Source organism: Longimonas haloalkaliphila (assembly GCF_055379825.1).
In genome coordinates this window covers 461,372-576,714 of sequence record NZ_AP043948.1, presented here as the reverse complement: position 1 = coordinate 576,714, position 115,343 = coordinate 461,372, and the positions used below count along the sequence as shown (strand labels likewise).

General features: G+C 56.4%; 89 protein-coding genes, 3 tRNA genes, 1 other RNA gene and 1 pseudogene (2 of these 94 running past the window's edge). 44 read left to right on the top strand and 50 right to left on the bottom strand.

What is annotated here, in order from left to right:
* Together ACZ48V_RS02255 and ACZ48V_RS02250 are read left to right on the top strand one after the other, a co-directional pair.
* Positions 1–708, top strand: a protein-coding gene (locus tag ACZ48V_RS02255) for an IS5 family transposase (protein ID WP_464541196.1) whose coding sequence is annotated in 2 segments (ribosomal slippage) — positions 1–281 and positions 283–708 — 768 coding nt in all; it begins 61 nt to the left of the window's first position. Because the reading frame shifts where the segments join, the coding sequence is not laid out codon by codon here.
* 463 nt (positions 709–1,171) lie between these two features.
* Positions 1,172–1,330, top strand: coding sequence for a hypothetical protein (locus ACZ48V_RS02250; protein ID WP_464541194.1), 159 nt, complete (start codon positions 1,172–1,174; stop codon positions 1,328–1,330).
* Positions 1,331–1,505: 175 nt separating this feature from the next.
* On the opposite strand, the gene ACZ48V_RS02245 is transcribed toward ACZ48V_RS02250, so the two are convergent.
* From ACZ48V_RS02245 to ACZ48V_RS02225, 5 genes are all read right to left on the bottom strand, one after another.
* Positions 1,506–1,814, bottom strand: a complete 309-nt coding sequence (locus ACZ48V_RS02245) for a PqqD family peptide modification chaperone (RefSeq protein ID WP_464541192.1) — start codon at positions 1,812–1,814, stop codon at positions 1,506–1,508.
* A gap of 34 nt (positions 1,815–1,848) precedes the next feature.
* Positions 1,849–2,313: a lasso peptide biosynthesis B2 protein gene (locus tag ACZ48V_RS02240; RefSeq protein ID WP_464541190.1), complete on the bottom strand. Its 465-nt coding sequence runs from the start codon at positions 2,311–2,313 to the stop codon at positions 1,849–1,851.
* A 56-nt stretch (positions 2,314–2,369) separates the two neighbouring features.
* A complete protein-coding gene (locus ACZ48V_RS02235) occupies positions 2,370–3,716 on the bottom strand; it encodes a nucleotidyltransferase domain-containing protein (protein WP_464541188.1) in 1,347 nt (448 codons plus the stop codon).
* 4 nt (positions 3,717–3,720) lie between these two features.
* Positions 3,721–5,637 (bottom strand): ABC transporter ATP-binding protein, encoded by a 1,917-nt coding sequence (locus ACZ48V_RS02230; RefSeq protein WP_464541186.1) that lies wholly within the window; start codon positions 5,635–5,637, stop codon positions 3,721–3,723.
* A 404-nt stretch (positions 5,638–6,041) separates the two neighbouring features.
* Positions 6,042–7,868 (bottom strand): SLC13 family permease, encoded by a 1,827-nt coding sequence (locus ACZ48V_RS02225; RefSeq protein ID WP_464541184.1) that lies wholly within the window; start codon positions 7,866–7,868, stop codon positions 6,042–6,044.
* A gap of 273 nt (positions 7,869–8,141) precedes the next feature.
* On the opposite strand from ACZ48V_RS02225, the gene priA reads away from it, so the two are divergent.
* Complete coding sequence (gene priA, locus ACZ48V_RS02220; protein WP_464541182.1) at positions 8,142–10,607, top strand: replication restart helicase PriA; 2,466 nt, start codon at positions 8,142–8,144, stop codon at positions 10,605–10,607.
* Positions 10,608–10,859: 252 nt separating this feature from the next.
* On the opposite strand, the gene ACZ48V_RS02215 is transcribed toward priA, so the two are convergent.
* The 8 genes from ACZ48V_RS02215 to ACZ48V_RS02180 all read right to left on the bottom strand — a co-directional run bounded on the left by ACZ48V_RS02215 (position 10,860) and on the right by ACZ48V_RS02180 (position 26,891).
* Positions 10,860–11,975 carry a 6-bladed beta-propeller gene (locus ACZ48V_RS02215; RefSeq protein ID WP_464541180.1) on the bottom strand — a complete coding sequence of 372 codons (1,116 nt, stop codon included), beginning with the start codon at positions 11,973–11,975 and terminating at the stop codon, positions 10,860–10,862.
* A 524-nt stretch (positions 11,976–12,499) separates the two neighbouring features.
* Complete coding sequence (locus ACZ48V_RS02210) at positions 12,500–12,901, bottom strand: hypothetical protein (RefSeq protein ID WP_464541178.1); 402 nt, start codon at positions 12,899–12,901, stop codon at positions 12,500–12,502.
* A gap of 768 nt (positions 12,902–13,669) precedes the next feature.
* A complete protein-coding gene (locus tag ACZ48V_RS02205; protein WP_464543083.1) occupies positions 13,670–15,142 on the bottom strand; it encodes a sugar porter family MFS transporter in 1,473 nt (490 codons plus the stop codon).
* 189 nt (positions 15,143–15,331) lie between these two features.
* Positions 15,332–17,932: a glycoside hydrolase family 3 N-terminal domain-containing protein gene (locus ACZ48V_RS02200; RefSeq protein ID WP_464541176.1), complete on the bottom strand. Its 2,601-nt coding sequence runs from the start codon at positions 17,930–17,932 to the stop codon at positions 15,332–15,334.
* A 92-nt stretch (positions 17,933–18,024) separates the two neighbouring features.
* Positions 18,025–20,589 (bottom strand): family 16 glycosylhydrolase, encoded by a 2,565-nt coding sequence (locus ACZ48V_RS02195; RefSeq protein ID WP_464541174.1) that lies wholly within the window; start codon positions 20,587–20,589, stop codon positions 18,025–18,027.
* A gap of 60 nt (positions 20,590–20,649) precedes the next feature.
* Positions 20,650–22,209, bottom strand: coding sequence for a RagB/SusD family nutrient uptake outer membrane protein (locus tag ACZ48V_RS02190; protein ID WP_464541172.1), 1,560 nt, complete (start codon positions 22,207–22,209; stop codon positions 20,650–20,652).
* A 256-nt stretch (positions 22,210–22,465) separates the two neighbouring features.
* Positions 22,466–25,567 carry a SusC/RagA family TonB-linked outer membrane protein gene (locus ACZ48V_RS02185; RefSeq protein ID WP_464541170.1) on the bottom strand — a complete coding sequence of 1,034 codons (3,102 nt, stop codon included), beginning with the start codon at positions 25,565–25,567 and terminating at the stop codon, positions 22,466–22,468.
* Between the two features lie 328 nt (positions 25,568–25,895).
* Positions 25,896–26,891 (bottom strand): LacI family DNA-binding transcriptional regulator, encoded by a 996-nt coding sequence (locus ACZ48V_RS02180; RefSeq protein WP_464541168.1) that lies wholly within the window; start codon positions 26,889–26,891, stop codon positions 25,896–25,898.
* 364 nt (positions 26,892–27,255) lie between these two features.
* Between ACZ48V_RS02180 and ffs the strand changes: the two genes are divergently transcribed.
* From ffs to ACZ48V_RS02155, 5 genes are all read left to right on the top strand, one after another.
* Positions 27,256–27,355, top strand: an RNA gene (gene ffs / locus ACZ48V_RS02175) — signal recognition particle sRNA small type.
* 168 nt (positions 27,356–27,523) lie between these two features.
* The gene (gene yajC, locus ACZ48V_RS02170; protein WP_464541166.1) at positions 27,524–27,853 is read left to right on the top strand and encodes a preprotein translocase subunit YajC; all 330 of its coding nucleotides are present in this window, start codon (positions 27,524–27,526) and stop codon (positions 27,851–27,853) included.
* A 75-nt stretch (positions 27,854–27,928) separates the two neighbouring features.
* Entirely contained in the window at positions 27,929–29,140 is a 1,212-nt protein-coding gene (ribB, locus tag ACZ48V_RS02165) for a 3,4-dihydroxy-2-butanone-4-phosphate synthase (RefSeq protein WP_464541164.1), read from the top strand.
* 13 nt (positions 29,141–29,153) lie between these two features.
* Positions 29,154–29,330: a hypothetical protein gene (locus tag ACZ48V_RS02160; protein WP_464541163.1), complete on the top strand. Its 177-nt coding sequence runs from the start codon at positions 29,154–29,156 to the stop codon at positions 29,328–29,330.
* A gap of 525 nt (positions 29,331–29,855) precedes the next feature.
* Positions 29,856–31,172, top strand: a complete 1,317-nt coding sequence (locus tag ACZ48V_RS02155; RefSeq protein WP_464541161.1) for a glucose-6-phosphate isomerase — start codon at positions 29,856–29,858, stop codon at positions 31,170–31,172.
* 706 nt (positions 31,173–31,878) lie between these two features.
* Here the strand turns inward: ACZ48V_RS02155 and ACZ48V_RS02150 are convergent.
* Positions 31,879–34,338, bottom strand: coding sequence for a DNA internalization-related competence protein ComEC/Rec2 (locus tag ACZ48V_RS02150; protein WP_464541159.1), 2,460 nt, complete (start codon positions 34,336–34,338; stop codon positions 31,879–31,881).
* A 204-nt stretch (positions 34,339–34,542) separates the two neighbouring features.
* Between ACZ48V_RS02150 and nusB the strand changes: the two genes are divergently transcribed.
* The 3 genes from nusB (at position 34,543) to ychF (ending at position 37,362) form a co-directional block, all read left to right on the top strand.
* The gene (nusB, locus tag ACZ48V_RS02145) at positions 34,543–35,019 is read left to right on the top strand and encodes a transcription antitermination factor NusB (RefSeq protein ID WP_464541157.1); all 477 of its coding nucleotides are present in this window, start codon (positions 34,543–34,545) and stop codon (positions 35,017–35,019) included.
* A 235-nt stretch (positions 35,020–35,254) separates the two neighbouring features.
* On the top strand, positions 35,255–35,932 hold the full coding sequence (locus tag ACZ48V_RS02140; protein ID WP_464541155.1) for a metallophosphoesterase family protein: 678 nt from the start codon (positions 35,255–35,257) through the stop codon (positions 35,930–35,932).
* Positions 35,933–36,264: 332 nt separating this feature from the next.
* On the top strand, positions 36,265–37,362 hold the full coding sequence (ychF, locus tag ACZ48V_RS02135) for a redox-regulated ATPase YchF (protein WP_464541153.1): 1,098 nt from the start codon (positions 36,265–36,267) through the stop codon (positions 37,360–37,362).
* Between the two features lie 23 nt (positions 37,363–37,385).
* On the opposite strand, the gene ACZ48V_RS02130 is transcribed toward ychF, so the two are convergent.
* Positions 37,386–38,744 carry a hydroxymethylglutaryl-CoA synthase gene (locus tag ACZ48V_RS02130; protein ID WP_464541151.1) on the bottom strand — a complete coding sequence of 453 codons (1,359 nt, stop codon included), beginning with the start codon at positions 38,742–38,744 and terminating at the stop codon, positions 37,386–37,388.
* Between the two features lie 298 nt (positions 38,745–39,042).
* Between ACZ48V_RS02130 and ACZ48V_RS02125 the strand changes: the two genes are divergently transcribed.
* The 9 genes from ACZ48V_RS02125 to ACZ48V_RS02085 all read left to right on the top strand — a co-directional run bounded on the left by ACZ48V_RS02125 (position 39,043) and on the right by ACZ48V_RS02085 (position 43,792).
* Complete coding sequence (locus ACZ48V_RS02125; protein ID WP_464541149.1) at positions 39,043–39,870, top strand: hypothetical protein; 828 nt, start codon at positions 39,043–39,045, stop codon at positions 39,868–39,870.
* A gap of 85 nt (positions 39,871–39,955) precedes the next feature.
* Positions 39,956–41,221, top strand: a complete 1,266-nt coding sequence (locus ACZ48V_RS02120) for an FtsX-like permease family protein (protein WP_464541147.1) — start codon at positions 39,956–39,958, stop codon at positions 41,219–41,221.
* Positions 41,222–41,431: 210 nt separating this feature from the next.
* Positions 41,432–41,668, top strand: a complete 237-nt coding sequence (gene rpmB / locus ACZ48V_RS02115; RefSeq protein WP_353564015.1) for a 50S ribosomal protein L28 — start codon at positions 41,432–41,434, stop codon at positions 41,666–41,668.
* A 157-nt stretch (positions 41,669–41,825) separates the two neighbouring features.
* Positions 41,826–41,990: a 50S ribosomal protein L33 gene (gene rpmG / locus ACZ48V_RS02110; protein WP_098061231.1), complete on the top strand. Its 165-nt coding sequence runs from the start codon at positions 41,826–41,828 to the stop codon at positions 41,988–41,990.
* A gap of 2 nt (positions 41,991–41,992) precedes the next feature.
* Positions 41,993–42,142 carry a hypothetical protein gene (locus tag ACZ48V_RS02105; protein WP_353564014.1) on the top strand — a complete coding sequence of 50 codons (150 nt, stop codon included), beginning with the start codon at positions 41,993–41,995 and terminating at the stop codon, positions 42,140–42,142.
* Between the two features lie 111 nt (positions 42,143–42,253).
* A tRNA-Pro gene (locus ACZ48V_RS02100) sits at positions 42,254–42,328 on the top strand.
* A 103-nt stretch (positions 42,329–42,431) separates the two neighbouring features.
* Positions 42,432–42,505: transfer RNA gene (locus tag ACZ48V_RS02095), tRNA-Arg, on the top strand.
* A gap of 93 nt (positions 42,506–42,598) precedes the next feature.
* Positions 42,599–42,672: transfer RNA gene (locus tag ACZ48V_RS02090), tRNA-Cys, on the top strand.
* A 163-nt stretch (positions 42,673–42,835) separates the two neighbouring features.
* A complete protein-coding gene (locus ACZ48V_RS02085; protein WP_464541144.1) occupies positions 42,836–43,792 on the top strand; it encodes a glycosyltransferase family protein in 957 nt (318 codons plus the stop codon).
* 9 nt (positions 43,793–43,801) lie between these two features.
* Here the strand turns inward: ACZ48V_RS02085 and ACZ48V_RS02080 are convergent, their stop codons facing one another.
* The 3 genes from ACZ48V_RS02080 to ACZ48V_RS02070 form a co-directional block, all read right to left on the bottom strand.
* Positions 43,802–46,384: an efflux RND transporter permease subunit gene (locus ACZ48V_RS02080; RefSeq protein ID WP_464541142.1), complete on the bottom strand. Its 2,583-nt coding sequence runs from the start codon at positions 46,382–46,384 to the stop codon at positions 43,802–43,804.
* 73 nt (positions 46,385–46,457) lie between these two features.
* Complete coding sequence (locus ACZ48V_RS02075) at positions 46,458–47,213, bottom strand: DUF3047 domain-containing protein (protein ID WP_464541140.1); 756 nt, start codon at positions 47,211–47,213, stop codon at positions 46,458–46,460.
* Positions 47,214–47,828: 615 nt separating this feature from the next.
* Complete coding sequence (locus tag ACZ48V_RS02070; protein ID WP_464541138.1) at positions 47,829–48,830, bottom strand: hypothetical protein; 1,002 nt, start codon at positions 48,828–48,830, stop codon at positions 47,829–47,831.
* A gap of 196 nt (positions 48,831–49,026) precedes the next feature.
* Here ACZ48V_RS02070 and ACZ48V_RS02065 point away from each other — a divergent pair, with 196 nt between their 5' ends.
* Together ACZ48V_RS02065 and ACZ48V_RS02060 are read left to right on the top strand one after the other, a co-directional pair.
* A complete protein-coding gene (locus tag ACZ48V_RS02065; protein ID WP_464541136.1) occupies positions 49,027–49,527 on the top strand; it encodes a hypothetical protein in 501 nt (166 codons plus the stop codon).
* 69 nt (positions 49,528–49,596) lie between these two features.
* The gene (locus ACZ48V_RS02060) at positions 49,597–50,559 is read left to right on the top strand and encodes a hypothetical protein (RefSeq protein ID WP_464541134.1); all 963 of its coding nucleotides are present in this window, start codon (positions 49,597–49,599) and stop codon (positions 50,557–50,559) included.
* Here the strand turns inward: ACZ48V_RS02060 and ACZ48V_RS02055 are convergent.
* A complete protein-coding gene (locus ACZ48V_RS02055; protein WP_464541133.1) occupies positions 50,541–51,362 on the bottom strand; it encodes a glycosyltransferase family A protein in 822 nt (273 codons plus the stop codon). The two genes, ACZ48V_RS02060 and ACZ48V_RS02055, sit on opposite strands and share 19 nt — an antisense overlap.
* 244 nt (positions 51,363–51,606) lie before the next feature.
* On the opposite strand from ACZ48V_RS02055, the gene ACZ48V_RS02050 reads away from it, so the two are divergent.
* Positions 51,607–52,065 carry a MaoC family dehydratase gene (locus ACZ48V_RS02050; RefSeq protein WP_353564009.1) on the top strand — a complete coding sequence of 153 codons (459 nt, stop codon included), beginning with the start codon at positions 51,607–51,609 and terminating at the stop codon, positions 52,063–52,065.
* Positions 52,066–52,182: 117 nt separating this feature from the next.
* Here the strand turns inward: ACZ48V_RS02050 and ACZ48V_RS02045 are convergent, their stop codons facing one another.
* From ACZ48V_RS02045 to ACZ48V_RS02035, 3 genes are all read right to left on the bottom strand, one after another.
* A complete protein-coding gene (locus ACZ48V_RS02045) occupies positions 52,183–53,727 on the bottom strand; it encodes a M48 family metalloprotease (RefSeq protein WP_464541131.1) in 1,545 nt (514 codons plus the stop codon).
* A gap of 68 nt (positions 53,728–53,795) precedes the next feature.
* Entirely contained in the window at positions 53,796–55,001 is a 1,206-nt protein-coding gene (recF, locus tag ACZ48V_RS02040; protein WP_464541129.1) for a DNA replication/repair protein RecF, read from the bottom strand.
* 487 nt (positions 55,002–55,488) lie between these two features.
* A complete protein-coding gene (locus ACZ48V_RS02035) occupies positions 55,489–56,454 on the bottom strand; it encodes a transposase (RefSeq protein WP_464543157.1) in 966 nt (321 codons plus the stop codon).
* Between the two features lie 486 nt (positions 56,455–56,940).
* On the opposite strand from ACZ48V_RS02035, the gene ACZ48V_RS02030 reads away from it, so the two are divergent.
* From ACZ48V_RS02030 to mfd, 4 genes are all read left to right on the top strand, one after another.
* On the top strand, positions 56,941–59,688 hold the full coding sequence (locus tag ACZ48V_RS02030) for a CHAT domain-containing protein (RefSeq protein WP_464541127.1): 2,748 nt from the start codon (positions 56,941–56,943) through the stop codon (positions 59,686–59,688).
* 138 nt (positions 59,689–59,826) lie between these two features.
* On the top strand, positions 59,827–62,580 hold the full coding sequence (locus ACZ48V_RS02025) for a CHAT domain-containing protein (RefSeq protein ID WP_464541125.1): 2,754 nt from the start codon (positions 59,827–59,829) through the stop codon (positions 62,578–62,580).
* Positions 62,573–63,520 (top strand): N-acetylmuramic acid 6-phosphate etherase, encoded by a 948-nt coding sequence (murQ, locus tag ACZ48V_RS02020; RefSeq protein ID WP_464541123.1) that lies wholly within the window; start codon positions 62,573–62,575, stop codon positions 63,518–63,520. The genes ACZ48V_RS02025 and murQ overlap by 8 nt, the downstream gene beginning before the upstream one ends.
* A 1,302-nt stretch (positions 63,521–64,822) precedes the next feature.
* Positions 64,823–68,230 carry a transcription-repair coupling factor gene (gene mfd / locus ACZ48V_RS02015; protein WP_464541121.1) on the top strand — a complete coding sequence of 1,136 codons (3,408 nt, stop codon included), beginning with the start codon at positions 64,823–64,825 and terminating at the stop codon, positions 68,228–68,230.
* Positions 68,231–68,469: 239 nt separating this feature from the next.
* Here the strand turns inward: mfd and ACZ48V_RS02010 are convergent, their stop codons facing one another.
* A complete protein-coding gene (locus ACZ48V_RS02010) occupies positions 68,470–69,417 on the bottom strand; it encodes a hypothetical protein (protein WP_464541119.1) in 948 nt (315 codons plus the stop codon).
* A 972-nt stretch (positions 69,418–70,389) separates the two neighbouring features.
* On the opposite strand from ACZ48V_RS02010, the gene ACZ48V_RS02005 reads away from it, so the two are divergent.
* Both ACZ48V_RS02005 and ACZ48V_RS02000 read left to right on the top strand, forming a co-directional pair.
* A complete protein-coding gene (locus tag ACZ48V_RS02005) occupies positions 70,390–70,899 on the top strand; it encodes a hypothetical protein (RefSeq protein ID WP_464541117.1) in 510 nt (169 codons plus the stop codon).
* Between the two features lie 1,230 nt (positions 70,900–72,129).
* Entirely contained in the window at positions 72,130–72,678 is a 549-nt protein-coding gene (locus ACZ48V_RS02000; protein ID WP_464541116.1) for a hypothetical protein, read from the top strand.
* A 35-nt stretch (positions 72,679–72,713) separates the two neighbouring features.
* Here the strand turns inward: ACZ48V_RS02000 and ACZ48V_RS01995 are convergent, their stop codons facing one another.
* Positions 72,714–73,118, bottom strand: coding sequence for a hypothetical protein (locus tag ACZ48V_RS01995; protein WP_464541114.1), 405 nt, complete (start codon positions 73,116–73,118; stop codon positions 72,714–72,716).
* A gap of 433 nt (positions 73,119–73,551) precedes the next feature.
* Here ACZ48V_RS01995 and ACZ48V_RS01990 point away from each other — a divergent pair, with 433 nt between their 5' ends.
* The 3 genes from ACZ48V_RS01990 (at position 73,552) to ACZ48V_RS01980 (ending at position 76,316) form a co-directional block, all read left to right on the top strand.
* Positions 73,552–75,171: a S8 family peptidase gene (locus tag ACZ48V_RS01990; protein WP_464541112.1), complete on the top strand. Its 1,620-nt coding sequence runs from the start codon at positions 73,552–73,554 to the stop codon at positions 75,169–75,171.
* Between the two features lie 62 nt (positions 75,172–75,233).
* Positions 75,234–75,764, top strand: a complete 531-nt coding sequence (locus ACZ48V_RS01985; RefSeq protein WP_464541110.1) for a hypothetical protein — start codon at positions 75,234–75,236, stop codon at positions 75,762–75,764.
* A 33-nt stretch (positions 75,765–75,797) separates the two neighbouring features.
* Entirely contained in the window at positions 75,798–76,316 is a 519-nt protein-coding gene (locus ACZ48V_RS01980; protein ID WP_464541108.1) for a hypothetical protein, read from the top strand.
* Between the two features lie 224 nt (positions 76,317–76,540).
* Here the strand turns inward: ACZ48V_RS01980 and ACZ48V_RS01975 are convergent, their stop codons facing one another.
* Positions 76,541–77,356: an alpha/beta hydrolase gene (locus ACZ48V_RS01975; RefSeq protein WP_464541107.1), complete on the bottom strand. Its 816-nt coding sequence runs from the start codon at positions 77,354–77,356 to the stop codon at positions 76,541–76,543.
* A gap of 504 nt (positions 77,357–77,860) precedes the next feature.
* Between ACZ48V_RS01975 and ACZ48V_RS01970 the strand changes: the two genes are divergently transcribed.
* The gene (locus tag ACZ48V_RS01970; protein ID WP_464541105.1) at positions 77,861–78,856 is read left to right on the top strand and encodes an NHL repeat-containing protein; all 996 of its coding nucleotides are present in this window, start codon (positions 77,861–77,863) and stop codon (positions 78,854–78,856) included.
* A gap of 980 nt (positions 78,857–79,836) precedes the next feature.
* Here the strand turns inward: ACZ48V_RS01970 and ACZ48V_RS01965 are convergent.
* The 3 genes and pseudogenes from ACZ48V_RS01965 to ACZ48V_RS01955 all read right to left on the bottom strand — a co-directional run bounded on the left by ACZ48V_RS01965 (position 79,837) and on the right by ACZ48V_RS01955 (position 82,205).
* Positions 79,837–80,049: a hypothetical protein gene (locus ACZ48V_RS01965; RefSeq protein WP_464541103.1), complete on the bottom strand. Its 213-nt coding sequence runs from the start codon at positions 80,047–80,049 to the stop codon at positions 79,837–79,839.
* Positions 80,050–80,219: 170 nt separating this feature from the next.
* A complete protein-coding gene (locus ACZ48V_RS01960) occupies positions 80,220–81,155 on the bottom strand; it encodes a hypothetical protein (RefSeq protein ID WP_464541101.1) in 936 nt (311 codons plus the stop codon).
* Between the two features lie 282 nt (positions 81,156–81,437).
* Positions 81,438–82,205: pseudogene (locus ACZ48V_RS01955) on the bottom strand (IS5 family transposase).
* Positions 82,206–82,581: 376 nt separating this feature from the next.
* Between ACZ48V_RS01955 and ACZ48V_RS01950 the strand changes: the two are divergent.
* Positions 82,582–82,791 carry a hypothetical protein gene (locus ACZ48V_RS01950; protein WP_464541099.1) on the top strand — a complete coding sequence of 70 codons (210 nt, stop codon included), beginning with the start codon at positions 82,582–82,584 and terminating at the stop codon, positions 82,789–82,791.
* 194 nt (positions 82,792–82,985) lie between these two features.
* On the opposite strand, the gene ACZ48V_RS01945 is transcribed toward ACZ48V_RS01950, so the two are convergent.
* From ACZ48V_RS01945 to ACZ48V_RS01910, 8 genes are all read right to left on the bottom strand, one after another.
* On the bottom strand, positions 82,986–83,999 hold the full coding sequence (locus tag ACZ48V_RS01945; RefSeq protein ID WP_464541097.1) for a ChaN family lipoprotein: 1,014 nt from the start codon (positions 83,997–83,999) through the stop codon (positions 82,986–82,988).
* A 17-nt stretch (positions 84,000–84,016) separates the two neighbouring features.
* Positions 84,017–85,453, bottom strand: coding sequence for a DEAD/DEAH box helicase (locus ACZ48V_RS01940; RefSeq protein WP_464541095.1), 1,437 nt, complete (start codon positions 85,451–85,453; stop codon positions 84,017–84,019).
* Between the two features lie 171 nt (positions 85,454–85,624).
* Complete coding sequence (gene fabG / locus ACZ48V_RS01935) at positions 85,625–86,374, bottom strand: 3-oxoacyl-[acyl-carrier-protein] reductase (RefSeq protein WP_464541093.1); 750 nt, start codon at positions 86,372–86,374, stop codon at positions 85,625–85,627.
* Positions 86,375–86,485: 111 nt separating this feature from the next.
* Positions 86,486–87,442: an ACP S-malonyltransferase gene (gene fabD / locus ACZ48V_RS01930; RefSeq protein WP_464541091.1), complete on the bottom strand. Its 957-nt coding sequence runs from the start codon at positions 87,440–87,442 to the stop codon at positions 86,486–86,488.
* A gap of 62 nt (positions 87,443–87,504) precedes the next feature.
* Positions 87,505–88,527 carry a beta-ketoacyl-ACP synthase III gene (locus ACZ48V_RS01925; protein WP_464541089.1) on the bottom strand — a complete coding sequence of 341 codons (1,023 nt, stop codon included), beginning with the start codon at positions 88,525–88,527 and terminating at the stop codon, positions 87,505–87,507.
* A gap of 162 nt (positions 88,528–88,689) precedes the next feature.
* Positions 88,690–89,700, bottom strand: a complete 1,011-nt coding sequence (gene plsX, locus ACZ48V_RS01920) for a phosphate acyltransferase PlsX (protein WP_464541087.1) — start codon at positions 89,698–89,700, stop codon at positions 88,690–88,692.
* A gap of 309 nt (positions 89,701–90,009) precedes the next feature.
* The gene (rpmF, locus tag ACZ48V_RS01915; RefSeq protein ID WP_353563979.1) at positions 90,010–90,207 is read right to left on the bottom strand and encodes a 50S ribosomal protein L32; all 198 of its coding nucleotides are present in this window, start codon (positions 90,205–90,207) and stop codon (positions 90,010–90,012) included.
* Positions 90,208–90,605: 398 nt separating this feature from the next.
* Complete coding sequence (locus tag ACZ48V_RS01910) at positions 90,606–91,118, bottom strand: YceD family protein (protein ID WP_464541085.1); 513 nt, start codon at positions 91,116–91,118, stop codon at positions 90,606–90,608.
* 1,091 nt (positions 91,119–92,209) lie between these two features.
* Between ACZ48V_RS01910 and dnaA the strand changes: the two genes are divergently transcribed.
* A complete protein-coding gene (dnaA, locus tag ACZ48V_RS01905; RefSeq protein ID WP_464541083.1) occupies positions 92,210–93,727 on the top strand; it encodes a chromosomal replication initiator protein DnaA in 1,518 nt (505 codons plus the stop codon).
* A gap of 155 nt (positions 93,728–93,882) precedes the next feature.
* Complete coding sequence (gene dnaN / locus ACZ48V_RS01900) at positions 93,883–95,016, top strand: DNA polymerase III subunit beta (RefSeq protein WP_464541081.1); 1,134 nt, start codon at positions 93,883–93,885, stop codon at positions 95,014–95,016.
* Positions 95,017–95,215: 199 nt separating this feature from the next.
* Here the strand turns inward: dnaN and ACZ48V_RS01895 are convergent, their stop codons facing one another.
* A complete protein-coding gene (locus tag ACZ48V_RS01895; RefSeq protein ID WP_464541079.1) occupies positions 95,216–96,265 on the bottom strand; it encodes a tetratricopeptide repeat protein in 1,050 nt (349 codons plus the stop codon).
* Between the two features lie 275 nt (positions 96,266–96,540).
* Complete coding sequence (locus tag ACZ48V_RS01890) at positions 96,541–97,182, bottom strand: RNA polymerase sigma factor (RefSeq protein ID WP_464541077.1); 642 nt, start codon at positions 97,180–97,182, stop codon at positions 96,541–96,543.
* A gap of 679 nt (positions 97,183–97,861) precedes the next feature.
* Between ACZ48V_RS01890 and ACZ48V_RS01885 the strand changes: the two genes are divergently transcribed.
* From ACZ48V_RS01885 to ACZ48V_RS01870, 4 genes are all read left to right on the top strand, one after another.
* A complete protein-coding gene (locus ACZ48V_RS01885; protein ID WP_464541075.1) occupies positions 97,862–100,459 on the top strand; it encodes a coiled-coil domain-containing protein in 2,598 nt (865 codons plus the stop codon).
* 97 nt (positions 100,460–100,556) lie between these two features.
* On the top strand, positions 100,557–101,063 hold the full coding sequence (locus tag ACZ48V_RS01880; RefSeq protein ID WP_464541073.1) for a PAS domain-containing protein: 507 nt from the start codon (positions 100,557–100,559) through the stop codon (positions 101,061–101,063).
* Positions 101,064–101,133: 70 nt separating this feature from the next.
* Positions 101,134–101,934 (top strand): hypothetical protein, encoded by an 801-nt coding sequence (locus tag ACZ48V_RS01875; RefSeq protein WP_464541071.1) that lies wholly within the window; start codon positions 101,134–101,136, stop codon positions 101,932–101,934.
* A gap of 70 nt (positions 101,935–102,004) precedes the next feature.
* Positions 102,005–102,958 (top strand): hypothetical protein, encoded by a 954-nt coding sequence (locus ACZ48V_RS01870; RefSeq protein ID WP_464541069.1) that lies wholly within the window; start codon positions 102,005–102,007, stop codon positions 102,956–102,958.
* 12 nt (positions 102,959–102,970) lie between these two features.
* Here ACZ48V_RS01870 and ACZ48V_RS01865 read toward each other — a convergent pair whose 3' ends face one another.
* The 12 genes from ACZ48V_RS01865 to ACZ48V_RS01810 all read right to left on the bottom strand — a co-directional run bounded on the left by ACZ48V_RS01865 (position 102,971) and on the right by ACZ48V_RS01810 (position 111,698).
* The gene (locus tag ACZ48V_RS01865) at positions 102,971–103,837 is read right to left on the bottom strand and encodes a GvpL/GvpF family gas vesicle protein (protein ID WP_464541067.1); all 867 of its coding nucleotides are present in this window, start codon (positions 103,835–103,837) and stop codon (positions 102,971–102,973) included.
* 40 nt (positions 103,838–103,877) lie between these two features.
* A complete protein-coding gene (locus tag ACZ48V_RS01860; RefSeq protein ID WP_464541065.1) occupies positions 103,878–104,090 on the bottom strand; it encodes a hypothetical protein in 213 nt (70 codons plus the stop codon).
* A gap of 25 nt (positions 104,091–104,115) precedes the next feature.
* Positions 104,116–104,868: a GvpL/GvpF family gas vesicle protein gene (locus ACZ48V_RS01855; protein ID WP_464541063.1), complete on the bottom strand. Its 753-nt coding sequence runs from the start codon at positions 104,866–104,868 to the stop codon at positions 104,116–104,118.
* 51 nt (positions 104,869–104,919) lie between these two features.
* Positions 104,920–105,294 (bottom strand): hypothetical protein, encoded by a 375-nt coding sequence (locus tag ACZ48V_RS01850; protein WP_464541061.1) that lies wholly within the window; start codon positions 105,292–105,294, stop codon positions 104,920–104,922.
* Positions 105,295–105,312: 18 nt separating this feature from the next.
* Positions 105,313–106,287, bottom strand: a complete 975-nt coding sequence (gvpN, locus tag ACZ48V_RS01845) for a gas vesicle protein GvpN (RefSeq protein WP_464541059.1) — start codon at positions 106,285–106,287, stop codon at positions 105,313–105,315.
* 281 nt (positions 106,288–106,568) lie between these two features.
* Positions 106,569–106,790, bottom strand: a complete 222-nt coding sequence (gene gvpA / locus ACZ48V_RS01840; RefSeq protein ID WP_353564278.1) for a gas vesicle structural protein GvpA — start codon at positions 106,788–106,790, stop codon at positions 106,569–106,571.
* 346 nt (positions 106,791–107,136) lie between these two features.
* Entirely contained in the window at positions 107,137–107,541 is a 405-nt protein-coding gene (locus tag ACZ48V_RS01835; protein ID WP_464541057.1) for a gas vesicle protein, read from the bottom strand.
* 157 nt (positions 107,542–107,698) lie between these two features.
* A complete protein-coding gene (locus tag ACZ48V_RS01830; protein ID WP_464541055.1) occupies positions 107,699–108,124 on the bottom strand; it encodes a gas vesicle protein K in 426 nt (141 codons plus the stop codon).
* A complete protein-coding gene (locus ACZ48V_RS01825) occupies positions 108,117–108,347 on the bottom strand; it encodes a gas vesicle protein (protein ID WP_464541053.1) in 231 nt (76 codons plus the stop codon). Before ACZ48V_RS01825 ends, ACZ48V_RS01830 begins: the two co-directional genes overlap by 8 nt.
* Before the next feature lie 57 nt (positions 108,348–108,404).
* Positions 108,405–110,297, bottom strand: a complete 1,893-nt coding sequence (locus ACZ48V_RS01820) for an ArsA family ATPase (RefSeq protein WP_464541051.1) — start codon at positions 110,295–110,297, stop codon at positions 108,405–108,407.
* Between the two features lie 69 nt (positions 110,298–110,366).
* Positions 110,367–110,609, bottom strand: coding sequence for a gas vesicle protein GvpG (locus tag ACZ48V_RS01815; RefSeq protein WP_353564283.1), 243 nt, complete (start codon positions 110,607–110,609; stop codon positions 110,367–110,369).
* 48 nt (positions 110,610–110,657) lie between these two features.
* On the bottom strand, positions 110,658–111,698 hold the full coding sequence (locus ACZ48V_RS01810; RefSeq protein ID WP_464541049.1) for a hypothetical protein: 1,041 nt from the start codon (positions 111,696–111,698) through the stop codon (positions 110,658–110,660).
* 669 nt (positions 111,699–112,367) lie between these two features.
* Here ACZ48V_RS01810 and ACZ48V_RS01805 point away from each other — a divergent pair.
* From ACZ48V_RS01805 to rpsB, 4 genes are all read left to right on the top strand, one after another.
* Positions 112,368–112,745: a hypothetical protein gene (locus ACZ48V_RS01805; RefSeq protein ID WP_464541047.1), complete on the top strand. Its 378-nt coding sequence runs from the start codon at positions 112,368–112,370 to the stop codon at positions 112,743–112,745.
* A 901-nt stretch (positions 112,746–113,646) separates the two neighbouring features.
* Positions 113,647–114,090 (top strand): 50S ribosomal protein L13, encoded by a 444-nt coding sequence (gene rplM / locus ACZ48V_RS01800; RefSeq protein ID WP_353562635.1) that lies wholly within the window; start codon positions 113,647–113,649, stop codon positions 114,088–114,090.
* Positions 114,091–114,154: 64 nt separating this feature from the next.
* On the top strand, positions 114,155–114,553 hold the full coding sequence (rpsI, locus tag ACZ48V_RS01795) for a 30S ribosomal protein S9 (protein ID WP_353562636.1): 399 nt from the start codon (positions 114,155–114,157) through the stop codon (positions 114,551–114,553).
* Between the two features lie 173 nt (positions 114,554–114,726).
* Positions 114,727–115,343: the 5' portion of a 30S ribosomal protein S2 gene (gene rpsB / locus ACZ48V_RS01790; RefSeq protein ID WP_464541044.1), read on the top strand. 337 nt of this gene lie beyond the right edge of the window; 617 of the gene's 954 nt are visible here — the first part of the coding sequence; it begins with the start codon at positions 114,727–114,729; the stop codon falls past the right edge of the window.

Sequence of the window (115,343 nt, the reverse complement as noted above, 5' to 3'; positions counted from 1 at the left end):
CCGGTAAAAAGACGGATCCGGGTCGCACAGCCCGGGACAACCGCTTGTTCATCAATGCAGTGCTCTGGATCAGTCGCACGGGCTCGCCCTGGAGAGATCTTCCGCCTCATTTTGGCAAGTGGAACTCCGTCTATCGGCGATTCAGCCGATGGTCTAAAGCTGGCGTCTGGGAGCGCGTCTTCAAGACCCTGCAGGAGCCGGACTTGGAGTGGATGATGGTCGATTCGACAACTGTGCGTGCGCATCAGTGTGCTGCTCAGTGTGCTGCCGGCCAAAAAAACTAATGCCACCGCCGAAGCACTCGGCCGTTCGCGCGGTGGCTTCACGACGAAAGTGCACGCGGCTGTAGATGCTTTAGGCAATCCTTTGCGCTTCATTTTGACGCCGGGCCAACGAGCAGATATCACCCAGGCCGAACCATTGGTCATGGGCTTCAAGCCCGAGGCGGTGATCGGCGACAAAGGCTTTGACAGTGATCGGTTCATTGCATACATCGGAGCCCTTGAGGCCGAGGCGGTCATTCCTTCAAAAAAGAACCGGACGATCCAGCGTGTGATTGACACCAACTTATATGCGGACCGAAATAAGATCGAGCGCTTTTTCAGTCGCATCAAACACTATCGGCGCATTGCCACCCGCTACGAGAAAACCGCTCGTAACTACCTGGCTTTCCTGCATGTGGCGGCGATTATTACCCTACTGCTCTGATTGTCCACACGACCTAATAACCAGAGAGAGGTTTTCCTATGTCTAAAAACGGCTATACTGCCCCATCGCTTACCGTCTACGGCTCCATATCGTCCCTTACGGCTGCTGGATGCTTCAAAGGCAAACAAATCGGCTATCCCAGTGACTTCAGCTTTTCAATTGGTGGGCATGAGTTCTCGCTCCCGATTACTGACTGCTCGTGAAACGCGTTAGCCAGAGGCATTTGGGGGCGAGCGCGCCTGTTCGTCATTCCACACTGCACCAACCAAAACGTGTCCGTGCTGTTGCTTCATGACACACCCCGCTCCATTGAGTCTCACTTTGTGTTCTGTTTTACTCGTTGCGTTTATGCTCCAAAAGACGATTTAGCATGCGTTTATCATATGGTGCGCTATCACTGAGATAATTGTATGTTGATTCCAACAGCATTTACGTTCCCCTTAATGCAAACACAACTTTTTTGATGAAGACCTCTACCTATTCTTCTCCAAAGCTAACAACGTACGGCTCTGTCGAAGACCTGACGGCCACTGCGAACGACGGACGGAACGACAACTTTCCGCTGGGCGACTGCCCTCCTGGTAAGGGAACACCGAGCAATCGTATCTTTGACTGCTCGTAGGCAGGCCTTGCAACCTACGAGACTAACGGACAAAGAGGTAAGCGCCGCACCGGCTTTAAGGGCCTGTGCGGCGCTTCTCTTTTTGCGTTACGGTAAGTTTAGTCCAGCAATCTCTTGCTTACAGCAGTACATCAATGATGTATCAACCGTGTAGCAATGGAAGCGGGGATCTTGTTTATTCTACGACCTCAATCAACTCCGCCTCGTGAAGCTCAGCAAGTAGTGCGCGTACGTCCTGGTCTAAAACATCAGGATCTACGTCATACGTCTCTTGCAGCTCGGTGCATATCTCGTTTACGGACTGCGGCGTCTGAACAAGCGTCCAGATCTGGCTGCCCACCTCGTTGAGTCCGTAGTACGTTCCGTTAGCCAGGTTAAGAATTACCTCCTCTCCGGCAAGATCAGACGACACATGGTCGCTTGTCGCGCAGACGCGTGTATCCGACGTAAACATAAGAGCGTTTTCAGACTGTGATGTAGACATATCAGGTAGATATTAAGTGGATGCGGTTACGTTATCAGTTTCCCTTGCGGGCTTTGTTGTCATGTGTTACAGGTGGATGCAGCCGGGCAAAGACCGCGTCTGCGTCGTCTTCGATTAGTGGACGCCCGTCGCATTCGAGCCATGCATGCGCGCTCAGGGCCGCCGCAGTGCGCTTCACCCCAATCTGCAGATCGGTCGGGAAGCCCGCACGCGCCAACAGGTAGCGTGTGGCGAGCGACTGCGGAAGGCAGGGCCGCTCGGGCATCAGGGCGTGACTTGCCAGCGCCACAGCCTCAACAATACGCCGTCTTCCACGCCGATCTGCCCTGTAGCGGGGCGCTGGTACGCTTGCGGCTACCACCCGCTGAAACGGGAAGAGACGCAGGGCCACCCACGCCACACTCACAGCGCCCAGAGCACGCAGCAGGTCGCGGCGCTTCGTCCAGTTGCTGGTGCGCCAGGCATTCCATAGGAGACGAATAGCGGTCGGGGTGTACATGAGGCTGTGGAAAAATAGGCGAAGGTGTTCTGCAAAAGTGATGGGCTACCTCCATTTCAGGAAGAGACCGAATCGGCCATCCGACGGGATGCCGCTTTTTTACGTAGCGGGGCGTTCGACACCGTTTCCTGCGGCGAAGTCTCCTGCAGATCAGGGGCTGCCAGGGTGTGTAGAGACTGATCTGTAGACGCCTTCCCGTTTTCCTCTGCACTGCCCAGCCAGTCACGAACGATGCGTGCCGGACGTACGAGCAGGTAGAGCGGAGTAAGTAGCGTGGGTAGATCGGCAAACGCACGGTCTCGCTCGCTTGGCTCCAGGCTGCGGCGCATATACTCGCGCCACATGGGCCACCGGTCGCGCCATCGGCGCCGCGTACGCGAAAAGAACCGCACTTGCTGTAGCCGAATGGTGCGGTCGAGCCCGGCATCGGTGCAGAGCCAGCGTGTTTCGATATAGTGCGCCAGTTCGCTCACGACCGGATCGCGCGCAATGGCTGCGGCAAACGCATCGTGAATGGGCGCGTCGAGCCAGCGCGCGGCAACGTGCACCCCCAGCAGGAGCACCCGCTCACAGTGCAGGTCGGCTGCCCGACGGCACAGCGCCTCGGCATCCAGGTTCGGATGGTGGTGCAGCATGTGGGCTACGTCAGCCACCCACTTCAGGCGCGCCCAGTGGTGCTTGGTGCCGTGGGCACACAGGTAAAGCAGTAGGTCGTCGGGCGCCATCGTGTAGATCGACTGCGTTCCGATTGGAGTGCGCACAGCGCGCGCCAGCACGCCATCGGCATGGAGCGGATAGGCCAGTGTTTTGTTGATCAACTCTGTGTGGATCTCCACGACAACCTGGTCCGCAGCCCGGCGCATCTCAATGCCTATCTGCGCTTCCAGAGCCTGCGACTCGCCTGCTTGAGAGCGGAGCGATTCGAATCCCATATCATGCAGAATTGCTTTGACCTGCGGCACCTCATGGGGAGCTACGAGCACGTCCAGGTCTGCAAACCGCCGGAAGGCAAGGTTTCCGTAGTACCGCTGTGCCAACACCGCCCCTTTGAACGACACCACCCGGCACCCTGCCTCGTCGCAGCGCTGTAGGAACTGCAGCAGCACATGCAGCCGGTGCATGTTGAAGTGCGCAGTCATGCGGCTCTGCGCGTGCAGCGTGATGCGGGCCTCATCAGGAAACGACTCACAGTCGTGCACCTGCTGAAGGAGCATCGCTTCTACGCCGTGCCGCCGCGCCTGCGAGAGGACTACGTCCCAGTCCAGATCATAGGTAAGCAGCGTTTGGATCCGCGCGTTGCGCTCAGGTGATGCATGCGCAGCTGCACAGGCACGCACGAGAGCAATTTCGTGGGGATGCGTGTGCCACGGCGATGTCGTAAGTGGGGAGGTAGGCCAGGACATAATCTTACGAGACAGGCGATGAAATGGGGGAGGACGGAGAGGGTCTTCTCTGGAAGGCGCTGGGGTCATGCCGGGGAGCAGCGCGGTGCTCGGTCTGCGTCCGCCACGACGAAGCGTAGCGCCCGCCCGCATCCACCAGCGCCTCGTGCGTACCCTGTTCTACGATCTGCCCGCCTTCCATCACAATGATGTGGTCGGCACGCATGGCGGTAGTGAAACGATGCGTAATGATGAGAGCAGTCCGGTTGTGCACGAGATCACGGAAGCGGTCGAGCCAGGCGGCCTCGGCCCACGAGTCCATGAAGCTGGTAGGCTCGTCAAGAATAACGAGGGGCGCCTCGCGGTAGAAGGCCCGTGCCAGCGAGATGCGCTGCCACTGCCCGCCACTCAGCTCCACGCCGCCGTCGAACTGCTTACTGAGTAGCGTGTCGTATCCGTTGGGAAGCTCCTGGATGAACGCGTCGGCCCCGGCTCCCTGCGCTGCTGTCTGGATAGCGGCCTGCTCGTCTCCGTTAAGTTCGGTATGCACATCGCCCAGCGCGATGTTCTCGGCGGCGGTGGCGATGTAGTGCACCGGATACTGGAACATAACTGCAATGCGGCGGCGCAGCTCAGCCGGCTCGAAGTCGCGGATATCGGTGCCGTCAAGAAGGATGCGGCCTTCCTGTGGATCGTAAAAACGGCACATCAGCTTCATAAGGGTGCTTTTGCCGGCTCCGTTCGCTCCAACCACGGCCACCGTAGCGCCAGCGGGCAGGTGCAAGCTAAAGTCACGCAGCACCCAGGTGTCGCTGGCCGGGTACTGAAAGCCGACCTGCTCGAACGTGATGCCATGGCGCAGCGTGTCGGGCACCGGAGCCGGATTATCAACTGTGGTTTCGGTGGTCGATTCAATATCGAGGAAAGCAAAGAGGTGCTCCAGAAAGAGCGCGTCGGCATAGAGCGTGCCCAGGCTGCTCAGCACGGTGCGCATGAGCCCCTGCCCCTGATCGAACGCGCGGTAGAAGAGCGCCAGGTCGCCGAGCTGGGCCCGTCCCTGCAGCGCACGCGCCCCGATCCACACCAGCGCCCCGCCGGTGATGAGGAGTCCGATAAGCCCGGCTCCAAATGTAGCCAGGCTCTGGTCGCGCATCAGACGCAGGCGATCGGTACGCAGCGTTTTGCGCACGGCGTTGTAGGCCGACCGGAAGCGCTCGCCCAATCCAAACAGCCGCACTTCGGCTGCCGGTATGGGATGCGTAACGACGCGGTCGAAGTAGTGGGCCCAGCGGCGCTGGTCGGTGGTGTCTTCCCACCAGGTATGGTGGCGCTGTTTGTGGCGCACCACCACCCAGAGCGCGGGCAACGTGCTTACGAGCAGCACCAGAGGCAGCCAGGCGCTATACGGAATGAGCAGCACCGCCACCCCGATAAGCGTAATGGTGTGCTGCGCGATGGTGCCAATGCCTTGAAGCAGCGAAAGCGATCGCGACGCCGCCTCGCTGTTGGCGCGGTCCATCGTGTCGTAATATGCCGGCGACTCGTAGAACGCGTAAGCGACCTCGGCAGCTTTCTCGTGGATGGCTGCTTTGATGTGGTCGTGCAGCAGCTCTGCCTGAGCCGTCTGTACCCACGCTCGTACCGCACCCAGCACCTCTATGGCAACCATGATGGCCGCCATAAGCGCTGCCGGACCCAGTACGGGCGCCGCGGCCTCCCATGAAAGTCCCATATTGAGCGCCTCCGCGATACGGTCAACCAGAATCTTGGTCAGGTAGACGGAGGCGGTGGGCAGAAGACCTTGCAAGACCAGCAGGAGCACCCAGGCCAGCGTCCAGCCCCGCGTGGCCTCCCACGTCATGTGCAGCGCCCGCGGTACATACGCCAGGCGCTGCTGCAGATGCCGGGCCTGCTCGGCCAACCGCTCAACAGAAAAAGACATATAGAAGCGAGGACTGCACGTGTAAATGGAACGAATCCGCGTATCCTCCTGAGCTGTGCAGCGTCTGAAAACGCTCTGCGGGCTGCGCGTCGCCGGATAGCACGTCCCAGCATCGTTGGTTTCCATTGCTGTAACCAATGTACAGCTGCTTCAACCGCCTTGCTGGGAGCGGCTCCCGAGCGACGCTCGCCTATACGTTTACTTTTCAGACACTCCCTAAGCCACCTAAGCCACTGGAGCATACGCCGAGACGCCTAAATGGCGTCGGTACACAGTATCGTGCAGACGGGCACCTCGCGTATCATCCATTGCTACCCTCTGGATATGGAGAACTGGATATGGAGTAGACGCACACTCTCCCTGCCTACGCTTCCTGACAGCAGCTCTTTGTGCACGTCCTGCGGTTACACGCCCCAGAATACGTAGATGCCCAGCGCGGTGGCTACAGCCAGGATGAGTTGAAGGGGAGCGCCGATCCGAAAGAAATCGCCAAAGGTGTACCCGCCGGGGCCATACACCATCAGGTTGGTCTGATAGCCGATAGGCGTTAGCATAGCCGTGCTGGCAGCAAAGGTAACAGCCAGCACGAAAGAGAATGGATCGGCCCCAATGAGGCGGGCTGCGTCAACAGCTACCGGTATCATCAGCACCACGCTAGCGTTGTTGCTTACGACCTGCGTAACAAGCGCAGTAAAGAGATAGAACACAAAGAGCATCGCGAGGCCTGGAAGCACATTAGCCAGGTCAACCACATAGCTGGCCAGATATGCGGCCCCGCCGGTTTCTTCCATCGCGGTACCAAGCGGAATCATACCGGCCAGCAAAAAGATCACCGGCCAGTCAACCGAGTCGTACACCTCGTTAGGACGCAGGCATCCGGTGGCGACCATAGCCAGCATGCCAAGAAGGGCCGTCACGAGAATGGGGAGCACGCCCGCTCCGGCCAGTCCCACAACTCCGGCTACAATGCCCAGCGCAATGGGCATCTTAGCTGTACGCTGCTTTGGGGGCTCTTCTTCGCGCGTTACGATGAAGCGGCGGTCTCGCCCGAGTTGCTTAAACGCCTGATCGGAAGCCAGCACCAGCAGCGAGTCGCCTCCACGAAGCTTAAACTCTGGCAAGTGGTCGTGCACCACCTCACGCCCGCGTCGGATCGCCAGTACGTTGGCTTCGTAGCGCTCCTCAAAACGAAGCGACCCGATGGTTTCGCCCATCAGATCGGTGTCGGGCAGCATCACGACCTCAACCAAACGACGCGGAGCCTGAGGGTCGTCTTCGTCGCCATCGGCAAGTCCTGCCGTCGTCGGCGCGATGCGCAGATTTTCGCGCTCAAGCAGGCGCAGCAGCGTATTCCGATCGGTCCGAATCATGAGCCGGTCGTCGGGCCGCACCTCCTTCCGAGCCAGCGGCTGCGAGAACTTCTCACCTTCACGAATGAGGTGTACAATGTCGGCATCGAGACTCAGCGCACGCACCACCTCGCGAACCGTCTTTCCTTCAAGCTCAGAGTTTTCGCGAATAGCAACCTCAGTCAGGTACTGATCCATCTCGAAGCCTGCGGCCAGGTCTTCCTCGGGGTCGATTCGTTCAGGAATGAGATGGCGTGCCACGAAGAACAGATATAGGAAGCCGATGACGAGCAGAATCGCCCCCAGGTGCGTAAACTCAAACATTGTAAACGATCGGTTGATCAACCGCCCCGAAATATCGCTCGCCAGCAGGTTGGTCGAGGTCCCGATCACAGTAAGCATCCCGCCGATCATCGAGATGAATGAGATCGGCATCAGGTACTTCGATGGAGAGGTCTTCGTCTTTTTGGCGATGTCGTTTGCCATCGGGATCATCATGGCCACGACCGGGGTGTTGTTAATCATACCGGCTGTGGTGCCAGAGAGCCCCGTAAGCATCGCAAACTGCTTCGAAGAGCTATCCTTGCCCCACTCCACAAACTTATCGCCCAGCCACTGGATAAACCCGGTGCGCCGCACCCCCTCGCTGAGCACAAACATAGCCAGCACCGTGATCGTAGCCGGGTTCGCAAACCCCATCAGTCCATCTTGCGGACTGATCTGCGTCCAGGGCTCCAGCACGATAAGCGCTACGAGCACGCCCATAGCGGTGATGTCAAGCGGCAGCCACTCGGTCACGAACAGCACCAGCGCAGCAGCAATGACCCCGAAAACGACCAGCATATCGATGGTCAGTTCAGAGCCCGTTGCAGCAGCTTGCATCAGCGGCCATGTCAGATCAAAAAGGGGTACCATGAGGGCTACACTGGTGCGGGAATGGAGACAGCAGATGAGCGAGCAGCGAGGGGCTGCAGACACGCAACACGTTTTCGAAATGCATGGCGTAAAAAGAGCGTTCCACCGTTGGCATTCTATTACGATTGCCAGAGACCCCGGTATGGGCTGCTGCACGCTCCGTCAACTTCTCATGTCCATGCGGGTTAGGGCGTACGCGCTAACTTGGATCGCTCTCCCCGTCCGCCGAACTTCTCTTGCATGACTGTCAACGTCGTTCTGCCGCTGCCGCTCGATCAGGTGTTCTCGTACGCCGTGCCGCCTGCGCTGGAGGCCGATGCCCGGCCCGGCTGCCGCGTGCTGGTGCCGTTTCGCGGACGCCGCCTCACGGGCGTCATTACCGGCGAGGGACCCGATCCCGACGACGTGGATTTCCGACTCCGCCCCCTCGACGATGTCCTCGACGAGCGGCCCACCTGTCCGCCCGAACTCCTGCGCCTGACGCGCTGGATCGCCGACTATTACGTGTGTAGCTGGGGCGAGGCGCTAAAGGCCGCGCTGCCCGCCGGGTTCACCGTGCAGACCGAACGGCGGCTGGCTTTGGGGGATGCGGAGGCCGCCGCCTGGCCCGACGATGACGACGCGCAATCCGTGCGGCGCGACCTGGCCGAGCATAACTCGACTACGCTGAGTGCCTTGCGAAAACGGCTGGGCCTATCGGTTTCGCTACAACGCATCCGGGACTGGGCCGATGCCGGATTGCTGGAGCTCACTACCACCTTGAGCGATCCGTCCGTATCCGCCAAAACCGAAACCCATTTGCAACTGGCAGGCCCGTTTCAGTCCTGCAGCGCGGCCCGCGATGCCGCCGAGTCGCTCCGTGGCGACAAGCAGAAAGCCGTGATGCGCACGCTGGCCACCGCCCACGAACAGCGCCGCGCCCCCGTTCGGCAGGCTGACCTTGTGGATGCGCTCGATGCCCCGTACAGCACCATCCACAGTCTCGTCGAAAAGGGACTGGTGGAGCGTACCGAGGAGCGGGTGCATCGCTCGCCCTTAAGCGACCTGCCCCCGCCCGGCGATCCGCCCAACCACACGCTGCATCCAGCTCAGCAAGAGGCACTGAACGCCCTCGAAGCGGAAATAGCCGACGCATCCTACCATACCTTTCTGCTGCACGGCATTACAGGAAGCGGCAAGACGGAGGTCTACATCGCGGCGCTGAAACAGGTGGTCGAGGCTGGACGCAGCGCCATTATTCTGGTGCCCGAAATCGCCCTCACCCCGCAAACCGTGCAGCGCTTTCGGGCGCACGTGGGCGATACGGTGGCGGTGCTGCACTCGCAGATGAGCGCGGGTGAGCGCTTCGACACGTGGCAGGCGCTGCGCGACGGACGCAAGCAGATCGTGATTGGCCCGCGCTCGGCGGTGCTGGCGCCGCTCGACAACCTGGGCCTCATTGTGGTGGATGAGGAGCACGAAGCCTCGTATAAGCAGTTCGATCCGGCCCCCCGCTACCACGCCCGCGATGTGGCCGTGATGCGCGCCCACATGAACGATGCCGTGTGCGTGCTGGGCTCGGCCACGCCCAGCCTGGAGAGCACCATGAACGCCCGGCACGGCAAGTACACCCGCCTGTCGATGCCCGAGCGCGTGCCCACGACCGACGGCACGGTGGCGCAGCTGCCCGAGGTGGAGATCCTCGACCTCACGAAGCAGCGCAAGAAGCATCAGCTAAACGGCCCGCTGTCGGATCCGCTGATTGAGGCGATCCAAGCACGCATCGACCGCGATGAGCAGGTGCTGCTGTTGCAAAATCGGCGGGGCTATGCGCCCGTCATCGAGTGCGCCGACTGCGGCTGGGTGCCGCACTGCACCGACTGCTCCGTATCGCTCACTGAACACAGCCACGGGCGCCAACTGCGCTGCCACTACTGCGGCCACACCCGCCGCACGCCCTCGCACTGTCCGTCGTGCGGCTCTGACGAGTTGCAGCGCATCGGCACCGGCACGCAGCGCGTGGAGGAGATGCTATCCCGCGAAATGCCCCAGGCCACCGTCCTGCGCATGGACCGCGACACCACACGACAGAAGGGCGCGCACCATGCGCTGTTGAGTGCGTTTCGGGAGGAAGGCGACATCTTACTCGGCACACAGATGATCGCGAAGGGCCTTGACTTTGCGCGGGTTACGCTGGTGGGCGTGGTGGATGCGGACGTGGGGATGCTCTTCCCGGACTTCCGTGCCGAAGAGCGCACGTTTCAGCTCCTCACGCAGGTCGCAGGCCGCGCCGGACGCGCTGATCTCGCGGGTACGGTTATGCTGCAAACCCGCAACCCCGACCATGCCGCCCTCCAGTTTGCGCAGACGCACAACTACGACGCCTTCGCTGAGCACGCGTTGGAGGAACGCAAGGCCCTGCGGTATCCGCCGTTTGGCAACGTGGCATCGGTCGAGTTTCGCGCCCCCGAGCAGGAGGATGCAGAGCACCTCGCCACCCAGTGGACGCGTCTTGTAGAGCAGCGCAGCGACCGGATCGACGTTCTGGGTCCCAACCCGGCGTTCATCCAGCGCGTGCAGCGCTACTTCCGGTTCCGCACGATCCTCAAAACCACCGCCGGACCGGGCGTCTTGCAACGCGCCCTGCGCCACGCCCGCAACGCCTACGGCAGTCCACCCGCCAACCACTACGTGTCGATTGACATGGATGCGCTGGATTTGTTGTGATACCAACTCCGCATGCTCCGTTGGGGATGGAGGTATGGAAGCGTGAATGGGCGGACGAAAACAACGCCCCACCTTATTCCCATTTTCAGGCCAAAACGAAAATAAGAGCGGGTCGTAGTCCGATTACCTCGCCTATTTGAGAATGTCGGGCTCTCGGATTCGCTTGCAAGGTTTTACTGCAGGCACGTATACCATCCAGAGCAGCTTCCAGCCTGCGTCTTCCCCCCCTCCACACATCCAAACTTCCACACCTCAATTGTCCCACCCTGTCACTTCATACACGCCAATTTTACGCTGATCGGGCGTGGGGTCAAGTTCAACGTAGATGCGGTTGGAATCGTCGCGTGCGAGAATCGGACCGGGTAACTTTAGTGCTTCTTGCTGACTGGTATCCAGATGTCCAACAATAGCGAAGTGCTCTTGCTCGCGCTTGTCGCGTTGCCGACCGTAGTACGCTGCAGTACGGTTGTGGAAGGACTGAACGACAGCTCCGTTTTCAAATCCGTAGGTGCGATGTACCCGTGATATGCGCGCCATACGTTCATAGAGGTCGTCGCGATCTCCAGCAAGCTCCATTGTGACTTCCTCTTCTGGATGTTTGAATTCCGGGTGCTCTAATCGGATGACGTCGATCTGTTCATACTCCTCAGCCGAGATATCATAGAGTTGGACATCAGGTGTTAGGTCATACCCCACAACAAGCCGATCATCTCCAACGAGATCTGCGGAACGCTCAGTAGACACGTGCGAAAATCCGTGGTACAACTTTGGAAATATGCCAAACGTGTCGATCACGTTGAGTGTGGCGTCCAAGCGGGCCATTGTCGTGTGCTTCGCGGATCGCTCCAGCCCCTGCTCGCGCGAGTCAACCTGTTCAAGCGGATAGATGTACGTGCTATCAACCGGGAAAAGCGGTGTCGAGCCTGCACTCCACGAGCCTTCGGGAAGCCGATCCGTGCGGTAGAAGGTGCCCGCTGTGTCAAATACCGCGTAGCCCCGCCCATAGGACTGATTTACAATCACCGTGTCGCCATTCACAGAAACGGTATGCGGGTTGCGTAATTCGCCGGGGCCTTGGCCGGGAGCTCCAATATACGTTTGAATTGCACCTTCTCGGTTGAGCACCGCAACTCGGTGTCGCTGTATGTCGGCAATGTACACCCGAAACGGGTCGGTTGTCACGAATGCTCCGGTGTAACGACCGATATAATTCTCATCGGTCTCCTGAATTGCGATGGTGTCGACAGGTATCAGCTGCTCACTCGCTGATAGCGTACGGACTTCGGGGTCTGATGAGAAATCTCCCGTGCAAGCCGAAAGCACGATAAAAGTGCAAGCAACTACGACGGACGTCCGAATATTGTACATATTTCAGCCTATCTTGAGGGAAAAGTGCAGCCCTTGCTGAATTGCAAGGGCTGCACATACCGATCAGTACGTAAGGTGAGGAAGAATAGGCTCTGTATCATGTGGAAGTGGATTCCCAGGTGTGACAATTACTTCGCAAAGACAATCGAGGGGCTGACCTTCACAGAGGTTATCCCCAACAGTGTTAGAGCAAGGCTCTGAACTCGTTGAGACTGAAGAGGTAGTGGCCCCGACTTCTGCTGCGCCTACTTCATAAGTGGCAACCCCAACAGCCATGAGCAATGCAAGAGCCAGAAACGCCGAACTCAGAAAGTTCGCCAACCGGCTGGATAACGGTGAATTGTTCATCGGTTCGTGAGGGTTCATTGATAGAGAATACAAAGAATGGGGAAGGGATACGTCGTCGGCACCGAGCAGACAGAAGCGCTGTCCATCCGGCCCCCATGCCGATGGGTGTGGAATCAATGTCTGGAACGAAGTTTTGGACGCAAGGCGTAGGTTAAATCATTCTGGTAAACAAGCGCCTATGACACATCGAGCAACTGGCGACGGTCGCTGTCAGAACGCTGCTCCGAAGGCGATATAACACGCGGCGCCTCATCTTCCGAAATCAGCACGACCGCCGGGGTGCTATCGACCCCGAGGGTATGATTAAACCACTCCGTCGTGTCGATGCGAGTCGGATACGGCGTAGCAAACTCGGAGAGATAGCGCCGGGCAGGCGTTGCACCGCGCTCCTTGAGTACATTGATCGCCTGCACCTGCTCATCCAAAGCCGCCAGCTTATGCCAACTGTTCATCGCAGCCCGATTGGTGTAGCAGTCATGCGGGCGATATACAAAAAAGACCATCTGATCAGCGCGAGGCGACCCCGTATTCCCAGCAAACGAGATAGCGGCAGACGACTTCACGGTTTTGTCTTCCATAATGATTGGAAGTGCTGCCCAAGATATATCGTCAACATGTATGGCGGGTGGTGCATCCCAGGTTGAGCCATCCGCGGAGTACCACCAGGCCAAAGCGGTTAGGGCCAACACCGCACATCCGATGCCGACCTTGTGTAAGGGGCGAAGCATAACGTGATTTGATTGTCGTGCTTTGATGCGCTTTTAACGTAAAAAAAACGAGCGCCATGCAAGCCCGAAATGTTATCAAAATGTGAACGGAGGACTACCGCTCATTCTATCCTACTATCTTCCATCTGTCCATTCTCTGTCTCTCTCGCTCTACATTACGCACCTGGAATCACTACGTGTCGATTGATATGGACGCGCTGGATTTGTTGTGAGGGAAGGAAGCCCCCATCTTTTGCTGAGCTGACATGGAACCGGCAGAGTAGTGCTAATTATTGCCACTACGTAGTGACAATAGTAGTGACAATAGTAGTGACAATATAGGTCACTGTAGCTGTTCCGCCACAGCCTTTCACAGCCAGCACATTGGAATGCATTCGTTTTCAGACACCACACTGCCTGCACTTTCGCTCACGCATGACATAATGCGTTCAGTAGCTCGACTTCACGAGTACCGAGGACGTGAGCAGCTTTATACACAGCAAGCCCGGCAAGCGCTGAAAGCCCTCCGAGGAATCGCTGTGAACCAAAGCCCTGAGTCCTCGAAGTGAAGTCAGTAGGTAGGCTCTTTAGCGGGTGCGTAGCGGGCTTGATCGATACGCCCTTTCTGAATGCCAGCTATTAAAACGCGCCACCGGCACGTGCATCCGCCGCTTCGTGCTCGCGCGACATGTCTTCGAGGGTGCGTCCCATCGTTTCGTTCAGGTACCGCAGCACGAACACAAACGCCACCACGCCAAACGCGGCGTAGATCCCGTACGACACGCCCAACCCTACGCTCGCAAGTAGCATCGGGAAGGTCATCGTGATGGTGAAGTTTGAAAGCCACTGTACCAGTCCGGCCAGCGCCAGGGCCGCCCCCCGGAACTTGTTCGGAAACATCTCGCCCAAGAGCACCCACATCACCGGGCCCCACGAGAACGCAAAGAATGCGATGTAGGCGTTGGCTGCCAGCAGGGCCACCAGCCCCGCGTTGTCGCCAAGCTGTAGCGCATCGGCATCGCCGGTGGCGGCCGTGCCAAACACGAATGCCATCACACCCAGCATCGCCGCCTGCCCCAGCGCACCAATCAGTAGCAGCGGACGCCGCCCCACTTTATCGACTAAAGCAATAGCCACGAACGTAAATAACACGTTTACCGAGCCGCTGATTACGTTCTGCATCAAGGCGCTGCCTTCGTCGAACCCGGCGGCCTGCCAGAGCGTCGCGCCGTAGTAGAAGATGACGTTGATGCCGGTAAACTGCTGCAGGGCAGCCAGCCCGAGCCCGACCCATACAATCGGGTGCACGCGTCCGGTGTGCTCGCTGATGATGTCGGCAAGACGCGGTTTACGGCTCTCCAGAACTGTATCCTTAATATCGGCTACGGTCTGCCGGGCCTTCTCTTTCGCGTTGAGAAGCCGCTGCAGCACCGCCCGAGCTTCCCCTTCGCGTCCGGCCGCTACCAGATAGCGCGGCGACTCGGGGATTGCGAGCAGGCTAAGTAGAAAGATGGATCCGGGAATGATTTCGACCCAGTACATCCACCGCCAGGCCGGGAAGTCCCACCAGAAGAGCGCAGACGCGCTCCCCGCCGATCCTGCGATCAGGTAGTTACTCAGAAATGCGATAAACAGTCCAATCACGATCATCAGCTGCTGCAGCGTCGCCAGGCGCCCGCGAATGTGCGCTGGAGCCACCTCGCTGATGTAGGCGGGCGCCAGCACGCTCGCAGCACCGACCGCTACTCCGCCGATCAGACGAAAGAAGACAAACGTCGAAGAGCCGCCTGCTATTCCAGACCCCCATGCGCTTATAATAAAGACAATCGCGGTGGCGATCATGACGGGGCGGCGGCCATATCGGTCGGCCACCGTGCCCGCGAAGAACGCTCCCACGGCACTACCCAAGAGCATTGACGCCACGTTGAAGCCCGTGCCCACCGCATCCGAGTCGAACGCATCTTGCAGCGCATCGACGGTGCCGTTGATGACGCCGCTGTCGAATCCAAACAGAAACCCGCCCAGCGCCGCTGCCATCGAGATCAAGACGACCAGCAGGGTATTGCCCTGTTCTTGTTCCGGAGCGGGGATGTTTGCCTGCCTGTCTTTCATAACACGGAAAATTGAGGAAGAGGCACGTCGAAAGCGGTGCGTCGAATCCTGGATCGCGGCCCAGAGCGAGAGCGGCATTTCACCTACGCCGATCGCACCTACGCCATGTACGGCACTGTTGCTGCTCGTTCAATACGCTGCACGGTGGGTGCCCCTTTTGCTTGGAAGCACCTACCAGAGCATGGGAGCTTACATGGATGCAGACGGTTCTGGTTGGATCGCCTGCTCTACATGAGGCAGCAGCGCTGCGTTTGACGTGGGTGCTCCGGTGAGCGTTATCTCAGCGTCGAGGTCATCAACCTGGATGGTAAAAGGCCCCGATTCCACAACCGGATGTGCATCCCGACCGATGAAGCTGAAGTCGTCCCAGGTCAGCTGGAAGGTCAGGGTTTCTGAGCTTCCGGGCTCTAGATCAACCTTCGCAAACCGTTTCAGCTTTCGCACCGACGGGGTTACGGATGCGAACTCCTGGCTCATGTAGAGCTGCACGACATCGCTTCCGGCACGATTGCCGATGTTTGTGATTGTCACTTCGACCGCAACTTCTGCTCCTTCATGGAGGGTATCGGTCGACAGAGACGTTTCGCTTACCGTCAGGTCGCTATAGTCAAACGTGGTGTACGAGAGTCCGTGCCCGAACGGGAAGAGCGGCGTAGCGCCTCCTGTCCCGAACTCGGCGTCGAGCTGCTCGCTGTGCTTGTGGTCGTAGAGCGCATATCCGGTGGGTCGGCTTGGATACGTATGGGGAAGGTGGCCCGACGGATTCACATCGCCATAGAGCACGTCGACTACAGCCTGTCCGCCTTCTGTTCCGGGATTGTATGCGGTAACGATGGCATCGGCCGCCTCATGAGCCACCCCCAGCGTACGCGGCCGTCCTTGCAGCAGCACGAGCACAACGGGGGTGCCTGTGGCCGCCACGTCTTGCAGCAAGCGACGCTGCGCTTCCGGGAGCATGAGAGAGTGCTGCAGGTTGCCGGCGGTTTCGGTGTACGCGCCCTCGCCCAGTGCAACGATGGCAACATCGGCTTCGCGCGCTGCATCTACGGCTGCGTCTACGTGGTCTAAGCGGGTTAGCGTACTACCGGGCATATACGTCATCTGTGCCTCGCCCACTCGCTCACGCACGGCTTCCATAACGGTAGGGCGCCCTTCGTGGAAGAGATCTTGTGCGCGGCCGCCCCCCTGCCAGGTATATGTCCACCCGTTGTTGAGCGACTGCATTGAATGGGACGTAGGACCTGTTACAAGCACGCGCTGCTCATCCGAAAGGGGGAGGAGGTCGTCTGCATTCCGGAGAAGCGTAACGGACTCATGCGCGGCCTGGAGGGCAACCTGGCGATCGCGGTTGCTGCCAACCTCGTCGGCCTGCTCGATTCCGGACAGAGGATCGTCAAACAGTCCGAGTTCAAACTTTAACCGGAGTATGCGTCGCACCGAGGCATCGATACGTGCCTCGGTAATCTCACCGTCTTCTACGAGCGATGTCAGGTGCTCGATGAACGATACGTCAGACGGTACCATGCTCATATCAATGCCTGCTTCAATGGCCATCTTCGTAGCCTCTCGTTCGTCTGCTGCAACATGGTGAAGCGACACCAGCTTCTTGATGTCGAGCCAATCGGTAAGCACCAGTCCGTCAAATCCGAGCTCGCCGCGCAGCACATCCGTAAGCAGGTAGCGGCTTGCGTGTACGGGCACCCCGTTCACCTCCCCCGAGTTGACCATCACTGAGGCGGCACCGGCGTCTATTGCGGCCTGGAACGGCGGAAGGTGTTGCTCACGTAGCTCAATCTCAGAGATCGTAGCCGGGGTACGGTCGCGCCCGCTATCCGACACGGAATAGCCAATGAAGTGCTTCAAGGTTGAAGCAACCTGTCTTTCACCGGACATGTCATCTCCCTGCTGGGCTTTGTTTACAGCGAGCCCCATGGCTGTGGTCAGATGGGCATCTTCGCCGAAGGTCTCATAGAGGCGGGGCCAGCGCAGATCGCGTCCCGCATCTAACACCGGTGCAAAGTTCCACGGAATGCCACTCGCCCGCACGTCACGCGCGGTGATGGCCCCAACCTCTTCAACCAGGTGGACATTCCAGGTGGCAGCCAGTCCCTGTGCCTGTGGAAAGAGAATTGCTTCTTGGGTGTAGTTTGCGCCATGCATCGCATCAATGCCATAGAGCACCGGGATGCCCAGGCGCGTCTGGCGGGCCTCTTCCTGCACGGCTCCGATAATCTCGTGCCAGTGGTCGAGAGAGAACGCAGTATCAACTACGTTGAGCAACGAGCCTACATGATAATCACGCACCACGCGCTGCAGCTCTTCATGGTTGATGGGCTGCGGAAAAGCATCATCATCCGTTACCATGCCCAGCTCAAACTGCGTCATCTGCCCGACTTTTTCCTCCAGGGTCATCAGGTCTAAGAGCGAATCAACGCGCGCCTCAATGTTGGAGGCCTGGCGCTCTGAGCCCTGCGCCACCGCCTGATCGATAAACACCTGACTGGACATGGACTGTGGCGATACAAGGCGCGGCCCGATATCGAGCAGCGAGACGGAACGGTCCAGCGGCATGAGGGCTCCTTCCGCAGAAGCAAGCTCTCCGGTTTGGCTCAGTTCGTTTGACGACATAGACGGTGAGTCGGCCTGCGTTTCATCGGAAGGCGATGTAGAATCGGCACTCGGCTGTGTTTGTGTACACCCAGCAACCGTAATAAAACCAAACGCGAGCACAAGTAGTAGCGTGCTCACGAACGCCCCGGAAAACATGCCAGAAGTAGTGACGCGATACATAGGCATAGCTCTAAAAGTGATGTAGACTGGAGTGATGAGGCCACACAAGGGCCTCATCATCCGGTTGGTTAGAGAGATTCTTATCGAGATTCTTAGTTTATCGGCCGATAGAAACGTACCCACTCGTATTCGGAGCGGACGGGGAAGTCGCTGTCGTCAATCTCTCCGGCAAAGCTTGGCGAATCCGATACCCACAGATTCATCATGATCTGCATTTCGAGATCTGGGATGTCACTCGGGTTGGCTCCCGACACCGTGGCCTGTTTTACAAGCTGTCCATCACGGTACCACTTAATTTCGCCCGGCAGCCACTCAAATGCGTAGTTGTGGAACTCTTGCGAGGCGTCGTAACTGAGCCCTATGCTTTCTGGGAACGGCGGCACTTCAAACGCATCGTTGTTTGGCTCACCCACAGGCCCCTCGTTATAGAAGATATTCGTTAGCATCGAGCGGTTGTTTTTACCGAGGATCTCGATGTCGATCTCTTGCCAGGGGTTAAACCGGAAGGCAAAGAAGGAGGAGACCGTACCGCTGGGGCCGGCTGACTTCATGCGCACCTCGTAGCAGCCGTAGCTGTAGAATCCGTCTTCATTATCGGTACGCAGCTCAGCGCCTGTATACGGACGCCCCTGGAAGTTCTCTTTTTTCAGGTTGAGTATCATCCTTCCGCCTTCGTACGTGATGTTTTCGGGGCGGAAGTAGGCGAGATTGCCGTTGAACGTCGCGTCGCCGCGATCCCAGAATTCGTCGTTGGGGGCGTTGAAATCATCCTCAAAGAAGAGCTCATACTCGCTTGTGCTGCAGGCGCTCTGTGCTGTTTCATCGCCTGTGCCGAGATCTTCGCTGGAGTAGATGATGTCGTCGATCGTGATCGTGAACGTCTCATCGGGGATGTTGCCGATAGCAAAGACCAGATTGGCAATACGCGAGGACAGCTCGCCATCACCACCTGGATTGACGCTGTTGTCGTCCTGGAAGGCACTCAATGGCACGCTGATACGTGTGTAGCCCGACACCTCAGGATCTACGAAGAAGTCGTAGCGAAACTCATCATCTACCGGGCCCTCCCCGTCGAAACTGCCGCTCCCGCTCTGGTCTTCCTGAAGATTGATCTCCAGCTCAAACGGCTGTGTGGCATCCGACTTCACAAACATGGTAAAGTACGGGTCTTCGCCCAGATCGCTGACGTCAATGCCGTCTCCAGTCTTGCCGAATCCAGCAAATCCGCCGCCGCTTCCTCCGTCAATCGTAGCCGCCAGCGCTGTAGATCCGCTGCTTTCTGGAGGCGTATCGCTGCTTTCGGCCAGCGAAATGCCCGCACCCGCGCCTTCAAAGGTGAAGTAATCTGCAATGCCATCTTCAAAGTTATCAAAGAGGATGCGACCGTCTCCGTTTTCATCGCCCCGGAAATCGCTGGATTCATCGTCTTCCGTGCCGTCTGTTACCGTAACGGTCTGAGTAGACGTACCGGTAGCGCCCTCGTCGTCGGTGACGGTGAGCACCACGCTGTACTCTCCGGCATCTGTGTACGTGTGGGTGGGTGTTTCACCTGCCCCCGTAGCACCATCTCCAAAGTCCCAGTCGCGAGCGATGATCATCCCGTCGTCGGTCGACTCATCGGTGAAAGTGACAGCCTCGCCGACTGTTGGACTGTTGGGCTCAAACGTAAAGCGGGCTGTAGGAGGCGTATTTCCGCCATCTTCTTCCCCGGGAATATCGGCTCTTCGGGCGACGCGATCTACAAAGACAGTCCCCGTAAACGTATCGGAGCGTCCAAGAGCCTGCAACGAGCCATCGTCGTTCACCAGAAGAACCAGTTCAGCAATGTTCGACGGATCGACGGGCTGCCCGTCAAACTGTGCAAAGTTGTCGCGGAAGTCGAAGTAATACTCGCGGTACTCATCGTCGGCGGGCACCTCTTTGATGAGCGGAGCCACGCTGGCGTTGGCATCGGGAGCGTCGCCCTGTTGGTTCAACGCAGCGCGCACGATAGCTGGCCCGGCGCTTTCGTCAGAGACTTTCATGCGTGCCACCAGAACCGGCGTCTCGCTGAAGTCGACGACGCCATCAAACAGATGCGCGACTCCCGGAAACTGTCCGGGTCCGCCGGTATCCGAGCCGGTTAGCACGAGTTGTCCATTTACAGCTTCGGCGCCAATGCCGTTGAACCCAAAGAAATCAGTTACAACGCCGTCGCCCGCATAGTTGGTGATGAGTTCATCGTCGAATCCGACAGCTCCAAACAGTTGGATCGTGACTGCCTGACTCCCCGACCGAAACACAACGCGTTCAGTAAAGCTGCTTATGTCTTCGGGGGGCGTGAACGTGACGTTGAACGTGCTGCTTCCGTTTGAGGGGCTTCCTGTTTCGTCAGCAACCTCAATCGAAAACGGCCCAGACACTTCGTCTGGACTTGGGTGCTCGTCCAGCGAGTTATAGCTGAGAGTGAGCTGCTGGGTTGTGTCGGGGGCTCCGGGAGCAACTTCAAAGCTGAGGCGCGAGGTGTTGGGTGCGATGAAATTATCGCCGTCGTCGCTCATCCCCCCCTGGTCACATCCGACAAGCAGGCCTCCTGCAAAAAGGGATAGCGCACTTATCAGTAGAATGGATAGCGCAGTTCGGTACGATAGCGGATGCAAGGGTGCAGTGGTCTTCATGTCAACGAAGCAGTCGGGAGAAAGAAGTTGAACGTGTGCTGCAGAGCAGGGGCTGCCGGGTTAGTAGCCGGGGTTTTGCGTGAGGACACCACCGCTGAGATCAATCTCACGCTGTGGGATGGGCATGCGCTCGTGTACGCCTTCGATAAATCCGTCATCGCCGAGCACTTCGGGGGCACGGCCCTGGCGCACCAGGTCAAAGAAGCGCAGGTCTTCCATTGCCAGCTCCAGACGGCGCTCGCGGTAGATTGCCTCACGAAGTGCGTCCTGATCTGTGGTTGTAATGTCTGGAAGGACGCCCGAGGGGGTGTCGGCGTTGTTGCGTGCTCGCTCCCGTACCCGGTTGAGTGATTCGAGCGCAGCAGCTGTATTGCCGTTCTCGTTTGCGGCTTCGGCATGCCACAGCAGCACGTTGGCAAGGCGGAGGTAGCGCACATTGCTCGGACCGGCAAAGATGCCTTGTCCGTTGTTCTGCGGGTACTCAACCTGCGGAATCCAGATTTTTCTGTTGTGATAGCCCGACCGGCTGCTTCCGCCTTCTACAACAGTACCATCTGGCATAACTTCTCCATCGAAGATAACGGTAGCGGCAAGACGGGGATCGTTGCTATCAAAGGCATCGACGAGGTCCTGAGTCGGGTTTTTGAACCCGAAGCCCCATGTGGAGCGGCTGGCCTGGTATACGTTGCCGTAGTACCCCTCGAGTTGATTCGGAAGCGTGGCGTAGTTGATCTCGAAGATTGAACCCGGACCGTGCTCGCCACTCGTGCGGAAAATGCCTTCAAAGTCGTTTGCCAGTGCATACTCGCCAGAGTTGATGACGTCTCGTGCAAGCGACTCGGCAACTCCCCATTTCTTCTGGAAGATATACGCTTTTACCAGCAGCGACTGGGCTGCTCCACGCGTTACACGCCCGTACTCTGAGCGGGGGCGTTCGCTCTTCGTGGGAAGCACGTCAATCCCTGCTTGCAGGTCGGACTCAATCTGGGCCCATACTTCAGGCTCTGACGAACGCGGCTGATCGGCATCACCGATTGTCACTTCGCCGTCAAGGAGCACAATGCCCGGCCCGTTGTTCGTGGCCGGATCCATTCCAAATGCTTGAAGCAGGTAGAAGTAAGAGTACGCGCGGATAAATCGCGTTTCAGCCAAGATGGCGGCTTTCTCGTCTTCGTCCATCTCGATATCAGGAACGTTGTTCAGGATTCGGTTCGACCGCGTCACCGCTTCGTACAGACTGCTCCACATCTTGACGACGTACAGATTGCTGGGGTTGACGATGAAGGTCTGCACATCATTTATGTCGGGCTGGTCGTTCTGGCTCTCGCCTCCTTTGAATGCATTGTCAGACGCTATCTCGCCGAACACCATGTCGTAGCCTGCCAGGAACTCAGGCGCCCCCTGATACGTGGCGCGCTTCTGCTGCTGGATGGCGTCGTATGCTCCGGCTAACGCCCGATTGGCATCATCGGCTGTCTCGAAGAAGTTTGCTGAGGTCTGGGTGCCCTGCGGGTCGATATCCAGCATGCTGTCGCATCCCCCAGTGGCTATCATAAGCACCGCCGTAAGCATAGCGATGGCGCAGCCTGTTACGAGAGACCGAACGGATGTAGAGGGCATCAAAGTCGTAGATAAAGTCATGGGCACGAAGCGAAGTCATGAAAATGTGTAAACGGCTCAGTCGCAGCGCCGGGGCCGCGTAGCGCATCCTGCTAAGAGCTTGTTTGGGGTGTGGCTTGCAGGCAAGAGCGAGCGCCGCTGAGGCGAAAATTAGACCACGATGGAGGTTCGTAGCTGGGGCTACGGGGCGACATCGGGGACGACTTGCAGCCCAGCGGAGCCGCTCGGAGCCCAAGTTACGGGATCAAATCAGGCTCTAAAACTGGAAGTCAATGCCGACGGTGTAGGTGCGCGCCTGCGGAAACACGCCGCGGTCGATTCCGCGGTCGAGCACGCCATTCCGCTCTCCGATTTCAGGATCGAGTCCATCGTATCCTGTCAGCGTGAGCAGATTCTGACCGCCAACAAAGATGCGTGCCTGGCGCACCGATGAGGCAAAGCCCATCGACTCGAAGAAGCGGTCGGGCACGGTATAGCCAAGCGTCAGGTTCTTGAGCCTCAGGTAGGATCCGTCGCGGATGTAGCGGTCGGAGATGCGCGTATTCTGGTTCGGGTCGTCGACGGTCAGGCGCGGCATGTCGTTGCTCGTGCCTGGTCCGGTCCACCGGTTTAGCGCTTCCTTTTCGAGGTTGAAAATGCCGGATCCGAGCGTGTAGAACTGGTAGGCCTGGAAGAGCTCTACGCCTGCTACGCCCTGCAGCAAGACACTCATGTCTATACCGCGATACGAAACCCGCCCCGTGAACCCGTACGTGAAGTCAGGAAACGGATTGCCAAGGAACGTACGGTCGCGATCGTCGATGACCCCGTCGCCATTGAGATCGGCAAACCGGATGTCGCCCGGCGCAGTGCCATTCGACTGAAACGCGTGCTCGTCTACTTCTTCCTGCGTCTGGAAAATGCCGTCGGTCACGTATCCATAGTAGGACCCGATGGGCTGCCCGACTACGGTACGCGTTACGGGTCCCTGCCGGTACCCTCCACCGGTGATCGCGTCGCTGGCGCCCAGGCTCTTCACTTCGTTCGACACGGTGGCAAAGTTGCCCTGCAGCTGGTAGGTAAGGTCGCCTCCGAGCGCGTCGTCGCTCCACCCAAGCGCAAAGTCGAACCCGCGATTTTGAATGTCGCCGGCGTTCTGTGCCTGCCCAAAACGCTGGGCCCCACTCGTTGACAGCTGTGGTACACCGATCAGAAGGTCGGCGGTGTTCTTGATATAGTAGTCGGCCGTGATATCGAGCCGCCCGTCAAAAAGCGCAGCATCTACGCCGATGTTGGTCTGACGCGACTCTTCCCACTTCAAGTCCGGGTTACCGGCTCCGGCCACCGTAGCCCCGGGGAAGACCTCGCCGTCAGGACCCAGGTTGTAATTGCGGAATCCCTCAATTCCACTCAAGAAGAGGAAGTTACCGATTCCGTCGTTGCCGTTTATACCGTATCCGCCACGCAGCTTGATCTCTTCGACCATATCTACGTCGGCCATGAACGCTTCCTCGGAAATCCGCCAGGCGACAGAGAAGGAGGGGAAGAACCCAAACCGGTTGTTCGCTCCAAAGCGCGACGAGCCGTCGTACCGCGCCACAAGTGTAGCGAGATAGCGGCTTTCAAATCCGTAATTGACACGACCGAAATACGATACGATGCGTGAGCGGTCGAGCGAGCCGGTAACTCCCTGGCTTTCGGTGCCCTGCTGCAGGTACCGAAGCGATGGATCGTCGTTGGGCAGTCCCGTTCGGTTTGCATCAATAAACTCGTAAGCATTCCACTCCGCCGACGTGCCACCGAGTACCGTCAGGCTGTGCTGGTCAAACGTCCGGTCGTAGGTAGCCGTGTTGCTCCAGATGATTGCGGAGCGGCGGTCAGTATACCGGGATACGCTGTTGATCGCATTCGTAAACTCTGGGCTCACCTCGTAGGTGGGGGTAAACCCGTACCCGTCTCCGTGGCGCAGGTCGAGCCCAATATCCGTTTTGACGCTCAGCCCGTCGATCGGACTCAGCGTGGCGAAGGCGTTTCCTGCAATGCGGGTCGCTTTATCTTGCTGGTTGTTGAAGTCGAGGACAGCAACCGGATTGAATGCGTTGTTTCCGAACCGGCTAAACGTGTAGTTACCGGTCGTATTAAGAGACGGATCGCGCACGGGCTCTGTGGGCGCGAACTGCAGCGTCTGGATCATGAAGTTGCGCACGTCATCCCCCTCCGGGACGCTGCTACGTGAGCTGCGTCCGATTGAAAGGTTCTCGCCAACCGTGAGGATGCCCGAGTTGGTGGTATATTCGGTGTTGATGCGAAAGTTGATGCGCCGGTTATCAGACGTTTTCACGATTCCGGCTTCATCGGTGAAGTCTCCACTCACGCGAAACCGGAACCCTTCTCCACCACCCGATACGCCGAGGCTGTACTTTTGGAAGGTGCCTGTTTGGAAGATCTGGTCTTGCCAGTCGGTCGACTGTCCCCGGAACGACGCCGGGTTGTCATACACAGGCGCCTGCCCAGCATTGATCGCCGCTTCGTTGCGGAGCGTGGCGTACTCTGCTGCGCCCAGCATGTCGATCTGGCGCGGAGCCTCTGATGCGCCGTACTGTGCATTGAAGTTGACACGCGTTTCGCCTCCGGCGTCTCCCTGCTTGGTTGTGATGAGGATCACCCCGTTGCTCCCTTGCGTGCCGTAGATGGCTGCCCCAGCAGCATCTTTAATCACATCAATCGATGCAATATCACTGGGGTTGAGGTAGTTAGGACGGTCGGGCAACGGAAGTCCATCTACAACGTAAAGCGGCTCGTTGTCACCCGGCGAGGCAACCCCGCGTATCCGTACGCTAAATCCTTCTCCTGGACTCCCAGAGTTCTGCGTGACAACAAGGCCCGGAATCGTGCCCTGAAGCGCTTCGACAGGATCTGATATGCTGCGGTCCGCCAGATCCTGTTCAGAAATTGAGGACACCGCCGAGGTGAGGTCCTGGCGCCGCTGTTCCCCGTATCCAATAACCACAATTTCGTCGAGGAGGCCGTCTGCCTGTAGTTCAAAGTCGACCGTTTTCGTTTCACCGGCTTCTACAGTAACGTTTTCTTCTACCAATGCCCGATACCCGACAAACGTCGCCCGAAGCGTGTACGTCCCGGACTCCACGTTCTGAATTGTGTAACGGCCGTCGGCGTCAGCACTCGTTCCCATGGATGTTCCCTGTACGACAACGTTTGCTCCCGGGAGCGGAGCTCCTGTACGAGCTTCTACAACCGTGCCTGTAAGGGTGCCGGTCTGGGCATACGAACTGGGTGCACCAACGATAAGCCCGGTGGTCAGAAGGATAGCGGTAAGCAGAAATAGCCTCTTCCAGGTCATAACATTACGGAGACTCATGCGAAAAAAGTGATCAACGGAAGCCGAATCGACGAGAGCAAAGCGCTTCCAAACATCCGGGACGCAGAGACAGCTTGCATGTAAGACTGATTACAGATAGCAGATGTCAGCGGAGCCCCGCGTGACTGAAACCGGTTTCATAAGCAAGCAAAAAATATGTTGAAACCGGTTTCATGTCTGTTTCTAATGATAATGTTGCCGAACGGAGAATTGCAAGTCCACCCCCTTGTTTTTTTGAAATACGGCCTTTAGAGGCTCTATACATCGATCTGGGTGGCATGGTGTGCACTGGAAGGGGGCACGTATTGGGATCAGGATGATAGCCCCTTTACGTGCTTGCCCGTATCACCAATTCGGAGGGGATCACGTACCGCTTCGCCTCTGACGCTCCCTCGGTGTGGACAAGATCGATGAGTCGCTCGGCCGCTTTCTGTCCCAGGCTGTACACGGGCACACGAATGGTTGTAAGCGCAGGGGTGTTGTACTTTGCGCTCGGGATATCATCAAATCCAGCAATGGCTACATCGTGGGGGATGCGAACGCCGGCTTTCTGAAGTGCTGCCATAGCGCCGATTGCCATGTAGTCATTGCACGAAAAGAAGGCATCAGGGAGCGCATCAAGATTAAGGATCTCCTGTCCCGCCTCGTATCCACTCGCCTGCGTAAAGTCACCTTCGATAATCGGCTGCGCATCTGGGTCGAGCCCCGCTTCGGACAGTGCGGCCTGGTATCCTTTCGTCCGCTCGCGCACGTCGTGACTGTCTGGAGGGCCCAGAATGATCCCAATTTTTTTGTATCCTTGCTTTACCAGATGTTTGGTGGCCGTGTAAGCTCCTTTGCAATTCTCGATTTCGAATGTGTTGTACGTTGAGCCATCAAGCGCACTGTTCATAAATACTACGGGAACGTCAATAGCAATGTCATCAAGGAGTTCTTTCTGCGCAGCCACATGCGTAGTCATGATGAGCAGTCCGTCTACGCGCCCACGTAGTGCATCGAGGGCCGCTTCGCTTTCGGATAAGCTGTAGTGGGAGCTGGAGATAAGAAGGTGATGATTAGCTGCTTGCGCCACCTCATCAATCCCGCGAATAATCTCGGAGAAGAACTCGCCGTGCGGAGCTGGAACGATGACCCCCACCACGCGGGTGCGTCCATGGCTCAGACTCTGTGCTGTAGCATTGGGACGGTAGCCCATGTTCTTTGCCACAGCCCGGACGCGCTCCTGCGTTTTGTCATTCACCAGGTTGCTGTGGTTGAACACACGCGAGACAGTTGTAGCTGAAACCCCAGCCACTTTTGCAACATCGCGAATGGTTACTCCCATTGGTGAATAGACTCAATCAAAATATTACGAGCGTACCACAGATGGCACGCACCCTTTTAACACTCTATGATCACAAACCGGTTTCAAACATCAACATATGGCTATTGAAGATCGGACCGGGTAGCAGCGCGAGCCTCTACCTTACGGTTTCATGATCGCCATTCAACCTACCGGCGGCTCCAATATTGAAGAATGATAGACTTGCCGCCCTTCCGCACGTCCGCTCTTTTACACCTATCTCCCCTTCCTCCCTTAACGCAATTTTACCCCGTGGCGCGGTCTGCCACCCACCCAGACGGGAACACATCGCATCCACAAATAATATAGAAGGACACCTTTGCGCGGGGACACCCCGCAACGGATTGGGCAAGTCCCACACGGCCAGCTCCCTCTGAACTCCGTCAGGGCCGGAAGGCAGCAGCGGTAGGAGGTCGCAGCGGCGCGATGTGGGTCGCTTGCCCATTTTTTGTTTACTCCCTTCTTTCTCTGCTTCTCCTGTCGCTGAAGCAACTCCCGACACGCGCTCTACTCCTTGCGTTCATCGGGCTTTTTCGCAGGGCTTTCTGCGAACCCGTTCCAAACATTGCTCGTTTAGACGACGGTTATGTATTTTCTCATGCTGCGTTTTTCCCATGCCGACTCTTTTTGGATTCGCCCCGTTCCTGCTCGCTGCCGATGCTGAAAGCGGCGGCGGTATTTTTGGACTGCTCCTTCCATTCCTTCTCATCTTTGCGGTCTTCTACTTCTTTATCTACCGGCCGCAGAAGAAACGCGAGGAGCAGCACGAAGACATGGTTAGCCAGCTCTCAAAGGGCGATCAGATCGTGACGATTGGCGGGATTCATGGCACCGTGCGCAGCATTGACGACGACAGCGTGCTTGCACAGGTCGACAGCAACGGCGTGAAGCTCCGCATTGACAAGTCAGCAATCGCGCAGGTGGAAGGTGAAGACGTAAAGTAACAGGCTGCGCACGAACAGCGCAGCGCTCGCTTTCGTTGTTACCCCCCCGTTTTACTAACCCGCACGCATGCGCTCATGGCATCGTCCAACTCCACGCCCGACGCTTCCGAGTTCAGTAACATCGAAACCGCTCTTGCCGCCCTACAGCGTGGCGAACTCATTATCGTCGTAGACGACGAGGATCGCGAAAACGAGGGCGACTTTATCGGAGTGGCCAGCGAGATCACCCCCGAACAGATCAACTTTATGGCCACGCGCGGACGTGGCCTCATCTGTACGGCCATCACGCCCGAACGGGCCCACGACCTGGATCTTAACCTGATGGTGGAGTCGAACTCGGAGATCCATCACACGTCGTTCACCGTATCGGTCGACTACAAGGAAGGAACCACAACAGGCATCTCAGCCAGCGACCGGGCCATCACCATTCAGGCCCTTGCCGACGATAGCGAAAGCCCCAGTGCCTTTGCGCGTCCTGGGCATGTCTTTCCGCTCATTGCGCGCACCGGAGGCGTCCTTCGACGCGCCGGGCATACCGAGGCGGCTGTTGACCTGGCCCGTCTGGCCGGGTATCCGCCAGCCGGAGCGCTCGTTGAGATCATGAATGAAGACGGCACCATGGCCCGCGTGCCCCAGCTGCTGCCGCTGGCCAAAGAGCTCGACATGCCAATTATCACTATCCAAGATCTAATCGCCTACCGGATGCAGCATGAGCGGCTGGTGGAGCGCATCGGCGAGTACCCCATTGAAACGGCCTTTGGCTCGTTTCGCATCCTTCCGTTCCGCGACCAGCTCACCGACGAGGTGCACCTGGCGCTTGCCAAAGGGCAATGGCGTGAAGACGAACCCATCCTCGTGCGAGCGCACTCGCAGAACGTGCTAGGCGATGTGTTTGCCGCCCGCCGGGATCCCCATAGCGAGCAGCTGGCCGCCTCTCTCATGATGGTTGAAGACGAGGGCCGGGGCGTGGTGCTGTACATGCGCCAATCTGCCCAGTCCTCTACGCTGCTCCAGCGCCTGCAAGCGCTTTCCTCACCCGATGCGAGTATTAAGGGCACGATGGATCCGCGCGACTATGGCATTGGATGCCAGATTCTTCGCAACCTCGGCGTGCGCAAGCTCCGCCTCATCACCAACAACCCCAAAAAGCGGGTCGGGCTGGCCGGATACGGACTCGAAATGGTTGAGACCGTCCCTGTTGAAGTGCCCGAAACAGCCTCGCAAACGCTTCTTGATGCCTCTGAAGCAGAACGCATTGTGCAGGCCCTCCGTCTCCCCCTCTCATAACCACCCCGATACCATGGACCGTGCCAACCTCTTAGCCATTGTCTACCTTGTTATCGGTGTTGTTGCCGTCTTTATTGCAGGCCAGCGCCTACTGGCTGGCATGTGGTTTCGGGGAGCGCTCATGACCGGCGCAGCGCTCTTCTGCGCCTACCGCTTCCACACCATGTACTACGATCAAAACGAATCGTAGGCGCCTCCTACCATCGCTCGACCTCGCCTGCCAACCAACATCCAAACAGGCTCTTACGGGCGGATGCGCAGCACATTCTTTTTCCTGAGCACTTCTTTTCTTAGAGTCTGCAGATAGGCGGTAAGCGCGTGACCTGAGTCATGAAGATCCGGAGACGTGTGCCGAGACAATTTATCGCGCGCCACGATGACCGTGCCACGACGACTGCAATCCGGGCTGTCTTCTGCCTGCCCCATATATATGCTCTTCGTGCATCTTACCGCGTGAATCCAAGAACCTGAAGTATCAGGACCCCGCACCTCATCCAACAGATGCAATTGCATGGCTGCTTGAAGAGTCTACCCGGTAGCCTCGGAGGCACATTTCGCACGTCGAACCGCTTTTGCGCTGCTCCGAAGCGCCATGTAAAGAGCCACGTATTGTAGGGTATTATAGGGATGTGCGAATCTGCGTCGCCAGTCTCTCCGTTAAGTCCGTAAAATTGAACGCAGTCCACGTATCGCACTCTTATCACACTCCAGCCCTATGATTCGATTAGACGACACCCACATTCGTCCTTTTCTGGACGACTATACGCGTACCGACTTGCCCCCGGCCATCGCCGAAGCACACCAGACCGTGAAAGATGGCAGCGGCCCAGGCAGCGACTTCCTCGGATGGCGCACGCTCGTTGATCAGCCCGATGACGCCCTGATTGGTGATTTGGAATCCAAAGCCGCTCGCCTGCGACGCGATGCGGATGTGCTGCTTTGCCTCGGCATTGGCGGTTCATACCTCGGTGCCAAAGCCGTCATCGATGCCCTTACGCCCTACTTCCCAAAAACCACCGATGCGCCGGGAGATGACGTGGGGGGAGCCAGCGCCGACCCGACGCAACCGCCAACTGTGCATTTCGCCGGGCACCAGACCAGCGGCGCGTACTTGAAGCAGCTCCTGGCACACCTCGACGGGAAGTCCGTCTTCGTGAACGTTATCTCGAAAAGCGGCACGACCCTCGAAACCGCTCTTGCGTTTCGCGTGGTACGACAGTGGATGGAAGACCGCTTCGACGACGCCGACGATCGCATCATTATCACAACGAGTCCGGAAGGTGGAGCGCTGAATGCGCTGCGAGAAAGCCATGCGTATACGCGTTACGTCATCCCTCCCGATGTAGGTGGACGCTTTTCCGTTCTCACACCGGTTGGGCTGCTTCCTATCGCTGCAGCGGGCATCGACATACGCTCGCTCCTCTACGGCGCGGTCGACATGCACCGCCACCTCGATGATCCTTCTGATAATCCGGCCCTTCAGTACGCTGCGCTACGCTATGCCCTGCTTCAGAACGGGTACGACGTAGAGGTGCTGGCAACGTTCGAACCCTGCCTGGCCAGCATTGGCGCTTGGTGGCAGCAGCTCTTCGGAGAAAGTGAAGGAAAAGAGGGTACCGGACTATTTCCGGCAACGGTCGAGTACACTACCGACCTTCACTCGCTCGGCCAGTACATGCAGGACGGGCAACGCATCGTGATGGAAACCTTCCTCATGGCTGAGGACACCGGAGCCGACATACAGATTCCAAATAGCGAGGCTAACCTCGACGGACTCAACTACGTGGCCGACCGACCCATGAGTGCTGTTACACAAGGAGCATATGAAGGAACGGCCCAGGCCCATACCGACGGGGGCGTCCCGAACTGCACGCTCTGGCTCGATGACATCAGCCCGGGCTCAATCGGCGGGTTGCTCTACTTCTTTGAACATGCCGTTGCCGTAAGTGGCTATGCACTCGGCGTCAACCCCTTCAATCAGCCCGGTGTTGAAGACTACAAGCGTGAAATGTACCAGCGACTCGGTCGCTAATCGCTGACCGTTTACCCCACAGAGCGTCCTCAGAGCAAGGATCGCTCGAATAGAGCCCAGCCTGTCTACGCCAATGTGGACAGGTTGGGCTTTTATTTTGCCTATTCTGGCGATTCGTCAGGTTATCCACAAAATCTGTGGATAACCTGTGGATAAGTCGGGCATAACTTCTGGATAACCGGCAAGTTACCCACACGTCTTATCTTCATGTGCACAACTACCCAGTTATCCACAAATGCTCCCAACTTATCCACAGTGTTGATAACTGTGGATAACATATCCGCTCAATCTGAGCTTTTGCCGTGGATATGTGGATAACATGCCGAAATCTGCTCTGACACGCCTGTACCGACCTACCACTGCCCATTTTATGTGGATAGGTTGTGGATAACTCCCCTAAGTTATTCACATTGAGGCTCTCAGCGTGTGCATAAAGAGGTTTTCCACATATCCACAGCCCCTACTACTAATACAACTTTTTAATTTTAAAATATATATTACTATTATATAAGGGTGTGGAAAACAGAAAAGCGACTCAAGCCATGATTGTGAATCGATACACAGCAGTGTACCACAGGTAGCCATTCTGCTCCTTGTATACCGGAGTATATCACTTGTTGAGCCTCACGTATTCTGTTGCAGTAATACAATGGCTAATCTGGTGGACTGCTTGAAGAGCGACACATTGTCAGTTTTTGTTATCAGTTCACCAGTCCACAGACCAGACAGACGCACCGTCGGTACGAAGCCAAACCGCGCGTCCTGCTGTAGAGTAAACCTCAACTGCACAGATTCGCCATCGCTCCAGAACCTGCGGATGTGGAAATCCAAACATGTTGTAGGCTCCTGCACTAATCACAACATGGGTTCGAGCCGGATCAGAAGTGGATTGAACGAAGGGAAGTGTGCTGCTGGTAATAGATCCGTGGTGAGGAGCTGTCACGATATCACTCTGCAGCTGGTCTCTATAGCGATCCACGAGCTGCCTTTCCAGCTCATGCTCGGCGTCTCCCGTAAAGAGTACCTGAACGGATCCATAATGGAGCGCAATGACAACGGATTGTTCATTTCGTCCATGCAGTCCGTCATTAGCAGGATCCAGGGAAGGAGCAAGCCCAACAACACGAGCATGCGCCCCTAAGGCAAGTGTGTCTCCTCGCAGAATGGGACGGTGCATGACATCAAGGCTATCTACCAAGTGACGCACGTCACGATAGAGCATGCCATCGTCAGGTTGACCATTATCCCATACAGCATCCACGACCCCGGCTCGTAAGAGAGCAGGAAGCCCCCCAATGTGATCAGCATCTGGATGCGTAACGAGCACAGCATCAAGAGAGCGAATCCCCGCATAACGAAGATGAGGAAGAATCGTATGCTCAGCAGCATCAGAATGCGGCGTGCGAAGTCCTGCATCGACGAGCAGATGATGTCCGTCAGGAGTCCGAACGAGTGCTGCATCAGACTGACCAACGTCGAAGAAGAGAATATCGAGTGTGGGCTGCAGCGGGCGTGAAGCTATCGCTCCCCACAGGGTGACAGTAAACACAGCTAAGAGCGCCATAGCGCCATGTGCGGGGCGCCACGTTCGCATCCCTCCAAATATGAGAAGAGCAGCTGACATTGCCGCCACGACACTGGCTGGCACGTGAGGGGCAGCCCACTGCCAGTGACCAAAAGCAGTGGCTCCCCAAGATGCCACCGCAATGAGAGACTGAGTAAGTACATCAGCGGCTGCGCCAAAGAGCATAGCCACGCCAGGTAGAAAGCTGGTTACGAGCGTAAGGATACCTGCAGAGAGCGCCAGTGCCGTAATGGGAATCGCAATCACGTTAAGAAGAAGCCCACCGATCGATACAAAGCCAAAGTGGAGGAGCAGAAATGGAGCCGTTCCAACCAGCGCCGCCGCCGACACCGTAACCGACTGTGCCGTTGACCGGAGGGCGGTACCCCGAGTGCACCATGCCGGCAGAGCATTCATAAGCTTCGGGTTAAACAGCACGATGCCCGTAACTGCCGCAAACGAAAGTTGAAATCCGGGGTCGTAGAGCGCGGCAGGGCGCATCCACAGAAGGATGAGACCGGCTGCACCGAGAGCATTCAGCGTAGCATAAGACCGCTGCGCGAGTGACCCGCCTATCAGAATGGCTGCCATGATCGCAGCGCGCACAACCGATGGACGTGCACCCGTAAGGGCAACGTACGTAATCAGAAGGAGCAGCGTAAAGGCAGCCCGGCTTATGTCAACGCGGCGCTGCGGCCAGCCGAGCCGCATGAGCATTGGGCGTAAGAGCTGGTAGACAACCAGGCCCACGAGCAGTACGTGGAGTCCTGAAACAGCGAGAAGGTGCATGAGCCCGGTAGCAGCAAAGTGAATGCGGTGGTCTGGGTCTACGTCGCTACGATCGCCCAGGAGCAGCGCTTGCTGAATGCCTCGCGCTGCATCGGTATACACGTGGGTGTTGAGTTGCCTGTACACGAAGGCGCGCATACGATGCACGGCGCGGTCGTATCCGGCAGGAGCCGAGGCCCGGCGCATGACGTCTTCCGAAGAGGCAACCCGCAGCGTCCAGTAGATTCCATGCTGGCGCAGGTAGGCGCCGTAGTCAAAATCGGCCGGGTTGCGCGGTGTTGGCGGCGGGCGCAAGCGTCCCTGCATCTGCCAGCGCTCTCCGGCTGTGACCACGGGAAAAGCCTCAGGCATGTCGGCCCACGCAGAATGCTGCCACCGCACCTGTATCTGATCCTGGATATGTAGTGTATCAGTGGCAGTGAATAGGCGGTCTGCCTCAAGCACGAAACGAACAGACTCTTCTGAGGCGACAACCGGACTCCGGATTGTGCCAGCTACCTCTACGGTGAGCGAAGACCCTATAAGGGAAGCGGGAAGCGTACGCAAGCTGTTCGGGGGCGGGCTCTGCCAGAGCGTGTATCGCAGTCCGCCAACGGCGATCAGCACGATGAGGAGCGAGAGGGTGTAGAGCGTTGGGCCTGGGCTAACCAGATGCGTGTGCTGGTGCCAGATACCAAGCACGGCGCCCAGCAGTCCAGTAGCAAGTATGCCGCTCCACACCGTCCAGGTAAGGAAGCCGGTTGCTGCACCCGCTATGCCGAGCGCAAATGCAATAGCACAGGCCAGAAGCGGAACGGTATTTGGCGCAGGCATAGGGGAATACGTTAAACCAGGGCAAGACACGCACAGCCACAGATGCACATGCAGGACACCGCTGGACAGGCAGATGCAACGTAAAAAGCGCACTTGTGCGAATCAGGTGTGAAACCATGGGGTTTGCAGACGCATCCGGAATCAGCCCACGTGCAGAGCAGATACGATGCGTCTGCATTCATCCATGATCTTATCCCTCTACCAATGAGCTCTCGACGACAGGCACGCGAGCGTGTGATGCAAGCGCTGTACGCCCGCGACTTGGCGGGTGGCAAGCCACGCCATCATATATACACCCTGATCGAGCCTGAACTGGAAGGGGATCCGGATGTCCTTGAGTTCGCTCAGGCGCTTTTCAAGACCACGGCAAAGAACGAGCGGCAGATTGACATGTACCTAAAGGCGCATTTGGACAACTGGGAACTCGACCGGATCTCAGCGATCGACCGGGCGGTACTGCGTATGGCTACGTGCGAGCTGCTTCACTTTGAAGACATCCCCCCCAAGGTTACGATCGATGAAGCCATCGAGATTGTGAAACGCTTCAGCACCCCCAAGAGCGGCGACTTTGTAAATGGGATTCTGGACTCGGTGCTAATGGAGCTCTACACCTCAGGAGATCTTAACAAGACTGGGCGCGGCCGTGTTGGTATGGATGCCATTGCCGAGCGGGCTTCGTAAGTACTCATCTCATCTTCTGTATGCACATCTTGTACGAAATTGATACGCCTTGAACCCAAACTCGGTGGAAAGGTATGAGCCCTGTACAGTCAAAAAATAACAGTACGTTTATTTTAAGCACATTGCTTTGTAAACTACAGCCTGATCACCGTCCTTTCCATCTGCGTGTGCGCTACTGAAGCGCCGGCTGTAGCCGCTCTGGTTCTCGCCCACGTGCAGCATCGTTGTCTACATTATGGGCCTTATCGCCATAGGAGATATCCACGGATGTGCCGCATCGCTCGATGCACTGCTCGGTGAAATCGAGCCCACCGAGGACGACCATCTGCTTTTCGTAGGTGATTATATCGATCGCGGACCAGGGTCGCGGGCCGTCATCGATCGGCTTCTGGAGCTGGAAGAAGCCTACGAGTGTACGTTCCTGCGTGGCAACCACGAAGCGCTGATGCTCGACTACCTGGATGCCGGTGCTTTCAACCTGTGGCGCATCAATGGCGGCATCACAACCATGCAGAGCTACCTTTCTGAAGACGGCTCCGAAGTCGTTATTCCTGAAGAGCACGAAGCGTTTGTCCGCAATACGAAGCTCTATTACGAGACCGAGGACTTCTTTTTCGTGCACGCCGGGCTCAAAGCAGATCTCACTATCGAGCAAAACATAGACCAGTTTGGAGAGGAAGTATTCCTATGGGAGCGTTCCCATCTCGATGCAGATTCGTTCGCCTGGGAGAAGCCGGTTGTGTGCGGACACACGCCGCATGCAGAGCCGATCAATCGCGATAAACTGTTGATGATTGACACCGGGTGCGTGTACCACGAACAGCCCGACATGGGAACGCTTACCGCTGTACGCCTACCTGAACGTTCATTCATCGAGGTGAGTTACGCCGACGGCACGCCGGCAGTCCGGTAGCGCCCGCCCGAAGTATTTGCAGGTACCCCCGCAGTCTTCTGGGAGACGGGGCCGGTAAGCAGGCTCATCCTGGCTCGATACCCACCAATAGGCCTGCATCTCTGACGACGCCCTTCCGGAGCGCCTCCGTATCCAACCGCTATTACGCGATATCCGGGTGAAGATGGCGGATGGCTGCCCTACAAACGTGCTGCGATGGCACAATCGCAGTGGTGCCTCGTCCGATGTATGCGCTGCTTTCTTGCACAGGTATGTCCTGTCAGGACGGATCTGTGCAGGCGCCTCCACGGGTGTGGACGCGCTTCGTGTACTGTTGAACTTTTTTCTCGCTTATGTCTCTTCGCTGTGGTTTTGTAGGCCTTCCCAATGTGGGAAAGTCGACGCTTTTCAATGCCCTGAGTAATGCCGGTGCCGAGTCGGCGAACTATCCGTTTTGCACGATCGAGCCGAACGTGGGCGTTGTGCCTGTGCCTGATGAGCGCCTGCATACACTGGGCGAGCTCGCTGAATCGGCGGAGGTAATCCCGGCCAGCATCGAGTTCGTCGATATCGCCGGACTGGTTGAAGGTGCAGCGGAAGGCGAAGGGCTGGGCAATCAGTTTCTGGCGAACATCCGCGAGGTCGACGCGATCATTCACGTGGTGCGTTGCTTTGACGACGACAACGTTGTGCATGTATCGGGGAGCGTAGACCCGGCCCGCGATATCGACATTATCAACACAGAACTTCTCCTTAAAGATCTGGAAACGGTAGAGAAGCGTGTGGAGCGTACACGCAAGCCCGCCCAGACCGGCGACAAAGACGCACAGAAGAAGCTGGATACGTACGAGCGCCTCTACGAGCATCTGGCCGACAGTAACCCTGCGCGCACCTTCCCAGCGAATGAACGAGACCGCCCGCTGATCAACGAGCTATTTCTGCTGACGAGTAAACCGGTCCTTTATGCTGCCAATGTCGGCGAGCAGAGTCTGCCCGACGGCAACGACTACGTAGACGAAGTGCGCGCCATTGCTGAAGAGGAGCAGGCCGAGGTCGTTGTCATATCAGCCGAGATCGAGTCGCAGATTGCGGAGTTCGACGACGTGGCAGAGCGCGAGCTGTTTCTGGAGGAGCTCGGCCTCGAACAGCCTGGGCTGGAGCGGCTTATTCAGGCAGCGTATCGGCTGCTCGGGCTCATCACGTTCTTTACAGCTGGCCCCAAAGAGGCACGGGCATGGACAATCCGTGAGGGGACCAAAGCGCCACAGGCAGCAGGTACAATCCACACCGACTTTGAGCGCGGGTTCATCCGTGCCGAAACGATTCACTTCGAGGACTACGTGGAAGCAGGCTCAGAGGCAGCGGCCCGTGACGCCGGGGTGATGCGGGCTGAAGGCAAAGACTACGAGGTCAAAGACGGAGATGTCATGCTTTTCCGGTTCAACGTGTAGGCATGTCGCCTATCGATGCCCATTCAGGTGGATGCAGCGGATACAGCAGGTACATAGGCGTATGTACGCTCGCCCATATCGCCCCATCCACCAAATACAAACTCGTTCTGGGGCGTTGTGAAAGAGTCGATGCTGGTTTCGATCCCGTAGGTGTGCGCGCTGTGTATCTGCTCGTACGCCTCAAATGAGAGATCGTAGCGCGCATCCAACTGATCCTCGATGGTGAGCGCTTCGATCTCAGCACGCCAGCCGGGGCACACGGTCTCGGCGTGTATCTCGGCCTGGGCGCCCGATCCATACGATCCGACTAACATGCGTTTGCCTACGAGGTCGTTGTTGTGCCTGGCCGCTTCGAGGAGTGCGCTGGCACGGGCCACATGCACCGAGCCGGTGTACCAGTTTCCTGTGCGCCGAGAGAGCGAGAGCGTAGGAGCAACTGTGGCCGTATACCACGTCTGGAAAGGTTCGGTATTGCGAATCGCCTTCTGGTAGTCGTAGCGCGCTTTTTTGTAGGCGTCTGGGTCGTCGAACGCATCAGGTGAAGGAGGCTCGCCCACAAGCCCAAGTAGGGTTTCTTCCTCATCGGTATCTGCGATGAGATGGCGGTAGGTCATGAGTGCCGCTTTGCGCACCATGCCTGGAAAAGGGGTGTGGAATGGCAGGTAGGAAACATCTGCTTTGTGGATGCGGCCCGCCACCGATTCATAGTCGTGCAGCGCCTCACGAACCCGGTCAAGATAAACCCCGATGGATCGCCGTCCGTCAACGCTCGGAAACTGCTGATTGGGTTTCAGGAAGTCCGTTTCATCTTTGCTGCCAATGCCCTGCTCGGTCGACAGCGCAACGATAGAGGGCGTTTCGGTGATGTACAGCGCAACGGCTCCGGCACCCTGTGTAGCTTCGCCCGGATCGTCGCGCTCATACAGAGCGGTATCGGTCACGATGACGAGCGCTCCGCGGCCGCGATGGCGCTTGGCCCGAATCCAGTTGCAGGCATCGTCGACCGCCTGCGTGCCCGAAAGGCACGCAAACTTGCGTTCCCCCTTGTTGGCATGCGACAGGTCGCCTTCGAACACCTGTTCCAGGCAGCCTGCAATGTATGTGGATACGGGCTTGGAGCGGTCGAACGACGATTCAGTGGCTACATCGATACGCCCGATGTCGTTGAGCGTAAGTCCCTTGCGCTCAATAAGACGCTTACAGGCATTCGCGCCCATCGTAACAATGTCTTCATGCACGTCTGGAAGCGAAGAACCGGTAAGCCCGAGGCCTTTCGTATACTTAGCAGGGGCCTCGTCTTTCACGGGTGCAAACGTATTGGGTAGGTCAAGAACCAGCTTGCCGGTCCATATTTCCATTGCGTCGATGCCAACAGATGCCATATCGGTCTGGGATGCCAGAGAGGAAAAGTCGGGTACGTTAGGAGACGTTAGGAGGAGCACATCGGTGTAAAACACCAAGCGCGACAAAAATGAACCCACTTCTTGGTTCGCGGGTACGGAAACGCAGAATACACCGCTCCAAATAGCTGAACAAGCAACGCCTGCACCAAAGTGCACAGCAATGCGAACAAGCTTTTTGGATGCACCAGCCCCGAACAGCGAGGGTTCCAGCGGTGCATGGTCTCTACCATCCATTACGTTTCTGTCGCGTTTATCTTTTTTTGCTCCTTCTTTTGCTATGCGTATCTGGGTTATCTGTGGATTTCTTGCGGGGATGTTGTTTGCCGCAGGTTGCAACGCCGAATCGCCAACCGACACGTCGCCTGCATCTGAAACAGCGTTTGTTCCAGCGTCGCCCGCCGATTCGTTAGCACTGCGTCTGTACGAGGCGCACGGAGGCGAGGCGTGGCAGGCCGCGCCCTACCTGCGTTTTGATTTTGCTGTAGAGCAGGGCGAACAGCAGCGCGTGGTAGCACGCCATCTGTGGAACCGGACAACCGGCACGTACCGGGTGGAGTGGACCAACAGCGAAACAGACTGGGTGGCTCTGCTTGATCTGCATAGCGACGACGATCCTCCTGTAGGCCAGGCCTTTCAAGAGGGAGAAGAGGTCGTTGGCGAGGCGGCAGCTGAGGCACTTCAGCAAGCCTATCAGCGCTACATCAACGATACGTACTGGCTCCTTGCCCCCCTGAAGGTGCTCGACGGGGGCGTGCAGCGGGCCTACGATGCTGATGCATCTACGGCTGGCCGCGAGGTGCTTCACCTCTCGTTTGGCGATGTGGGACTTACGCCAGGCGACCAGTACTGGCTTCACGTTGACAGCGAGACAGGTCGGCTTGTAGAGTGGGCGTTTCACCTTGAGAGCATGCCCGAGGATGCGGAGCGCCGCCGCTTCGTATGGGCGAGCGAAACCGCGTTCGATAGCGCGGCGGGGCGCATCCACCTGCATACCCGAAAAGAAAGCACCGAAGGCAACATGGCCATCACGATGCCGACGCTCAATCTGCCAGAGACAGTAGACGAATCGCTCTTTACAGATGGCACCCCGAATCAGCTTCAGTAGCGGTTGCGTGTAGATCGCACAGCGCTTCTGCCCGGCTCTCAGGCCGGTTATACCGACTCGTTGCAACACGGCCCGAGACATACGCATGGATTATCGGCTTCAAATCGCAACGCGGTACCTGTTTAGTCAGAAGCGCGTGTCGCTCATATCGATCATCACAGGACTCTCCACGGTGGGGGTCGCGCTGGGCGTGGCAGCGCTGATCGTTGTGCTTTCGGTCATGAACGGCTTCTTCGACTTCGTGCGCGACCTCATGGTCTCGCTGGATCCGCACGTGCGCATCGAGAGCACAGAAGCGCCCGGACTGGCTGAGGCTGCAGATCTGGAGCGGCTTGCCCTTCAGTACGACGATGTAGCCTCGGCCTCTGCATTTGTAGAAGGCCGTGCCGTGCTGATGCAGCGCGAAGGTACCGGCTCGGTCCGCACAGTGGTTACGGTGCGTGGCGTAGCACCAGAAGCAACCAATGAGATGCGCGACGCTATGCGGTACGGGCAGTTCGACATCGCCTCTGGCATTACGGGAGATAGCCGTGCCGGAATTGTGCTGAATACCGGATTGGGGCGCTCGCGCGGGCTGGTGCCGCAGGAGGGAGACGATGCGCCGGTCGTCGGTCTTATTTCGGCAGCAGGCATCGAGCAGAGCCTCACCAGCGTCTTCAGCGTACCGCGCCTGCACTGGTTCGGCGTGCGTGGACTCTTTGATATGCAGGCGGTACAAGACGAGAGCCGAGTGTACATTGGCGTGTCGGAGGCGCAGCGTCTGTTCCGGCTCGGCGATCGGGTTTCGGGAATCGACATCCGCCTGCACGACATTGAGCGCGCTGATGCGCTTAAAGCGCAGCTTGAGCGCGAGCTCGATGCAGACGCCTTCACGGTGCGCACCTGGTACGATATGCAGCGCGCGCTCTTCGACGTGATGCAGCTTGAAAAGTGGGGCGCGTGGGCGATTCTATTTCTTATCGTCATTGTCGCCGCGTTCAACATCGTAGGGTCTTTAACGATGGTGGTGATCGAGAAACGCCGTGATGTAGGGGTGCTTCGTGCACTGGGTGTATCGGCACGCAACATTCGCCGTATATTTCTGCTGGAAGGCGCCCTCATCGGCGTGGTAGGAACCGGCATGGGGGCCGGACTTGGACTCGGACTGGCTCTGGCACAGAAGCACTTCGCTCTGGTACCACTCAGTCAGGCCGAGTCGTTTCTAATCGACGCCTACCCGGTGGTTATACAGACCGCTGATGTGCTTGCTGTCGTCGGGCTCGCGTTTGGATTGTGCATTGTGGCTGCGTTGTATCCGGCAGCACGCGCTGCATCGGTGGCCCCTGCCCAGTCCATTCAAGGAGACATGTAGGCAACGTCTTCATCAAAAGCGCGATGGAACTGGGCAGGTCTGTCAATGATTACACTATCTCTTAACAAACAAATGGGTGTAGATCTGTCTACAAAAAGACTGTCAACACACAATGCACAGCCCTGAGTCTCCCGCGCGCGTTTTTTTCCTTTGCAGTGGAGGCAGGATAGATCTACGACAACCTTCTCCGAGTAAACGACGGCCCTCGCTATGGCACGGAAAGATGACTTGACCGGCAAAGGCCCGGTGTCAGGAAATACGGTATCGCGTTCCAACAACAAGCAGAAGCGCCGTTTTCAGCGCAATCTGCAGAAGAAACGGTTCTACATTCCGCATGAGGATCGCTGGATTACGCTGAAAGTGTCGGCAAAGACACTCAAAACGATCAACAAAAAAGGCATCCAGGCTGTGTTGAAGGAAGCGCGTCGGCAGGGAGTCAACGTGTAGTTGGGGCAGAAGCGCACAGCTGACAAAGCTGTACGACGCTGAATAACATGCTCGGCTTTCATGTGCTCATTGAACCATGCGCTGCGCGTGTGGTGTATGTCAGCGAAGGCTGTGCACAGATGTGCTAAGGATGTACACATAGATACCGAAAAACGATATGGCAAAAGGAAACCGCGTTCAAGTTATTCTTGAGTGTACCGAGGCGCCCGGAACCTCGCGTTACCACACCACCAAGAATCGTCGTAACACCACCGACCGGCTTGAGCTGAAGAAATACAACCCGGTTTTGCGTAAGCACACCATTCATCGAGAGAAGAAGTAACCATGGCTAAGCAAAAGAAAGGCGGTGCAGCCAAAAAAATGGCGCGTATCGTATTTGCCCAGAAAAAAGAAAACGGACATTATAGCTTCCGCCAGAAAATGGTGCCTTTGGACAACGTGAAGGAGGAACTGAAGAAGAGCCGTAAGAATTAATGCGGAGCAGGGTGCAGTGGTAGCGGCAAACCCGTCGCGATCCAAGCACCGTAGCAGCGTGGCACGGTGTTGCAAAACATCCACATGCACGCTGCATTTGCAATGTACACACGGGGCGTGGCGCAGTCCGGTTAGCGCACCTGCTTTGGGAGCAGGGGGTCGCCGGTTCAAATCCGGCCGCCCCGACTATCTACGCAGCCGCACAGCATACGGCGTGCTTTTGGCATCCGCTGTGCGGCTCGGGCGTAGGTCAACACACATGTACAACAATCTCCCTGCATCTTTCCCTGCGCCCGTAGCTCAGTTGGATAGAGCAGCGGACTTCTAATCCGCAGGTCGCAGGTTCGAATCCTGCCGGGCGTGCGTTTCTGCAGAAGGTTAGCCACTCCATGTGCAGCACGACGCTACCTCTGGAACCTGTTGCTTCTGCATCTAATAAAGCAATCTACCACCTATGGTGACGTGGCCGAGTGGTTAGGCAGAGGCCTGCAAAGCCTTGTACGGCGGTTCGAATCCGCCCGTCACCTCCAAAGTATATGTCGCCTGTGGTAATCCTATGCCCTTGCTCGCTTCTGAGCAAGGGCTTTTGCATGTAATAAAGATGGCCTACGATGCAGAGCGATCAGGTGGAACCCTGGGTTCATGGGGACAATTGGTATAATCTGCCTCATTTTTCAGGATACATCCCCCCTTATGGTAACGGAAGGTTACGTTCTCCACTGCTACGGCTCCGAAAAGTATGCGCGTCACGCAGTAGCTTCGGTTGCCACGCTCCGCCGCTACGATACGGAGCGCCCCGTAGCACTTTACTGTCCTGAAGAGCACAGCAAATACCTGAAGGAGTCGGGGGTTGCCTCGTTATTTGACCGGGTAGAGCCGCTACCGGAAGCAAATCGCTCCATCGTTGGCTTCAAGCATCACATACACCGGTTTGCGCCGTATGATCGGTGTCTGTTCCTCGACACCGACATGGTATGGTGTCGTGATCCTGATCCGCTCTGGAAGCAGCTGGCAGCCTTTCCTTTTACTGCAACAGGACGTTATCGCGCCGACTTCTTCTTTGGTGGGCCCAAAGGAATAGGAGTTCTCGTAGATATTCTGCTCAACCGTCGCAAGCGTACACTGAAACGGTTTGGCCTCACCTATCTCCCCCGTGTGCAGGCCGGAATGATCTACGTGCAAGACAACAGCATAGCACAAAAGATGTGTGAGGAAGCGCAACACTTTCTGGCACGTGTGGAAGAAACGCACTTCCGAAGTCGACTCAACGAAGGGCGAAGCGAAGAGTCGTGCGAGTGGAGCATGGCCATGGCGATGAGTAAACTGAACCTCCCGGTGTTCTCTTGGATGCAAGGGTATAGCAGCCCACAAATGGACTTTATCGCGGGTCTTACAACGTACGATGCTTTGTTCAAAGAAGTAACGTGCGACTATTACACCGCGCCGCTTGTACATGACCTGCGCGGGATTCCAAACGAATGGGTCCGCAATCTGCTTATGAGCATACTCACACGGCTTCCAGGCTTAGGAGATCACATGCAGATCACGCCATTCGTATTGCACTTTGGCTGGCTTCACCAGAAAAAGCCATTCTACGATTTTGCAGAACAGGTATGGCAAAACCGAACTGAGCTGCTTGCAACTTCGTAAAGCCCAAATCTATCTGTCGATAGAGGGAGTCTCGGAAGATGTAGAGGGCACGTCGTCTGTGCTGGCTTGCCCGTTACCATGTGCGACACGGTCCGTATTTGTCCATAGATAGTTTTCGTCTTCGAGCCATTGCCACAGAGCGGGTAGGAAGGTAATGGCAGCGAGGAGCGTTGCACCAATTCCCACAACAGCCAGCAACCCGATCGACTGTAGACCGGGATGAAAGCTTATCAGCAGGCCTCCAAACCCGATGATCGTTGTGAGGGAGCCGATGGTGACGTGCTCACCTGTAGAGCGCAGTACGGGCCAGATGCTTCCGAATCCCTCCTCGCGGTAGCGGTGCACCAGGTGTACCCCCGCGTCGTTTCCGATGCCAAGCACAGCAGGCAAGACGACCATATTGTAGAAGTTGAGGCGCAGGTCAAAGAGCTGCATGATAAGAAGCATCCAGAGCACCCCTACGACCAGTGGAATGAGCGCAAGCGCGGCCCATCGCACGCGACCAAAGTTTACGTACATCAGCAACATCACGATCAGAAACGTAGCTGCAATCATGTATGGGGACTCCGCTTGCATCAGCCGGAGCATATCGGCTGCTACGATCGATGTGGAGCCAGCGTGATATGTGGTGCCGTCGTTCAGCACCACTGTACCTACCTCCTCAGCAAACGCCATGGAGTTGCGCCCGTCAGAGAGTCCGACCGATGGGTAGACCATCACAAAGCGGCCCAGTTCGCCATCGCGCGTGGTAAACTGCTCGCGTAGGAAGTCGGGCACATTCTCCAGTGGAATGGGGGCCGTAGTCTGTGCGGCACGGCGTAGCCGCTCCATATCTTCCGAGGTATCTTGCCGCAGATACTGGTTTTCGTTTACCGTTTCCCGAATGGAGGCGATGCGCTCCAGCTTATTGCGCTGTGTTTCTTCCGTAACTGGAAAGCGCTCTTGTAAGCTTTCCACGGCCAATATAGTAGACCCCTCTTGGTTTGCACGTTCGCGCAACGCATCCACAATACGGGGCACGTCTTCCTGGGCATCCGCGACGATGTAGGCTGGGTTGCGACGGTCTTCGTCGCCGGTGCTTACTCTGTTGATCACGTCGGCCCGTTCGCGGTATTCTTCAAACACAGGCTCAAGCGATCCAAAATCATACTCGAACTGGGCCTGTGGAAGAAGAACGAGAGAGGCAATGACCGCGACGATGCTGGCAATGATGATGCTACGTGCCCAGGGGTATCGGCGCTCATCGACATCGACTGCTTCGCGCGCAGCTACTGTGCGCCCGCGCAGGTCAATGAGTGAAAGCCGCTCCAACACGGTGAGCAGAGCAGGCATGACCACGGTCATAGCAAACAGAGCGAAGAGCACGCCGATGCCCGCAATGACGCCAAACTCACTGAATCCTTTGAAGTCGGCCGCATAAAGGACGAGCAGGGCTGATGCGGTCGTAAGAGCACCAATAGCAATGGCTTGACCGGTGCTCTGGAAGGTCGTTTCAATAGCATCGGAGATGCGAGCGCCCCCGCCCCGTTCCTCGGCATAGCGCCCGTAGAAGTGAATCCCGAAGTCGATGCCAAGTCCAAACAGCACAAGACCGAGTGTGGACGTCATGAGGTTCAGCGACCCAAAGGCGAGGTATGCCACGCCTCCTGTCCAGAGCAGACTCATGAGCAAGGGGCCGCCAATCACAAGCGCCATAACGGGGGCACGCAGTATTTCACTGATGAGTACCCGTCGGTTTACGGTGCTGCCAACGCGTGCGCTGTAGGACTTGTACATGAAGTACAGCATCACAAACAGGAGCAGCACGGTTACGCCGGCTCCGAACGACTCGGCGACATCTGTCTGAATGGTCTGTATTTCGGTAAACTGCCGGTAGAGACGTCCGGCCAGGGTCACCTCCATATCGGCGTGGTACCCGGCAGGCTCCATCTCGGCAACGAGCGCCTCCAGGTCGTCGTAGAGCTCGCGAATAAACCCGATATCGGTGCTGGTGGCCGTAGGGTAGAACCGTACGACCATGGTTGTGCTATCGTCCGAGATCGGATACTCTGTGCCGATGAGGCGGTCGTACATAGCTTGCAATTCAGCCCCGTCATCGTCTTCCTCATCCTCATCAAGGTCGAAGTAGAACGGATTGGCTTCGAGCTTAGCCTGCTCGATCGTGTCTTCCAGAAAGGCGTCGACGCGGTCGAGCTCTTCCTGAGAGGCAAAGTAGAGCGCGTTATCTTCCAGAAACTCGGTTTCGCGTTTGTATTCGACCCGAGACAGGTACGGCTCGCCCGTGCTTTCACGTGTTAGGTCGAGAGCGCGAGGGATGAGGTCTTCAGCAAATGCTTTATTGGCCTCGAACGACGGACTCTGGATACCAACGGCCAGGTCGCTTTCGCCGCCTACGTTGTCGCGGAGCCGCTCCAGGGCCTGTACGCTGTCGTAATCGCTTGGGATCAGCTTCGAAAAGTCGGTGTCGACGCGCAGGTTTTGAGCAAAGAACACCCCGATGGCCGATAAAAGCACTGCGCCAGCCAGGACCCATCCGGCATAGTGAACCACGCACTGCATAAAGGGGCGCAGGGCCCGAAAAAGTCGGCTCATAGTAAAAAGGCATCGTGTTCAGACAAAAGCGGGATAAGGCAACGTTGAGCGCCTCATCGGGTTGATGGAGATGCTATCGAGAGCGGTAGTCTGGGCGCTGGATCTGGGGGCGTATCTCGATTTTTCCAAAGTCAGCTTTTGATTCTGAGCCGGTCTCTGTAGAGTCGGTCCAGAGCGAGATGCCGATGGGTACGTCGGGAGCGCTGCGTCCAAATACGCTGTCATAGTCTTCGACGACATCGCGTTCAATTGTTACCCACTCGCCCACATTCCCGTCTTGGCCTGAGGCTACAACGATGACGCGGAGGTTCGTAAAGCTGACTACGGTGCCTACAGGCAGCGTGCTGCTGTAGGTGTACTTGATGCTACGTGGCAGGCCCAGCCAATTCGTTTCAAACGTGACGTATAGGGCAGCCCCGGTATCGTTGAGCCCGCTCTGGTCTTCACGTGCTCCTTCAGGGAGCTTCTGGGCGCGCCAGGTCCATCGCAGTCGGGGATACTCGTTTAGATCCCACCGGATGCCCCCCTGCTCGCCGTTGGCAGCCAGTGACATGCGTATGGCTTCGCCACGGCTCTCGCCACGAAGAAATTTTCTGCCGTTTTCCTCCGTAACGTAGAACTTCTGGTTGTCATCCATATGAAGCGCCATGGGTTCGAGTGTACCGTCACGCTCGGCATGCCCCCAATTAGAAGGGACTTCACCGGTTGGCGTGCTCTCAAAGTCCTCAATAGTGATTGCTCCTGAATCACGCTGCGCCTGAACAGTGGGAGGAAATGCCCCGCCTCCAATTAAAAGAAAAAGTGCAATCGGTAAAAAAATACGAGCCATAGCAGGGAGACCAATGATTTTTAGAAAGCTGATAGGTAGCGTCAATTGTGGCAAAGGACTACAGCATGGTTTCTTGGCGCTGTAGCGGTCTGGCACGTGGCAAAGAGACCTGCAGGAACATATTATACCACCTTACCAGCGTGCTTTTCCGTAGTGCAACCCGGATACCAATCTTTCTAATGGGCTTCTATGGCCTTTTTAGGGGTGCCCGGCCTTGCCAAGTGTGCATTTCAGTAGACGCTCAAACAGGTGTGTGCTACACGTTTACACGCAAAAAGCTTATAGAAGAAGGGCTCATAAAGTCGCGAAGACTATCAGCGAAGCATAGGGCGAACGGTGCCTTCTGGTATCCACATTGCTTTGGGAAATAAAACTCTGTACGGTCTATCGTAATAGCCGAAACAAATGCCATAAAAGTATCAAGCCCATGGCGTACGCATATGAATACAGACCAGATCGTAATCTTTGCCTCGTGTCTCTGCTGTTTTCTATTAGGAAGCATCTGAAAACTCTTCGCGGGTTGCGCGCCGTCGCGTAGCCGCCAAGAGCATACTGCTTGAGCTTGACTATATGAGGGATCATTTCGCATCTAACAGCCACACAAGCCCCGAGAGTCTATGCACTATCTCGAAAATCAGGAGGGAGCTTCTCTTTCTGCTGTTCCACATCAATTGGGTCGTCTTCCCAAATAGAGAGTCCGACAAAGAGAAGCAGGTTAAATGCTTTATCAAGCATGCTATGCACCAGCATTAGTCCGGCAATAAGAGCACGAGGCACTTGCACAGCCTCTGCGATTTCGATAGCTACCCCTACGCCCACCAGGTCGCGACTCGGAATAAAGGGAATACTATTCGCAATGATCTGTATAGCGAGAAAGGTAAACCACGTCTGAATCGGGATATCGGGGGCAACCACCGCCCATTGCACGATCTGTAGGGCTTGCACGACCAAGAGACGAAGCACGTGTAGCCCAAATAGCGATGCGATTAGCGAGCCGGTGATCTGAAAGATGGAGTTGCGAAACTGGATACCGACGGCAATCAGTGCAACAAACACTACGCCTCCGGCCAAAACATACGTGATATTTTGTTCGGTGACTGCGGCTGGTAAGACCATTAAGCCGCTAAAGAAAAACAAAGCCAGTAACCCAAAGGCAATAATCGTTGAAGCGATTGACGAAATGATCGCATTGTCTTTGATCCCATGCAGAATTTGCATGCCGGGCTGGCTCAACCGCTTGCGCGCCCAAAAGTAGAGGTAGACCTCTCCTGAGTAGCTCATAACATCGCGGTTGTACACGCGCTTTTTCAAAGAGGCGGGAAAGATGCGCCATGGCGCCATTCTGAATATGAGTCCGTAAATAACGGACTGAAACGAGGGCAGCGTCAGGTACATGGCAAAGAAAATGACATAGAACCATGGGGTGCGCGGAAGCGAAGTCCATAGCTGCTCCCAGCCAATTGAGACAATTTGGTAGAACAGATACCCAATGACACTTGCAGTGATCACATATCGCACGCCCTTGAGAACCCGCTTCCCCAGAGAGGTATCAAAAAACGCCGAGATACGAGATTTGTAGCGTCGCAGAACCGCTCTAATGTTAGATAAGAAGGCCATAGTGTGAGCAAGTAGAAAACATGCATGCCATGCCCGGGCCGAGGAAGACTGCTCGCAAGGCCTGTAAGCAAAGGGTCTCGTTCACAATGGATAGATTAGGTGTTGGATCCGAGTCGGCCTTGCAGAACTTGTAGGAACAGGTGCTTATCTGTCTTTGTGATACTCATCTGATAGGAACCACCTAAAAATTGCTCTTATGACGTCTCGTACTCGCTCTGTCCGTGTGCTCGTCGGCACGCTGATTGTGTATGCATTACTTGTTGCCCCACATGAAGGAGAGTTCTGGCCTTTTAGCATTTATCCTATGTTCTCACAGGGGGGCAATCCGTGGTCGCGTGCCGTCGTGTATGATGTGACTGATAATCTTGGTGAGAGTGGTGAGCCTCTTGCCTGGGAGACTGTTCAAGATGAAGACGCACTTCCGGGGAAGCCGTTTGCGCTTGGTGATCATAGCATTGACCCCATCGACTTATCGAACTTCGTGTCGAAAACGGAGATATGGCATGCCGAACGGGTGCAGGGGCTGCGTCAGATGTTCCACGATCATGTGGGCCAGCGCGATCTGCTCGTGGTGCGTGTGAACGGACGTATTACTGCACAAGACTCAGTGGTGGTCGAATATGTCCCGTATGCCCTCCTGCGCGACGAGGGTACCGAACTTCACTCTGATCTACCAACAGCGCAGGCCCCCCAATAAAGCAGGCCCCCAATAAACGAGGCTGCGCTACACTTACTGCTGTGTGCATCGCTTAACGGCCACGACATTATGTCCCGACTTCAATCGCTTCTTCCATACGTTACGTTTTCCTCTACTGGAGGGTGGAATCTATGGACCAATCTGTTCGATTTCGATCGGGAGGAAACACCTGGAGAAATTATCTTTTCCCGCCTCTTTGAGTTGTTTGTCATTGCAGGCACGATCTACCTTGCATGGTCGTGGGGGCAGTATATCGTGCGTATCAGTGACATTGTGTTGCCACTTGGCATCGCGATCTATGTGGATGTGTCGTTCATGTTTGGAAATACACTTCCGCTCATCAATGCCGGGATCATTTCAGCGCTGACTATTGCGGGCTTCCTACGGTTGTCTCGGTACGCTTACTTTGTTGCATTTTTGCTTCTTCATCTTCAGTTCGTATCACGGTTTGTACTGGGAGAGATTCCTCATAGCTCTAACGTTCTGGGCATGACGCTCCTGGGGATTGGCTTGACGATGATGTTCTTCCAGAACCCACGGATTCGTCGCCGATTCACGCTTGGGTTCACATACTTCTTTATTGGGCTTGGATATACCAGTGCAGCATTCTGCAAATTTATTGGCACGGGGCTCCATTGGGCCGATGGACGCCACCTGTGGCTCTGGATTCACGAGAAAGGGATTGATGCGTTTGCTCTGACGGGCAGTCTGGAGTTTAATGCCCTTCAGGAGGTGGCTCTGGGTAGCTTTGCAGTTGCTACGCTCTTTCTTCTCGTTGGCCTCATTTCTGAACTGTTTGCCTTTCTAATGTGGTGGCGTCCGCTTCGTACTCCACTCGTGTTAGCAGTTATCGGCCTGCACATTGGCATCTACTGGACGATGAATATCATGTTTACGCTCACCTTCATGCAGCTTATTCTGCTGGCATTGCCGTGGGAGAACTGGATCGACCGCCTGCTCCCCCACCGTGCCAAACAGATGCTGATGTATGGCGTGCCGTCTAAGCCGTCACGCTACTCTGTTGCGTCCTGATGGCGGGTGCTCCACTCTTCGTGAGAGGTGTAGGTCTGAAAAATGTTAAACCTGAATGAGTCGTTCAAATATTGCTTAAAAGCTTTGCGCATGGCTTCGGAAAGCTGAAATCGCGGATGCTGAAACAGATCTTGTTTCACGAAACGGTACCATCCGTAGAGCAAAAAGTCTTTCGGATTGTTGCGAATGCGCCGCAGAAAGTGGTCTTGCTCCCAGAGGTTATCGCCGTGAAAATACCGCAGGTAAAGCCCCGAATGCTCTCTGGGTATGATGTGATAGCGGCGCTCACGCCACTCATCTACGTACACGGTGTCGTGCACGCGCGGCAGGTTCGGATACCGAATGTCTGCGCTACGCCGATGCATGATTGTTGGAGGAACGCCGTTTGGCAACAAGCCAATAAACGGATGGTCGAAGTAGTCTGGCCGGTCAACATGCATAAGCGTTCCAGCAAGTGCACAGGCGTCGTACCCCTCTTGCAGTACCTCAACCTGGTGCTCAAGCCGGGTAGGATGTGACCAGTCATCGTCATCCCATTGCGGTACAATAAACTCTCCTGTAGCCTGTTCAAGAGGGATGTTGCGTAGTGCTCCCACAGTCATCCCCGGCTCCTTTTCCTGATATGTATAGCGTACCGGTCCGGGCACATCCTCTAACAGGTGCTCGATACGTTCTTGCCCATTGTCGACAACAATCAGTTCTGTGTTTGGATAGGTTTGTTGCGCATAGCAATGCAGAGCACGAGGCACAAGGTGCGGTCGGTCTGCGGTAAGGAGCAAGCAGCTTACTTTGGGGAGAGCCATGGTATGGTACACTTTATGGGAGTGCGGGCAACCAAACAGCCGAAAAGTTGCGAAAGCGATAGAAAGTAGCGATAGAAGGTTCGTTCTGCAACGCAAAGGGGAGGCAGTAAATCCCGGAAGGTATTCACTGGATGTACATGCGATGCAGGAAAAGGGACGATTCAGGCCATTTCTATTTGTTCACGCATCGGCTATTATATAGGTTCACGTTTTGATTCTGACCAAACTAACTGGATCCTCTCTCATGGCCTACCCCTACGACCAGATCGAAGTCGGCGACTCGTATTCGATGAAGCGGGTCATCACAGCAGAAGATGTGCAGACGTTTGCCGATATTACCGGAGACGATAATCCACTTCATGTAGATCCGGACTATGCAGCAGAAAACTCGCGCTTTGGCAAGCCGGTTGTACACGGCGTGTTCTTGCTGGGGCTTATCTCGAAGGTGCTCGGACGCGATTACCCGGGGCACGGAAGTATTGCGGTGGGGATCTCGTGCCGCTTTCTACGCCCCGTGCCTGTAGGGTCTGAGGTGACCGTCGAGATCAAGGTGTCCGACAAAAACGAGGAGCGCGAGCACATCAAGGTACGAACGTATGTCTACCTCGATGGAAAAATGGCGCTCGGCGGAGAGGGCACGGTCATTCCTCCGTCAGAAAAAGACGTGGCCTGGGCCAAAGCGCATCAAGACGGGGTATCGTAACAGCTGCCTTCCCCTGCACGGGTCCCTGTATGCTACTACTGCATCAGATGTGCAGGGAGACGTACAGACGTACACGTGAGCAGCGGTAACCCGTTGCTTGATGAGAGCGCTGCTCGTTCAGCGTGGCAGTTTCAGCATACGGCCGGGCTCGATCATCTCGCCTTCGTCAACCTGGTTGATGATCGCCAGGTCGCTGAGCGACAGATCCGAGGGCAGGGCCGATTCGTCTACAAACGATCGGAACGGGGCACGCCGCGACACTTCATGCAGGCCTACCCGGGTCGGCTGCCGGTTTAGTTTGTCTGAGTCGCGCAGCGGCGCAAATCCTTCGATCGTGCGAGCAAACACGTCGCGGTAGGTATCGTAGCGGTCGCGGTTGGTTAACCCCTGAAAGACAAGCTGCGCGCCCTCATGCTCAAAGAAGTAGGCTACAACGCGCAGGGCGCCCCCACCTTGCTGGTCTGCCTCACCAAGTACACGCTGCGCACGAATGCCGTTGAAGCTACGCGTGCTGCGGTCGAGCACGCGTAGCCCTTCTTGGCTGGCGAAGGCCTGTGCCGACGCCTCGGGGCTGTCTTCCTGTGCAAACGAAAGTCCGAGAATCGCCTGCCGGTTGGGTTCTACGAGTACCACCTGTCGGGCCTGGTTCACAACCTGATACTGCTGGGGGACGGGAAACTGGAAGCGCAGGTCAGGATGGTAAAACGAGCCGTTCTCGGTAAAACCCTGACGTGGATTCTCGCCAAGCACGAGCCCTTCAATAGCGTTGAGATGTTCGGCTTCGTTTCGTTCGGTCATTGGCGTACGCTGGCGCCACTCATCCGCCATTTCACGCACACGGACCTCACGGTTGCCTGGGTCGGGGTGCGACGACTGCCAGGTTGGAAGGGCCTGCCCGCTCTGCTCCTGGATGCGCTGCAGCGTGGTGAAGAACGCAGCCCCTTCGCTGGCCTCGTAGCCAGCAAGAGCCGCATACTCAACGCCCAGCGCGTCAGATTCCCGCTCGTGTCCTCGGCTGTAGCTGAGCGAGATGAGTTGTGAGGCCGCCCCTCCCAGATTCAAGATCTGACTGCCAGCCCCCTCTCCGATGAGCCCCTCCCCCAGTACCGCTCCACCGATTAACCCGATCTGGGTGATCTGCTGACGGGCGGCACGCTGCGAAGCGTGCCGGGCGGCTACGTGGGCAATCTCGTGCCCCAGCACCACTGCAAGCTGCGCTTCGTTGTTCATGTGGGCCAGCAGTCCGCGTGATACGTAGATGTACCCGGCCGGAAGGGCAAATGCGTTCACGATCGGACTGTCGAGCACCCGAAACGTGAACTCGGTTTCGCGAAATTGGGCGGGGGTGTCAGCGCGCCGCATGTGGCTTTCAGCGAGTACGCGCCGCGCTACACGGTCGACATACGCCCCCAGCTCTTCATTGTCATACACGCCGTACTGCTGCTGAATCTGCTGGTCGGCCTCGCGGCCCAACTGTCTCTCTTGCTCCCAGGAGTATCCGAGCGCGCGTGTGTTGCCTGTAACGGGATTAATGCCACGCGTGCATCCCGTCAACAGCAAGGCTACAGCCAAGAGAAGCACGGGCCAGACCGCCACGCGGTGCATCCACAGGACGTCTGTCGGGCGATGTTGAGTGGGAAGCGTAAGCGGGTTTCGTTGCATGATGTGCGTCGTCAGTCAGTAAGTAAGATATTGGCTGTAGCGTAAATATAGCGCCAGTAGTTACGGCGTTACGACGATGAGACCGAGGCGGCTGTTTCTGCTGGGGCTTCGGAGTTCGCATCAGGACGAACGCGAGCAGCCTTGTCGTTGGTATCCACACGAAGCAGCTGGTGGATCGGTTCGTGAAAAGGTACAGTTGCTTCGAATGGAGCAGCGCGCGTGCTGGTAATAAAACTCTGCCCGATGTCGTCGGACTGCAGCAGCTCCATGAAGACCTCGGTGCGGGCGGTGTCGAGCTTGCCGAAGGCGTCGTCGAGCAGAAGAAGAGGCTTTCGGTCTAAGGTGTCGGTGAGATAAAAATACTGAGCGAGCTTCAGGGCCATCGCAAACGTGCGATGCTGGCCCTGTGAGGCGTAGCGTCGCACCTCAAGGTCGTCGAGCCGGAAGATCAGCTCGTCGCGCTGCGGACCCACGAGCGTTGTACCGCGCTTGTACTCATGGTCGCGCTTTTCCTGCAGCCGGTCTCTAAATGCCTCAGCAATTGCGCTGGATTCGTCGGGAAGGTCGGTTGAACCGGTTGGAAACGAGTCGTACTCAATGGTTGGTTTTTCGGCGACGGTCTGGATGCGCTGGTATGCCTCTTGGAGGTACGTGGTAAACGTGCTTAGAAACGTCTTGCGCCGTGCGACAACGCGGCTGCCGAGTTGAACCACTTTCTGCGTCCACGGAGCCAGCAGAGGCTCGGGCGGAGGCGAGGGCTTTTTGCGGTACTGTCGAAGCAGTTCGTTACGCTGCTTGCGTGCCCGGTTGTACTTCATGAGCGTGTTCATGTACGCCGGATGCGCCTGACTCAAGATGTTATTCAGAAACCGGCGTCGCTCATCGGGGCCTTCGGCTGTCAGGGCATGGTCTTCGGGCGAAAATACGACAATCGGAAGCTGGCCGACAATATCGGCAAGGCGCTCCAGCGGGGCGTCGTTTACAAACACCTGCTTGCCTTCATGCGGAACGTACACCAGTTTGACCGTCATAGGGCGGCTACGTACTCCGGTGAACGTGCCTTCAAGCTCAAAATACGGAGCATCTTGCCGAACAGCGTAGGTGTCGTTCGATGCAACGAAGCTCTTGGTGAGGCAGAGATAGTGAATAGCCTCCAGCGTATTGGTCTTTCCAACGCCATTCGATCCCACAAGTACATTTACCTTAGGGGTAAAGTCCACCTCGGTGTGCTTGTGAGCACGGAAAGAGCGAAGGCGAAGCGATTCGAGCGTCATAAAAAGCTGGATCCGAACAAAAACACGGAAGTATTTGAACGGCGTACACAGCTTCCGGTTTTGTTCACGAAAGTGGGTCTGTCAGAAACAGGAAAGCTGAACCATGCGATTGAACCACACGACTAAACCTACGCACGTGCTTAGCACTCAAGCGCCCGTCTGGCTTCCGGCCACAGACGCGCCTACGCAGACAGCCAGTACGACACTACGTGCGGACCCGTACATCACATTACAGCACACACGTGCTTGTACCCACAGCTAACAGCGCGTGCCTGCTTTTTCTTCATGACTATGCTTTAGGATCAGAGAGGTAGTCAGGGAAGCGGAAGGTAGTCAGGGAAGCGGAAGGTAGTCAGGGAAGCGGTTCGATGCCGAATCCGCATCAGAGGCGCTGGGGGGCTGCATCACGAAACGTTAGCTGCAATAGGGGCGACGGATAGCGATTCCAAATACGACCCGTACTTTCCCTATAAATAATGAATGCGAATCAGGGGTTGAGCGCGAGGATGAGCATGGCAGCAGTAAGCCGTCCGAAGACATGAACAAGCAAACCGGAGTAGGAGCGCACCTTTGAGGCTTGTTGAATACCTGTCTTCTCATTGATCCAGTTGAACAAGGATTCGATCGGCTGACGCAAGCGGTTTATGGCCTTCGAAAAGAGTTTGTCCGCCGCTGCGAGCTGCTTCTGGCCTTTTTTCTTCTTGACCGGAGTGACCAGCGTGAGGTCCTGATCGTTCGCTACCTGTTTTTTGAGGGACTCGTCGCAATAGGCCTTATCACCGCAGAGGGTGCCCCCCTTAATCACGGGCAGCACACGACGAAGCGCCCGCAGATCATGTTCACGGGCTGAGGTCACGCCAATGTGGCAAGGCAATGGGAGGGTGCCTTTTCTCCGCTTTGCGACAACGTGGAGCTTCACGCCGTAGTAGAAAAGGTCCTTGGGCGAACAGTAGCCGGTGTCTGGAATGTGACCGGAGGCCACTTTCGCCTTCGATGCACGCGGGCCTTGCGCCATGATGATTGGCATCGAGTCAACAACGCGAAACAGGTTTTCCCGTACCTCTATCGGTGCATTCTCTATCGGTGCATTCTCTATCGGTGCATTCTCTATCGGTGCATTCTCTATTGGATTGCTCATTGACTCAATGCGTGTTAGTGCGTTCTCGATAAGCACGGGAAACACCGCCTCCAGCCGGTTGAGCCGCCGATTATAGCTTTGATAGGACGGTAGGTCGGGGAACCAATCTGCAAAGTGCTGCTGGGCGTACCGGTGTATTTCGCTGATGGTTGTTCGCTTATTGACAAGGCCAAACAGGTAAATGGTCAGTACTTCTTCGTCAGTAAAAACCGGCTTGTCGTTGTTACTCTGTCGTTGCGTAGCACCTGCAAGGCGGCCTCGGTAGTGATGGCAAACGAACAGATAGATCCAAATGAGCGTATGCTGAATGTCCATGTCGCCAAGGGCTACTTGTATGGGAAGGTGTTGGTCCATCTCCCTTCAAGCCGTCTGCGGCGACATGGTTTTTTCTACCCCTGATTGGCATAATGAGTTTTCAGGATGCGCACCAGAATGTGCGCAGTGGAATTGCGTGAGATCGCTTTCACCCACCGGAATGATCGCTCGTAACACATTAGGGAGTGTCTGAAAAGTAAGCGCGCAGCCTGAGAAGTGTTTTCAGACGCTGCATAGTCCCGCAGATACCTGATAGGCAAGCGTAGATGCCGTCAGTTACTCATTTTCGATTTTGCCAGTGTCGTCATTGTCGTCATCCGACTCCTCGCTCGGATTCTCTGGCGGGTGATCGTCGCCGTTATCGAACCGGGGTGTGTTTATGGGTAGCAAGCACATAGATATAGAGCTGTTAATCACAGCACTTGTATTAGTATATTGAAACGTAGTATACTTACTTTGTTTATTTTTCATATTTTCCCGGCAAGAATGTTTCGTCATGTGCTGGTTGCTGCGCTGTTGCTGCTCGGTGCGGGTCTGTTCTCGCCTGTTCAGGCAGACGACCCGTGCGCGTCGTTGCTGGACGCTGCAAGTGACCTCGCGATCGGCGGAGGCTTCACCTATCTCTGGTACAACGATGATGCGGAGAAGAGGGCGCAGACCGAAGAACGGCTCGACGTGCTTGCTGAGGCCCGATCTGCATGCCAGTCTTCCCCAAATCGATTAGCCCGTGCTCATGCGCAGTCGGCTTATTCAGCAGCTCTACTCCAGGACTTCGAGGCGATGCACCGCTACTTCGATACGTTCTTTGAAAGCTTTGGCACAGCCCCTACCGATACCTCGTCGGTCAGTGGAGATTCGTTCACATATATCTATAACTTTCGTGCCTTCTTGAACTACTATACGGGCGATTTGTCGGCTGCTGTTGGCGACTACGCGCGTGCTATAGAAGCATTACCTGACAAAGAAACCACCCGGGCAGCAGCCCTATCGATTGATCTGGGGATTATGCATGTGCGTGCGCAGAACCGCAGGGCAGCCGAGGCAGCCTACCAGCAGGCGCGCGACTGGCTTGAGCCGCTCGACATGGATCGTAGTCGCGTGCGTGAATTGTACGCGCGTGTACTGGCTACAAAAGCCGAGCTGCTGCTTGAAGATAGCTCAACGCTGGATCGGGCCAAACAGCTTGAGCGTGCCAAATCCATGATCTATGAAAGCCTGGAGCTTCACGCCACCGGCGATATGTCGCAGGCGTTCCGGCTCAACTCCCTATCCCAAGTCTATCATGCGCTGGGACAATACGCCGAAGCGCTTCCTTACAATCAGGAAGCCATCGAAATAGCCCGTGCTCATAACCGCATCGACTTCCTCTCATTCTATTACTCTACACGCGGTCGCTTTCTGGGCAAATTAGGACGCCAGGAAGAGGCGCACCGGTATGCAGATCGGGCGCTTGCTCTCTCATTTGAAGGGCAAGTCGATCACCGTCGTCGTCATCTCTTTTCGCGTAAAGCTGAACTGTACGAACAAGAGGGTAACTGGGCAGAGGCGCGTGCTGAATACGAGTCCTCTATTGCATCGATCGAAGAACACCGCGCGTCGCTTCGTGCGACCGATTGGTCGATGGCAGAACTCGGGAACTGGAGTGGGCCTTATCGGGGGCTGATACACACGTATCTGGCTCAAAACCGGCCCGTAGATGCATTCCAGGCGTTGGAGCGCACGCGCGCCCGACATCTTTCGGATGTGCGTGCTCTGGAAGAAGTCACCAATCAGCTCAGCACGCGAGAACGCATTCGCTACGACAGCTTAACGGTAGAGCTCGAATCCATACGCAACCAGCTGGCAGCCGCCGACGCCTCACGCGAGGTGGCTCACCTGCAGCGCCAGGAATCGCAGCTGATCGCCGAACGAAAGTCGCTGGTCGACCTCCTTCCTGATTCTGAGCTTCCCTCGCTTTCCACGCTCCAACAGGTGCTGCGTGAGCAGGACCGTGCTGTTGTGTCGTACTTCTTAGAGAAAGACACCACCAGGACGCCCGGGCGCCTCTTTTCGCACGCATTCGTGGTTACGGCTGATACGCTCGTGGCCATCCCGCTCAACATCACGCAGCGTGACGTGCACGCCTTGCTGGCCGAGGTTTCTCCGGTGTTTGCTGGGGGGGCTCCCGACTATTCGCTTAGCGCCACCCGGTTCGACCTGCATCCGCTGCACGAACTGCACGAAGCAGTCTACCGGCCTGTGGCCGATTATCTGCCTGAGGATAGCCCTCTTGCCGTTATTCCGGACGGGCCGCTTTTCCGCCTTCCCATGAGCATGCTTGTGCGCACTCCGCCACCGGGGCGGTTTGCGTACCGCGAGGCTGACTTCCTGGTGCACGAACGTCCCCTTTCCGTGCAGCTTTCGACCCACTCGTTTGTGCAGGATACGCGGCGAGACCACCAGCCTGAAGAGTTCGATCTGGATCTGGCTGCGTTCGGGGTTTCTGAGTTTCCGGCGATCGATGCGCCTGCGCCGACGCTGCGTGGCGGGCTGCGAAACGCCCCGCCTCCTGGAGAACCACTCATCCTACCTCCTTTGCCCGGCGTTGTTGACGAGATCAGTGCCATAAGCCGCTTGTTCAGTCGCACCGAAACCGCGCTCAACGAAAACGCCACTAAGCAGGCTTTCAAGCAGCGCACGGCAACGCCTTCCATCTTGCATATGTCGTCGCATGCCTTCGTGAACTCCGCGTCACCACTTCACAACGCATTCGTGCTGGCCCCCGACACCGGAGGGGCTCCCGAGAGTGGACTGCTCTATCTCCATGAGATCCGCAACACCTTCTCCTCAATTCCGCTGGTTAACCTGAGCGGATGCGACACGGCGCAGGGGGCCTTGCAGGCCGGCGATGGCATGGAGAGTCTGCAATACGCTTTTCGGGCGATGGGAGCGCGAGCGACCCTCTCAAATCTGTGGAGCATGGACGACGAGGCCGCTGTGGCTCTTTCTACGTTCTTCTACAAGAACCTGGCAGACGGGCTGCCTAAAGACAAAGCGCTACAGCGCGCACAGATTCAATATCTAAACGAGCGTGACGGACAAATCAGCCCGTTCTTCTGGGCGGTAACCGTGCTGCACGGATCGCCAGAATCGCTCGTGCTTCAGTCCGCTTCGCCACGTATCCCCTACACCGCTCTGATCATTGGAGGCGTAGTGATCGGCCTGACCTGGCTTGGCTATCGCGGCTTCATGTAACTTGTTTATTGGAGCAGATATTGCCATTGCAGCCGCTGGTGCCCTGATGTATATTGCGCACGTACGTACATTACGCACACAGCGGATGCCATATCCTGGCGCTTCCCCCTAACCCGCAAATCAACCCACTGACCTGTCATGTCGTTTCTTGGAGTCCTTCTTTTCGCTTTTGTGCTTAGTGGGGGCAGCACCGTCGTTTCTGATACGACCGATGCAGACGACCGCCCTACGCTGCGGGAGTGCGGGATGATGATGGTGCCGCTGCAAGAGACCTATCAGCGGGCGTTTACGATGCAAGACTCACCAGAGCGGCGGGCTCTGCTTCAGCAGGCAGAGCAGTCGATACGTGCTGTGCAAGACTGCTATGAAGAACGGCGCCCGCGTGTCGTAATGAGTACCTACCGTGCGCTGGTTGCAGCACAGTACGAGCAGGGGCGGCCTGATGCGGCCCTTGCCTCGTTCGAGGAGTTCTTTGGGCGCTTCCAGCCCAGCGACGATTCAACCATGGTGTCGTGGATGTACAGCCAACGCGGACGGTATCACTACCTGCTTGGCTACTCCAGCCGTTCGCTGCGCGACTATACGCGGGCTGTAGCGTTAACCCCACAGGGGGCGCTTGAGACGCGTATGCAGCGTACCAACAACCTGGCCCTCACGTACAACAATCTGGAAGAACTGCAATCAGCGCTGCACTATCTGCTTCAGGTAATAGCCACTGTTGAGGGCGTTGCCGAGATTACGCCTAACATCCAACTGGAGTACGGACGCGCGCTGGCTTTGAAGGCTTCCGTGCAGCAGCAGATGATCTATGCAGGAGAGGCCAACGCCAACGAGACGCTGCCTCGCATTGAAACCCTCGCAGCACGGGCATTCGAACAGCTTCAACCAATAGACCGCGACCTTGCAATTGGGCCGCTCCTTACTGTAGCGAATGTGTACCTGTACAAGCACCGGACCGAAGAGGCTTCGGACGTGCTTGATCGTGTGCAGAGGTACGTAGATGGGTCTATATCGCTAAACCGAAGAGCCTCTCTCCTTCAGTTGCAGGCACAGCTTGCAATTCAAAACGGTCGCATGGGGGATGCGGAGCGGTACCTCGAAGAAAGCCGCCGTGTCGCCGTACAGCAGGGACTCGTTTCACAGCAGCGGCAAGTCCGCACGCAGATCGGACAGTTGCACGAGCAAAAAGGAGACCTGGAGGCTGCATTGGAGCACTACGAGGTAGCCGCAGAGCTTACCGATGCGGCAAACGAGTCGATACGCGCTACGCTCTGGTCTACACGCACGTTGGAGCAACGGCGGGGTGGATACGACGGATTGATGCGCACGCTTCGCCGTCAGGGTCGAACAGCAGAGGCCTTCGACGTGTGGTCACGGTTCCGAGGACGCTTTCTCCGCGATACGCGCATGCAGACGGCATTGATCGAAGACCTGTCGCCCGATACGCGCATGAGGTACGACAGTCTTACGACGGCACTCAATACGGTACGCATGCGCCGGTCTGAGTCCGACACCAGCAACGAAGAGGCCATGATGCGTCAGGAGGCTGTTCTCATAGCTGAACGTAGCGATTTGTTTGACTTTGCCGAACAGAGCTTCCAGACCGACCGGCATGCATTGCAGCGCTGGCTTGGCGATACGAACCGCACGCTGATTGCATACCATATGGACGCGTCGACGCTGTACAGCAATGAGCTTGCGTCGGTGGCGGTATACGTAGTGCGCCCCGATACCGTCATAGCTGTTGACATACCGTACACTGCTGAGGACCTCGGCGAGATCGTTGAGCGCATCAGCCCGCTGCTTGCCAACGACGACCCGCCGATTTCGCTGAACCTCTCGGCGTTCAACCTTGACGCGTTACACGAGGTGTATGACGCGCTTATTGCACCGATCCAGTCTTATCTGCCCGATGACAGCAGCCTCATCGTTGCTGCCGACGGCCCGCTGTTTCAACTTCCATTTGGAGCGCTTGTTACCGAAGCGCCCCCGTCTCCGTACGCCTATGACCAAGCCCGGTACCTGATCGAGGAGCGCCCCATCCTGTCTACGCTTTCTCCAGCGTTGCTGCTGGAAGACACCTCAGCCGAAGCCCGTGAGACCCCGATCGACCTTGCTGCATTCGGGCGGTCCGATTTTGAGGAAGACGCTTCACCAGACGACATGCTCGTTTCAGAAATCCGGGTGCGGAGCGGAGCCGATAGTCTGTCGCTTGTTTCGCTGCCGGGGGTCGCTATCGAAATTGAGCGGCTGGGTGGTATGTTCAGGCACACGTTCATGGCACTGAACGAAGAAGCGACTCCGAGCGCCGTCCGTACCCACAGCGCGAATGCAAAAGTCGTGCACCTGGCATCGCATGCGTTGCTTTCGTCGAGCGACCCGCTGAACAGCGCGTTCGTGCTCGCTGAGGAGCCGGGACGCGACGGGCTCCTCCGTGTGCATGATATCATGACGCCCGGTGCACAGGTGCCGCTGGTTGTACTCAGCGGGTGCAGCACTGCGCGGGGGGAGCTTCGGTCGGGCGAAGGGCTTCTGGGGCTTCAGTATGCGTTTCAGGCCTCAGGGGCACAGAGCACTCTTTCGCATCTCTGGCCGACCGATGACGACACAGCGGTCGCGCTATCGACATACTTCTACGAGGCGCTTCGGGCGGGCATCCCGAAAGATGTGGCCTTGCAACGTGCGCAGCTCGCTTTTATAGAAGACCACCCGGATCGCCGATCGCCCTTCTTCTGGGGAAGTCCGGTGCTCTTTGGCACGCCCAATGCACTTGACCTCGCCCCTGCCGCATCCCTCTGGACCCGAGCCGGGTGGACAATACTGGCGCTGGTTGGCGGCGGCCTGATCTTTCTGTTTGTTCGTATCTACCGTTCCCCGTCTACGTATGCCTGAATCGCTCTCACCTGAATCTGCCACGCTCTACGACGATCTGAAAGCACGCGCCACCGAACAGCGCAATCCACACTCGACCCAGATCGATACAGCCTCAACGCGTGAGATTCTCGACATCATCAGCACAGAAGACCATCGTGTGCCCATTGCCGTGCGCCGCGAGATCGCTCACATCGCAGACGCGGTGGATGCGCTCGTCGACGTATTCGAAGCAGGTGGACGCCTCTTTTACGTGGGCGCTGGAACGAGCGGGCGGCTGGGTGTGCTGGACGCGTCGGAGTGTCCGCCCACGTTTGGGTCCGACCCTGAACAGGTGCAGGGTATTATTGCCGGAGGGCGCGACGCGGTCTTCCGCTCACAAGAAGGCGCAGAAGATCGTCCAGAAGACGGGCGCCAGGCGCTCGAAGACGCGGGCTGCACGGCTCAAGATATGGTCTGCGGAATTGCAGCGAGCGGACGTACACCGTTCGTAGGGGGGGCGCTTGACTACGCTCGCGAGCTGGGTTGTGCAACCGTCTACGTTGCTTGTACCCCTCGCGACACGCTCAATGCAGAAGTCGACACCGCGATCTGCCCGCTTGTGGGTCCCGAAGTCATTATGGGGTCAACTCGCATGAAAAGCGGCACTGCGCAGAAGATGGTGCTCAACATGCTCACTACAGCCAGCATGATTCGCATGGGCAAGGTGTATGAGAACATGATGGTAGACCTGCAGCGCACCAGCACCAAGCTGGTCGAGCGTGCTGTACGCACGCTGGTCATTGCTGCCGACACCGATCATGCTACGGCTCGCGAGGTGCTCGACCGGGCCGATGGGCACGTTAAAACGGCACTTGTTATGCTGCTGGGCGAGGTTTCGCACGAAGAAGCGCTCCACCTGCTACGCAGCACAGACGGATTCGTGCGCCCGGCCATCCAGGCGGCGCTTAAGGAGGCCTGAATAAAGCACGTGAAGGAAGAATAAGTCCTGCCGAAGAGATGAAGCAGCGAACCTGCGTGGATCTCTTTTTATGTTTATATCGCTGTTTGGGAGCGATGAGCGGGGGTGGTGGTCGTGATTTGTTTCACGTGAAACAAAATTAGGCCCCTCTGCAGGCTGTCTGGAGGGGGTGCGTAGTGCTATGTCAACTCTGAACGGTGCGGTGTGAAAAGCCCCCGCTCTCCAACGGGTTGTCATGCTGAGCAAGCGAAGGCCCCAAGGCCCGGCCCTCAAGACCCGAAGCGTGTCCACACACACGGAGTTCAGCAGGTATAGCGAGACAGGGGCCCTGCCAACGTTGGAGAAGATCTTTATTCACTACGTTCACCTGTCCCGGACCTGATCCGGGATCTCGCTTCGTCCGTGTCAGACCCGCTTCTTCCAGGGGCCCTTGCGGTCATCCTTTGGGCCGTGATCTTTTTACTTCGTGAGTCGCTTGGCTCGTCTGCATCCAGGCAAAAATGAACATCCCCTTTGCATGGCGAGCACACGAAGATACCCCCGTGAAGATAGAGGCTCTCAATCCCAATAGCAGAGGAAGGCGAAACCAGCCAGGATTCCCAACACAAAGGTGTCATTGATCTCACTTAAATGCGTCCAGATGTTTGCTGAGGTGGCGCAATAGAAGCATTTTGGAATGGCTGCCGAGAGCAAATGGGGGCGCTCGTCCCCGGAAGGGTCTCTGACAGGCGGGCTATTCGTTGGTGAGGTGCCTTTCATGGGTTATCCTGCGGCAGGCTCTTAGAACCTGTTTTGATTTCTTAATTTGGGCTCCGAGCGGCGGCGCTGGACTGGGGCCGAAGGTCATGCCTCTGGTGCAAATTGCCCCCGATATCGGCCCGTAGCCCCGGCTACGAACCGCCATCGGGGTCCAATTTTCGCTTCAGCGGCGCTCGCTCTCGCCTACAAACCAAAACCCAAACAGGCTCTTAGCGTCTATGCACTGCCCACTCACCCTCGCATCCGACGGTTCATGCACTGTCTACTTGGTGCCTCTATGTGAGGAGTTTCGCAGAGCGGTAACTGGATTTGGTATAACACCTTTTTTGCGGATGTGCGCGAATCTATGGGATCAGCGTGCTGTTTCTTCTTTGCGGTGCGGCTTTTGTTGTATGCCTGTGCCCGCAAAGTTTGCATGTGTGCACCATCTTTCTGTCGCAAACATGTTGGCTATGAAGTTGTCTGTGCGCTGTGTTTTTGTGTGGCGTACAGGCTCTGGCATGGACGTACGTATTGTTTCTTCTTGTAACTCCCCTCCTTTCTGTGGCTCTTTCCGACCTTGTTCGCCGCGTTGCAACCATTCCTGCACTCAACCCGCTGCGCACCTGGGCGCGCAGCGCCAGTGCGGCTGACGTGCTCAAAGTGGAGCGCGCTGCAGGGTCGCTCCAGGCGTTTCTCATGCATCTGCTACGCGAGGATCCGGGTGCACCGCTCTGCTGCATCCTCCCCACCGAAGACGACGCTGCCTACGTGCAGAGCGACCTCGAACACATTGCGGGCTCCGACGAGGGTATCGTGCGCTTTCCGGCTACGCACCGCACGCCGTACGACACCGGCGCGCTGCGCGATTCCAGTCCGCTCGTGGCCCGCGCCGATGTGATGCAGCAGCTCTCTGGCGACTTCGACGGCATCGTCGTCACCAGCGTCGAGGCGCTCGGCGAGCGCGTGCCGCCGGCCTCAGACGTGAGCCACGAAACCCTGACGCTTGCCACCGGCGACATGTGGGAGATGGATGCGCTCGTAGAGCGGCTCGTAGATCAGGGGTTTACCCATGTCGAGTTTGTTGACGAGCCCGGTCATCTTGCCCGGCGCGGCGGCATCCTCGATGTCTATCCGTACTCCGGAGCCCACCCGGTGCGCATCGAGTTCTTTGGCGACGAAATCGATAGCCTGCGTGAGTTCGATGCGCAGACGCAGCGTTCCATCAGTCAGCGCAATGAGGTGCGGCTTGTGCCGAATCTCGAACGGGAGTCGGCCGATCAGCAAGCCGTAGCCTTTCTCGACTATCTGCCCGCATCCACGCTCCTCGCTACCGTCGACGAGGCGCGCCTGTTAGAAGACATGGGGGCGCTCTTTGACACGGCGGTGTCGCGCTACCAGCAGGCCATAGAACGGGCCGGTGAAGAGGACAGCACCATCGATGCTGAGGAGCTTCCGCATCCCGAAGACCGCTTTCTCACAGCCGACGCGCTGCGCCTCCACCTGAAACAGTACCCACGCCTGCAGTTCGGGGCATTCACGCACACGAACGGTGCATCGGTTGAAGCCATCGACATGGGCGGAGCGCCGCAGCCCTCCTTCAACAGCGAGATGGATGTGCTGCGCGAGCGCCTGAAGCACAACAAAGAGCGCGACCTCGACACGTTTATTCTGTGCGACAGCCACGGACAGGCCCGCCGCCTGCGCGACCTGCTCGAAACCGATATCGACCACGGACGCGCCCGCCTGCAGGTCGAATCGCTCCACGAAGGGTTCGAGCACAAAGGGCTTGGCCTTGCCGTGTATACCGACCACCAGATCTTTAACCGCTACCATCGCCCCTCCACCAAGCGGCGTCAGCAGCGCACGGGCGGACTCAGTCTGCGCGATATCGAAAACCTGACGCCGGGCGATTTTGTGGTGCATGTTGACCACGGCATTGGCACCTTCGCCGGGATGAAGAAGATCACCGTGCGCGGCAAGCAGCAAGAGGCCGTACGCCTCAACTTTGCCGATGGCGACGTGCTCTACGTCAACGTCAACGCCCTCTACAAGCTGAACAAGTACAGCGGCAAAGAGGGCCACCAGCCGCGCCTCACCAAACTCGGATCGGGGCAGTGGGAACGCACGAAAGAGCGCACCAAGTCGAAGGTCAAAGACATCGCGCGCGACCTGATCGAGCTCTACGCCAAGCGCAAAGCCTCGAACGGCTACGCGTTTTCGTCGGATACGGTGTGGCAGCAGGAGATGGAGGCCAGCTTCGAGTTTGAGGATACGCCCGACCAGGCGCAGGCCGCTGAAGAGGTGAAGCGCGATATGGAAGACCCCGTGCCTATGGATCGCCTCGTGTGTGGCGATGTCGGCTTTGGCAAGACCGAGGTGGCCGTGCGTGCCGCGTTCAAGGCGGCCCAAGACGGCAAGCAAGTGGCTATTCTCGTGCCCACTACCATTCTGGCGCAGCAGCACTACGACACGTTCAAGAAGCGGCTGGGGCGCTACCCGGTGACCATCGACATGATCTCGCGCTTTCGCACCAACGCCGAGCAGCGCGACATCCTGAAGCGCCTGAAAGCGGGCAGTCTTGACATTCTGATTGGCACGCATCGCATCACCTCAAAAGATGTCGAGTTCAACGATCTCGGGCTCTTCATTGTCGATGAAGAGCAGCGCTTTGGGGTCAAGACCAAAGAAGCGCTCCGCGAGGTCCGTGCCAGCGTAGACACCCTCACCCTCACCGCCACGCCCATTCCGCGCACGCTGCAGTTCTCCATCTTGGGCGCGCGCGACCTGTCGATCATCGCCACGCCGCCGCCCAACCGGCAACCCATCATCACCGAAATCCACACCTTCAACCAGGACCTCATCCGTGACGCGATTCTCTACGAGCAGAGCCGCGGCGGACAGGTCTTCTTTATCCACAACCGCGTCAAGACCATCAACGAAATTGCCGAGATGGTGCGGGGCATGGTGCCCGGCGTACGCATTGGCGTGGGCCACGGGCAGATGTCTGGCAAAAAGCTGGAGCGCGTGATGACCAACTTTGTCGAGAACAAGTACGACGTGCTCATCAGCACCAGCATCATCGAGAACGGGCTCGACATTTCGAATGCCAATACGATGATCATCAACCGCGCCGACCACTTTGGGATGGCGGCGCTGCACCAACTGCGTGGACGCGTAGGCCGCTCGCAGCGTAAGGCATTCTGCTACCTGCTCGTGCCCAGCATCCACAGCCTGACCGACGACGCTCGCCAGCGCCTGCAAGCCGTCGAAGAGTTCAGCGACCTCGGCAGCGGATTCAGCCTCGCCATGCGCGACCTCGACATTCGCGGCGCGGGTGCGCTCCTGGGTGCCGAACAGAGCGGATTCATCGGCGAGGTGGGCTACGAAACCTACCACAAGATCCTCGACGACGCGATCAAAGAGCTGCGCCAGGAGGAGTACAGCGACGTGCTCGACGACGAAGACATCGCGCCTCCTGCCCCCGACACCACCGTCGATGTGGAGGAAGATGCGTACATCCCCGACGACTACCTCGCCAACAACGTCGAGCGCCTCAACCTCTACCGCCGTATCAGCGACGCGCCCGATGAAGAGACGCTCAGCGATCTGCGCGATGAAATGCGTGACCGCTTCGGCGCACCTCCCGAGCCCGTCGAGCACCTGCTTACCGGTGCCGAGCTGCGCATCCGCGCCCAGGCGCTGCGCCTCCCCAAAGTCGTCTTCAAGAACAAGCGGCTCTTCCTCTACCTGCCCGCCAAGCCCGCCGACCCGTACTTCTACGAACAGGTGTTTCAGCCGCTCCTCGAAAAGCTGGCAGGCCTCGACCGCCGCTACGTGCTCAAAGACGACGCCAAAAAAGACATGGTACGCGCCATCGTCCAAGACACCCCCACCCTGCTCGACGCGCTCGCCGTACTCGAAGAACTCCAGCTCGACAAAGCCACCGTTCCCGCCGAAGCCACAGCCTGATTGTACATTGTTTGGGTTCAGGGGGAAGCGCAGGTTCGCGCTGTCGGGCCAAATCTGTCCCAGCTATGGCGCTTCGTCTCTGCCCCAATCATCCGGCCTCGTAAGCACAATCCCCTGCCCTATCGTACATTTCGATGCAGCCACGGGAAGTCGGGAGAATAGATCGTGACAGTCAGGCACGGCCCCCCGTTGGACGTATGGAGGGACGCTTGTGACCAAAATAAGAAATCAAGACAGGTTTAGTCCGCCACAGGAACGCTGTACACTTCAATGATGGGGGCGCCATCATCGTCTCGCCCTCGCACCAAAACGCGCTCGTCATCTATGAAATGCAGCACGCGCTGTCCAGCAGAAAACTTGTACGCGGTTTTCTCTTCTCCGTCGTGCCAGTACGACCAAATAGAGCCCTCGTTGGTCGTAGTTCGCCGGAGCCACAGTCCTCCACTTGGAGCTGCTTTCATGTTGAGAACAGCGGGAAAAACATCCGGAAAGTCTACGCTTTCTCGGGCCTCTTCCCGCACATGACGGAACGCATCTTGGACGCCCTGAAACTCGGCATCGGGATCAAATACACTTTCCAGATACCGATCAATATCGTCGTCACCTATGGGAAATGCGCGAAAGTCATCCGTGGAATATCGGCGCTGCTCGTTGCCTTCGGTATCCGTCTCAACGATATAGCCGTCGTGGGTCCATTGGTAGACGCGACCGTCGTGCGTAATCGTCCATGCCGGACTCATGAATGGGGCGGGCATCGTCATAGGAAAGCCTTCGTCCGGTTCAACGCGTATGTCCTCGCCCGCATCCACAGACAAGGCCTCCAGAGTTTCGCCATCGTGCAGACGCACAAGATCGACGGTGCCCGATTCGTCTGACATGTTGGAAACGCTAATCAGCGTGTCCTCCTTCGTCACGGCCCATCCGTTGGCAACCTGATACCCGTTAATCATCGTGTGGTAAATGGAATTGCCATCATGGTCGTAGTAAACCACCTTCGCAGGCATGCGATTCAGCACCGCAATGTACGTATCGTCTACAACAACGCCTGCGGGATTTTGTAGGTCGGTAGGTCCTTCTCCCTCACGTCCCCAGGAGGCGATCATCTCACCCGCGTGAAACTGCACGACGCCGGGCTCGGGGTCTTGCACTACCGTTACCTGACCGTTGTGAATAAATGCATCGCGCACCTGGTACAACGCGGCCTCGTCCGCAACAATATCAACACGCTCTGGGGTGTGCAGCGTGTCTTGAGTAGACTGATGATAAAAGCCGTGATCCGAAGCCCAAAGAGTCGGACTTAAATCTGCCCAAAGAAGAGCAAGTGTTGACCCCACTAAGAAATATAAAAAACAGAGGTTTGTTTTACCCATAATTATAACAAGATCTAAGCAAACCATGGTACATGCCAAAAAAATGCGCGCCTTCATATTCGTCCCGGGCATCAGCACCTTCCCCGATCAGAGGCGTCGATCAAAACCGTTTCAACGGGACTGCTGCACTGTCACGCTTGATTGTTTCGCGTTTGAGCGCAAAGTCCCTCCCCCTAAATTCCCCTCCTCCGAGGGGGACTTCATGAAAGCGCCCTCTGGTTCCTTCCTCCCCGGGGAGGAAGGGTAGGATGGAGGGGAAACCATTCATCTGAACCCACCCTTTTGGGGGTGACATGCGCCTATGAAGAGTCGTATGACTTTTGTCGTGTACTGTAACTATTACCATCGGAAGGAAAACAGTCAGAGATTAGATTATCAACCCTCCCGCCCCTTGTCAAGAGTGTAACATTTAAGCTGCACTTTTCCCATATGGGCTTGGAATCGTTGTCCCCCACTCTTTCTACATCGGTCTTATTCAATAACCGCAATGCGAACCCTACACTGCAAAAAGACCATTTCTAAAGAGAATCTCCAGAAATCGCCCCTTCAGATTGGTCGATACGCCCCGATCTCGACATAAGCCAACAGGTAGGTCATGCCACCATGATCACAACGCAGCAGCCCAACTGAGCCGCCTAAAAGCCCGAGCGCTGGCTCCGCTGATTTTTTTTCGACGAATCAGAACAGCACCTGACTATATCTTCATGGAATGAGCTACCAACTTTCGTTGTCTTTCAGGTGCACTTGGTTGGCAACTATACCACGATTTTACAGACGGTCCGCATACCCATGACTTCTCTCCGCGCGATTCCGCTTGCCCTTCTTCTTTCGCCACTTCTAATCATCGGCTGCGACCTCTTCGGCAGCGACGACGGGCCCACTGTTGACGTGGGTGTTGTCGAATGGGAGACCGAGCAGGCTTCGGTGGAAGAAACCCATGCGTCATCGGAATTGAATACAGAAACGTTCGAACCGCTCACAGCGCCCGACACCGTTCAGGCAGAAGTCTCTTTTGAGGTAACAGCCCGAACGGTAGCCCCCGTTGGCTGCTTTACTACCGAACGTGAAGACGTAGAGCAAGAGGGCAATACCATCGCCATAACGCCCTACGACCGCGATCCTCGAGGACCAGATGACCTCTGCACAACAGATGTAATCACACTACCCCGAACGCTCGACCTCCAGTTCGACACCCCCGGTGAGGCGCTCATTCGCCTGAACGGGCAGCGCGTCATCGGCAACGAATTCTCAAACCGCGACGACACTGTCATCGAACACGAGGTGATCGTGGTGGAATAGCTCTGTATCCGGTTATGTGACAAGCCAACGCCTTGCACATAGACGTCCTGGCAATAAAGAAAAAGCGGTAGCGGTTCAGTGGTAAGTGATTGTCACGTAGGCTACTTCATCACAGTCCGCTGAAACCTCCTCTGTCTGCCGACATCTCCCCCTTGGAAAAGGCTAGTCTATGCACACAACCTGGAATAGCTGTGGGCGTTGAATATAGGCTGGTGTTCATTTTTGCCTTGATGCAAAAACGAACCAAAAAAATCAAGGCTGGAAGAACTGGGCCTGACTGCGCCCTTCGGTCCGCTAAAATTGATCAAACTCACTCGCAGGCTCGCTTAAACAAGATCAATTTTCGAGCGCGTCCCTCTGGTCTTCGTCCGGGCGGCCCACTTCTTCGAGGCCGGAAGGGCTTCATACACGGGGAGGCATGAATCCTGCAAACTAAATACCCCAAACAGATTATTTGAATGCCGATTCAATGGCACGGACCATCCAGCCGATCTAGCAAAGGGGGAAATGATTGAACAAGTGTTGAAGCAAACAAACCTCTTGCTAACAAAATATCAGAGAGAAAGTTATGTGCAAGGACTAGTTGGAAAAGGGGGAGAAACCCGTAGGGAGAGGGGGTTCGACCGAGACGAGGCTGCGGTGTCAAATCGCTTCATCACTTAGCGTCTATCCACTACCGAAAAAGCTTTCTATGCGCACACCTCTTCCCACTCCACGCTATAGCGGCGCGTGGTTGATTTGATGGCAACCTTTAATGAGAGGGAGCGTGCAAGAATTTGTTTTCTGTGAACCTCTTAGGTCTCCGTAAACGGTCCTTATAAAAATCTGGGAGTGGTAACACGTTAAATGCCCCCCTACCCAAGGCTGTCGACCCCACGTTTTTCTCGTTTGCCATGCTGAACGCAGTGAAGCATCTCAACACGAGGCTACGGTGGGGCAGCGTTACAGGATCACGGGGAACGCCATAACGCGTGGGCCTCTGCTGGGCATGAGCGGCCAACGTTGAGATCCTTCCGCCTATCGGCGTCAGGATGACGTGTGGACTCGTCTTCAAGACCAGAAACGATCACTTACAATTCAACCACTACCAAGAATCTATACTTTATGGGCTTACCATCTCTATCCTGCCTAAAGTTTTGTGTAGCAGTATGTGGATTTGTGGTGGTCATGAGCCTCGGGGCGTGCATTCCTGTTGACACCGTTTATGTAGCCCCGCCTACCCATGGGCACGTGATTGACGGTACGACGGGAGAGCCTGTCGCAGAGGCAACCGTCCAGTTTGCAGAGCATGCCGAACCAACCACCACCACCGATTCCGATGGGCGCTTTGAATTGCCTGCTCTTTCGGAGCGGCGCTATTTTCGGTTGATCCTCCCCGGTTCAGCCGCTACCGAGATTCCGATAAAGAGTGTACATGCCACTTCAGGCTACGGAATTAGCTGGGCGCACCAGCTTCTTAACGCGCGTACTGAGCCTGAACGCTCCGAGGTTATCATCATCACGATTCCGCCCGATGCTCCCCTCCCCCTCGCACTGCAAGACTGCACGCTCAGTGAGTCCAGCCGCTATGCTGCTCAACTCAGTGCGCACGTCCCGACCCTGCGTGCCTCGCCAGTCAACGATGCCATAGGTGCAGCGCCCCCGGATCTGCTCATGGATCTAACCGGCCATCTTCAGTTCCGTGTTGAACGAGCTGCCCGTCTCTGTACCAATGGCCACGATGAAATAGAACCTCTAACGGCTCCTCTAAGAGATCTGCAGGCCGCTATCGAACCATGATGCTGTTCATCTCCAAATCCGGTGCACCGTGGCACTCATTCGAGATGTTTGTCGTTCAGGATAGCGCGGCGGGCTTCTTTGATGGCTCGATAGGCCTGCATTCGGAGCCGCCAGGCTTTAGGGCTCCACCACCGCCCCCGCCACAATGCACGCTCCACCGCTTTCAGTGCCCGCCAGGCAAGCACATTGGCCCGCTGATGTGAGCCATCAATCGGGGCTGCAAATGCCGCTCCAACCAAAGCCTGTAGATGAGCTGCCGAGGGCAAAACATCACGGGGTGCATCACGCTCTACAGACGGTTTGTGCCGGTCTTCAGACGGATGCTTTATATCCTCCGTATCGTCTAACGCATCGCCTAACGCCTGTCGAAGCGCCTGTTCAGTCGCGGCATCAACCTCACGTCCAGATGCTCGTGCTTGCTCAATGCGATGCGTAAGCACCCGCTGTGCATGCCGCCAGATAGCATCTCCTTGACCCGTGTACCCTTGCGCTCGCAGGGATTGGACCAATTCCCCGATGTTTATACCGCTATCGTGCATTGCATCATACAATCTATATTATCGTATCTCGTACGGAGAAGCTCACAGGCCCAGTATAAAATCACCTCCCTTTCGCATCCGGCCAAACGGCTTGCCAGCCCGTGCGTCTGCTCACTCGGCGGGCCAGTGCTCGCGGATGAATGTCCGTACCGCCTGACGATAGGCCGACTGGTCGGTGCGCATGGCGTTATGCCCGCCGTGGATGTCAACAAACGTCTTGGGCTCCCGCTCACAAGATTGTAACTTTATAGGTTTGCTATATTACTAGGGGGGGGGGGGGGGTATACTTGTGTGAGTCTGTTGTGAACAGTTCTCTCGTAAACAGTTCTCTTTCGTGTTGTCGCTTCTGACAACAGAGAAAATCGCCTTTCGTGTTTTTAAGATCTTCGCTTACATGTCCATGTTGACCCGCTCAAGAAACTCGTTACTTGTCGTCTTTGCGCTCGCCTTACTGATTATTGGATGTGACGACATCACTGTTTCTCCTGAAGAGTCTGCTGACCCAGATACTACTGAGGAGCGTGCAGAGCCCGCCCCTTTACACTCAGTAAACGATACCTCTGCTGTACCCGATAAATATATTGTAGTATTTGAGCCTGGCTCACCTGGTGTGCAGCGTGAAGGCGTACAAGGCCAGGCGGAACAGATGATGCAAGGCATTGCCGATGGGCAAATTGAGTTCATCTATGAACATGTCCTCCAGGGGTTTTCGGCGACCATTCCAGAGCAAGCACTCAACGGCATTCGCAACAACCCGAATGTGAAATATGTGGAACAAGACCAATCTGTGCAACCGGACGACGGTGTTCAGCAAAACCCACCGTGGCAGTTAGATCGTGTAGACCAGCGCAGTCTTCCACTTCAAAACCAGTACAGATACTTCGGAACTGGCGCAGGAACGGAAGTATGGGTTCTTGACACCGGACTCAATTACCATGAGGAGTTTGGAGACCGTATCTCGACGCGCATGTCTATCGTCGACGACGGTAATGGCCCTGGTGATTGTTACGATGATATTGGTAGGGGACATGGTACGCAGGTGGCAAGCGCAGCCGCCGGAAGCGAATATGGAATTGCAAAAAATGCAACGATCAGCTCAATCCGAATAGGAGATTGCCCTGAGGGCAAGGCTTCGACTAGCCGAATCATCGCAGCCCTTGATCATGTCAAAAACTTTCATCAACCCCCGGCTGTCGCTAACCTGAGCTACTCTCCTTCTCAAAGCTTTTCCTTGCTTGATGCCTCGGCAGAGTTACACAATAGCGGTGTTGTCTTGGTTACCTCAGCAGGCAATGACGACACTGATGCCTGTGATTTTGGCCCACGGATCGCAATGAAGGTTGGCGCTACGACCAGTAGCGATTCAAGAGCCAGTTTCTCAAATTACGGCGACTGTATAGGACTTTTCGCACCTGGAAGCTTTCTTACGTTAGCAAGCTCTACTTCAGACACAGGCACTTCTTCAAAATCAGGAACTTCGTTCTCCGCCCCTATGCTAGCTGGAGCTGCTGCTCTGGTATTTGAATCTAATCCAGGATTTTCTCCTGGTGATGTAAGTACATACATCGTAGACAATGCCACAGAGAACGTCCTTGATGACATTGGGCCCGGCTCTCCAAACCGCTTGCTGCACACGGTAAATTTCGATGCCGAAATTCTCGGTACAACATATATCAATCAGCCAGATACATATACCTGGACGGCTCAACTGGAAAACGAAGGTAACAGTCAGTCTTATCTGTGGGAACGTAAGGATGGACTTTCATGGGGTAGTTCCCCATGGGAAACTGTTGGAACTTCAGAAAGCTACAGCGAATCAGTTATTCTTGATGGAAACGACTTCACATTGCAACTCACGGTGACTTCAAACAACTATGAGATTGTTGACCAGCAAACTGTAGCAGTCGAACTCGATGATGGAAATGGATGCGATCCAGGAGAAATAATTTGTTGAAAACCAAGCGACTGAGCACCCCTTATCGTTATTACCTGACTTGAGACGACTATCTTTTAGCTATGAAGATGTTAATAATCAATTACACCGGTAAATATATTGCGTTGCCTCTTCTCATTGTTGCTCTGCTCTTGTCTGGCTGTGATGCATTCGGCAGCGGCGATGACGACCCCGAGCCCATCGTTGAGGTCGGGGTGATTGCTTGGGACGCAGAAGCTCGCGCAGCTGGCCCCGAGGCTTCAATACTTCCCGATGGCTTCACTGTGCTCGATGCGCCCGATGAGGTGCAAGCGGGTACGGCTTTCGAGGTCACTGTGACCACGCTGGCCCTGAACGGCTGCTACGAACGCGATCGCGAAGAGATTGAGCAGCAGGACACAGTTATCGAGATCACGCCTTATGACCGCGACCCGTCGGCAGGATCGGGGGATAGCTGTCCCGATGTTGTCGGTGCCCTCGACAGCACGGTCGAATTGCAGTTCAATACACCCGGCGAAGCGATCATCCGCCTGAACGGACGCCGCGTGCTTGGCCAAGACCCGTCGGATAGCGAAAGCGCAGTCATCGAACACGAAGTGACTGTGGTGGAATAGCCTTCTATCCGCACCTCACGCCCAATCCATGCTATGTTGACTCACATTAGAACCTCATTTGCCGTTGGACTCCTCCTGCTTGCCACCGCACCGTTTCTGACGGGCTGTGATCTCTTGGGCAGTGAAGACGGCTCCTCGGTGAATGTGGGTGTTGTCGCCTGGGAAGCCGAGCAGGCTTCGGTGGAAACGCCTGCATCATCAAAGCTGAATCTGAGGACTTTCGAGCCGCTCACTACGCCTGATACCGTTCAGGCAGGAGTGCCCTTTGAGGTCGAAGCCCGAACGGTTGCACCAGTTGGGTGCTTCACCCCCGAACGCGAAGAGGTTGAGCAGGAAGGCAACACCATTGCCATCACGCCCTACGACCGCGATCCTCGAGGACCAGATGACCTCTGCACAACAGATGTAATCACACTACCCCGAACGCTCGACCTCCAGTTCGACACGCCTGGCGAGGCGCTCATTCGCCTGAACGGGCAGCGCGTCATTGGCAACGACTTCTCAAACCGCGATAACACCGTCATCGAACACGAGGTGACGGTGGTGGAGTGACGAGATCAGCTACTCGGTAGTGGATAGACGCTAAATAATAAGGAAATTAGACACCGCAGCTTTGTCTTCTTCGAACCCCCTCTCCCACGGGTTTCTCCCCCTTGGCCAAGGGGGAGATGTCCACAGGATCACGCCTGCGGCGAAGCTCGGAGACAGAGGGGGTTCGAGCGGGTAGCGATGATGTAAACCACATGTCAATCACTTAACATTGAACCGCTACCCAGCTACTCATTGGAGGTAGGCCAGTGCTCGCGGATGAACGTCCGCACCGCCTGTCGATAGGCCGATTGATCCGTGCGCATGGCGTTGTGCCCGCCCTGGATGTCAACAAACGTCTTGGGCTCCGAAGCGGCGGCGTAGAGCGTGCGCCCCAGGTCGTACGGCACGACCTCGTCATTCGGGCTGTGAATCATTAGCACCGGCGCGTTGACCTGGCCGATGCGCGCTTCGTTGTCAAACTCAAAGCGACTCAGCCAGCGCACAGGCAGAATGGGATAGGCTCGCGCGCCTACATCCGTCAGCGAAGTGAACGGCGATTCGAGGAGCAGTCCGCCCGGTGCGGTGCGCGCAGCCAGGTAGGTGGCCGGGGCACTGCCAAGTGAGCGTCCGGCAACGAGAATCGATTCGGAGGCCACGCCCCGCTCTTCGGTCAGGTACTGCCACGCGTCCTCGGCGTCGCGGTAGAGCCCGTCTTCGGAGGGCGTCCCGGTGCTTCGTCCGTAGCCGCGATAGCTCACCAGCAGCACGCTCATAGCGTGCTCGTGGAAGAAGCGAGCGGTGTCGAGGCGGCCCGAGATGTTGCCTGCGTTACCGTGAAAGAACACCACCGTGCCCCGTGCCTGCTCGTGCGGAAGCCACCAGTTGTGGAGCGTCTCGCCATCGACGGTTGAGATCGACACGTCTTCGTACGCCAGCCCATACGCATCCGGCGTAGCCCGTAAAGACGATGTCGGGAAGAACACCAATCGGTGTTGAAACACGTATGCCAGGGCGATAAGTGCTACGTATGCTCCAATAGAGATCAATGCAAGATAGAGCACGGTGCGCACGGGAGACTAAGTAATCATGTAACAAAACTGCAACTCACTTGCCCCCCCTTGTCAATCCTTAATGTTGAATGCATTCAAAGTCACAGGTTTTAAAGCACCATAAAATACGTTGACCTTGCATCTTTAGTTATCACAATCATTTTTCTTTCATTGTCGTTTACTTCGGTTGGAGGAGGTAATGCAGCTTCTGCAAGTGCTCCTTGCGACTCTTGCAATATAGCTTGCGGTCCATCCGGTTCGACAAACTGCACATTGATGGACTGTGGAAGTGGCACAGTGATGTGTACGTCGCAATACGACGAACCTGGTATTCCCTTTCTGCGAGAGGATGGGTAGTTTCAGGCAGGTTCAGTTTCTTGAATATCCTTGAGCACCCAGGGGTTTGCCATCAGGTCCCTGGGTGTGCGTCTATTCTGACACCTCCCAACTTTCTAAGATGTTTTTAAGATAACCATGAACGCATCAAGATACTCGCTGCTCTTTTTGGCTTTTCTAATGCTTGCAGCCATTCAACTGGGCTGCCAGGAGTCTCCTGATCCAGCATTCTCTGAGGAGTCCTCAACACTGACACGCACTTCAGATGGACTTTGGGAGCAACCCGTTGATCAGCGTATCATGCGAGATCATGATTTCGACGGAAAGGTACTATCTGACGCCGTACATGAAGCGGTTGTATCGCCAAGACGCCTTGGTATTTATGATGGACACTTGTACGTATTAGACTGGAATGACACCCAGATAAAACGTCTAAGTATAGAATCCGAAACGCACACACATACGATCGGTGCAGGACGCGGCCAAGGGCCCGGGGAAGCCCAGAGCATAACAGATGTTCATGTGTCTGATTCGGGCGTCTGGGTTCCAGATCCAAATGCTGCCAATATTTCTCACTTCGATCATACCGGAACGTTCATCGACAGATACAGCGTGCAGGGCCACCCAATGCGAGTTACCGGAAGTGGTGGTACCATCGCTACACTGGCATACGGAGCCTATCCATTGTTCAAGCTCATCCGTTCAGAAACAGGTACCATCTCAGAGTTTGGCACCCATCTTTCCGAGATTGATCCTACAGGAATGAGAGTTGGGGGACACCTGGCGCCGCGCCCTGCAGGTGGATTTATTTTCGTCGCACAGTACGCCGGACGACTCTTTTTCTATGACAATGAGGGTACGATGGAGCGCGCTGTTGCAACGATCGACGGGCATGATTTTTCAGAGCGAAATACCGAAGATACGGGCAGGGGACAGCGCACCATGGCTCCCGATGTAGAAATCCAAACGTTAGGGATCAGTATCCACGATGACATCATGTACCTGCGTGTTCATGATCAGAGCAACGACTTTTGGTACATCGACCGATATGATGCAACCGACGGGCGTTATCTTGACTCGTCGCGCTTCCGATGGAAAGCAAGCGACTTTCAGGTCAGCGATCACGGCACGTATGTCATCTCCGACACATCAATTGTAAGATTCGATTATCGGTGACACACTTCTATGTCTATGATGCACCACCGGCTCCCAACCAAAAAACCGCCTGTGCCACGACATATGGCGCAGACGGTGCATGATGTAATCCAGTAATGCAGCGTTGCATTGTAGGATTGTGAGATCAGCTGTCATATGCTACGAGGGTCTCACTCTGGGATTACCTGTAGCCGGAGATCGCTTGCATCTTTGGCGGCATCTGTTTTGGGCTTCCGATTGCATCTCCTCGTTGTATCATACCAATTATCTTTCGGGGGATCTATAGACGACCTGGACGGGGCAGAGCCTCTAAAAAGTGCGTCACGAGGCAGAGCCTTGCGAAGAGCGGAGCGGGAGTCGGGTGGGTTGGTGCTGAAAGGTGTACGCCAGTGCCGTAATCGCTATGTATGCTCCGGCACAAACCAGCACGAAATAAAGCACAGTGCGCATCCTGTAAAAGAATTAATTACAGTATTTTAATGGCTGCCTGTCAGCGTCTCAGATGGCTTCCCCTTCCTCCTATTGAGTTTTCCCGCAACCTGCGTTGCATTTGAGTGATCAATACAAAAAGGGAGGCCCATCCGTTTCGGTGAGCCTCCCCTGTTCTATGACGGATGTCTGCGATTGCGCTATCAGAAAAAAGTCTGGGGCTTTGTCACAGCTGAATGTTATGGTCCGAAATTGCCATGGCGAGGAGAGAGTGTACGACCGACGGGGCCCTGTGAGCGGTAGCGAACGAGTGCTCTTGGGGCGATCTCATGCCATTGATTGGGCAACTGCATCCGGCCTGATAGCATGAAATTGCGTCGCTCCGCTCGCCATGACAAGGTGTGCTTTTTTATCGGTACGTTAGGGAGCACGCATTCCCAAAGTTAGACATGTGACACACCAGTAGTACACTACCGTGCTCGTCCGATACCGAATGCATCCACGCGCCCTTTACACGTTTCCGTGTCCTGGCATTCCAAATCGAGCGCTTTCCAGGCTGTACCTGCACGTCCCTATAGCTCAAAGCCCTCGTCGATGCCTGCAAGCGTGAACAGGAAGCGATCAGCTTCTTCTGCTTCGGTCATGCCAAAGTAATTGACCCGGACTTCGTCATGCCTGGCCCAGCTTAGCGTTTTCCATGCACAGCCTTCATTGCACGTCAGCGCAAAGCCGTCGTCGGTCTTTTCGACAACGATATCAAACTCGGCAGTTGACGGCTGAGACATTGTAGGAGAAGCGACTGCAAACGCAGCAGCACCCAAAAACACAGCAATGCAAACGAAGAGTTTTGAGTAAGTAGTCATAAGCAGTAAATCGGTTGTTGATAGTAAGGTAAGTGTTGCAGTGCCATCTAACGAACGCGGGGTGAAGCAACGGCTATGGTTTTCGCTATGTGTTACTCGTCGAGCCGATAGATCCAAACATTGGGGAGTGCCGGTGCCATCGTGGTGTACACGTGCGTATCCGTGGCGGCTTTTATCGTCTGGCCTGCAGGTAGATCAATGGTCTGATACGTTTCTGCTACCGGGTCAATGCGATACCAGGTTACCATCACGTCTTGTATCTCTTCAAGCGTAAGCGACTCATCGGGTTTGTGAACGGCTTCCAGTATCCAGATCCGTCCGTCGGTATCCACATGAAAGCCTTCATAGGCCGGGTGCGTATCGTGAAATCCGGCCTCTTCGATCATCGCGAGCCGCTCTCCGTCATAGATATCGCGGTAGGACGCGATTTCAGACGATGTTGCGGGAAGCGCGGTGTGATCTACGTTCACGACCAGGCTGTCATGTCCATCGGCATCACCACACCGCACACGCAGCGAATCTGACCAGCCGTAGCATACGCCCGTGTCGGTGTATGTGTAGAAGGATTTCCGACCAAAGGGGCGCTCAACGCTCTGGTGGTGGCCGTTCTGAACGCGGACATGTATCTCGTCCATAGGCATCTGGTAAATTGTTTCTGGAGTGCTTTCCTTACGGTCTACGCGCATGATCCAGATGCCGGGGTCTCGATCGAGGTTGGGGTTCTTCGGACGGCTGTACGAAGCCAGTAATGTCCCTTCTAACGTTTTGTGTACACCGCCTGATGTTTTCCCATTATAGGGACTTGGAAGGTGAAAGCTATACGCAAATTCGTGTTGCGGCGCGGGGCCAAACACAGAAATGCGCTGGCTATCTCTAACGAAAAGGGAGTCGCTGGGTCCAACGGTAATCGTGCTCGGATTTCGAAACTCGCCGGGTCCCTGTCCGGATCGTCCAAGGGTATCTATCGAGTCGCCCCCGGCAGATACCACATGCACTTCATTGTTATCAAAGTCGGAAATGTAGAGCATGCCCTCACTGTTCAGGGAAAGACTACGAGGTAGTCCAATAAGTGGGGCATTATCACCGATTTCTGCGACTTTCGTTGCCTGCAAGGCTACCTCCTCTCCGTACACTTCATCCAGGTGAAATCCCTTTTCTGTTTCACCAGGTCCGCAGCCTGATAGAGGAAGAAGCATCAGAGTGAACACGAATGAAAGTATGTAAACGTAACGAAAGTAAATTGCAGTAAGAAGCTTGATTCATAGAAAATGATATGACAACAATACACTGCTACTAGAGTGTGTTGACAATCACAAGAGCAGAGTCACGATGGAGGCCACGTGCAGGAAGGCCAAGTAGTTACGAGCGGTTTTCTCGTAGCGGGTGGCAATGCGCCGGTAGTGTTTGATGCGATTGAAAACCGCTCGATCTTATTCCGGTCCGCATACAAGTTGGTGTTGATCTCACGCTTGATGATCCGGTTCTTTTTTGAAGGAATGACCGCTTCAGCCTCAAGCGCTTTGATGCATGCAATGAATCGGTCACTGTCAAAGCCTTTGTCGCCGATCACCGCCCCGGGCTTGAAGCCCATGACCAATGGTTCGGCCTGGGTGATATCTGCTCGTTGGCCCGGCGTCAAAATGAAGCGCAAAGGATTGCCTAAAGCATCTACAGCCGCGTGCACTTTCGTCGTGAAGCCACCGCGCGAACGGCCGAGTGCTTCGGCGGTGGCATTAGTTTTTTTGCCGGCAGCACACTGATGCGCACGAACGGTCGTCGAATCGATCATCATCCACTCCAGATCCGGCTCCTGCAGGGCCTCGAAAACATGCTCCCAGACTCCCTTAGCGTAGAGATTTCTACGCGTTCGACCATCGGTTGTAGCGTTGGAAGACGGAGTTCCAGTTGCCAAAGCGCTCGGGCAGGTCGCGCCACGGCGCGCCGGTGCGCCCAATCCAGAGCACCGCGTCGATGAAGAGGCGGTTGTCGGCGGCAGTCCGCCCAGGATCGGCCTTTTTGCCTGGAAGGAGCGGCGCAATGCGCTCCCACTGGTCGTCACGAATGGCGTAGCGTCGCATAGTCGTTGTACATGGTTAGTCGTTGTACATGGGGGCTTGTAAAGTACGTAGAGGCCTTAACGCAGAGGCCTTAAAAAGGTCATCAAGTATCCGACACTACACCGAGATTGTCAACACGACCTAAAACCGTATACAAAAATCAAGGCCAAGATAGCATACCCACCCTATCTTGCCCCGATCTTTTAGTGGCTTTTACTACTTGTATCAGACACTCTCACACGTACAAGTAGCATTACAGCAAGCGTAATAGCCATCGCCACACTCTACTCCGCAATCAATTGACCCTCCACCTGAGCCAAAAACTGATGGAAGTTCAAAGGAGTGCTCACATGAGACGGCACCCGGGCCACCATTGACGCAATCGCTAGCTAACAGCATGGCAATTTCTTCAGTGGCATCTTCAGAAAATACTCCTGAAGCGGCAAGGCGGAAATCAGTCATATCAACGCATTCAAAGATATCACTCGACGATTCATACGACACCTCCTCAAAGTCATCGCCTGGGAAGAAGCTTGCACCGGTTGCAAGCATAACCACGAGAAATAAGCTGAAAGACGTTACAGTTATACTGTACATTGGATTGTGAATAGTAAATCATTTAATGATTAACGATTAACTACAAATCCATTGTATTTCATATTGAAAAAAACAAACTCAAAATGTAGCTAATAAGTCAAGCGATTAGGTAGGCGTCATAATTACTATGTATGCTCCGGCAAGAACCAGCACGAAGTAGAATACGGTACGCATCCGCTAAAATTAATTAATACAATGCCTTGGCTAATCTTCTACAAGCACGACAAAGTCTCCCTGATTGGCATGTGCGTCCTCGTCAAAGCGATCGGGCTCGGCTACGGCGTCGAAGTAGACAACAAGTTGGCGGACATCCGGGCGGTAGTGGCGCAGGGCATCGGGGGTGCCGGTGCCCTGGGCGACGTGGAAGCGTCCGGTGAGGTGGACGATGCGCGCATCGGGTGTGCGTAGCAGATGCTTGGCTATGGTGTAAGCCATCGTCGCATCCCAGAGCGCCTGCGCATCGAGCAGGCGCGTCATTCCCGCGCCGTGCGGGCGATCGGGCGGATCGGCTTCACGTGCCCCGTGCTCGTTGGTCGTGTCTGAAGGAGTGGGGTTCGTGGGGTGGGCACCGCCGTGCATCTGTGCGAGGAAGCGCTCGCGGTAAGCGTCGGTGGCTTCAGGATAGGGAAGCGGCGGCAGCCAGTCGTGTGCCGATGCAGGAAGCGAGTCCAGGGCGGCGCGCCCTTCGCGTGCCACCCGGTTTACGTAGCGACGTGGGGCGTTCGCGGCCAGCACAGGGGCCCCTGCAGCACGGGCCGATTCAACAAGTGGATGGTAGTCGCGCACGTAGTTGCTCCACGGGCGACTGGCTTGCAGGAAGTGATTTTTGGCGATGAACCCGGCCAGATACTCATCGAGCACGGGCTGCACGTCGCGCTCAAACATTTCGAGGGAGAGCGCGGCAGGGCGGCTGTCGGGGGCGTTCAGGGCGCGCTGCCAGAGCGAATCTTGCAGGGCATGGATGCCGCGCTGCTCGTGCACCTCGCCCAGAAGCATCACGTCGACGGTGTCGAGTGCAGCAGCAACAGCATCGAGCGAAGCGGGCGTGCCGTCTGGGGTATAGACGCGATACGCAACGTCGCTTTCGGTCGTGTCAGGCGGCGCGGCGGACGAGGTCGCGGCGGCCGCGTATCCCCCCGTACCTGCTGCAATACCCATAAAGAGCAGCGCAGCAAGGCAGCATGCAACAAGACGACGAATCAGGAAGACATGCTGCATGGCGGTCTGGTATTGCGTTATGTGCTGTAGGCGTCTGCGGACTCGCTCTCGGCGCTAGGTGTGTCGCGGATGTCGACGGTTTCGTCGATGAGGTGAGCCAGCAGTTCGGGATGCTCGCTGGCTAACCGGTCTACGAGCGGAAGGAAACGCTGCACGGCCTCGCGGTTATACCCGCTGTTGTAGTGGCGGCGCAGCTGGTCGGTGGCCTCGTCGAGCGGATCTACCGGCAGCTCGGCGCGCTCCATTTCGATGTCGTACGCCTTGGCCATGCGGATGAGCTCAAACTCGTCTTCGTGCGTGGCCAGCACGATCGTAGTGCCTTTCTTTCCAGCGCGGGCGGTACGCCCAGAGCGGTGAATGAGATATTCGCGGTCTTGCGGCACGTCATAGATAAAGACGTGGCTTAGATCCGATACATCGATGCCACGTGCGGCCACATCGGTTGCTACGAGCATGCGGAGCTCACCGCTTCGGAGGCGGTCGATGGCCTCCTCGCGCTTGCGCTGCGACAGGTCGCCCGACATCTCGTCGATGCTGTACCCGGCATTGCTCAAGAACTTGCGCAGATAGGTGACCTCGCGCTTTGTGTTCGCGAAAATCAGTGCGGACTCCGGCTCCTCTATCTCGATGAGCTGCTCAAGCGCCCGATCTTTCTCCATCGGTGCCACCAGGTAGTAGCGATACGCAATTTCAGCGACGCTCACGTGTCCGGAGCTGAGCGAGAGGAAATCGGGGTTGGTAAGGAACTCGCGGGCTACAGCGCGCACCTTGGGCGGCATGGTCGCGCTGAACATGCACGACTGACGGTCGGTACCCAGAAAGTCGCGAATCTCTTTCATGTCAGGGTAGAACCCCATCGAGAGCATCTCGTCGGCCTCATCCAAAATGAAGAGGCGCACCGTTTTAGCGATGAAGTTCTTTCGTTTCAGATGATCGAGCACGCGCCCGGGCGTACCAATAATGACCTGCGCGCCATCTTTGAGCGCCTTGATCTGCGGTCCGTAGCTTACGCCGCCGTAGATGAGCGCGGCTTCAAGGTCGTTTGTTTCGGGGGTGGCGATTTTCATCCGTTCAAACTCCTCGTGCACCTGCCGCGCCAGTTCACGCGTGGGTGTAAGGATGAGCGCCTGGGCCTCTTTGCGAGAGGAGTCGAGCCGGTCGAAGAGCGGGAGCAGAAACGCCCCGGTCTTGCCAGAGCCGGTGCGCGACTGGACGATGAGGTCGCGCCCGGCAATGAGGTAAGGAAGCGACTTGCGCTGCACCTCCATGAGCGAATCCCACCCGGCTGCTCGCATCGCCTGCTCAACCTGATCGGGAAGCTCGTCGGACGTGACGGCGTCGAGGGGCTCGTCGGGCTCTTGCAGCTCCCCTACCTCCTCCTGGCGCTTTTTGCGCTGCCCTTTCGAGGTGAGGTCAATGACATTTGCGTACGACGATCCGGATTCATCCACCATGACCAGCAAGAAGTTATATCAGCAAGAAAACGGGCAGCCATATCTGCCACACAGAACAGGATTACGGCTGCGACGCCTGAAACGATCCGGTGCGCAAAGCGCGAGAATCCGAATATTGAAACCCCGTCACAAGCGTATTTCAGCAGTAGAGAGCGGGTTCGCTGCAGCGAACTACATGGCCAGTCCGCCATCCACGTGCAGCACATGGCCGGTGATGTAGGAGGCTGCAGGCGAAGCCAGGAAGAGAACGGCCTGCGCGATGTCTTCCGGGTGGGCCGGGCGCCCCAGAGGCACCGCATCGAGCATCGCCTGCTGGGCATCGTCGCCCATCGCCTCGGTCATGTCGGTCGCCACGTAGCCCGGAGCCACCACATTGGCTCGTACGCCGCGTCCGCTAAGCTCTTTGGCCAGGCTCTTCGTGAAGCCGATCATGCCTGCCTTCGAAGCAGCATAGTTTGTCTGTCCCGGATTTCCCATAACGCCTACCACCGACGAGATGTTGATCACGGAGCCGGCCCGCTGCCGCATGAACGGACGGTAGGCAGCCTTGCAGAAGTTGAACACGCCCTTCAAGTTGGTGTCGAGCACCGCATCCCAGTCGTCAGCATCCAGGCGCAGCATGAGCCCGTCGCGTGTGATGCCCGCGTTATTAACGAGCACGTCGAGGCGCTCCCAGGCGTCGGTTACAGCGCTTACGGCCTCTTGAGCCGATGCGGGATCGGCCACGTCGCCCTGTAGCGCCATCGCATCCACGCCGCGCTCGGTAAGCTCAGCAACGATCGCGTCGGCGGTTTCGCTTGAAGAGCGGTAGGTGAATGCCACGCGGGCACCTGCATCGGCAAAGGCCTCGACGATAGCACGGCCAATGCCGCGCGTGCCGCCGGTTACGAGTACCGTAGTGTCGGTAAGGTCAAAATCCATAGGATATGAGAGGGCGTCTGGGTGGGTGGTAGTGCGAGAAAGAGGTACAGGGGGATGCGTACGGGCGGCGCCGGTCAAGACGCGTCGTCCTCATCGAGCAAGCAGGTTGGCTTACGAGGTAGGCAGCACCCCGGCATCGAGCAATTTAGCGCAGTCGTCGGCTGTATCGACGCCATGGCGCACGGCATCGCGCCCGAGCGTCCGCTTTACAAGGCCCTGCAGCACCGACCCCGCACCGACTTCTATGAAGCGCTCGGCGCCGTCGGTCTCCATCGCGCGGAGTAGCTGTGCCCAGCGGACGGGTGCCTGCAGCTGGTCGATCAGGCGCTGCCGGATTTCGTCGGGATCGGTGGTTGGCGCAGCGGTGACGTTCAGGTAGATGGGGCAGCGGGGCGGCTGGATATCGACCGATTCCAGGGCTTCAGCGAGCCCTTCCCGGGCATAATCCATCAGGGGCGAGTGAAAGGCGCCGCTCACAGAAAGCGGAATAGTGCGGGCGTCGATATGGTCGGTAGCGCGCTGCACAGCGTCCACATCGCCCGAAATAACGATCTGGCCGGGCGCATTGAAGTTGGCAGGCTGCACAACCCCCTCTCCCATCTTGGTGGCCGCCGTACAGGCTGCCTCAACGTCCTCGTCGTCGGCTCCGAGCACGGCAGCCATGGTGCCCGGGCGCCGGGTACCAGCTTCCGCCATCAGCTCGCCCCGGCGCCGCACGAGCCGGAGTCCGTCTTCGAACGAAAGCGCGCCAGCAGCGGCAAGGGCGCTGTATTCGCCAAGGCTGTGTCCGGCCACCATGTCGGGAGTGGCCTGCTGAGCGTCGAGCACAGCCATGGCCGCGAGGCTGTGCGTATAGAGCGCGGGCTGCGTGACCTCAGTTGCTGTAAGGGCGGCGTCGGCGTCGTCTACATCGGCGGTGCCGAACATAAGAGCATGCAGGTCGAAACCGAGAACCGCGTTGGCAGCCTCGATCCGGTCCCGGGCTTCGCTGTAGGTTTCATAGAGCGATTCTCCCATGCCTACGTACTGAGCGCCTTGTCCGGGAAAGAGAAAAGCGGTTTTAGCCATGAGTCGTTACAAGCGGTGGGTAAGAGAAAGAGTCGGATAGGTTGACGAGACCAGCGAGCCTGTTAGCTGGCATATTCAGCGCCCTCATAGGCCCAAGTGAGGTACGACGCGCCCCAGGTGAGTCCGCCCCCGAAAGTAGTGAGCACCAGGTTGTGCCCGGGCTTGAGCTCGGCTTGCCAGTCATTCAGGCAGAGCGGTACGGTAGCCGCGGTGGTGTTGCCATAGCGGTGGATGTTCAGCATTACCTTGTCTGAGGAGAGGCCCATGCGGTTGGCTGTGGCATCAATGATGCGCTTATTGGCCTGATGCGGTACAAGAAAATCGACATCATCGCCTGTCAGGTCATTCCGCTCCATGATTTCGACGCAGACATCGGCCATACCTGTTACGGCGTGACGAAAGACCGGGCGACCGTCTTGCTTCAGGTAGTGCAAGCGCTGGTCGACGGTTTCGTGAGAGGCTGGGTTGAGGCTGCCTCCGGCCGGAAGCGTAAGCAGGCCAGCGTGCGAGCCATCGGAGTAATGCACGGTATCTTGCAGGCCGTACGTATCGTGAGGCTCCAGCAGCACCGCACCAGCGGCATCGCCAAAGAGGATGCATGTGCTTCGATCTTCGTAGTCTGTGATAGCGCTCATCGTGTCGCCCCCGATAACAAGTACCCGCTCTGCACGACCACTTTCGATGAAGCTGGCGCCGTTCGTAAGCGCGAAGAGAAACCCGCTACAGGCAGCAGCCAGGTCGAATCCCCATGCATTTTTGGCTCCAATGTTGTCTTGCACCAGGCACGCCGTGGAGGGAAACTCCATATCGGGGGTAATCGTGGCCACGATGATCAGGTCGATCGTGGCGGGGTCGATATCGTGTTTCTGGAAGAGCTCCTCGGCGGCCTGCGATGCCATGTAGGCCGTTGCTTTGTCGGGGGCATCGAGGATACGCCGCTCCTCGATGCCAGTGCGCGTGCGTATCCACTCATCGTCGGTATCGACAATCTGTTCGAGATCGGCGTTGGTGAGACGCTTCTCAGGCAGAAAGTGCCCCATGGCTGTAATCGCTGCACGCGGCTGCGAAGAAGAGGAAGTAGACATAAGAACGGAGCCGAAAACGATAGTTCAGTGGAGTCGAGTGCGCAACGGGGCACAGCGTGCATCGTTCGAGAGCAGCCGGTGATGCACGAGGCAACAAGTGCGGTATGGCAAGGTAGAGAAGCGCTTTTGCAGCAGCAGACAGGCGCCCAACAGACCAGGGTATCAAGGGGCAAAGGCCTCTTCGAGCACCGGCACGATATCTTTTGATGCCAGGTCAGCAGCAGAATAGATGCCTTGCTCAATGGCACGAGCCGAAGAGCGCCCATGTCCGATAAAGACGGCGCCGTTGACCCCTACGAGCGGGGCCCCTCCCCGATTTTCGTGGTCGAACCCTTGCTGCACGTTACTGAGCACCCCTGCTACCAGCTTCTGCTCCTCGTCGGTGAGGCCCTGGCGCTCCATCTCGTTTTGGGTCATGGTTGAGAGTACGGTCGTCATCGACTCGCCGAACTTGAGGAGCACGTTGCCGATGAAGCCGTCGCAGATGAGCACGTCGGCGGCATGATGCAGCAGGTCGCCGCCTTCTACGTTCCCCGCGAAGTTAATCGACACGTCGTCGCTGAGCAGGGCATGGGTCTCTTTGACCTGCTCATTGCCCTTTCCAGGTTCTTCGCCGATATTAATGAGTCCAACGGTGGGAGTGTCGATCTGAAGCACATGCCGGGCATAGATCGTGCCCATGCGTGCAAATTGAAGCAGGTGCACAGGCTTGCAGTCGACATTGGTGCCGATATCGATAACGACCGAGAAGTCGTCTTTCAGGGTAGGAAAGAATCCGACGATGGAGGGCCGCTCAATCCCTTTGATGCGTCCGAGGATGAACATGGAGGCTGCCATGATCGCGCCGGTATTGCCTGCACTCACGAACGCATCGGCCGCACCTGTGCGGTGAGCCTGCAGGCCGAGGTGGATAGACGACTGCCGCTTTCGCTTGAGCGCTGCAGCCGGGGCGTCGTCCATGGCAATAACGTCAGGGGCATGCCGCACGCTAAGGGGGAGCTCCGATACGTCGTCGTGAGCCCGCAGCGCTTCCTGCACACGCTCTTCGGGGCCAAACAGTGTGATGCGGAGGTCATTTGCCTCAGGGCGTTTCAGGGCGCGGACGGCGCCTTTGACTACGGCGTGAGGAGCGTGATCTCCTCCCATGGCGTCAACGGCAATGTGGGTAGGCATGTACAACCGGCGTTTGGTCAGCAGGCTTGTGAACAGACAGCTCGTTCAGGCTGCAAGGTGCACAGAGGAAAGAGCTGTTTACATGCGCCCAAGTAAACAGCCTGAACATTAAAATGCACGTTTTGCACCTCACCTTTCACGGTAAAGCACAAAACGTGCATCAACAGGCGTTGCATAGCGAGCTGAATCGTATGCATGTAGGCGCAGGACACTGTCAACAATACATGCGGCACGATCATGCATCGCAGCAAAACAGCATGCGCGTGCAGGAGTCGGCAACGCGTGGCACGAGACCCCTACCAAACGATGCTATCCGATGAGCTCTTCGGTCGGCTCAACAACCTGGCGGCCGCGGTAGTGGCCGCAGAACTTGCAGGCACGGTGCATCACCTTGGGGTTGCCGCAGTTGTTGCACTCCATGAGTTGGGGCGCCTTCAAGCTATTGTAGTAGCGAGACCGGCGCTTGCGCGAGCGAGATTTCGAGTGACGGCGCTTTGGGACAGCCATGATTTTAGTTTTTTAATGTCAATAAAAAGCAATAGGTAGAGCAGTCAAACAGCAAAGTAGGCCGATACATAGCTCGGTTGTAATCCGGCTATCGGCCAGCCGGGTTGGCTGGATCAGGAGTCGGCACGAGCGCAGTGCACGTTGAATGCCGTTTGAAACGTCCACGCATAGCGGAAGGAGCCTGCACTATCCTGAAAGAATTGCAGTTCTATGCTTCAGGTTCGGAGCTTTATCGTATTTTACAGGGAATTAGTGCGGCCAGTGAGCCTTAAGTGCCGTGCAGGATGCGTGTTGAACAGGCAAAGCGCCAGTAAAGGGGGGCGAGTAAGCACGAGACCAAGACCAATACAGGATCAATACACGTGTAGCGCCTGGCTATATCGGGGACATGCTGCTGCTCACTCTTTGTCGTCGTTTTTTAGCTTTTTGAGCTTCTCCCAACGCGGGTCGATGTCATCCTCTGGATCGGGTTCATCAGGCTCATCAGGAGCGCCAAACTGCATGGGGATGTCTTCCTCTTCCGCGCCGGGCGCCACCACGCGAGGGGGAATGGAAAGAAGCAGGGTGTCGTGCACAATGTCGGTGATCTCGACCTCGGTGTCGGTAGGGTCCATAGAACGCACCTCATCGTATGCGTCGCTCTCGTCACCGGATAGGTGCGCCGGGCCAAAGAGCACAACGTAAGTGCCTTCGATCTCTTTCCAGAAGGTGCGCAGCGTACGGTCGCAGGTCAGCTCGGCCTCGGCGGTCATTGTCATTGTCGCCAGAATCCGGTCGCGCTGGCACTGTAGATGCATCGACACCGTGATGTTGCGGAATTCGTCGGCATCCATCTCCACCTCCTCCGGGTCGGGCTCCAGGGTTACATGGTGTACCCCGGAGCGAAGGTGGGTAATGTCGAGTGTAAGCATAACGAGCAGAGAGCCTTCTGAGGGAGCCGACTACAGACAAAGCTGTGGTATCACAGCCTAAAGCAGGGTGTTCCACCTGGTAAGTTCTGTATTAGAGAGAGGAGAACGTGATGCATGGACAACAGGCTTTACACATTCCGGGCTTGACGTTGCTTAGCATGGTTCTTATGATCAAAAGTCCAGCCTCAATTAGGTTTTGCGATAACTATTGAGTGGTCAGCTTCATAACATCTGCTGATCTGCCCACGCGTGGCGCAGACAGGTCAGCGTAACAAGAACATCGGCATCGGCACGTGTAGCCGCTGGGGAAATTGGCGGTGGCTATTCGAAACTCTGGGTACGGCTGTGCATTGCTAAAAAGCTTTGCTGTAAGCAGGCGACGTCTGGGTTCCTGCCTGAAGTAGGCGTTCTCTCAACGTGATGTCTCAACACACAGTGTAGGGTCATACAGTCTTTGAGGTTACAGAAAACAGGCAGGTACCTCGGAGACGCGTATGAACGTCACACGTCATGACGCAGGCAACGTAAGGTCTTTGCATAGCGCAGGGGTGTGGAAAACTTGTTCAAAAAGTGAGCAGAAGCTCTGCATTCCCGAGTTTTCCACAATCTGCCTACAAGCTACTACTGCATCCTTCGCCAGTTGAGATCTAAGTATTTAAGAAACAGTATTTTATCCCATTAACTCCCGTGTGGATAAAATGTGGATAACCTCTGTTGCTGTTGAGTCCATGCAGAAAACTCTTTGGTGCAGCTTTAGATGCTGTGGATAACTTTGGCAGTGTTGTGTAAATCAGTCGTGAAGAAGAGGCTGAGCAAAAATCTACTTAAGCACAGACAAGGCGCCTGCCAGCCCTGTTTGTAAATGGAAAGAATGATTGGTGGGCCGAGGAAAGTCTGCAGAAATGTAGGTGCTGGTTGCTAACAGGACGCTGCTTACATGCCCTGCAGCGTACGTTTCAAGCAGTTGCATGGCGCCTGCACTGCACTGATTCTAATTTTTTGATCTGATCACTAACTTAATTGGCTGTTTCCTGTGTAGCCAGGTCCTCAAGCCTGCACACGTTTCACCGGCCAACTAACATGTCCGTGGTATGGAGCAATCTGCTGAACAAGTCTGGGGTGCGTGCCTTGAGCATATTCAGGAGCATGTCAGTCGGCAGAGCTTCAAAACATGGTTCGAGCCGCTCACGGCACAGTCCATCGAAGAAGACGACAACCTGCGTAAGCTGACGGTGCAGTTGCCAAGTCGCTTCTACTATGAGTGGCTGGAAGAGCACTACTACTCGCTTCTGCGCAAGACGGTAACCAAGGTGCTCGGCGAGAACGGGCGTCTGTTTTATGATATTGTCGTTGAGCAGAAAGCCGACGCTGACGTCAGCGCAGCGGATCAGCACACTGTGTCAAGACCGCCGACTCGCTCTGCGTCTACACCTTCTACAGGAGATTCGTCGTCTTCCAGTCCGCAAACAACTGGATCGCAGTCTTCAAACCGGTCTTCGTCTGCATCTTCAGAGAACAGTGATGAGGAGGGGATTCGCAATCCATTTGCTATTCCGGGGATCCAGAAAGCGGAAATTGACAGCCAGCTAAACAGCAACTATACGTTTGACCGGTTCATTCAGGGGGATTGCAACCGCTTGGCCCGTAGCGCCGCGTGGGCCATCTCTCAGGAACCGGGCGGAACGAGCTATAACCCGTTCCTGGTGTACGGAGGCGTTGGGCTAGGCAAGACGCACCTTATCCAATCGATTGGTAACCAGGCCAAAGAAGAGGAAACGGCCGATACAGTGCTCTACGTATCGAGCGAGCGCTTCACGACTGAGTTTGTCCAGTCGATTCAGCGCAATCGAATCAACGAGTTCTCGATGTTCTACCGTCAGATCGATCTGCTCATCGTCGACGATGTGCAGTTTTTCAGCGGCAAAGAGAAGACGCAGGAGGAATTCTTTCACATCTTCAACGCCTTGCACCAGTCAGGAAAACAGATTGTCCTCTCTGCAGATCGCTCTCCGCGCGAGATCGATGGCATTGAGGAGCGGCTGCTGTCGCGATTTAAGTGGGGACTCTCTGCTGATGTGCAGTCTCCGGGGCTTGAGACACGCATCGCGATTTTGCAGCGTAAAGCCGAGGATGATAACATCGACCTCGACCAGGAAGTAATCGAGTTTATTGCGCACAACATCAAGAGCAATATTCGAGAGCTTGAGGGAGCCCTTATCCGCCTGATGGCCCACGCAAGTCTGCACCAGCGCGACATCGACCTGGGACTTGCCAAGGAGGTGCTACGTGACCTTATGCAAGACGTACAGGTTAACCTTACCATCGAGGAGATTCAGCGTACGGTCTGTGAGTACCTCGATATCGCTGAAGACCTCATCCGGGCTAAAACGCGTAAGCGTGAGGTGGTGCGGGCCCGTCAGATTGCAATGTACTTCTGCAAAGAGATGACACAGCATTCGCTGAAAACGATCGGACTTCACTTTGGCGGGCGCGACCACTCCACGGTGATCCATGCAGTGAAAACGGTCGAAGACCAGGTCGAGACAGATGAACAGTTCCGAGACACCGTAGACCAGATCGGGCGTAAAATAGAGCTGCGAGCCCGCTAAATGAGCCCGCTAAAGATAGTCACGATGTAGGCCTCCCCACACTGGCAGATGAACTGGCAGATGCAGTGCCAGGCGCGCTGGTTCATGCGGATCTGTTTCTTGCACATACAGTACGTATACCTCTACACTTTTTGCGATCTCACGCCGACGTCGCCATGAAATTTTCTGTTTCCAGTTCTGACCTTTTAGACGCGCTTAATACCGTAAAGGGCGCTGTGCCTTCTAAGAGCACGTTGCCCATCTTAGAGTCCATTCTGTTCGAAAAGAGCGAAGACGGGTCGGCGCTGGTGCTCAGTGCCACCGACCTCGAAATATCCATCGTGCAGCAGGTGCCGGTTCAGTTTGCTACGAACGGTACCGAGGCCAATCGTATCGCTGTGCCTGCAAAACGCCTGATCGACACGCTTCGAGCACTGCCCGACTTGCCTGTCTCATTTGCGGCAAACAGTGACTTTGAGATTCGTTTGGAAACGGACCAGGGGCACTACAAAATGGTGGGGCACGATGGCGAGGACTTTCCGGATTTGCCCGAGGTTGACGCTGCTCACGAGATTGCTGCGGAGGGGGCTCTGGTGCGTGATGCAATCAACAAGACCAGCTTTGCAGTGAGTAAAGATGCCTTGCGCCCAGCCATGATGGGTATCTACTTCCAGATGAATACCGACGGCAGTCGCATCGTTGCAACTGATGGGCACCGCCTCGTCAAGCTTGACCGACCGGCGCTGCAGAGTGATGAAGAGGTATCCTTTATCGTCCCAGAAAAGGCCACAAAGCTTGTGAGCCGCACGCTGGATGACGACGCGCTTTGCACGATTGGCGTGAGCGATGGACATGTAAGCTTTACGCTCGACACGGCACGCGTTATTGCGCGCCTGATTGATGAGACCTATCCGAACTACGAAGCGGTTATTCCTGACGAGAACGACCGAAAGCTGATCGTAAATCGAGAGACGCTGCTGAACGCTGTAAAACGAGTTGGCCTCTACTCAAGCAGCATGACGAACCAGATCCGTCTGGCGCTTACAGAGTCCGAGATGACCGTGTCGGCGGAAGACATCGAGCGCTCCAGCGAGGCCAAAGAGGTGGTGCGCTGCGAGTACGACAGTGAGGCGATGGAGATCGGGTTCAACTCAGAGTACCTCACCGAAGTGCTCGGCAACGTAACAGCTGAAGAGGTGCTCTTCCGGCTTAGCTCTCCGAACCGCGCGGGTATCGTGGTGCCGCATGATACAGAAGACCCGGATATCCTGATGCTGATCATGCCGGTTATGCTGAATACATATGCATGACATGTGTGTACCTACGTACACGCGCCTGACACAGGCACAGCGTAGGTACAATCCCATTCTCATCTGGGGCAGCTTCCACAGTATAGCCTCAATGACAGAAAGGCGACCTCCCAATCTGGGAAGTCGCCTTTCTTCGTTGTACTCAATTCGTAGAGCAGTACCTACGAGGAATAACCTGACTTGACCCTTGCGCCGTTCGTTAGAGGCTATGTTCTTCGGGAATGAAGTCGACCTCCACGGGGTAGTGCTGTTCAATCTCCTCAAGCAGTCGCGACGCCTCGGGCGCTCGGCGGCCTTCATTCACAACGACGCGCTGGAAAGCAGTACGGGCAGATTCGACCTCCTCCTGGCTAAGGTGGGTCTTGCCCAGAAAAAAGTAGGCCTCCAACTGCAAAAAAGATGAAGGCTCCTCCGCGTCGACAACCTGTTGAAGTAAGTCCCGAGCATCTTCTGTTTTAGCTGCATCGAAGCGCGGAAAAAGTCCAAGGGTTGAGCTATGCGCTTCGTCGAGAAGGTGGAGGGCCACGAGAAAACGTTCGTCATTATCAGCTGTAGCTTCTACAGCGTTGCGCGTACGTACCTGATATCCTTCGATTTGCATTTCTGCGCTGTTGAGCACAGCCATGCGCTCAGCGGGCGATTGCGTTGCCATGCTGAAGACAAAGAGTACCCCATATAAGAGGACCGAAGCTGCTGTAGCAACCCCGGCGTACCATGCATAGCTAACGAAGCGGTCACGAACCTCCGGGCGATTTGAAGGCTCTTGCGGCGAGCGAGCAGCGCGGTTGGTCTGCGCAGTACGCTCTGCATCCGAAGAAGGTTTGGACTTCGGCGCTTCGCCTTGTACGGGAAGATCCTCAAGTGTATGCCCTGTTACAGAGGCAAAGTGCTGTGCAAGGTCAAAGGTCTGCTGGGCCTCACGAGCACGCTCTTGCATGGGACGAAGGCGCGAGGCAAGTTCGGCATCGGTGTTGATCCGATTTGCGATCTCTCTGAAAAATGGAGCGAGGGCTTCAGAAGACGCAATGTCGTGTGCTTCATGGACGGCGTAAAGCGCAAGTAGAGCATCTGGAACAGAGTGCGATTCCGGTGAAGGAATATAAACACTTCGAAACTCGTTCTCCAGGCGCTTTACTTCGTCGAGGAGTTTCTGTAGGTCAGGCGTCTGAGCGATAGAGCGCTCAAGAGCTTTGCGCTCCGTATCAGAAAGCTCGCCATATCTAAAAATTTGCTGCTCAATTTTATCCATGAGAGTACTGACGTTTAGTTGAGATGTGGGCTGATGTATAATGATGCCATATCATATGTGGAATCAAGATGCAATTACCGGGTTTGGTGGGGGGCTCAGCGAGAGAATACGCAGAGACCAAAGTCAGGTATTGGGTTGTGCGGACTGTATTCCACGAAAGCAACTTTAAAAAACCATTGGCGAGGTAGGGGCACATCAAATCGTTATGGCGTAACGTTAATATCGGCGATAGACACTATTTTCACTTAAATGGGGTCTTGAGCAGTTGAATATGGTTAGCCACCCTGTTCAAGAAAAACATGCTTTAGGTCTGGGTCTTCGCGCAGGGCTTTAAGAACACGCGACTTATACACGCGGACGGTTGCTGCTGACTTATCAAGACGCTCGCCAACCTCCTTGAATGAGAGGTCTTTGAAGTAATAAAGCCGGGCTACCTTTCGAAGATAGGGCGGCAAGCGGTCAAGCGCATGTTCTAAAACCTGTCGCCGCAAGCCAACGTCTTCGTCGATCTCAGTGGTTGCCCCTATACTCTCAAGCGTAGGAGTCTCCTCATCTTCAATGGAATCGGTCTCAACGCGGTACCGGTTTACGTAATTAATAAACGTGTTCTTGGTGACTACGCTAACCCAGTGAGCATACTTGTCCGGTTCCTTAATAGTTGGTCGCCCTTTACGTACCCGCTCGTACGTTTTACCGATGAGCATCTCGATGTCTGAAACATGCCGAATACTCCCTTTGGCATGTTTTGCAGCCATGTATTTACATATGTACCCATATGTCCAAGCTTCAACCAACTGCTCGCGTTCAGGAGACGGGTCATCAATAAACTGAACATACAGTGCGTTCACGGCCTTGGCATCGTCAATGCCAAATGGAAGACGGTCAGTGATAATAGTTAAATCGAAAGAACCGGCCATATGCTAAAAGCTTGCCATTTAGGAGAGGTAAGACCGTTAAGCTATATCTATATCGAATAACAGTATAAGGCATTGAGCCATTACCTGCATCCGCACCAGTGGCTTCCATGCAAAGACTTCGTTATACACGGTTTGTGCGTAACGTGAAGGAGTGTCGCAGGGCAGAAAAGTAGCTGAAAGCTGGTATCGGAAAGAGACAATCACCGCCTCCACTAAAAGCGTGACGTGCAGTTGAATTCATGCCGAAGAGGCGTTTTGCACTTCCTCGCGTTCAAATGTCGTGAAGCAGCAATCGCTGTGCCTTGTCTGTAGTGGTCTGGGAAGCTGATAGGTCGTCAATGGCTGACCAATAAACAGAAGATGTAAAGGTACACACACGAAGCCGTTACGGATTCGGAACACTTTTTGAACATTCTTACTGTGGATGCAGCTACATGGTGTACCTTGTAGAGCAAAAAAGGAAATGAATAACAGCAAAGCCTTACGTGCATGATCCGTGAACACGGATTTGAATCTTGCGTTATCATTATGACTGAAAAGTCCTGCGTCTCTTATGGTACGTAGTGGTTTACCGCAGCAGTATCTACGACATACAGGTGCTTTCGCATTTCTGTACTTTTGTTGATATCGCACCTGGCCGCATAAGCAAAGCACTTTTAAGCCTGTATCGCTAACGGAAATGCCTGATACCTCATTGCACGAACATTCAGCTTCACACCCGTTTCCGCAAGACGCGTCGGCAGAAGAGGTGTGGGAAAAGCTTTGTTCGCTTCTGGATACAGAAGAGCCATCTGCGGTGGTGAGCCGCGTGCTCTCTGTGCATGAGCATGTCCATGGAGATGGGCAGTCGCACGCCATGTCCGCGCACGGACTGCCTCCCGTCGAGGAGACCGAAGCACTGCTGCACGACGTACGCACACGGCTGCACACGCTTCGCGAGCACAACGAGTCGCTCGTTGAGCAGTTAGACAACGACGTAGAACTCCGCGACATAAAAAGCAGTCAGGAGCAGCTGGAGGCGCTTATCGACCTGGTCGAAGCGGATAGCTTTGAAGCTACAAAACGCCAGATTCAGAGCCTCCAGGAGCAGGTAGATGCACTCTACAGAGAAAAAGAGCAGCTCGTGGCAGCTGGGTTTGCCAGCGCAGACGAGGCCCTCGACGAGATCGACCGGCTTACCGACAGATGTGAAGCATTGCGCGACCAGCTGAGCACTGGAGACTCCGAGGCTGTGTCCGGTGGAGATTCAGATAGCGACGCCTCGCCGCCGGAGCTATACGTAGATCGCCCTACCGTACCTCCTGCGCATGCGCAGACAGCAGAACATGCGCAGAGGGCAGAATCAGAGGAGTCCGGTGCCAGTCCGCAGGTGAAAGAGGCGATCCAACAGGCCCTTGAAGTCTTCCGGCGGCGCCTGGATGACGAAACACAACCCCTTGAGGGGAAAGCCTCGTTTCAAGAGCAAGTTGCACAAATCCAGGCATACGCACGAGACCTCGACGAGAGCTGGGAGCATATCGTAGGGCCGGCACAGACCCTGATGCACGAGGCGAAAGACACGCTGGGGATGGTCTCGATCGCTGACTTCGAAGCAATCGCTCAGCGGATCGAGCGCCTTGCTGACATTACCACGACATTGCACGCATCCCTCTCGCCCTACCTGGACGGGCTCACCGCATCCATTGAGCGCCCTGAGAGCCAGCGAGCCGCAGAGCAGTTGCAGCTTATCGTCTCGCATCTTCAGAGACTGCATGGGGCGGTACGATCGTCTGATGCGCTGGCAGGTACCCAGGGGCTTGCCCCCGAGGTCGGGCGCATACTGGGCGTGTCTTCTGTACAGGACGCGCGCGAGATGGTCCAGATCGTGCAGCGGATGGCCGAGCAGTTAGATCAGAAAAAGGTTGCGGCGCAGAAGCGACTCAGCACGCTCATTGAACTGATGAATCGCCACGTACTGGTGGATGCGGATGCCTTGGAACAGCTCCACCATCTGCTCGGACACGCCGTTACAGTCGATCCCGCAGGACCTCAAGATGCGCAACGGGTTGAGATCCGTGCTCTTAATAACGAGCTTCGGATGCGCATAAAGTCTGCTTCGGGATACGTTTCGGATCCAAATGCCCCCGATACGCTTGGCGAAACCATTACGGCGCTGCAAGATCGCATAGAGACGCTGGAGCGCGACAATGAGGCGCAGCGCAGCGCAGCCCGCAAAGACAGTGTGGCGCAAGAGAAGCTGGCCGCTGCCGGACTCAACGACGTAGAAGACGCTATCGACATGATCGAAAGCATGTCGAGTCAGCTAAGCGAGCTCTATGCCGCTCAGGAGGCAACTATTAATCAGGCTCAGAAGACAAACGACAGGCAGAGTACCTTTCAGCAGCTCGAAGCGCTCTATGCCGAGCAAGACAAGCTGCAGCGCGAGCTGGGCGTCTCGGATGCAGACGCGCTTATCTCCATGGTCGACACAATGAATGCCCAGCTTAACGACCTGTACAGAGAACGTGAGCAGAGCCCGGACGCCCCCGATACGCCGAACGAGGAGATTATTGCAAGCATGAGCGAGCAGTTGTCTACGCTCTACGAGCAGATCGAAGTTCTGTACGATAAGGGGATAGAAGATCCTGAAGACGCAGTAGATACGATCGAAACGCTGGAGCAGGAAGCGCAGGAACTGTCTGCCGATATCGAGCGCCTCAGAGCACGTATCCGCGAACAAGAAAGCACTATCAACAAGCTAAAGCAGTCGCAAGGGGATAGCATAGCGCCCGCGCGGTCTCAGACGCCGGGGCCACGCAGCACAGACAACGCGGAGGCACAATCGGAGGCCGAAAGTCGCTCTTCCGGCAAGAATGCCTCTAAAAAGAAGACAAGCCAGTTCGAGCTGAGTGCAACAGCGCCCATTTTCGGGACAGACCGGCTTAACGCACTCCGTACGAAACCGCCACATACGTGGGATGACCATTCCGTGGGAATCATTCAAGTTGGGGATGATGGAACTGTACACTACATCAACGAAGCGGCGTGCAGGTTGCCGCGTCTGCAAGAGACCGATCCACAGGAGCTGGTTGGCCAGAACTTTTTCAAGGATCTGGCTCTTAGTACAAATAACGACCTGTTTCGTGGTCGCTTCGAGGAGGGAACGCAGCACGATGCGATGCGCGTCTGCTTTCCTTACACCTTCATTGCTCCCGGACGGGCCCCGGTCGTCTTTAATGTGCACATGCATCGCGCTCCCGGCAGCACAACCAACTGGATCTTGCTCCAAACCCCGTAAGTGCGTCCCGCACATGCATGTGTCTGCCCGTGCACGCTGCGGCACACCCGCCTGATGTTCACTGGCATCGTATACCTACTTCAAGACGAGGACGATTATGAAGCCCGACTCAGATCTCTACTCCTTTCTGCGATCGAAAGATTTCGTTGAGGAAGAGAAACCGGCCAGCAACGCTGATTCCAGATCAACGGTAGACAGCAACGCTTCTTCCTCGCAAGAAGCTATGTCGCTTGACTTCGAAGATCCAGATCTTGTCGAGAAGCTCTACCAGTACTCAGAGGCAGAGCTCGACGAGGTCGACTTTGGCATCGTGAAAGTCGATAATGACGGCACGGTACTGTTCTACAACGAGTACGAGGCGCGCAACGCTGGCGTGCGCCCAGAAGATGCAAAAGGAAAAGACTTCTTTACGCAAGTTGCCCCGTGTAGCAACAACCGCATCTTCCGAGGTCGTTTCAAAGAGGGGATGATGAAGGGCACCTTAGACGAGACGTTTACGTATACGTTTACGTACAAGATGTCTCCTACGCTCGTAGATGTACGTATGCTGCGAGATGAACGCTCCAATAACTGGCTTCTTATTCGCTTTCGCTATACCAAGTAACCTGCGGTAGCAGTGCCTGTACCGTAGAGCAAGCTTTGGGCGGCCCTTTTCCACAACCGTTCACCGTGCTATGCAACGCTCTGCTTCTGAAACACGCCGCTCGGCGTCTCGTGCGTCGGCCACTACAAGCACACCGCCGCCAGCCAATACGCTGGGGGGGAACCGCCCGCGTACCGTGCTTGACGTACTGTGCCGCGAACTGGGTACGTCGCATCCCGACGCTGCACTTCGGCAGATTCGTACCATGAAACGACTGCTGCGAGAGCACCACCGTGCCGGACGCAAACTGCGCCGCGTCGGTATTGACGGAGCAGACGAAGCAGCCCGTGAGATTGCATCCCTCGAAGTACGAATCCAAACGCTCAAAGAAGAGCATAAAGCCCGCGCGGAGGAGCGGATCGCGGTCATCGAAACGATGGCTAAAGCAATCGAAATGCTGCGACGACGCCTGCGCGAGCAATCGGCAACCGCAGAAGGACAGTCAGAGAGCCAGACCAAACAGACAGCGGCCTCACAGGGTACGCCTTCGTCTCCTGCCGGCCAGGTAGCTTCAGCAGAAGAGCCGCCGGACGACCTGACAGGCGCCGAGGCCTCCGGCCGTGTCAACGATGCACACAGTGAACTCGACGAACTGAATACACTCCTCCAGCGCCTACGGAGCGAGCTCGACGAGATCCGGCTTGAGCTGTGGTGCTACCAGAAAGAAGACGAGGAGCTGCCGTCATATCCTGATGACGGACGCATGGCTCATAACCTGCTTGATCGCATCGAGCAGAAGGTCTCCGATACCACCGATAAGCACGCTCAACTCTTCGATGCGTACCAGCGCGTCATGCAGCGGATAGATCCCCAAAAAGAGTCTGCAGCGTAACGCAATTTGCGCTGCACAAGCTGCATAAAAAGATCTTCTCTGTACCTCTTCCCCGGTTCGCTTACCCTGCATGCCTTTCCAGAACACGGGTACGTTGCTTGAAAACCTGGTGCTTGTTGAGGCGGCCCGTCTCCTGTTCGACGAGACCGAAGGGGCCGTTGATGTGGCCAGTGCGTTTTCAATGCCACCGCTCACGATGTGGCGCCGCGCCGAAAAATATAGCTACGACAGCCCGCTCTTTACCATAGCCCAACTGAACGCAGTGGCCAACGGGTATGCCACAGAGCCTGAGTCGTATCGCGAACTGCTGCACCAGTGCCTGGCCTACGACCGAATGCGCGGACCAAACGGTGTCTTGCTTGTCGGGCTACTTGCCCTGCAACGCAGGCGCATGCTTCGCGCCTGGGTCGAAGATGTTTCGGGCCCGGCAGCCCACTACGGGCCTACGCGACCCGCGTTAGAAGCGCTGGGTACGTACGCATCCGCTATTGGCCAGACGAACTACTCCCCGTTCGAGCGGCTTACCGTTACGACAACGCCCTACCCCGACTGCATCGACGAACTACGCAACACATTGTCTGGGTGGATGCAGCGCGCTCCTGCTCAAGCGCGCCTTGGGTATCTGGATCCGAATGTATACCATCCGGAGGGGCGAGATGGACCTCAGACGGCCAGTCTCGATCATCAGCAGTGGCTGCGCTCGCTGACACGCGGGGCGCCAACATGGAGTACATCCGTTCATTTCAGCTCAGACCGGAGCGCCGAGGCATTGGTACGAGGACTGAAGCAGATGCATGCCGATGCACGCGCTACCGGCTATCACACCACCCGCAGCTATCGGCACCAGTCGCACACCATAACAGTCTGCGTGCAGGGCCCATCTCCTGATGCGGCTGTGCGGTACATGACCTGCCTCGATGAGGCCGTGCAGGCAGGGTGGATGCAGTGGGTAGATGCGCTTGGAAATGGCTCTGACGCACCGCCAGAAACCGCTCCCCTGCAGCGCTACGACTTTAGCGAATAGCAGACGCATGCGCTACGCAGCGTCACGAGGCGACGCTGACTCGTTGCGCTGTGACATGAGAGGGCGAAACGTGTATGGTGGCCACGGACCGGTAAGACGAAACGAGAGTCCGTGATCGGCATGAATGCGTTCGGTCTGCTGAATAATCTCACGCAGCGCGTTCTGATCGGTACGGCCGACCAAGAGTGCCCAGTTCAGCGCAAGGGTTTCGTCGGGCGAGGCCAGCACAGCGCGGCGTGGGTCGAGGACCTCAATCTCGCGGATGCCAGCATCCCGCAGCCAGTTGTAAAGTTCGTCCGAGACCTCCTGGAGCCACGTATCTACAGCGCCACGTGCTTCTTTTTCGCGCTGTTTCTGTTTCAGGTACGCTGTGCCTGATGTAGGAGGAGACTGCTGTTCTTTCGCCGAGAGATGGGCGGCCGCGCGATCACGCTCTACAAACATCTTGAGCGCCCATTCATCGGCGTATGATACCCGTTTCATGAATGCAGACAGTTCGCTTTGGTGTGCGCGCACCGTATCCACCAATCGATCAAACGACGAGTAGAGCGTTCCAAAGCGTGCCGGATACACGGGGCCGTGCTGCATGGCCTGCTCAACCACTTCCTCATGAAGGGTTGCCCGCGCGCCAACCCACTCCAGCGACTGCATATTGTCGGATGCCTCAGGGCCGGTCCAGGCCTCACGCTCTACGACATCGACCACGGCACAGATGGGGGCACCGGCTGCGTCGCCGATCACGTTACCGAGCGACAGCACGTGCAGCCCGTTCCCGCTCATACCGGCATGCTCAGTGGACCACGGCGTTGATCGTGCCAGGCAGAAGAAGTAGAGCGCTTCGTGTGCATCGACCGAAAGGGGACGTGCAGAGGCATTCATGGGATGGTCAGCAAAGACAGAAAGAGGAAAGCTGCCGAAATCAATCGTCGGAAGCGTCTAAAAATTGGCCTATGGTGCTGACACGCACCTGAGCGTCAACGATACCGGGCTTACCGGTAGCGTCTGCTGTGAACGACGCAGTGCGACGCCAAGCCCCCTCTTTTTCGGCAGCTGCTTCGGCGGTGCGGAGCAGGTCGACCAGCGCTTCAAACAGAGAGGACGCAGCATCTGGACGTTCGTTTGAATGGTTCATGGCAAGGCGGGAGAATGCGCGGGAGCTACAGGGTTACGTTAACAAACGTGTAGGGAGCTGTAGGATCCGTGTACGTAAACAAAAAGTTGTCGTCGAACTCCTGTGCCGCCTCGTGCACGGCCTCATCGAACGCATCGACCTTGTCACGCTTCACAAGACAGGCAAGGCGCATCACATCTGTATCTTCGCGGCACTCATCGGCATGAATCTGCTCGGCGGGGGCGGCCAGGTGCAAATCTACCGCTGCGCGGTAGTCAGCGCGTTTCGCCTCCAATACTTCGCGGAAATACTCGCCTAGCTCGACCTTTTCTTGCCGGGTGGGTTCGCGCTCCCCATCCTGAAAATAAGTGTCGCGCGCGTCGCGAAGTCCTTCGTGCGTATCCACAAAGTACTGAAACAGGTTGTCGACCTTCCATGCCACGCGAAAGCCAATCTCAACGCAGTCGCGTAGCTCTTTCAGTTGCTGGCGGAGCGTGCCCTGGTTCGCTGCAAGGAACGTGCGCAGCTCCTCGTTGCTTTGGGCGAGCACGCCAAATGACATCGGCAGAATATCGACGTCGCTGCGCACGAGAGCATTAACAGCGTTATGGTGAGCCTTCAAGTGCCGGCGTCGAGGACGAAGTTTCTTGCGGTCGAGATCGCTCACGACCATAGCGAGTCCGTCGCGTTTCACGGGATAGAGCGGGGCGCGGTCAACTCCTTTGAGCGTGAACCCCTCCGCGTCAAAGTCGTCGGCGGGGACTACAGCGTACAGATATTTTTTTGCAGAGCGGCTCATGCGGGCGAGATAGATGCAGGGGGATGGCGAAGCAGCACAGAGCTAAAAAAATCAGTATTCGTATTCAAATCCACCATCGGCAGATCCATCGGAAGACGGCTTCGGACGGCGGGAAGCCTCGGCCTGCCGAATCTTGGCCTTAATTGCTTCCACCTTGTCATCAATCTCCTGGATGCGCTGCGTGCAATCGTTGACCTGTGCCTGCAGGGCTGCCCGAATCCGTTGTTGGCGCGTGCGGGCCATCTGCAGGTTGGCCATGCGCACATACAGCGTGTGTGGTTCCTGGGTAGAGAGCGACCGCATGCTTGTGGGAGGGCGTGTGGAGGGGGGGCGGGGCCGGTTTACGCGAGGAGGAGCATAGAAGGATGAGGAACGCCGGGGCGTGTTCGGGGAGGAGCCAGAAGGCGTATCGGAGGAATCGCTCATACGATCAAAGGAAGAAGGTTACGGAATCTGTGTATACATCTCGTCGATGGCGTCCATGATAACCTCGCGTGTCTGTGCCTCAGCATCCGGATCGCTGGTGGCACGGGCGGGGCGAAGTACGTCGAGGCAGATATCGCGGAAGAAGGCAGATGATGGGCTGACATCGTCTGCGCGGTCGGCAAATACGCGCGCGAGCACAACCGAGCCTCGAACCGATGGACCATGATAATCGTCGAGGCGGGTGCGAACACGCCGCACCAGGTCTACGATCCGTGTTGCCAGAGGCTCAGGCATGCCAGAGCGAGTGCACGTGATCTGCACCTCGGTATCACGGTCTGGGTACTCCAGCTTGATGGTGATCATGCGGTCAAGTAGAGCACTCTGTGTGCCATGTGTACCAGCGTACTCCTTCGTGTTCGACGTAAAGATCGCCCGGAAATTGGGGTGCACACGCACATAGCCTTCGCTCTGTCCTCCACGCGTCGGAAGGTTCAAGATGCGCTCCTCAAGAATGCTAAGCAACACGTTATTGGCCTCAGGGCGCGACCGGTTGAACTCGTCGTAGATGAGCGTATAGCCCTCGCGGCATGCCTGCGCCAGGCGCTTGTCTTCCCACACCTTATGGACTTGCTCGCTGGTCTTGAGCACCGAGCGGATGAAGTTGTCGACGACTTTCGACTTGCGGTAGCCTACCTCGCCTCCAACCAGATCTGAGCGTGAGAACTCACTGTCGCCATGAAGCAGCACGGCCGGGCGTTCCAGCCTTGAGGCTACGTGAAAGGCAAGGCTGGTCTTTCCGGTCCCCGACACCCCTGTCAGGTGAATAGGGTAGCCGGCATTCAGATAGACCATGGCGCGCTGCGTAACCCGTTCTACGGCCGGAGTAACGACAAACGATTTACTCGGCTTTGGGACAAAGATGCCGTCGCGGCGGCGCGAGTTTTTGGCAACCGATGGCGAAGACTCCGACGGTTCCATAAGAGCAGAGGGCAAAAAGAGGGAGGGAGCCGAGGTAGGAGCAACACGTGCAAGCGAGTGTGGGAGGGGCGGAGCTGTCTGGGGCGCACCTGACAGATATATTCGGCGTAGGCACACCCGGCAGCTACTCCTCGCGAAACGACTGCAACGAAAAAAGCAGGAAAGCCAGCTGCACGGAGGCACAAAGGCACAACGCGCATCCAGTTTCCCTGCCCGGTACATAGCAAACTCTCCCAGAGCCAGGGCATGCATGCAGCACGAGCAGGCTCAGGTGCGAGCATGAATATGTGTCTGTGCTACGATGCAGGAGCCGCTGCCGTGGCCGTAAGACCAATGCCTTCAGCATACTTCAGGTAGGTTTCTACCGAGGCAATAACGATACGAGCCTCTACCGAAACCAGCTCAATACCTACCAGGGAAACGCGAACAAATGCGTCAATAACAATACCTTTGTCGAGAATACGGTCAACCACTTCTGCCAGACCGCTGGCGTCGCTTGTCTTTTGGACTTCAGCCATATTGATACCTCGTTGTGTGAGTACGTGTGTGAAAGAAAGAAAACGAACTGCTGCATATCGTCCCCACAATTTCCTGGCGCATTCTCGTAGAGAACCGGCAGAAAGCAGGAGCTGACAGGGCATATCCGCACCACTATATCAGTCAAAGATCATTCCAGTCATTTGCCGACGTCTAAAAGGGGGGCGGGTTACACATAGGAGCATGTAAGCGGAGACGCTCTACAACAACCAGTCTCAGTATATGGCCCAGCGAATAGAAAATAAAAGGCGTGGCGTAACTTTACGAATACATGGAGACGAAAGGTAGGCAGTGTCCAGGTCTCACAAGTCGCAGCTGCCGGCCGGGTTATTTCTTGTCGTCTCCAGTCGAGTCGTGTGGTGACGTTCCTCTCTTCTCAGAGGAATCTTTTTGAGGCGGGGCAGCAAGGCGCTGCATCGTCTTTTCCAGCCGGTCAAGGCGGGCATTGAGCGCGTCAAACTGCTCTTGATTGATTGAATTTGAATCAGACGTATCTTCTGAGCCCGATTGAGACTGAAGAAAGTCGGCAGACTTCCACCAGTCCATGCCCATCTCGTTTGCCTTATCGACCGAGCAGATGATAAGCCGAATCTGTACAGTGAGAAGTTCTACATCGTTCAGATTAACCTTAATATCGCCGGCGATAACGATGCCGGTTTCCAGCACCCGTTCCAGAATGTCGGCGAGGGTGGAGCTGCGCGGTCCGCGCATGTTCTGCATTGAGCGGCTCATAGAGAACGAGAAGAATCTATCCGTAAAAGGTAAATAGGGGCGTTTCCGACAATCCCAGCAAGTGTGTTGCCAACTGTCTTGGCCAGAAGCCTGTTTTGATTTCTTACTTTGGCTCTGAGCGGCTCCGCTGAGCTGCAAACCAAAACCCAGGCAGGCTCTAAGACGATGGCTCAGATTGCGACATATCAGCTTGGTCGGAGGGGTGCTGAATGGTACCCAGATCCAGGTGGAGGTCGTCCAATTCGAGTCCGAATACGTCGCAGAGTCGCTCCAGCTCTTCGGCTTGTTTCATAAGCGTGCGTCCAACCCGTTCTACCTCGTCATCGGTGAGCGTTCCGCGTTCCATGCGGCCAATGGCCTGCTTCTCCAGCAGGTCATGAATCAGTTTGATGAGGGTAAGTACCAGATGCGCAAGTCCCTTACCTGGGTTGTCTTCATCGACCTCGACGTGCCGAAGTCCCTGCGACGGGGGTCGGGCTGCATCAGAGCCGGGGGGAAGATCATGCACAGCGAGATCGTCGGCACGAGACAGACGGGCTGCAGGGTCAGGTACAAAGGGGGCTTCCGGAACAGATTTACTCATGGGAGGCGGGGTCCGGGGAGGCAGGGGAGCGCATCGCACCATATCCACGGGCAGTGTCAACAGCGCTTAGAAGCAAGCGAAGGTCGAGGTAGAGCAGCTCTACGTCGGCTACGGAGATCACAACGTCGCCGCGGAGCACGGCACCGGTGTCGAGAACACGGTCGAGCGTTTCGGCAAGCGTGACGTCCGAGACGTATTGGGGGGGCGGCGGCGCTTCGGGCATAACGTAGATTATGGCAGACGATGACAGATAGAAGCTGCAGGCAGTGCGAAGGTGCCGCTAAGCGGTTGTGTACATCCTGCGACCCAGCTGCCGAAGCGCTTCAATGCCAAGAGGAGGCGCTCCACGCTGAATCTGAACCACATGCTGTTCGGGAAAGTCCTCCTGCACCTCAGAGAGCGTAACGCCGGTTGTCGGAGCGCTATCGGGCATGATGTTATTGACAAATAGGGCTGGTATGCTCAACCCTGCGTGGGTGCAATGGTTCACCAGGCGCTCGGTCTCGGCATGCACCATGCGGTGGAGCATTGTAACACCGTAGACATGCCCTACGTGCTGACCGTGTTGTCCTGTAAGCATTTTTCGAAGCGCTTTAACGCCTTTAGAGAGGCGCACCAGCCGGTCGTTGAGACGCGGAGCGTGCACCACGCGTCGGTACGTACGAAGCAGGCGAAAAAGCGACCGAATCCAGGCGTCAAACACGTCGGGCATCTCCACAAAACGAAAGAAATGTCCGGTTGGCGCCATATCCAGAATCAGGTGTGTGTAGCGGCTGTCGTCGAGTTGATCGAGCGTGGCGGTAACCGCCATCATCTCGTCGATACCCGGCGGGGCCAGATTGAGGAGGTGCTCGGTCACCTGGCGGTCGTGGGGCATGTCGAAGCGCGTGCCACCGGCTTGATGGAAAAACTGCTGCACCTCCTCTACATACTCCGCGCGCAGCCGGTTGAAGTGGGCCTCGGCATCAACGCAGGCAGCATCGAGTCCGTCTATAATGGGAGCCGGTGTATCTGAAACAGGCCGCTGCAAGAGGTCGGTTACCGAGTGAGCCGGATCAGTCGATAGCAGCAGCACGCGACCGGGCTCAGACGAAGGAGAGACCGTGGCCAGGTGCAGGGCCGTAGCGCAAGCCAGCGTGGTTTTTCCGACGCCGCCTTTACCGGCAAAAAGCCACAGGCGGTGATCGGGAAGCGGAAGCGGGTGGGTAACCTGGGGAGCAGGCTGTGGCTCGTCTGATATATCGCCTTTGAGGCCCCCACCAGGCACGGTGTCCGGATGGTCCGCTGAATCCATATCAAGCGGTGTGGCGTGCGTCCAGAGCGCAGGTAGCGCAGACTGGAGCGCATCCTGCGAGAGTTCGGGGAGGGCCCAACACGATGCGTTATCGCAGTACTTGAGGCGGTCGTGCTGCGAAGCGGCAGCCGACCACTGATTGATTACAACGCCTTTGAGGGAAATGGAGAGCTGTTGCAGCCGGTCGATGAGCCGGTTTGTCTCCGACGCAATAGCCGGTTCAGCCTGCGTAACGACCAGCGCGCCTGCCTGGTCGGCGGTGCGCAAGGTACTCATTACGCGTTCAACGCGGTCTCGCAGCGTGTAGACGAACGTATCAAGCGCATCGGGAGCGGTGCGCCCGCTGAAGCGTGCACGCATGTAGCGATGCTTTTCGAGAAGTACATCCAGGAAGTCAATCCATGTCTGAAAACGCTCTGGCATCTCGAAGAGCCGCAGCGTGTGTCCTGTTGGAGCGGTATCGACAATGACGGAGGCGTACGCATCCGCAGAAAGCAGCTTTTCGATGTGAAGCACGGCCATGGCCTCATCGATGCCGGGCAGGGCCAGATCGAGCAGCTCCTGAATTTCATCATCATCGAAGAACGTACCGCGTGCGACAATCTCATGCAAGGTGTTGCGGTGGCTGTCCCGAAACGCATCAACAGCCTTGCGCGCGTCAAACGCCTCAATGTGCAGGTTGTCGGGCGGGTCGGTTCCGGCGAGCCGGTCAGCGAGCGAGTGGGCAGGATCGGTCGAAAGCAGTAGCACACGGGTATCGCTATGCCGGGCTTGCCAGAGCGCCGTTGCTGCAGCACACGTTGTCTTGCCTACGCCGCCCTTACCTACAACAAAGAGCAGGAGCGGCGGGGTATCGACAAACGGCGGCACGTCAGGCATGTGACAGGCAATAGTAGAAAAGGCATACGCGAGCAGTGAGGGGCGTGAGCAGGAGGCGGCATGAGGCTCTCACTGTACGCGCTCCTGCAGTGCGTCGAGTTCATCAAGGCGGTCTAAGACCTCCTCTTCCCGTTCGTCGAATGCCTCCTCAGACAGATCGCCCGTTTCAAGGGCCATATAAAGATCGTTCAGCTCGTTGCGTAGCGCTTGCCGTTCGCTCTCGATCTCTTCGCGCACAGCATCATGAATCGATGACGCGATAAAGTGCACCCCACGAAGCGGAGCAAGCAGAATGTCGTCGATTAGAAACATGGGTATGGTGGGATGCGGGCAGTTGGCACGAGTATGAAAACGCGTGGCTTACTGAGCATCCTTAATCTGTTTGCTGGCCTGATCAATCCACGACGCCACATTCACAAAGGGGGGGAGCCCTTCTACGTTGTCGCGAATCTCTTTGGGGGAGGCGGTAGCAATATCTTTAAACGTGGCATAGCCTGCAGCACGTAGTTCATCGGCAATCTTCGGCCCTACGCCCTGTAGAACCGAAAAATCATCGGGCTCCTGCGCATTAGCTTCTTGCTCTGTAGGAGTTGAGGCTTTGCCTGGCATTTGAATGGAGGGAAGCTGTGGAGCTTCGGAAGATGCCTCTTCGTTTCGTGCAGCGGACTGTTCAGAGGGCGCTGCAGGAGAAGGCGCTTCTGGCGCAGCATCCTGCGCAGGCGTTTCTGGATAGGCATGGGGCGTTGAAGCGTCTGGGGCCTCAGAGGGCATAGAGGTCGGGGTCGGATCTATGTCAGAGATTGCCGACTCTGCCCCCTCTGTCCACGCTCGGTGCATGGCCTCAATGTCAGCACGGCGTTCGGCCTGCTCCTCACGGGCCGTTTCGAGGATGCGTTTCGTATCCGCCCGAATGGAGTCCATAAGTGATCCGCGTTCCGACCGGCTCTCGGCAATAAGCTGTGCAACCTCTTGCGAGAGGCGTTTCATCGTTTCCTGGCGGTCTGCCTGGCTAGCACGGTGTGCTTCGGTTCGAGCCTCGCGTGCATCGTTGAGGAGCGCCTCGACCTGGCCGCGCACCTGCTCTACGAAAGCGGTACGGTTTTCCAGTTCAGCTTGCGAGGTGGCCTCGTGTTCGTTACGAAACTGAGCAAGCATGTCAGCCACCCCTCCGGTAATAGACTGGGTTTCGTTACGGAGCTCCTGAAGCCGCTGCTCGCGTTCTGCCTGGCCCACGCGTGCCGCGGTAGCGCGCTCTTCTCGAAACTGGGCAAGCATTTCCGAAACATCGCCCCCCACCGCATGAACTTCGCTGCGGAGCTTTTCAAGGGCCCGGGTCCGTTCAAGGCGCTGTTCGGCCATTTCTTGCTTGAGCTGTCGTACTTGTTCAGAGATAGAAGCCATGATGCAGAAGGAAAGAGGAAACGGCTACGGGAAAGTTTTGAGGCGTGTATACCCACTGTGCGCTCTCATGTGCATTGGACACACATAAAACATACTGCTACATACGTGCCATTGTAGACGTAGGTCAATAATCACGTCAGGAGAAAAGGATACAGGCATCTGTAGGCAGATGCAAGGTGGCGCAGCGCAACGAATATGATACCTGCAGGGAGTAAAAGAAACGAGGAAAGGTAAAATTGTACAATACGCTAACAAGTAGCAGCTTAATAGCACGGGCTAAATACGTATTGCTATTAGAAACGTCAGTAGCCGCTTCTACAGAAAAACAGATAGGGTCTATTAAGCCACATGCGCAGGGATAAAGGAGGAGGCAAGTTGGGAAGACGAAATGGTACCTTGCAAAAGAACATAAATGTCAGTTCAGCCTGAGAAAAGGATAGTCCTCGGTCATTGTGGCAAGTGTATTGCTATTACAAGTACGTGCAAAAGACAGCTATCGATCGAGCAGGCAGCAACCAGCAACCTGTCTCTGTGCGGTTTTGGAACTTGCAAGCCGTGCGGCTATGCGTTCAGCAGTACGAGCACTGGAGCATAACCTGCCTCGCTGAACGCATATCATAACGACGATAGCACCGCAGTCATACACTGATTATCAAGAAACAGCCTGCTATGCGACGACTCTGGGATGGACTCGACCCTGGTACGTTTACATCAACAACTGAGATCGACGAGCAAGGCCCGTCGGTACGCGACACCGACCGCGGGGCGGTACCGGGCCGTTCTGCTGAATCAAAGAAGGAAGACGATGCAGAGCAATCTGCGCCGGACCATGCGAACGGAAAGCAAACTCCGTCCACACTGCTCGGACTTCCAGAAGACGCAGATGCAGGCGAGGTCATTCTCATGAACAAGCGTGACATCATGGTGCTTCAGTTTGTTGTGGTGCGCCTCGTTGAGAAAGGTATTCTGGATGCTGAAGAGGTAATGCGGATGAAAAAAGAAGCGAACAAGGAAATCCGCGATTCGCACCCTGATGTTGCGGGTTGAGCGAACAACGTCGCGCTCGGTGTCACGATTAGAAAAGGAGGCTTGAGGTCGAAGAGAGCCTGCGGTCTTCGGTAGTGAGATAACTTCGCCATTGAAAACGTCATCCTGTTTTTGGGTTGGTGTTACGGCTTCACCGATAACCAAGGGCGGCACTAAACCTGTTTTGATTTCTTAATTTGGGCTGCGAGCGGCTCCGATGGGCTGCAAAGGATCCCCCGGGCTCGTAGCCCCAGCTACGAACCTCTACCGTGGTGGCCTTTTCGCCTCACCGGCGCTCGCTCTCGCCTTCAAACCAACCCCCAAAGAGGCTCTAAAGCGCTGAACGTCAGAGCCGCAGGGCTTGCGGCTTCATCCTCTGGGACACTGCGTGAGACGGACCGAGAACGCGCCTTCAACAGCAGCGCCCGATGAATGAGGAATTCGCTCCTGTGAGAGACGGGAATCCCACGCTCTTTAGTCGTAGGAGGGGGGCGAGCTCTGTTCAGGCGTTCCACGATTAAGGAGTTTACCACGACGGGATTGCCCCATACCAGATCTGAATTGGACAATACCTACAACTCTATTCGTTATAGCGTCAAGATTGGGGGAATACCTCCTGCGGGCGAAAACTTACGCATCGCTGGTTTCGTGCACATACGCCTGTAGTGTAGACGCAAGGCTTTTTTGAGGCCATACACTGAGACGCATCGCGGTTCCACGTTTGACGCGTTCGCAGTGAGCAGCAGTAAATAGTGGATAACATTGCCTTCCCTTGGCCTGTACGTGATGCTCCTGGTAGTACACGCTGGCCTTGGAATGGGATCAGCCGTGGATAAAGCGGCTATGACTTCACTTGTTGGCTTCTTCCCTATATCTTGCGTTACACCTTCGGATCCGAGCGCTTTGCAGACGGACTATACCTATGAATACACAGAGCTTCAAGACATTTAGCGCCAGACCGCGCGACATCGACCGCGACTGGCATATTGTAGACGCCGCCGACATGACGGTTGGGCGCCTGGCCTCACGTGTTGCCCACGTGCTGCGGGGCAAACATAAGCCTATATATACGCCTCACATGGACACGGGTGACTTTGTGGTCATCGTGAACGCTGAGAAGGTGCGGTTTAGCGGCCAGAAAGAGACGCAGAAGACCTACCGCAGCTACAGCGGATATCCGGGAGGAGAGAAAGAACTTACGCCTGCCGAGGTGCGCGAAGACCACCCCAAGCGCATCATCACGATGGCTGTGAAAGGCATGCTCCCCAAGAATAAGCTGGGACGCCGCATGCTTGAGAAGCTCAAAGTGCATGTGGGTCCCGACCATCCGCATCAGGCCCAGCAGCCTACCCCACTTGAGTGGTAACCGCGTCCTGTAGCGGCTGCTCCCGTGTGCGTTCACTTGTGCATTGTACCAACCCCAGTATCTTATGGCTTCTATCAAGCAATTTAACGCCGTGGGTCGACGCAAGACCTCCACGGCTCGTGTTTACCTACGACCGGGCGATGGCACCGCCTTCACCGTGAATGGCAAAGACGCGTCTGAGTACTTTCCCGTAGCATGGCGCCGCCGCGAGCTCGACCAGCCGTTTGTCGTTACCGACACGGTTGGGAAGTTCGACGTTGTCGTGAACGCTTCGGGCGGTGGACTGACCGGACAAGCCGAAGCTGCCCGCCTGGGCATTGCTCGCGCGCTTGTCGAGTTCGATGAAGAGCTCCGTCCAGCGCTGCGTAGCGCAGGCTATCTGACGCGTGACGACCGCATGGTTGAGCGTAAAAAGTACGGTCAGCCGAAAGCACGCAAAAAGAGCCAGTACTCCAAGCGTTAATCACACGCAGGAGCCATTCCTGGCTTATCATCAATCATACGGCCCGATGGTTCGTGGGTTGACGGCCCACCTGTGTCTGTGCGTATGTGCACAGCGAGGTCTACGCCGTTTCGCGTGCCAGACGACGGTCGTAGTCGCCTAAACCCGATCTCCTACACGCTTACACCAACGTTATGGCTACCCCCGACGAATCGCCCGAAACAACAGAGGCGCCCCAAGAAGCGCCCCAATCTGAAAAAACCACTGCCGCCGCGCAGGCTGAAGAGCCGGCTGCTGAAGAGGAAGCCTCTGATGAGGCAGCCTCTGAAGAACCGGCCTCTGCCGAGGCGTCTTCTGAGGAAGCGTCTTCTGCGGAAAACGACGCCCAGGAAGAAGAAGCCTCGGTTGCTGAAGCTGGCGAGCAAAAAACCCCCGAGCACCGCGTTACGATTGAGGAGCTGCTCAAGGCTGGTTCGCACTTTGGTCACCTGACCAGCCGGTGGAATCCGCGCATGAAGCCGTATATCTTCATGGAGCGGAATAATATCCACATCATCGATCTGATGCAGACGCAGGCGCTGCTCGACGAGGCCGCGGACGCCGCGCGCCGTTTTGCGAGCAAGGGGCGCAATATCCTGTTTGCGGGTACGAAGACGCAGGCCCAAGACATTGTGCGGGAGCACGCCGAGTCGGTTGGCATGCCGCATATGGTGAATCGCTGGCTGGGCGGCACCATGACGAACTTCCAGACCATCCGAAAGAGCATTTTCCGGATGGAAGAGATTGAGAAGATGGAGCGTGACGGTACGCT

Coding starts and splice junctions, on each gene's coding strand:
- ACZ48V_RS02250 (WP_464541194.1), top strand. CDS start 1,172: ATGAAGACCTCTACCTATTCTTCTCCAAAGCTAACAACGTACGGCTCT.
- ACZ48V_RS02245 (WP_464541192.1), bottom strand. CDS start 1,814: ATGTCTACATCACAGTCTGAAAACGCTCTTATGTTTACGTCGGATACA.
- ACZ48V_RS02240 (WP_464541190.1), bottom strand. CDS start 2,313: ATGTACACCCCGACCGCTATTCGTCTCCTATGGAATGCCTGGCGCACC.
- ACZ48V_RS02235 (WP_464541188.1), bottom strand. CDS start 3,716: ATGTCCTGGCCTACCTCCCCACTTACGACATCGCCGTGGCACACGCAT.
- ACZ48V_RS02230 (WP_464541186.1), bottom strand. CDS start 5,637: ATGTCTTTTTCTGTTGAGCGGTTGGCCGAGCAGGCCCGGCATCTGCAG.
- ACZ48V_RS02225 (WP_464541184.1), bottom strand. CDS start 7,868: ATGCAAGCTGCTGCAACGGGCTCTGAACTGACCATCGATATGCTGGTC.
- priA (WP_464541182.1), top strand. CDS start 8,142: ATGACTGTCAACGTCGTTCTGCCGCTGCCGCTCGATCAGGTGTTCTCG.
- ACZ48V_RS02215 (WP_464541180.1), bottom strand. CDS start 11,975: ATGTACAATATTCGGACGTCCGTCGTAGTTGCTTGCACTTTTATCGTG.
- ACZ48V_RS02210 (WP_464541178.1), bottom strand. CDS start 12,901: ATGGAAGACAAAACCGTGAAGTCGTCTGCCGCTATCTCGTTTGCTGGG.
- ACZ48V_RS02205 (WP_464543083.1), bottom strand. CDS start 15,142: ATGAAAGACAGGCAGGCAAACATCCCCGCTCCGGAACAAGAACAGGGC.
- ACZ48V_RS02200 (WP_464541176.1), bottom strand. CDS start 17,932: ATGTATCGCGTCACTACTTCTGGCATGTTTTCCGGGGCGTTCGTGAGC.
- ACZ48V_RS02195 (WP_464541174.1), bottom strand. CDS start 20,589: ATGAAGACCACTGCACCCTTGCATCCGCTATCGTACCGAACTGCGCTA.
- ACZ48V_RS02190 (WP_464541172.1), bottom strand. CDS start 22,209: ATGCCCTCTACATCCGTTCGGTCTCTCGTAACAGGCTGCGCCATCGCT.
- ACZ48V_RS02185 (WP_464541170.1), bottom strand. CDS start 25,567: ATGAGTCTCCGTAATGTTATGACCTGGAAGAGGCTATTTCTGCTTACC.
- ACZ48V_RS02180 (WP_464541168.1), bottom strand. CDS start 26,891: ATGGGAGTAACCATTCGCGATGTTGCAAAAGTGGCTGGGGTTTCAGCT.
- yajC (WP_464541166.1), top strand. CDS start 27,524: ATGCCGACTCTTTTTGGATTCGCCCCGTTCCTGCTCGCTGCCGATGCT.
- ribB (WP_464541164.1), top strand. CDS start 27,929: ATGGCATCGTCCAACTCCACGCCCGACGCTTCCGAGTTCAGTAACATC.
- ACZ48V_RS02160 (WP_464541163.1), top strand. CDS start 29,154: ATGGACCGTGCCAACCTCTTAGCCATTGTCTACCTTGTTATCGGTGTT.
- ACZ48V_RS02155 (WP_464541161.1), top strand. CDS start 29,856: ATGATTCGATTAGACGACACCCACATTCGTCCTTTTCTGGACGACTAT.
- ACZ48V_RS02150 (WP_464541159.1), bottom strand. CDS start 34,338: ATGCCTGCGCCAAATACCGTTCCGCTTCTGGCCTGTGCTATTGCATTT.
- nusB (WP_464541157.1), top strand. CDS start 34,543: ATGAGCTCTCGACGACAGGCACGCGAGCGTGTGATGCAAGCGCTGTAC.
- ACZ48V_RS02140 (WP_464541155.1), top strand. CDS start 35,255: ATGGGCCTTATCGCCATAGGAGATATCCACGGATGTGCCGCATCGCTC.
- ychF (WP_464541153.1), top strand. CDS start 36,265: ATGTCTCTTCGCTGTGGTTTTGTAGGCCTTCCCAATGTGGGAAAGTCG.
- ACZ48V_RS02130 (WP_464541151.1), bottom strand. CDS start 38,744: ATGGCATCTGTTGGCATCGACGCAATGGAAATATGGACCGGCAAGCTG.
- ACZ48V_RS02125 (WP_464541149.1), top strand. CDS start 39,043: ATGCGTATCTGGGTTATCTGTGGATTTCTTGCGGGGATGTTGTTTGCC.
- ACZ48V_RS02120 (WP_464541147.1), top strand. CDS start 39,956: ATGGATTATCGGCTTCAAATCGCAACGCGGTACCTGTTTAGTCAGAAG.
- rpmB (WP_353564015.1), top strand. CDS start 41,432: ATGGCACGGAAAGATGACTTGACCGGCAAAGGCCCGGTGTCAGGAAAT.
- rpmG (WP_098061231.1), top strand. CDS start 41,826: ATGGCAAAAGGAAACCGCGTTCAAGTTATTCTTGAGTGTACCGAGGCG.
- ACZ48V_RS02105 (WP_353564014.1), top strand. CDS start 41,993: ATGGCTAAGCAAAAGAAAGGCGGTGCAGCCAAAAAAATGGCGCGTATC.
- ACZ48V_RS02085 (WP_464541144.1), top strand. CDS start 42,836: ATGGTAACGGAAGGTTACGTTCTCCACTGCTACGGCTCCGAAAAGTAT.
- ACZ48V_RS02080 (WP_464541142.1), bottom strand. CDS start 46,384: ATGAGCCGACTTTTTCGGGCCCTGCGCCCCTTTATGCAGTGCGTGGTT.
- ACZ48V_RS02075 (WP_464541140.1), bottom strand. CDS start 47,213: ATGGCTCGTATTTTTTTACCGATTGCACTTTTTCTTTTAATTGGAGGC.
- ACZ48V_RS02070 (WP_464541138.1), bottom strand. CDS start 48,830: ATGGCCTTCTTATCTAACATTAGAGCGGTTCTGCGACGCTACAAATCT.
- ACZ48V_RS02065 (WP_464541136.1), top strand. CDS start 49,027: ATGACGTCTCGTACTCGCTCTGTCCGTGTGCTCGTCGGCACGCTGATT.
- ACZ48V_RS02060 (WP_464541134.1), top strand. CDS start 49,597: ATGTCCCGACTTCAATCGCTTCTTCCATACGTTACGTTTTCCTCTACT.
- ACZ48V_RS02055 (WP_464541133.1), bottom strand. CDS start 51,362: ATGGCTCTCCCCAAAGTAAGCTGCTTGCTCCTTACCGCAGACCGACCG.
- ACZ48V_RS02050 (WP_353564009.1), top strand. CDS start 51,607: ATGGCCTACCCCTACGACCAGATCGAAGTCGGCGACTCGTATTCGATG.
- ACZ48V_RS02045 (WP_464541131.1), bottom strand. CDS start 53,727: ATGCAACGAAACCCGCTTACGCTTCCCACTCAACATCGCCCGACAGAC.
- recF (WP_464541129.1), bottom strand. CDS start 55,001: ATGACGCTCGAATCGCTTCGCCTTCGCTCTTTCCGTGCTCACAAGCAC.
- ACZ48V_RS02035 (WP_464543157.1), bottom strand. CDS start 56,454: ATGGACATTCAGCATACGCTCATTTGGATCTATCTGTTCGTTTGCCAT.
- ACZ48V_RS02030 (WP_464541127.1), top strand. CDS start 56,941: ATGTTTCGTCATGTGCTGGTTGCTGCGCTGTTGCTGCTCGGTGCGGGT.
- ACZ48V_RS02025 (WP_464541125.1), top strand. CDS start 59,827: ATGTCGTTTCTTGGAGTCCTTCTTTTCGCTTTTGTGCTTAGTGGGGGC.
- murQ (WP_464541123.1), top strand. CDS start 62,573: ATGCCTGAATCGCTCTCACCTGAATCTGCCACGCTCTACGACGATCTG.
- ACZ48V_RS02005 (WP_464541117.1), top strand. CDS start 70,390: ATGACTTCTCTCCGCGCGATTCCGCTTGCCCTTCTTCTTTCGCCACTT.
- ACZ48V_RS01985 (WP_464541110.1), top strand. CDS start 75,234: ATGAAGATGTTAATAATCAATTACACCGGTAAATATATTGCGTTGCCT.
- ACZ48V_RS01980 (WP_464541108.1), top strand. CDS start 75,798: ATGTTGACTCACATTAGAACCTCATTTGCCGTTGGACTCCTCCTGCTT.
- ACZ48V_RS01970 (WP_464541105.1), top strand. CDS start 77,861: ATGCTTGCAGCCATTCAACTGGGCTGCCAGGAGTCTCCTGATCCAGCA.
- ACZ48V_RS01965 (WP_464541103.1), bottom strand. CDS start 80,049: ATGTCTCAGCCGTCAACTGCCGAGTTTGATATCGTTGTCGAAAAGACC.
- ACZ48V_RS01960 (WP_464541101.1), bottom strand. CDS start 81,155: ATGCTCTACATTTCCGACTTTGATAACAATGAAGTGCATGTGGTATCT.
- ACZ48V_RS01950 (WP_464541099.1), top strand. CDS start 82,582: ATGGCAATTTCTTCAGTGGCATCTTCAGAAAATACTCCTGAAGCGGCA.
- ACZ48V_RS01945 (WP_464541097.1), bottom strand. CDS start 83,999: ATGCAGCATGTCTTCCTGATTCGTCGTCTTGTTGCATGCTGCCTTGCT.
- ACZ48V_RS01940 (WP_464541095.1), bottom strand. CDS start 85,453: ATGGTGGATGAATCCGGATCGTCGTACGCAAATGTCATTGACCTCACC.
- fabG (WP_464541093.1), bottom strand. CDS start 86,374: ATGGATTTTGACCTTACCGACACTACGGTACTCGTAACCGGCGGCACG.
- fabD (WP_464541091.1), bottom strand. CDS start 87,442: ATGGCTAAAACCGCTTTTCTCTTTCCCGGACAAGGCGCTCAGTACGTA.
- ACZ48V_RS01925 (WP_464541089.1), bottom strand. CDS start 88,527: ATGTCTACTTCCTCTTCTTCGCAGCCGCGTGCAGCGATTACAGCCATG.
- plsX (WP_464541087.1), bottom strand. CDS start 89,700: ATGCCTACCCACATTGCCGTTGACGCCATGGGAGGAGATCACGCTCCT.
- rpmF (WP_353563979.1), bottom strand. CDS start 90,207: ATGGCTGTCCCAAAGCGCCGTCACTCGAAATCTCGCTCGCGCAAGCGC.
- ACZ48V_RS01910 (WP_464541085.1), bottom strand. CDS start 91,118: ATGCTTACACTCGACATTACCCACCTTCGCTCCGGGGTACACCATGTA.
- dnaA (WP_464541083.1), top strand. CDS start 92,210: ATGGAGCAATCTGCTGAACAAGTCTGGGGTGCGTGCCTTGAGCATATT.
- dnaN (WP_464541081.1), top strand. CDS start 93,883: ATGAAATTTTCTGTTTCCAGTTCTGACCTTTTAGACGCGCTTAATACC.
- ACZ48V_RS01895 (WP_464541079.1), bottom strand. CDS start 96,265: ATGGATAAAATTGAGCAGCAAATTTTTAGATATGGCGAGCTTTCTGAT.
- ACZ48V_RS01890 (WP_464541077.1), bottom strand. CDS start 97,182: ATGGCCGGTTCTTTCGATTTAACTATTATCACTGACCGTCTTCCATTT.
- ACZ48V_RS01885 (WP_464541075.1), top strand. CDS start 97,862: ATGCCTGATACCTCATTGCACGAACATTCAGCTTCACACCCGTTTCCG.
- ACZ48V_RS01880 (WP_464541073.1), top strand. CDS start 100,557: ATGAAGCCCGACTCAGATCTCTACTCCTTTCTGCGATCGAAAGATTTC.
- ACZ48V_RS01875 (WP_464541071.1), top strand. CDS start 101,134: ATGCAACGCTCTGCTTCTGAAACACGCCGCTCGGCGTCTCGTGCGTCG.
- ACZ48V_RS01870 (WP_464541069.1), top strand. CDS start 102,005: ATGCCTTTCCAGAACACGGGTACGTTGCTTGAAAACCTGGTGCTTGTT.
- ACZ48V_RS01865 (WP_464541067.1), bottom strand. CDS start 103,837: ATGAATGCCTCTGCACGTCCCCTTTCGGTCGATGCACACGAAGCGCTC.
- ACZ48V_RS01860 (WP_464541065.1), bottom strand. CDS start 104,090: ATGAACCATTCAAACGAACGTCCAGATGCTGCGTCCTCTCTGTTTGAA.
- ACZ48V_RS01855 (WP_464541063.1), bottom strand. CDS start 104,868: ATGAGCCGCTCTGCAAAAAAATATCTGTACGCTGTAGTCCCCGCCGAC.
- ACZ48V_RS01850 (WP_464541061.1), bottom strand. CDS start 105,294: ATGAGCGATTCCTCCGATACGCCTTCTGGCTCCTCCCCGAACACGCCC.
- gvpA (WP_353564278.1), bottom strand. CDS start 106,790: ATGGCTGAAGTCCAAAAGACAAGCGACGCCAGCGGTCTGGCAGAAGTG.
- ACZ48V_RS01835 (WP_464541057.1), bottom strand. CDS start 107,541: ATGAGCCGCTCAATGCAGAACATGCGCGGACCGCGCAGCTCCACCCTC.
- ACZ48V_RS01830 (WP_464541055.1), bottom strand. CDS start 108,124: ATGAGTAAATCTGTTCCGGAAGCCCCCTTTGTACCTGACCCTGCAGCC.
- ACZ48V_RS01825 (WP_464541053.1), bottom strand. CDS start 108,347: ATGCCCGAAGCGCCGCCGCCCCCCCAATACGTCTCGGACGTCACGCTT.
- ACZ48V_RS01820 (WP_464541051.1), bottom strand. CDS start 110,297: ATGCCTGACGTGCCGCCGTTTGTCGATACCCCGCCGCTCCTGCTCTTT.
- ACZ48V_RS01815 (WP_353564283.1), bottom strand. CDS start 110,609: ATGTTTCTAATCGACGACATTCTGCTTGCTCCGCTTCGTGGGGTGCAC.
- ACZ48V_RS01810 (WP_464541049.1), bottom strand. CDS start 111,698: ATGGCTTCTATCTCTGAACAAGTACGACAGCTCAAGCAAGAAATGGCC.
- ACZ48V_RS01805 (WP_464541047.1), top strand. CDS start 112,368: ATGCGACGACTCTGGGATGGACTCGACCCTGGTACGTTTACATCAACA.
- rplM (WP_353562635.1), top strand. CDS start 113,647: ATGAATACACAGAGCTTCAAGACATTTAGCGCCAGACCGCGCGACATC.
- rpsI (WP_353562636.1), top strand. CDS start 114,155: ATGGCTTCTATCAAGCAATTTAACGCCGTGGGTCGACGCAAGACCTCC.